Below are 111,780 nucleotides of genomic sequence, written 5' to 3'. Positions count from 1 at the left end.
ACGAGCTCGAAGTTCGGGCGTCGAGCCAGGTGCGCCACGTTGCCGGGTGTGCCGGTGAGGAAGTTGTCCAGGCAGACCACCTGCCACCCGCGTTCGAGCAGCTCCTCGCACAGGTGGCTGCCGAGGAACCCGGCGCCACCGGTGACCACGGCGCGTCCGCCGGTGATGAGCCTCGTCATACCCGTTGCCCCTCCCTGGCCGCGTCGGCGGCCTCCTCGAGCCGATCCATCATCGCCAGCACGTCCGGTCCCACGGGACGGCGCTCGCGCAGGGCCGTCGGCAGGTCGCGGACGGCGTCCAGGGCCCCGCGGCGGGTGGCCGCCCCGGTCGCCAAAGCCTGGGCGGCCCGGGATCCCGCCCTGCGCCACGGCAGCCGCATCACGCCGGTCAGCACGTGCGAGCGGGCGATCCCCCGTGCCCGCTGCGCCGGCCCGTGGCGCACCGGCGAGGGATGGTGGTGGACGACGGCCTCGTCGACGTAGCACAGGTGCCATCCCGCGGTGACGAGGTCGAGGGCCACCCGTTCCTCCTCGCCGGGGAAGCGCACGACCCGGTCGAACCCCCCGACGGCGAGGAACGCCTCGGTGCGGACCATCGTGGCGCACGCCACGAACCCGAGCAGCGAGGGCCCGGGACCACCCCCCGCTGGCGGCCGCAGCGGCGAGCGGGCCATCTCCACGGACACCGGGTCGAGTCGCTGGTCGGCTCCGACGAGGATCCGTGCGGTGACCGCGCCGACCCGGGGGTGAGCGCTCAGGGCGTCAGCGGCCAGGGCCAGCGCGCCGGGCGCCCACCACGAGTCGTCGTCGGCGAAGGCGACGAACGGCGTCCGCGCCCTGCGGGCCCCGACGGTCCGGGCGTACGCGCCGGCGTTGCGGTCGAGCTTGACGACGTCGACGTCGGGGTGCGCAGCCCGCACCGCCTCGGCGGAGCCGTCCGTGGAGGCGTTGTCGACGTAGACCACCGGCGCCCGGTGGCGGCTCAGCGAGGCGAGCAGCTCGCGGCGGCGGTTGCGGCTCATCACCACCACGGTGACCCGGGCGTCCTCGACCGGGCGGGTCACGCCGGTCCTCCGCGTGGGGCAAGGTCGCGCTGCTGCACCCGCTCCTCCCGGTGTCGCTCGAGCCGCTCTCGTGGCGGTGGCCAGGGCGGCCCGCGCCGTGGCCAACGCTGGCACCGACTCGCGACAGGCGCATCTCGTGAGCCGCTCCCCGGATTGCCGACCCGTCGGCCGCACCGCACAGTTGCCCCGTGCCAACCGAGACCGACGACGTCCAGCGCGTCGCCCGCGACACCTTCGGCTGGGCGGAGCTGCGCCCCGGCCAGGCGGAGGCGATGGCAGCGGTGGTGGCCGGCCGTGACGTCCTGGCGGTGATGCCCACCGGCTACGGCAAGTCCGCCGTCTACCAGGTGCCGGCCGTGCTCCGGGACGGGCCCACCGTCGTCGTCTCCCCTCTCATCGCCCTCCAGGCCGACCAGGTCGCGGGACTCGCGGACGCCGGCGGGCCGGACGCCGTGGCCGTCAACTCCGCGCAGGACGGGCCCGAGAACGCCGAGGCCTGGGAGGCCGTGCGCGAGCACGGCGCGGAGTTCCTGTTCCTGGCGCCCGAGCAGCTGGCGAAGGACTCGGTCGTCGACCGGCTCCGGGCGTCCCGCCCCTCGCTGCTCGTCGTCGACGAGGCGCACTGCGTGTCCTCCTGGGGCCACGACTTCCGCCCGGACTACCTCGCCCTCGGCTCCGCCGTCGACCGGCTGGGTCGACCCCCGGTCGTGGCACTGACCGCGACGGCGTCCGGCCCGGTCCAGCGGGAGATCACCGAGCGGCTGGGCCTGCGCGACCCGCTCGTCGTCACCCGTGGGTTCGACCGGCCCAACCTCATGCTCGAGGTGCACCGGCACACGAGCGCCGACGACAAGCGGCGCGCCGTCCTGGCCCAGGTCAGTGAGCTGGCCGGCCCGGGACTGCTCTACGTCGCGACCCGCAAGCAGACCGAGGCCTACGCCGCCGAGCTGGTCGACCGTGGCCTGCGAGCGGCCGCCTACCACGCCGGACGGCGGGCCGAGCACCGCGACGGCGTCCACCGTGCCTTCCTCGACGGAGCCCTCGACGTCGTCGTCGCCACCTCCGCGTTCGGGATGGGCATCGACAAGCCGGACGTGCGCTACGTCGTGCACGCCGACGCCCCGGAGTCCCTCGACAGCTACTACCAGGAGATCGGACGCGCCGGGCGGGACGGCCGGCCCGCCGTGGCCTCCCTGCACTACCGGCCCGAGGACCTCGGGCTGCGACGGTTCTTCGCCACGACGTCGGTGGACGAGGAGTCGCTGCGCGCCGTCCTGACGGCGCTGCGGGCCGCGCAGCGGCCGGTGCCAGTGGCGGCCCTGCGCCGGGAGCTCGCGATGCCGGCCCGCCGCCTCACCACCCAGGTCAACCTCCTCACGGAGGTGGGCGCCGCGGCGCGCAGCCGGCGGGGTGTGCGGGCGGTCGGTGACGACCCGCCGGCCCGCGTCGTCGAGGCGGCGGTCCGCTCGACCGAGTCACGGGAACGGATCGCCCGCTCCCGGATCGAGATGATGCGCGGCTACGCCGAGACGACCGCGTGCCGGCGGGACTTCCTGCTGGGGTACTTCGGGCAGGAGCACAGCGGCGGGTGCGGCAGGTGCGACGTCTGCCGGTCCGGGGCCGTCGCCCGCGACGACGACGACGCCGGCACGGCCAAGGCCTGGCCGCTGCAGGCTCCGGTCGTGCACGCCCAGTGGGGGCCGGGGACGGTGATGCGTCACGACGGCGACCGGATCACCGTGTTCTTCGAGACCGAGGGCTACAAGACCCTGTCCGGTGACCTCGTCGACGACCAGGAGCTGCTGCGCCGGGCGTGAGGCCGGTCTCGAACCAACCGGCCCCGGGGCGCGGGGCCCGGCCGCCTCAGCGGCCGGTGCTCGCGGTGTACCGCAGGTAGGGCTTGACGACCTCGAGGTCGCCGAAGCGCTGCTCGGCCTCCTCGGTCGGGATGTCGTTGCTGACGATCACCCGGTCACCGGGCTGCCAGTCGGCGGGGGTGGCGAACGGGCCCAGGTCGTTCATCTGCAGAGCGTCCAGGGTCCGCAGGATCTCGTCGAAGTTGCGGCCCGTGCTCTTCGGGTAGGTCATCATCAGCCGGATCCGGTTGGCGGGGTCGATGATGAAGACGGACCGTACGGAGCTCGCGTCCCCCTCGCCCGGGTGGATCATGTCGTAGAGCTCGGCGACCTTCTTGTCCGGGTCGGCGATGATCGGGTAGTCGACCGAGGTGTGCACGACGTCCTCGATGTCGGGCTTCCACCTGTGGTGGTCCTCGACGGAGTCGACCGAAAGTGCGATCACCTTGGTGTTCCGCTTGGCCCACTCCTCGCTCATCAGGCCGACGCGGCCGAGTTCGGTGGTGCACACCGGGGTGAAGTCGGCCGGGTGGCTGAACAGGATCGCCCAGCTGTCGCCCTTCCACTCGTGGAAGGAGATCTCGCCCTCACTGGTGGGGGCGGTGAAGTCGGGGGCGGTGTCGCCCAGGTGCAGGCAGGTCATGAGTGTGTCCCTTCGTCCGGCGGGTACGTCTCATCACTCTCCTTCGTACAGTACATGCCCCTGGGGGTATGGCGAGGCCGCCACTTCCACTGCCATTCACCACCCCAGCTCGTGGCAGCTCCGGTCCGCGGTCGTCTCGACCTGCACGGTCGCGTGCTCGACGCCGTGCCGCGTCCGCAGCACCCGCCGGGCGTCGCCAAGGACGCGCGGGCCGACCGCCGGGTCGGCCGCCACGAGGTGGGCCGTCGCGACGTTCATCCCGGAGGTGAGCGTCCACACGTGCAGGTCGTGGACGTCGTCCACGCCGTCGATCGCGGCCAGGTCCGCGGCGACCGCGTCCACCACGACCCCGGCCGGGGCCTGCTGGCCGAGGACGGCGAGCACCTCCCGGCCCAGGAGCACCGCCCGGACCACGACGAATGCGCCGACCGCGAGGGCGACGACGGTGTCCCACACCCCCGACCCGGTCGCCGCGACGAGCCACCCCGCCGCGAGCACCGCGAGGGACCCCACCGTGTCGGCCAGCACCTCGAGGTAGGCACCCTTGACGTTGATGCTCTCCGCGGCGCCGGAGCGCAGCAGGACGAGGGCTCCGAGGTTCACCGCGAGGCCGAGCGCGCCGACGACGAGCATCGGACCGGCGCTGGGTGCCACCGTCGAGCCGATCCGGCCGACCGCCTCGACGACGACGTACACCGACACCCCGAGCATGAGCAGCACCGCCAGCCCGGAGGCGAGGACCTCGGCGCGGTAGGAACCGAACGTCCGGCGTCCCGTGTCGTCGGGACGGGTGGCGACGCGGGTGGCGACGAGGGCGGCGCCGAGAGCCACGACGTCGGCGGCCATGTGGCCGGCGTCCGACAGGAGCGCCAGCGACCCGGAGACCAGGCCGGCGACGAGCTCGACGACGAAGAACACGGCGATGAGGGTGAAGGACACCGCGAGCCGCCACCGGTGCCGCCCTCCGGCGTGGCCGGCCGGCGCGGGCCGCGTGTGCCCGTGACCAGCACCCATCAGCGCCGGGTCCCCCGGCCGGGACGGAGGCGCTCCGAGGTCCCCATGACACCCCCTGCACCAGGACGGCTTTCGCGAGGTCCTCGGCGAGCATGACACAGACGGCTCCGCTGGGGACGAGGCGGCCCCGGTCCTCAGCCGAGCAGGGCGACCCTGCCGGCAGCGATCCCGAGGACGACGGCGCCGGCGGCCGAGCAGTGCAGGACGGCGGCAGGTGCCATGGTCAGCGGGGCGGGGACGTCACGGGGACCGGGTGCCGCCTGCTCGGTCACCGCGCGGAACGCCGGCGCCAGCCAGCGCAGGTAGTAGAAGAGGCTGGCGACCGTGTTCACCGCGCCGACGACGACCAGCCACATCAGGCCGCCGTCACCGGTGGCGGTGAAGACGGCGAGCTTGCCCACGAAGACGACGGTGGGCGGGGTGCCGACCAGGCCGAGGAGGGCGACCGTCAGGCTCAGCACGACCCAGGGCCGGTGGCGCACCCCGGTGGCCCAGTCGGAGATCGTCCGCGCCCCGGGCAGGGCCGCGACCGCCGCGAACGCCCCGACGTTGGTGACCGCGTACCCGACGAGGTAGACGGCCAGCGCCGGCACCGCCACGTCCGTGCGACCGGCGACCGCGACGACCATGAAGAGGTAGCCGACCTGGCTGATCGCCGAGTAGGCGAGCAGCCGCAGCGGGTCGTCCTGCCGGAAGGCCGCCAGGTTCCCCAGGGTCATGCTCGCGGCGGCAAGCAGCGCCACGACGAGTGTGACGTCCACCGCCACCTGGGCGAACGGTTCCGCGAGCAGGCGGAAGGCGGCTGCCACCGCCCCCACCTTCGGAACCGTGGTGAGGAACGCCCCCACTGCGGGCGTCGTCCCGGCGGTGACGTCCGGGACCCAGAAGTGCACCGGCACCGCACCGGCCTTGAAGGCCACACCGGCGAGCAAGCCGAGCACGCCGACCGCCGTCAGTCCTCGTGGCGCCTCCGCCAGCCCCACCGCCAGCGCGGCGTACCCGGTGCGGCCGGTGGCGAGCACCAGTGCCGCCACGCCCACGAGCATGAGGACGCCGACCAGCGCCCCCATCAGGTAGTACTTCAGCGAGGCCTCCACCGCGCGCGCGTCCTTGACGAAGCCGGCCAGGGCGTACAGCGGCACACTGGCGAGCAGGTAGGCCGCCGCCAGCAGGAGCAGGTCGCTGGACGCCGCCAAGGCGCTCGCTCCGATCGCGCCGAGCAGACCCAGCACGTAGACCTCGGTCTCGCGGGGGTGCCCGGCGAAACGGGCCCGGGCCAGGACGACGAAGCCGGCGGTCGCTAGCGCGACGCTCAGGCGCACCACCCCGGTCACCGCGTCCACGGTCCACGTTCCGGAGAACACCACCCGGTCCCCGCCGGCGAGCCCGGCTGCGGCGGCGGCCGCCGCGCCGCCCAGCGCCGTCAGCGTCAGCACGGCCACCCGGCCCTGCCGGCGCTGGGGGGTCCACAACCCGAGCAGCAGCCCGCCGACCGCCCCGGCCAGCAGCAGGATCTCCGGCAGCAGCGCGAGCAGCTCCGTGGCGCGGCTTCCCGTCACCGCGAGACCAGCTCGACGAGAGTCACCGCGGCCGGCTCGACGACGTCCAGCAGCGGGCCGGGGACGAGGCCGATCAGCACCGACAGCGCCAGCAGGCCGGCGACCGGGGCGAGCTCGTGGGCTCGCACGTCGTCGGTCTCCGGGACGTCCCCGGTGGCGGGGACGGCGGGGGCCCCGGCGAGCAGCCGCCGGATCGCCCGCAGGAAGAGCCCGGCGGTGACGAGGATGCCGGTGACCGCGACGACGGTGGCCACTGGCGCGGCCTGCAGGGCGCCGGTGAAGATCTGGAACTCGGCGATGAAGCCGGACAGTCCCGGCAGGCCGAGCGACCCGAACGCCGCGACGGCGAACAGCGCGGAGAATCGGGGCGCGGTGCCGGCGAGCCCGCCCCACCGGTCGAAGGCGTAGCTGCCGCCCCGTCTCCACAGGTACCCGGTGAGCAGGAACAGGGCCCCGGTGATCAGGCCGTGGCTGACCATCTGCACCACCGCGCCCGAGGTCGCCACCTGCCGGGCGGCCGGGTCCGTCCCGGCTACGAGACCGGCCGCCCCGAGGCCGAGAAGGACGTAGCCCATGTGGTTCACCGACGTGTAGGCGATCATCCGTTTCGCGTCGGTCTGCGCGAGCGCGACCAGGGCCCCCCACACGACGCTGACGACGCCGAGGACGACGATGACCATGGCCCAGCGCTGCCAGGCGCCGGGCAGCATCGGCATGGCGATCCGGGCGAAGCCGTAGGTGCCGAGCTTCAGCAGCACGCCGGCGAGGATCGCCGACCCGGCGGCCGGGGCGTCGGTGTGCGCGTCCGGCAGCCAGGTGTGGAACGGGAACGTCGGGGTCTTCACCGCGAGCCCGACGACGATGGCCAGCAGGACGAGGGAGCCGGCCACCGGGGAGTCCTGCAGCGGCGGGGACTCGGTGAGCCGCACCATGTCGAACGTGCGGTCCGGTGAGCCGAGGAACAGCCCGATGAAGCCGACGAGCAGCGCCAGTGACCCGAGGAAGGTGTAGAGGAAGAACTTCAGCGCGCTGCGCTGCCGGTCACCGTGGCCCCAGCCGGCGATGACGAAGTACATGCCGACGATGGACAGGTCGAAGAAGACGAAGAACAGGATGAGGTCGAGGGCGGCGAAGGTGCCCAGCACCGTGGTCTGCAGGAACAGGAACAGCGCCGCGTAGGAGCGCGGCCGGTTCGGCTCCCGCCAGGACCAGACCGCGGCCGCCAGGAACAGGACGTTCGTCAGCGCCAGCAGCGGCAGCGACAGCCCGTCGACGCCGACGTGGTAGCCGGCGTCGACCGTGGGGATCCACGTGGTCCTCAGCTCGAACGCGATCCCGTCGGCCGGGTCGTACCGCCACCACATCCAGCCGACGAGGACGAGCTCGACGACGCTGGTGGCGACCCAGGCGCCCAGGGGGAGCCGGCGGGCCGTACCGGGCAGCACGAGGAGCCCGAGCGCCACCACGACGGGCAGCAGGACGACGACGGTCAGCAGCACGGGCTCTCACCCTCCGATCAGCAGCAGCACGAGGAGCAGGCCCAATCCGCCGGCGGCCATGGCGTAGTACTGGTGCAGCAGCCCGGTCTGCGGGCGCCGGGCCAGCCCCCCGACGCGGTAGAGGGCCCGGGCGGTGGCGGTCACCGCTCCGTCGACGCCGCTGCGGTCGAACCGGGTGACCCGGCCGGCGAGCCCGGTGGTGCCGGTGGCCGCGGACATCACCAGCCGGTCCACGCCCCCTTCGTCGACCGCGGCCAGCCCGTGGGCCAGCGCCGTCACCGGGCGGCCGGTCAGCAGGGCGCCGAGCCCGGCCCAGCGGTGCAGCGGCGTCCGCTCCACGGCGGTGGTCAGCGCCGGCCACAGCAGGACGGCGGCCAGCACGCCGGTGGCCAGGACCGCGGACACGACCAGGTCGGCCGGTGCCGCCACCGGCTCCGCCGGCACGCCGAGCAGGGTGCGTACCCACCGGCCCACCGAGGGCAGGGCCAGCACCCCGAGCCCGGCGGCCGGCAGCGCCAGCGTCACCGCGACCGCGGTGGTGGCGACCGGGACCCGGGCGACTGCCGGGGCCTCGCCGTCCGGAGCGTCGTCCGGCCGGGCCAGGACGACGCCGAGCAGCTTGCCGGCGTACCCGGCCGACAGGGCCGCCGCGGCGAGCGCGACGACGTGCAGCGCCTCCCCGTGCACGGAGGCGAGCACCTGCTCCTTGGTGGCCCACAGCGCGAGGGGCGGCACCCCGCTCAGGGCCAGGGCCGCCACCACGGCCGCTGCCCCGACACCGCGCTGGCGCCGGGCGGCGCCCCGTAGCTCCGCCAGCTTCTTGGTGCCCAGTGAGGTCAACCAGGCACCGGCGGCGACGAAGAGCGCGGCCTTGACCGCCGCGTGGGCGACGAGGTGCGACGTGCCCGCGGCCAGTCCGGAGACGCCCGCGGCCAGGACGACGAACCCGATCTGGGCAGCGGTGCTGGCGGCCAGCAGCTGCTTGACGTCGCGCTGCGCGAGGGCCACCGCGCCCAGCACCAGCGCCGTCAGCGCCCCGGCCCAGGCCGCGGCCGGCGCGGCCCAGCCGGTGGCCTGGAGCAGCGGGTGGAGCCGGATCAGCAGGTACCCACCTGCTGCCACCATCGTGGCCGAGTGCAGCAGCGCGCTGACCGGGCTCGGGCCCTCCATCGCCGCCGACAGCCAGGCGGAGAACGGCAGCTGCGCGGACTTGCCGAGGGCGGCGAGCAGGACGCCGGCGGCGGCGACGTGCAGCCACGGCCCGTCGGCGCCGGGCAGGTCGGCGAGGCGCAGGCTGCCGGTACCGGCCAGAGCGGCCCCCGCCGCCACGTACAGGCCGAGGTCCGCGGCCCGGGTGGTGAGGAACGCCGTCGTGCCGGCCTCCACCTTGCCCGGGAGCTCCCAGTGGAAGGCGATCAGGGCGTAGGAGGCCATCCCCATCACCTCCCACGCCAGCAGCAGCGTGGTCAGGGTGCTGGCGGTGACGGTCACGTGCATGGCCGCGGCAAACAGCAGCAGGAAGCCGAAGAACCGGGCCCGGGCGGCGTCCCGGGGCAGGTCGGCGGCGGCGAACACGGTGAGCACGGCCGTCACCGTGGCAACCGTCACCACCATCACCGCCGAGAGCGCGTCGACGGCCAGCGCGAGCTCACCGCCGTCGACCAGGCCGACGAAGCGGGCCTCGGCCTGCGGCCGGGTGTCCGCAGCGGCGACGGCAGCCAGCAGGGTCAGCGCGGCAGCGGCGACGGCGGTTGGTGCGGCCACCCGGTCGGCGCGCCGGCCGGCCAGCAGCAGCGCCCCGCCGGTCAGGGCCGGGACCGCCACCAGCGCGGCGAGGAGGGCGCTCACCCGTGCAGCTCCGTCGCCATGTCCACCATGTCCACCTGGCGGGTGCGGTAGATGGCGATGGTGGCGGCGAAGCCCATCACCATCTCCACGGCCATGACGACCAGGGCGACGACGACGAGCATCTGCGCGTCCGGCGTCCCGGGGCTCAGGAAGTACCAGGCGGCCCCGGCGCCGAGCAGCACGCCGTTGACGACGAGCTCGAGCCCCATCATCACCATGACGATCGACTGCTGGGACAGCGCGCCGAACAGCCCGACGCCGACCAGCGCGGCGGCGACGGTGAGGACGATCTGCAGGGTCATCGCGGCAGCCCTCCGGGCACGGGGTCGTCGGGCCGGCGACGGTCCAGCTCAGGCCCGAACCGGTCGTAGCGGCCCCGGGACGTCGCCAGCACCGTCCCGGCGAGGATGGTGGCCAGCAGGCCCACGCCGACGACGATCATGACGAGCATGTGCGAGCCCATCACGGCCTCGCCGAGCTGGCGGGTGCTGTCGTCCGGTCGGGGACCGGCGGGCTCGGGCCAGTCCACCGTCCAGATCCCGGCGGTCAGGACCAGGAACGTCGTCACCCCCACGGCCGCGGACCCCCTGGCGTTGTGCACCATGGTCATCGGCATCAGCCCGGCCGGGTTCATCATGAACATGATCATGAAGACGGCCATCACGGCCATCTCCATCGTCATCATCAGTGCGGTGACCAGGGCCAGGTAGGGCAGGTCCAGGGCGAGCAGCATGAGCGCTACCGCGAGGAACGAGGCGAGCAGCGCGAACGTCGCCCGGGCCATCGAGTCGACGACGAAGACCAGGACGCCGGCCGCCACGGCCAGTGCGCCCAGGACCCCGAGGACGACGGTCAGCGTGCTCACCGGTACACCCCCGCCAGTGCCAGGACCGAGACCACCAGCGCCTGCAGGAGGGTCAGTGGCACGAGCACGACCCACGACACCTCGACGAACCGGTCCGGGCGGATCGCGGGTAGGCGGCGTCCGACGGCGACGAGCACGGCGAGCACGGCGAGGGTCTTGACGGCGTGCCAGCCGATGTCCGGTAGCCAGGGGCCCTGCCCCGCGCCGAGGAACAGCGCGGCGGCCATCGCCGCCGAGACCCCGAGGAACACGTACCGGCCCAGCTGCACGAGCAGCCGGTCCGCCCCGGACAGCTCGGACAGCAGCCCGCCCCCGGCGTCCGCGGACGCCGGCGGGTCGAACGGTCCCCAGAACGCGAAGGCCGCGCTGCCCGCGACGAACACGGCGAAGGCCACCGGCATGGTGACGACGAACCACAGGTCCTGCTGCGCGGACACCACGTCGGTGACCCGCAGCGAGCCGGCGCCCACCCCGACCGTGATGAGCGCGAACATCAGCGGCAGCTCGTAGGCCAGGCCCTGGGCCAGAAAGCGGTACCCCCCGACCAGGGAGTACACGGCGTTGGGCCCCCACCCCACCAGCCACAGCGCCGCCCACAGCAGCGCCTCGGCGGCGTTGAACCACACCAGCTCGGCCGAGGAGGGCGCGAGGACCCGGCCGCCGAGCGGGACGACGGCCGCGGCCAGGACCGCGAGCACCGGGACGGCCACCACCCCGGCCCGCAGCAGCAGGACGTCGGGGCGCAGGGTGCGCCGCGGCTGGGTGCTCAGGTGCCGCAGACCCTCGCGCACGGGGTCGGACCACGCTGCGGCGCCGCCCAGCGCGACCGAGTCCGCGACGGCCACGACCAGCCCCAGCCCGAGTGCGGCGGCGAGCACCACCAGCGCCTCAACCATGGCTGTGCCCCTCGTGCCCCCCGTGCCCCTCGTGCCGGTGGTGCCCCTCGTGCCTGCCGGCCGGCACGCCCGACGCGGCTGCCGGCGACGGATCGAGCGTCGAGACGGCCAACCGGAGGGCAGCCAGCTCCGCGCCGTCCGTCATCGCGGCCACGGCCTGCGGTGAGGCCGGTGGCGGTGGGTCGCCGTCCTCGGTCAGTGAGCCGGCCCAGCGCCGGACCCGCTCGGCGGCGTCCCGGCCCTGCTCGTCGCAGCCGATCCCGCGCAGCGACCAGGTGAGCACCCGGGACCGGGTGACCCGGCGGGCGAGCCGGTGGGCGCGGGCGCCGGCGCCCGCCGCTCCCGCCAGGAGGTCCGCCCGGGTGCGGCGGGCCTCGAGTGCGGCCAGGGGCCACCCGGCGACGACGAGCAGCCGCGACAGCACGTCGGCCGCCACGACCTGGGGGGACGCCGCCGGGGGCAAGGCGGCGTCCGGATCGACCCACGTCACGTGCGGCTCAGTGAGCACGTCGCCCTGCAGCCGGCCGTGCACCACCAGGCCGGTCGGCCAGGCGGGCAGCCACGGGCCGACGGTCACGGCCAGCGAGTCGAGCTCCAGGCCGTCCCGGTCCGCCGCGGTCTGGGCCATCGGCAGCCCGGCGACCTCGCCGCCGTGGTGCATGTGCTCGCCGTGGTCCATGTCCCCGTGGTCCCCGTGGTCCATGCCGCCGTGATCCATGCCGTTCATGCCGTCGGCACCGTGCTCGTCCGGTCGGGGTGCCGCCTGCCACGGGTCGCCCGGCGCCGGGTCCGCGCCGGAGGCGGCGAGCCGGGTCGCGGCGCCGGTGAGGGAGTCCGCCAGCGCACCCGGCGTCCGGACCTGGACCCGCAGCCGGGGCGCCGGCAGCTGGCTCCACAGCAGCTCGACCGCCGCCGCGAGCCCTGGCCCGGGGTCCCCCAGCACGAGCAGGACGTCGGCGTCCGCCGGGGATAGCGCCGCAGGCCAGCGCCGGTGGTCCAGCTCCGTCTCCGCGGCCCAGCGCAGTGCCCGCGCCTCGGGGGAGTCCACCACCAGCACCCGCGGACGGGCCAGCGCCCACGACGTGACGGCCGTTCTCAGGCCCACCGCAGCGCCCCCTCCCGCCAGACGTAGACGACCCCGACGAGCAGCACGGCGAGGAAGCCGAACATCTCCACGACGGCCGTCGTGCCCATGTCCGCGACGACGACGGCCCACGGGTACATGAACACCATCTCCATGTCGAAGGCCAGGAACAGCAGGGTGACCGCGTACCAGCGGACGTGGAACCGGGAGACGGCGTGCTGCTGCGGCACCGAGCCGCCCTCGAACGGCAGCACCCGCGCCGGGGCGCGGGTGACCGCGAGCGCCGCGGCCGCGCCGTACACCCCGACCACGAGCGCCCCCGCGGCGGCCAGCAGCGACAGCGCGCTCATGGCCCCGTAGGCAACCACAGCCGACGGGCCGGCGCCAGTCGCCGGCCCGGAGAGCGCCCGCCGTCCCGGTCGGGTCTCACGACGGCTCCGCCTCGGCGAGCAGCGTGCCCATCATGCCCAGGTCCTCGTGGTCCAGGATGTGGCAGTGGTAGACGGTGAGCCCGGGGAAGTCGGCGAAGCGCACCCGGAGCGTCACCGTCCTGCCGGCCGGGACGTTGACGACGTCCAGCCACTGCGGCGGACCCTGGACCGGCTCGCCGTCGCGGGCGACGACCTGCACCGGCCACACGTGCAGGTGGAAGGGGTGGTCCATCGGGCTGACGTTGGCGATGGTCCACTCCTCCACCGTTCCCACGGTGACCGGCGTGTCCACCCGCTGGGCGTCGAACTCCCGCCCGTCGATGGTGAAGGCCATCCCGCGGCCCATGCCCGTCCCCATGCCCATCCCCATGGCGAAGGTGAGGGTGCGGCGTCCGTCGACCGCGGCCTCGCGCAGGTCGGGCAGGTCCACGAGCCGGTCCGGCAGCGCGGGAGGGTCGCTGGCGGTGGCGCCTCCGGTGAGCTCCAGCAGCACCGTGGCGTCCTGCTCACCCCGGCCCGGGCCCATACCGGGGCCCATGCCCATGCCCATGTCGCCGCGGTCGACGGGCAGGGTGGTCAACCTGGCCTGCGCCGTGCCGAGCCGGGCGAGCAGCTGCACCCGGTTTCCCGGGGCGAGCAGGACGTCGTCCACCTCGACGGGTTCCGCCAGGTGACCGGCGTCCGCACCGATCTGGACCAGCTCCCCGCCGTCCAGCCGCAGGCGCAGGAAGCGGGAGGTGCAGGCGTTGACCACCCGCCAGTGCTCCCAGCTCCCCGGCTCGACCCGCGCGCTCGGCCGGAGCTGGCCGTTGACGAGCACGAGCTCGCCCTCGCGGCCTGCCATGACGTCCATCGGGCCGGCCGCCGCGACCCGGTCCCCGTCGAGGCTGACGTCGCTGACGACCAGTACCCGCTCGCGGGCGGCGGGTAGCTCCGGGTCCTCGTCGGACTCGATGACGATGGTGCCGGCCAGGCCCCCGAAGAGCTGGTCGGCCACGAGCCCGTGCAGGTGCGGGTGGTACCAGAACGTCCCGGTCGGGTGGTCCGGCGGGACGTCGTACTCGTAGCGGAACGTCTCGCCGTCCTCGATCCGCACCAGCGGGTTGTCCCCGTTGCCCCGCGGGGACACGTGCAGCCCGTGCACGTGCAGGTTGGTGGCGGCGCCCAGGGCGTTCTCGACGTCCACCCTCACCCGGTCGCCGGGCCGTAGCCGGAGGGTCGGTCCCGGCACGGACCCGTTGTAGGACAGGGCGTGGACGGTCCGCCCGGCCAGCGTCACCGGCCCGGCGACCGCGCGGAGCCGGGCCTCCAGGACGCCACCGGCGCTGCGCAGCTCGTCCGGCTCGGTCAGCGCGCTGCCGCCGGCGTCGCCCCGGGGCGTCGTCCCGGCCCTGTCGTCGGCGCCGTCCCCGGCGCCCCACCGGCCGATGACGCCGGCTGACCCCAGGGAGATCGCGGCGACCCCGGTCCCGGCGAGGACGAGCACCTGGCGCCGGCTGGGACCGCTGCGCTCGTCAGGCACCCGGGTCAGTCCCCGTCCAGCTCGTGCCGGCGCGCCCGGTACTCGGCCTCGTCGATCTCCCCCCGGGCGAAGCGCTCGTCGAGGATGCGGCGCGCCGCGGACTCCCGGGGGGCGGTGCCGGCGTCGGAGGACCGCCCTCCCGAGGACCCGCCGACAGTTCGTGCCAGCACGACCACGAGGACGATGAGGCCCACGAGGACCAGCAACCACCACAGCCACATCCAGCCCATGCCTGCTCCCCAGCCCATGCCGTACCCGTGTCCCATCCAGCCCGTGCCGAGCTCCTGACCCATCGAGCCACCGCCTCTCCACGCCGAAGCCGTTCCCGTCAACGGCGACCACCGTGCCAGCCGGACCTGGGAGGACGCCCGGGGGGGCGTCAAGGTTCGATGAAGAAGAGTGCGGGCGGGGTGCGGACGACGTCCGGCGGTCGCTCGGTGCCACGAGCGCCCGGCACCATGGTGGGCATGGTGCACAGTGAAGGGCGACGGGCGCTCGTCGTCGACGACGAGCAGCCGCTGGCTGCCGTCATCGCGAGCTACCTCGAGCGGGAGGGGTTCGAGGTGGCGCAGGCCTACGACGGTCCCAGCGCCCTCGACGTGGCCCGCGAGCTGGACCCCGACGTCGTCGTCCTGGACCTGGGGCTGCCCGGGCTCGACGGAGTCGAGGTGTGCCGGGTGCTGCGCACGTTCTCGGACTGCTACGTCGTCATGCTCACCGCACGCAGCGACGAGACCGACACTCTCGTCGGCCTGTCGGTCGGCGCGGACGACTACGTCACCAAGCCGTTCAGCCCGCGGGAGCTCGTCGCCCGGATCCGGGCGATGCTGCGCAGGCCGCGCGCCCCGAGCGGGCGCCCGGACGGCGGGGAGGCTCCGGTCCTCGCCTTCGGCGACCTCGTCATCGATCCGGTGGCGCGCGAGGTGAGTGTCGAGGGCCGGCCCGTGCCGCTGACCCGTACCGAGTACGACGTGCTGGCGGCGCTGGCGGCGCGTCCCCGACTGGCGTTCACCCGTCGCCACCTCATCGACACCGTGTGGGGCCAGGACTGGATCGGCGACGAGCACCTCGTCGACGTCCACGTCGGGCACCTGCGTCGCAAGCTCGGGGACGACGCGGCTGCGCCCCGGTTCATCCGCACCGTGCGAGGAGTGGGCTACCGGATGGGGGACGGCGCCCCGCGGACGGCCGGCGGTGCGAGATGACGGCGACGGGCCGTGCCGGTGGCCGGACCGGGCTGGGGACGCGGCTGCTCGCCGCGCAGGTGCTCGTCGTCCTGACCGGGGCTGCGACCGCCTGGCTGGTGGCCGGGGTCGTCGGGCCGCCGATCTTCCACGAGCACCTGGCCCGGGCCGCGGGGACCGAGCCGGGTCAGGAGCTCGCGCACGCCGAGGCTGCCTTCCAGTCCGCGACCGTCATCGCCCTGGCGGTGGCTCTGCTCGCGGCGACGGCGGCGGCGCTCGCGGTCAGCCTGTTGGTGACCCGCCGGGTCCGGCGCTCGCTGCGCACGCTGTCCGAGGCGGCGTCCACGGTCGCCGCCGGTCGTTACACGGCCCGGGTGCACGCAGCGGGTCTGGGCGCCGAGTTCGACGCGCTGGCGCTGTCGTTCAACCGGATGGCGGACCGGCTGCAGAGCGTCGAGGCGACCAGACGGCGGCTGCTCGCCGACCTCGCCCACGAGATGCGGACGCCGGTCGCGACCCTGGACGCCTACCTGGAGGCCTTCGAGGACGGCGTCCGGGACCTGGACGCCGACACCGCGGCGATGCTGCGGACGCAGACCCGGCGTCTCGGGAGGCTCGCGCAGGACGTCAGCGCGGTCTCTCGGGTCGAGGAGCACCAGGTGCCGCTCGCCGTCCGGCGCGTCCCGGCGGAGGCCCTGGTGCACTCCGCGATGGCTGCCGCGGCGACCCGGTTCGCCGACCGGGGTGTCGCCCTCACGGCGCAGGTCAGCGCGGGGGTGCCGAACCTGGAGGTCGACCCCGACCGACTCGGCCAGGTCCTCGGCAACCTGCTCGACAACGCCCTGCGGCACACCCCCGGCGGCGGCCGCGTCACCGTGTCGGCCCACCGCCGTGACGGCGGCGCCGAGATCGAGGTCACCGACACCGGCGAGGGGATCGCGCCGGAGCACCTGGACCACGTGCTCGAGCGCTTCTACCGGGTCGACTCGGCCCGGGACCGTGAGCACGGCGGGTCCGGCGTCGGGCTGGCGATCTGCAAGGCGCTGGTCGAGGAGCACGGCGGGCGGATCACGGTGCTGAGTGCGGGGCCCGGCGCCGGTACCACGGTGAGGGTGTGGCTGCCGGTCCCCGGCCACCGGCCGGCGCCCACGGCGTCCGGGTGAGGCCCGTCAGCCGGTCGGGCAGTCCCGCAGGGCGGCCCGCTCGAAGTCGGGCACCGGACGCTGCCGAGCCTGCTCCGGTGTGGTCGCCAGGCCGTTCTCCTCGATGTCCTGGATGAGCCAGTCCATCTCGACGATCTCGCGCCGCTGTGCCTCGCTGATCTCGACGGCGAGCTCGCAGACCCGGACGTCCTGCATACCGGCGCGCTCGGCACGGGTGATCGCCAGCGAGTGGTGCGGGATCATCGCCTGCATGAAGTCGACGTCCCCGACGGACGCCTGGCTGCGGTCGAGGTAGATCCCCCCGCCGAGCAGCAGCAGGCTCACGACGACGACCGCCGCGTTGGCCTTCGCGCTGCGGTACATGCTGAGCATCCACGCCAGCATCACCAGACCCATGGACCCGCCCATGGTCAGCGCCATGAAGACCCGGCTCTCGCTGAACCGGACGTGGCTCCACTCCCAGGAGCCCACGAACATCAGCCAGTACATGACCACCATGGCGGTGAGGATCATCGCCGCGAAGCGGAGGTACATGCCCCGTTGGTGGCCTCCGTGCTGCTGGTGGTCCCCCTGCTGCTGGTGGGCCTCGTGCTCGTTCGGTTGCGTCGTCATCTCCCGTGGCCTCCCGTGGGTGTCCGTACTGCCTCACGCCGTCCGGTCCGCGGCGCGGCCCCAGCCTGGTGGCAGCCCACGGAGGCGGCGACCCGAGGACGGCGCCTTCATCAAATCTTGAGGCTCCGCGGGCGTCCGCTTTCACGTCCGTCGGCGACCATGGACGCGGGCGCGACCGGTCGGTCCGGTCTCGCCGTCCGCGCCGGGACCTCCCTGGTTTCCGCGCGGCTGTCCCCACGACCTGCTGGAGCCGCTCGATGCCCCACCTCGCCCTGCCTGCCGCCGCCGTCAGCGTCGTCCTCCTGCTCGCCGGCTGCTCCGGCGACACCTCGTCCGGGACGTCGACCGACGGGCCGTCGTCGGCCACGACGTCCGAGTCTGCGGCCACGCCGTCCGAGTCTGCGACGTTCAACGCCGCCGACGTCGCCTTCGCCCAGGGAATGATCCCGCACCACGGCCAGGCGCTCGCGATGGCGCGGATGGCGCCGGGCCGCACGGAGTCGCCCGAGGTTGCGGACCTCGCCCGTCGGATCGAGGCGGCCCAGGAGCCGGAGATCGCCGAGATGACGTCCTGGTTGCAGGCCTGGGGCCAGGAGGTCCCGGACGCCGCCGCAGGAGGAGCGACCGAGGGGCACGCCGCGCACGGCATGGACGCCGAGGAGCACGAGGCGGGAGGGATGCTGACCGCCGAGGAGATGGCGGATCTCGAGCAGGCGACCGGGGAGGACTGGGACCGGTTGTTCCTCATCGGGATGATCGCCCACCACGAGGGCGCCGTGGCGATGGCCGAGCAGCAGCTGGCGGAGGGCAGCTACCCGCCGGCCCTGGAGCTTGCCGAGGCCATCATCGAAGGCCAGCAGGCCGAGATCGAGGAGATGCGCGCCCTGCTCGGCTAGCCCCCAGCGCCGCCCCCACCCCATCCCCCTCCCCGTGATCATGCAATCCCGCCACCCTGCACAGTCACCCCTCGGTGATCATGCAATCCCGCCACCCTGCACAGTCACCCCCGTGATCATGCAATCCCGCCACCCTGCACAGTCACCCCCGTGATCATGCAATCCCGCCACCCGTCCTCGAGGGGGAAGCCGGCGCAACTGTGACCGACAAGCACCTGCGACAGGGGGTGGTCGGCCCGGTCGTGCAGTCGGTTCGGGCGGCAAGGTGGCGGGGGAGGCATGAGCCCTGGTGGCAGCCCATGTCGGCTCAGACGCCTCGACCACAGAATGCTGCCCTCAGCACTGCCTGCCCGGCGTGTCGCGCCACCAACCCAGCATCCTGCGAGCGGGCAGTGAGGGCGGCCGGGGTGGCGGGATTGCATGATCACGGATGGGTCGTGGGGGTGGCGGGATTGCATGATCACCAGAGGGAGGGGGCAGTGGGTGAACTCCTGGTGACCGTCCACAGGGAGGCTGTCGCGGCGGCCCCGGCTGGGCTACGCTTCGTGGGCAGTTGCAGTGCTCGCACGTCTTGTTTTCCTGCTTCAGGAGCGGACGACGAAACACCGTGACGCGCGGACCCGGAGGTCGGGTCTGTCGGAACACTCCGAAGGGAAACACGCACGTGACCACAGGCACCGTGAAGTGGTTCAACGCCGACAAGGGCTACGGGTTCATCACCCCCGACGACGGCGGCGCCGACGTCTTCGCCCACTTCTCCGCCATCGAGATGAGCGGGTACCGCTCCCTCGAGGAGGGTCAGCACGTCGAGTTCGAGGTCACCCAGGGCCAGAAGGGCCCCCAGGCCGCGAACATCCGTCCGCTCTGACGAGCGACGACTCCACGGACGCCCCGGCTCGCCGAGCCGGGGCGTCCGTGCCTGCCGGGGACTCGTCCGGCAGGATGCGGCAGGTGAGCGAGCCGTGGTGGAAGAGCGCCGTCGTCTACCAGGTCTACCCGCGGAGCTTCGCGGACTCCGACGGCGACGGCATCGGTGACCTCGGCGGCGTCCTCGCTCGGCTCGACTACCTGCACGCCCTCGGCGTCGACGTCCTGTGGCTGTCCCCGATCTACCCCTCGCCCCAGCACGACAACGGCTACGACATCAGCGACTACACCGCCGTCGACCCGGTGTTCGGCAGCCTCGAGCAGCTCGACGAGCTGATCGCGGCCCTGCACGAGCGTGGCATGCGCCTCGTCATGGACCTCGTCGTCAACCACACGAGCGACGAGCACCCGTGGTTCGTGGAGTCCCGCAGCGGGCCGGACTCTCCGAAGCGGGACTGGTACTGGTGGCGGCCACCCCGTCCGGGCATGCGCCCGGGGGACCCCGGCGCCGAGCCGACGAACTGGCGCTCGTTCTTCTCCGGTCCCGCCTGGCAGCTCGACGAGGCGTCCGGCGAGTACTACCTGCACCTGTTCTCCCACCGGCAGCCGGACCTCAACTGGGAGAACCCCGAGGTCCGTCAGGCCGTGTACACGATGATGCGCTGGTGGCTCGACCGCGGGGTCGACGGCTTCCGGATGGACGTCATCAACCTCATCTCCAAGGACCCGGCCCTGCCGGACGGTCACGTCACCGGCAGCGGGATGCTCGGCGACGGCTCCCCGTACTACGTCTGCGGGCCGCGGATCCACGAGTTCCTCGCCGAGATGCACGCCGAGGTGATGGCCGAGCGGGAACAGGTGCTGCTGACTGTCGGGGAGATGCCAGGCGTGACGGTGGAGGAGGCCGTCCTGTTCACCGATCCGGCCCGCCGCGAGGTCGACATGGTGTTCCAGTTCGAGCACGTCCAGATCGACCAGGGCGACACGAAGTGGGACGTGCACCCGTTGCGGCTGCGCGAGCTCAAGGCCTCGCTGAACCGCTGGCAGCTCGGGCTGGCCGAGCGCGGCTGGAACAGCCTCTACTGGAACAACCACGACCAGCCGCGGGTCGTCTCCCGGTTCGGGGACGACGGCCGCTTCCGGGTCGAGTCCGCCAAGCTGCTCGGCACGGTCCTGCACCTGCACCGGGGGACGCCGTACGTCTACCAGGGTGAGGAGCTCGGGATGACGAACACGTCCTTCACGAGCATCGAGGACTTCCGCGACGTCGAGTCGCTCAACCACTACGCCCACGAGGTCGCTGCCGGCACCGCGCCGGACGCCGTGCTCGCCGGGCTGCGGGCGATGAGCCGGGACAACGCCCGCACCCCGATGCAGTGGGACGGCACCGAGCACGCCGGGTTCACCACGGGCACGCCGTGGATCCCGGTCAACGCCAACCACACCGAGGTCAACGCCGCGGCAGCGCTCGCCGACCCGCACTCGGTCTTCCACCACTACCGGCGGCTCATCGAGCTGCGGCACACCGAGCCCGCTGTGGCGTTCGGGGACTTCCGGATGCTGCTGGCGGACGACGACCGGATCTACGCGTTCACCCGCCGGTACGAGGGGACCGAGCTGCTCGTGGTGGCCAACTTCTCGGCCGAGGACGCCGAGGCGCCCGTTCCCGACGCCGCGGCCTGGGCGACGTCCGAGCTCGTCCTCGGCAACTACCCGGACGTCGGCGGCGGCCCGCCCAGCGACCCGGACGCCGCCGGGTTGACCCTGCGCCCCTGGGAGGCGCGGGTCTACCGGCGCCCGGCCTGACCGGCGTCCGTTCTCACAGCAGGCGCCGGTCACCGGGCCTGCGCACTCGCAGCCAGCGGAACCCGTAGCCGTCGAGCAGCACCTCGGCGGTGCCGTCCTCGGCGATCTCGCACCCGCCGTCCTGCAGCAGGTCGGCGAGCGTGCAGCCGGGCCCGACGTCGCCGAGCCGCAGCGGCACGGTGACCGGGTCGGGGCCGAGGTTGTGCAGGGCGACGACCGAGGCGTCGTCCCAGGTGCAGCGGTGGGCGAGGACCTGGGCGTGCGGCTGCTCGAGGATCTCGTAGGCGCCCCAGCCCAGCTCGGGGCACTGGCGGTATCGCTGAGCCAAGCGGGTGATGAAGCTCCACAGCGAGTCCGGGTCGCGCTTCTGGTCGGCGACGTTGACGTGCTGGGGGCCGAAGCCGCCGGTGACGACGGGGCTCACCAGCCGGCGGGCGGGCGCTGTGGAGAACCCCGCGTTCTCCTCCGCCGTCCACTGCATCGGCGTCCGGACGGCGTGCCGCCCGGGGGCGTCGAGATCCTCCCCCATCCCGATCTCCTCGCCGTAGTAGAGGACGGGCGTGCCGGGCAGGGAGAACAGCAGGCTGTACACCATCCGGACGCGGCGCGGGTCGCCGTCGAGCATCGGCGGCAGCCGGCGCTTGAGCCCACGGCCGTAGATCTGCATCCGCTCTTCGGGCCCGAAGGCGGCGAAGACCTCCTGACGCTCCTCCTCGGACAGCTGGTCGAGGGTGAGCTCGTCGTGGTTGCGGACGAAGTTGGCCCACTGGGTGTCCGGGGACACGACCGGGCGGCGGCGCAGGGCGTCGGTGAGCGGGCCGGCGTCCTGGCGGGCAAGGGACAGGTACATCGCCTGCATGCCGACGAAGTCAAACTGCATCGTCAGCTCGTCGCCGTCCTCGCCGCCGAAGTAGTCGACCTGCTTGTCGTAGGGCAGGTTGACCTCGCCGAGCAGGACGGCGTCCCCGGTCCGTCGTTGGAGGAAGCGCCGCAGCGACCGGAGGTAGCCGTGCGGGTCGGCGAAGTCGTCGGCGTTGCGCTCGAGGAGCGTCTCGAGCAGGAACGGCACCGCGTCGACGCGGAACCCGGACAGTCCCGTCTGCAGCCAGAACCCCATCACCTTGGCGATCTCGTCGCGGACGACCGGGTTGGCGACGTTGAGGTCCGGCTGGTGCGTGTAGAACCGGTGCAGGTACCACTCTCCGGTCCTCTCGTCGTACTCCCAGATGCTGTCCTCCTGACCGGGGAACACCACCTGGCCGGAGGTGTCCGGCGGCTCGTCGGCGCGCCACACGTAGAAGTCGCGGAACGGGTTGTCGGTGCTCTTGCGGGCCTCGGTGAACCACGGGTGCTGGTCGGAGGTGTGGTTGACGACGAGGTCGGCGATGACACGGATCCCGCGGTCGCGGGCGGTGCGGACGAGCTCCACCAGGTCGCCGAGGCTGCCGAGCCTACGGTCGACGCCGTAGTGGTCGGAGACGTCGTATCCGTCGTCCCGGTCCGGGGTCGGGTAGAACGGCATGAGCCACAGGCAGGTCACTCCCATCTCGGCGAGGTAGTCGATCCGCTCGGCGAGACCCTGCAGGTCGCCGACGCCGTCGCCGTCGGCGTCGAAGAACGTCTCCACGTCGAGGCAGTAGACGACCGCGTTCTTCCACCACAGGTCGCTGGTGTCGGTGATCCGCATCGGTGCTCCCGGGGTCACAGGCCGCTCAGCTGCGGCAGCACGTGCTGGCCGAAGGCGTCGAGGTAGGGCTGCTGGTCCTGCCCGACGTGGTGCAGGTACACCTCGTCGAAGCCGAGGCCGACGAGGTCGGCGACCCACCCGGTCAGCCGGCCGAGATCGCTGCTGACGAGCACGGAGCCGCGCACCTGCTGCTCGCTCACCCCGTCGCCGAGTGCGTCGAAGTGTCCGGCTGTCTCCAGGTCCCAGGGCACCGGCGGGGCCCACACGTTCGTGCGCCACTGGTCGTACGCGATGGCGTACGCCTCCTGCTCGGTGGGCGCCCACGACAGGTGGACCTGCAGAACCGTCTTGCCGCGCCCGCCGGCGTCCCGGTAGGCCGCGAGCATGTCGGCGAGGTGGTCGGCCGGCTGGTTGATCGTCGCCAGTCCGTCGGCCCAGGACGCGCCCCAGCGGGCCGTCTCGACGCTCACCGCCGGGACGACGAGCGGCGGCGGGATCGCCGGGCGCGACCAGACCCGCGCCCGGTCGACGGTGACCAGCCCGTCGTGGCTGACCTCCTCGCCCGCGTGCAGCCGGCGGATGACGTCGACGCACTCCAGCAGCCGCTGGTTGCGCTGCTCCTTGCGCGGCCAGTGCTGCCCGGTGACGTGCTCGTTCATGTGCTCGCCGCTGCCCAGCGCGACCCAGAACCGGTCGGGGAACATCTCCGCCAGCGTCGCGGAGGCCTGGGCGATGACCGCCGGGTGGTAACGCTGCCCGGGGGCGCTGACGACGCCGAACGGCAGGCTCGTCGTCGCCATCGCGGCGCCCAGCCATGACCAGGCGAACCCGGAGTGCCCCTGCCGTTGGCTCCACGGCTCGATGTGGTCGGAGCACATCGCGGCCTGGAAGCCGGCCTGCTCGGCGTGCCGGACGTCGCGCAGCAGGCGGCTCGGCGCGATCTGCTCGTGCGAGGCATGGAAGCCGATGACGGTCACGACGCCCTGTCTACCGGTCGCGCCCTCGGTGCGCAGGGCGAGCGGACTCTCCCCGCACGACGTGGGCAGGGGACGCCGTCCCGTCCCTGGTCCTGGTGGGGTGGCGGGATTGCATGATCACGGTGAGGGGGGAGGGTGGCGGGATTGCATGATCACGGGGAGAGGGGGGCGGACAGGGAGGTGAGGCCTGGGGGGAGGGGCTCGCGGTGCAGGACGACGAGCCGTTGCGTGGGCCGGGTCAGCGCCACGTACAGGTCGTTGACTCCTCGTGGAGAGGCGGCGACGACGGCGGCCGGCTCGAGCAGGACGACGACGTCGAACTCCAGGCCCTTCACCTGGCGGACCGAGGTGAGCGTGACCGGCGCGTCCCGGTCGTCGTCCGGGGTGCGCACCGCGGCCGCCCCCAACCGTTCCCGCAGCGCCGTCCCGACGGGTGCCAGCTCGGCGTCCGGGACGACGACGGCGACCAGTCCGGCGTCCAGCCGGTCCACCTCGGCGGCCACGACGTCCGCGACGTCCGCGGGCCCGGCGACCCGACGTGCCGGCGGCGGGTGCTCGCCGTCCCGGACCGACGACGGCACGTCGACGTCGAGTCCCGCCGCCGTGAGCACCTCGCCGGCGAGCTCCATGACCGGGCGCGGGGTGCGGTAGTTCACGGTGAGGTGCTCGACGGTCCAGCGGCCCGCGGCGAACGGGTCGAGGACCTGTGCCCAGGACGACGCGCCGGCCGCCGACCCGGTCTGCGCGACGTCCCCCACCACGGTCATCGACCTGCTGGGGCAGCGCCGCACGAGCAGTCGCCACGCCAGCGGGGAGAGCTCCTGCGCCTCGTCGACGACCACGTGCCCGTACGCCCACGTGCGGTCCGCCTCCGCACGCTCGGCGAGGGTGAGCGACGCCCCGTAGGCGGTGAACCGGTCAGTGAGCGTCTCGGCGCCGACGACGCCCTCGCTGCCGGACAGCTCGATCACCTCGCGGGCGTACTCGAGCTCACGGCGGCGGCGGGCCGCGGTGCGCTCGGCCTCGGCGCGGGCCGCCTCGTCGTCGGAGCCGATGAGTTCGGCCACCTCGTCGAGCAGCGGCACGTCGGCCGGGGTCCACGGCGCGCCGCGCTGCCGGCGCAGCAGCGCCTGCTCGGCCGGGTCCAGAATCCCGTCGGCCGCGGCGGCCAGACGCTCCGGGACGGCGTAGAGGGTTTCGAGCAGCCCGGTCGCCGTCAGCGGCATCCAGCAGAGGTTCACCTCACGGCGCACGTCCGGCGCGGCGCGCAGGTCAGTCTCCAGACCCGGGCGGGTGTCCTCGTCGAGCGGCAGCCGCTGGGCCTGGGCGAGCTGGCGCAGCAGGTCGCCGAGGACCCGCTTGACGAAGGTCACCCGGGCCTCGTTGTGCGGCCGTCCGGTGTCACGGGCCGCGCTGCGCGCGCTCGCCACGACGCCCGGGCGCAGCTGCACGGTGGTCCCGCCGACGTCGAGCGGAACCGGCCGGTCGGGCACCCGCTGCCGCTGGCGGACGGCGTTGGCCAGGACGTCGACCATCCGCAGGTCCCCCTTGAGGGCGGCGACGTCGTCCGGCTCGGTGCCGGTGGCCCGCACCCCCGGGAACAGCTCGCCGACCGTCGACATCACCACCCCGGTCTCACCGAGCGCCGGGAGCACCTGCTCGATGTACCGCAGGAACGCCCGGTTCGGCCCGACGACGAGGACGCCGGACCGCGCGATCCGTTCCCGGTGGGCGTAGAGCAGGTAGGCCGCCCGGTGCAGGGCGACGGCCGTCTTGCCCGTGCCGGGCCCGCCCTGGACGACGAGCACCCCGGGCAGGGGGGCGCGGATGACGCGGTCCTGCTCGGCCTGGATCGTGGCCACGATGTCGCGCATCCGGCCGGTGCGGGCAGCGGTCAGCGCGCTCATCAGAGCCCCCTCGCCGGTGACGACCATGTCGTCGTCCACGGCGTCGGGGTCCAGCACGTCGTCCTCGACTGAGGTCACCGTGCGGCCCCGGAGCATGAGGTGCCGGCGTCGCACGACGTCACCCGGCTGGACGGCGGTGGCCCGGTAGAACGGCTCGGCGGCCGGCGCCCGCCAGTCCGTGAGCAGCTGCTCCTGCCGGTCGTCGGACAGCCCGATCCGGCCGATGTAGCGGGTCTCGCCGGAGGTGAGGTCCAGCCGGCCGAACGTCAGCCGGTCCTCCACGGCCTGCAGCTGGGCCAGCCGGTCCTCGTAGAGGGTGGCGAACGCGTCCCGCTCGCTGCGCATCGCGTGCGTGCCGGAGGCGCCGGCCCGGCGGACCTCCGTGAGCCGTTGCGCGGTCACCTCGCGCAACCGGTCCAGGCGCGCGTACAGCCCGGAGACGTACTCCTGCTCCCGGGCGATCTCGTTCTCGACGACCCCCACGCGGCACGGCCTCCCTCGCGGCGCAAACGGCACACCAGCCTGCCACGCCACGTCGTGCGGGCATGACGTGGGGTGGCGTGGTCCCTGGCCCACGTCGTGCGGGCATGACGTGGGGTGGCGTGGTCCCTGGCCCACGTCGTGCGGGCATGACGTGGGCATGACTCACCGCAATAGCGGGCACGAAACGGCCATGACCCTGCAGATCGATGACCACTCGACGTTCCAACGCCGCGAGTGGGCGGCGCAGCGGGTGGGCTGGACGCTCCTCGCCGTCATCCCCGTGGCCGGTTTGCTCGGCCTGACCGGTGCCGGTCCGCTCAGCTGGACGACGGCCGTCTCCGGTGGGCAGACCTTCGCCGTGGACTACCAACGGGTGACCCACCACGAGGCGGACGACGCCCTTACGGTGACGTTCCGACCGGCGGCGGTCGAGGACCGGCGCCTCCGGCTCGAGCTGACGGGCGAGTGGTGGCGGTCCGTGGACGTGCAGGGCATCACGCCCGCACCGACCAGCGAGTCGCTCACGCCGAACGGCATCGTCCTGGAGTGGGACGTGCAGGAGCCCGGCAGCACCGCCGTCCACGTGACCTTCCGTGCCCAGTCCTACGGGAACCTCGACGGCACTCTCGCCGTCGGTGCGGACCGGCTCACCCTGTCCCAGCTCGTCCTGCCCTGAGGAGGCCCGATGGACGCCGTCCTGCGCGGTCTGGTCGTCTACGTCGTCCTGTTCCTGCTCTTCCGGCTCACCGGCAAGCGGGCGATGTCCCAGGTGACGACGTTCGACTTCGTCATCCTGCTCGTCATCGGGGAGGCGACCCAGCAGGCGCTGCTGGGCGAGGACTTCTCTGTCACCCACGCCGCCGTCGTCATCGCCACGCTGCTGGCGGTCGAGCGGTTCTCGGACTACCTGTCCTTCCGGTTCCCCCGATTCCGCCGGGTCACCGAGAGCGTCCCGGTCGTCCTCGTCGAGGACGGCCGCCCGCTGACCGACGTCCTGCACCGGGAGCACATGACGGTGGACGACGTCCTGCAGGCGGCCCGGGAGAAGGCCGGGGTCGGGAGGATCGAGCAGGTGCGGTGGGCCGTGCTCGAGACCTCCGGTGGGATCAGTGTCGTCCCGCAGCCGGACGCCGCGACCCAGGGGTGACGGTCAGCCGTCGCCGGTTCCGAGGGCGGGAGCGACGACGGGGCCGACGATGCGGCCGACCTGCTCGAGCCGCCAGAGCTCGCTGCGGTGGAACGGCGGGCCCGACTCCCGGACGACGGCGAGTCCCAGGCGGGTGCCCGCCAGCGGGGCGAGGGCCGCGCCCGCGGTGCCGGGCCAGCTCAGCGCGGCGACCCGCAGTGGTGCGGTCAACGGCACGCGGTCCTCTCCTGGGCAGGCAGTGCTGCGCTCACGAACCCCGGTCGCGGCACCCCGTTCGTCGTAGACGAGGCACGCCGCCCAGTCGGCGCCGGCCGCACCAGGAGCGCCGTCGACGAGCGTCTGCAGCGCCCGGTCCGGCTGGGCGAGCACCTGCGCCACGAGCTCCAGCTCGGCGTGCCCGGTCGTGGGCGGGGCCGGGTGCTGCAACCCCACCAGCGTGACCCCCGGGACGCCCGCCAGCACGGTGCTGAGCCGGTCCAGGTGGTCGACGTCCTGGACGTCGATGTGGACGTCGTCCAGGGCCCGGCCGGCCTCGGCCTCGAGCACCTCCACCTGGACGATGTCGGCACCTACGGTGCCGAGGGCAGTGGCCACCCGACCGAGCGAACCGGGGCGGTCGGGGACGCTGATCCTGATCCGGGCGAGCATGGGGTCACTGTGCCCGGTTTCGGTTACGGGTATGTCAACGGCGGGTGCCAGGGTGGCGGGACTGCATGAACGCCTCATGGCCTCTGGCGGGGCCACCCCGGAGAATGGAAATGGGCCCTGGCGGCCGTGGCGGCCGTGGCGGCCCGGGAGCCCGCGTCGGGTCGTGGGCCTCCACTACAAAATGCTGGATTCAGCAGAGCTTTGCCGGCGTGTCGCGCCACCAACCCAGCATTCTGTGAGCCGGGCGGTGGGGGCGGGGGTGGCGGGACTGCATGATCACGGCGAGGGGCGAGGGGCGCGGGGCGAGGGGACGGGGCCGTGGGGGTGGCGGGACTGCATGATCACGGCGAGGGGCGCGGGGCGCGGCGGTGACGGCGTGGGGTCCCGCCGGAGCGGACCTGCAGGACGAGGACGGCGAGGTCGTCGGCGAGCCGGCCCCGGGTCCAGCGGCGCACGTCCTCGACTACCCCGGCCAGTCCCGCACCGAGCGGCACCGGCGCCGCCAGCCGTGCGCCGAGCACGTCCGGCGCAGGCAGGAACCTCCCCGCCAGGGACCGGTCGCGTGCCAGCCGGCGCCACGGGCCGGCCTCGAACCACCGCCGCGGACGACGCGCCTCGAGCAGGCCGTCGGTGACGAGCACGAGCCGCTCGCCGGCGCCGAGCCGGGACGTGGACTCCACCGGCGCGGAGCCGAGCATCCCCAGCGGCGGGGACGGGTCCACCTCCAGGGTGCGCGCCGGACCGCCGCCGGGGGCGACGACGTACGGCGGCGGGTGACCGCAGCTGCAGGTCGTCACGACGCCGTCCCACGTCATCTGGACGAGCACCGCGGTGACGAAGTCCTCCGGTCCGGCGTCCCGGCGCACCGCCCGGTCCAGCGGCAGCGCCACGTCCCGCAGGGCGCCGACCGTCCAGGCCACCTCCCGGAACGAGCCGAGCACCTGGCCGGCGAGCCGGACGGCGTCCAGCCCCTTGCCGCGGACGTCACCGACGATCGCCCGGACGCCGAACGGCGTGTCGAGGACCTCGACGAGGTCCCCGCCGATGGTCGCCTCCGACGTCGCGGACAGGTACACGCTGGCGCACTCCACCGGCCCGACGACCGAGGGCACCGGGCGCAGGATCGCCCGTTGTGCGGCGTCGGCGACACCCGCGACCCGGCGCAGCTGGGCCGCCCGCTGCACCCGGGTGCGGGCGACGAGGACGGCCAGCACCGCGGCCGCGGCGATGAGCGCCAGCCGCACGAGCTGCGGCTGGCTGAACGCTGCGACGTCGCCGGTGTCCTGGTCGACCTGCACGAACCCCGTCCCGAACGCCGCGGCCAGGACCACGGCACCCACCGCCGCGGTGGCCAGCGGCCCGGCCAGTGCGGCGGCCAGCAGCGGCATGGCGGTGAGGACGCCGACGTACTGGGTCGCCGGGCCCTCCAGGATCTCGACGGCGACGAGGACCGCCGTCAGGGCCAGCGGCGCCCAGACGCCGGACGGCGTGGAGTCGGGGTCCGTGGTGCGCTGCACGCGATCAGCGTGCCAGGGCCGCTGAGACGACGGCCCTGGCTTCCTCGAGGACCTGCTCGAGGTGCTCGGCGCCGCGGAACGACTCGGCGTAGATCTTGTAGACGTCCTCGGTGCCGGAGGGGCGGGCGGCGAACCAGGCGTCCCGGGTGGTGACCTTCAGCCCGCCGATCGCAGCCCCGTTGCCGGGGGCCTCGGTGAGCCGGGCGGTGATCGGCTGCCCGGCCAGCTCGGTGGCGGTGACCGCGTCGGGGGTGAGCGCCCCGAGCCGCGCCTTCTGCTCGCGCGTCGCCGGCGCGTCGACGCGGGCGTAGGCCGGGTCGCCGTACTGCTCGGTGAGGTCCCGGTACACCTCGGACGGCGACCGGCCGGTGCGGGCCCTGACCTCCGCGGCCAGCAGGGCGAGCAGGAGCCCGTCCTTGTCCGTCGTCCACACGGTCCCGTCGGTGCGCAGGAACGAGGCGCCGGCGGACTCCTCCCCGCCGAACCCGATGCTGCCGTCGAGCAGCCCGGGGACGAACCACTTGAACCCGACCGGGACCTCGACGAGCCGGCGCCCGAGGCCGGCGACGACCCGGTCGATGAGCGAGGACGAGACGAGGGTCTTGCCGACGGCGACATCCGCCCCCCAGCCGGGCCGGTTGGCGAACAGGTAGGAGATCGCGACGGCGAGGAAGTGGTTGGGGTTCATCAGCCCCGCGTCCGGGGTGACGATCCCGTGCCGGTCGGCGTCGGCGTCGTTGCCGGTGGCGACGTCGAACCGGTCCCGCTGGGCGACGAGCGGGGCCATCGCGGACGGCGAGGAGCAGTCCATCCGGATCCGCCCGTCGTGGTCGAGTGTCATGAAGGACCACTGCGGGTCGACCCGGTCGTCGACGACCGTGAGGTCGAGGCGGTGCCGCTGGGCGATGACGGCCCAGTAGTCCACGGCTGCCCCGCCGAGGGGGTGGACGCCGATCCGCACCCCGGCCTGCCGGACGACGTCCAGGTCGAGCACCGAGGGCAGGTCGTCCACGTAGTGGCCGAGGAAGTCGTAGCCGCCCGCGGCCGCCCGCGCCCGCTCCCAGGGCACGCGCCGGACCGAGCCGGTGCCGGCGCGCAGGATCTCGTTGGCCCGCCGGGCGATCCAGCCGGTCGCGTCGCTGCCGGCCGGTCCGCCGTGCGGCGGGTTGTACTTGAACCCGCCGTCCCGCGGCGGGTTGTGGCTCGGGGTGACGACGATGCCGTCCGCGGTTCCCGCCCTGCGGCCGGCGTTGAGCCGCAGCACCGCGTGCGACAGCGCCGGCGTCGGCGTCCAGCCCTCCCGCTCGTCCACGAGCACCTCGACGTCGTTGCCGGCGAGCACCTCGAGCGCGGTGCGCCACGCCGGCAGGGACAGTGCGTGGGTGTCCCGGGCCAGCAGCAGCGGACCGTCGGTGCCCTGCTGGCGGCGGTACTCGCAGATCGCCTGGGTGATGGCCAGGATGTGTGGCTCGTTGAACGCGCCGTCCAGGCTCGACCCGCGGTGCCCGGAGGTGCCGAACACCACCTGCTGGGCGGGGTCGTCGGGGTCGGGGCGCACGTCGGTGTACGCCGCGAGCAGGGCGTCCACGTCGACGAGGTCGCTGGGCTGGGCGGGCTGACCGGCGCGCTCGTGCATGCGGCCCATCCAACCGGACCACGGGCGTCGTGTCGCGGACATACCGTAGTCTCGACGCCGTCAGCAGACCCCCGGTCCCGCACTGGGCCGGTGCCGGCGCCCGGTCCTGGGCGCCCCGGTCGGACGGCGAGCTGTGCCGGCACTCCCAGCCGCGAGCCGACAGGAACCCCACCGTGACCGGATCCGACGTCGCCACCGGCGAGCGCGCCCCCGACCGCACCTGGCTCGTCGCGCTCGCCGCCTCGCTGTGGGGTTTCTCCTCCCTGCTACGGGAGCCGCTGAGCAAGGTCCTACCGCCGGTCTCCGTCGTCCTGCTCGAGCACGTCGTGCTCGTCCTGCTCGTCTCCCCGTGGGTGGTCCCGGCCGTACGTGCGGTGCTGCGCGCCAGCCGGCGCACCCAGGTGGGTGTCCTCGTCATCGGCGCCGGTTCCAGCGCCCTGGCCACCACGCTGTTCACCGCCGCCTTCCGCCTCGGTGACCCGGTGACCCCGCAGGTGCTGCAGAAGCTGCAGCCGGTCATCGCGGTGCTGCTGGCCACAGTGCTGCTCGGTGAGCGTCTCGGGCCCCGCTTCCCGCTGTTCGCCGTGCCGGCCCTGGCCGGGGCCTGGCTGCTGTCCTTCCCAGACCCGTTCGCCGTCGAGGTGCGCAGCCTGCTCGCCGCCGGTCTCGCGGTCGGCGCCGCCGCCCTGTGGGCGGCCGGCACGGTGCTGGGCCGGATGGTGAGCGCGGAGCTATCCTTCCTGCACGTCACGACGTTGCGGTTCACCGTCGGTCTGGCCGCGCTCGCCGTCGTCGCCGCGGTCGACGGCGCCCCGCTGTCCGTGCCCCTCGAGCTCGTCCCCCGGCTGGTGCTGCTGGCGCTCGTCCCGGGGCTGCTCGCCCTCGTCCTCTACTACATCGGGCTGCGCACGACCGCCGCCGCCCGGGCCACCTTCGCCGAGCTCGCCTTCCCGCTGACCGCCGCCGCGGTCGGGGTGGGCCTGCTCGGCGGCCGACTGGACCCGAGCCAGTGGCTCGGGTTCGCCGTCGTCCTCGTCTCGGTCGTGGCGCTGGCCCTGCACGAGCGGAGCAGCAGCCGCCCGGCCGTCCGGGCCCCGGCCGGCTGGCAGGCTGGCCCCCGTGAGCGACACCCTGCGCCTGCTGACCGGTGAGGACGCCGGCCCGCTGCTCGCCGCGGCGGTCGAGACCGCCGGCGGCCGGCTCGTGCGCTGGCGGGCCACCCAGGTCGACCACCGGCCGGGGCGCGGCACGACGGTCGCGTACTCGGCGCTCGTCCGCTGGGCCGACCGCGACCAGCAGGAGACCCTCGCCGCGAGTGCCGGCATCCCCACCGACCGGGACCGGCCCGGGGTGCTCGTGCTGTCCGACGGAGCGACCGAGGTCGCCGTCTGGCGGTTCCCGCAGGACCCGGGGCTGCCCGCCCTGGAGGCCGCCTGCGACCCCGCCCCCGTGCTGGAGCTGCTCCGCCGCCTCGGTCTGGCCCGGACGACGACGACCGCCGCGCAGCTGACCCTGCGGACCCGGGCCTACCGGCCACGCCGGCGCGCCGTCATCGAGGCGTCGGTGCCGCAGGGCCGACTGTTCCTCAAGGTGGGCCGGCCGGACCGGGTCGCCGACCTGCACCGCAGGCACCGGGTCCTCCTCGACGCGGGGGTCCCGGTGCCCGAGCCGCTCGGCTGGACCGACGACGGGCTGCTCGTGCTGCGGGCGCTGCCGGGCCGAGGCCTGCGGTCGGCGCTGCGGCGCGAGGGCGCGGCAGCGGTCCGCGCGCAGGACCTCCTCGCCACGCTCGACGCACTGCCCGCCGAGCTGCTCGACCTGCCCGCCCGGGCGTCCTGGAGCGACGGCGCCGCCCACTACGCCCGGGTGGTCGCCGACGCGCTACCGGACCAGGCGGACCGGGTGCACGCCCTCGCCGGTGCCGTCCGGGACGGTCTGGCCGGCAGTGACGAGCCGCTCGTCCCGGTGCACGGCGACTTCTACGAGGCCCAGCTGTTCGCCGCCGGCGGAAGGCTCACCGGCGTGCTCGACGTCGACTCCGCCGGCCCAGGACGCCGCGCCGACGACCTCGGTTGCCTGCTCGCGCACGTCGAGGTACTGGCCCAGATCCACACCGCGGACGCCGACCGGCTGCGTGGCGCCGTCCGCGCCTGGCTGCCGGTCCTGGACGGCGACGTCAGCACCGACCCGCGCAGCCTGCGGCTGCGCACCGCCGGCGTCCTCATCTCGCTGGCGACCGGGCCGCACCGGGTGCAGCAGGGCGGCTGGCAGCAGGCCACCCGCCAGCGGCTCGACCTCGTCGAGCGCTGGCTGGAGGCTGCCCGCACCGGCGCCGGAGTCTGAGAGGCCTCTCATCGGCGGCTCCGGCTCCCCTTAGGGACGGCGGGCAGCCTCAGGGGTGCACGGTGCCGGACCCGGCACCACGGGGTCCTGCCGGACCCGGCACTCCAGAGCCCGCGAGGGCGTACCGAACCAGGAGGAGCACCTGATGAACTCTCCGAAGAAGTGGGTCGTGGTAGGCGCGGCGGCGGCGCTCGGTGTCAGCGGCGGGGTCGCCTCGGCCGCCCTGGCCGGAGGGCTCAACGACGCGCCGGCCGGTGAGCGGATCGCCCTGTCCACGCTCGCCGACCCGACTACAGACCAGTCCGAGAACCTGGACGTCGCGGACACCGCGGTGGACGACTCCCCGGAGTCCGCCGACTCCCCGGCCGAGTCGGCCGAGGAGTCCCCGGAGTCGCCCGCCGACAGCCCGGACGACCCGGGCTTCACCGGCACGGACGACGCCGGTTCCGACGACGGCGACCACAGCGGAGCCTCGGCGAGCTCGCCCGCCGACGACGACGGCGACGACCGTCGTCCGGTGCGGGACACCGCCCCCGCCGCCGACAGCGCCGACTCCCCGGCGCCGGCTCCTGCCCCGGCACCCCGGGCACCGGCAGCGTCGGCGGACAGCCCGGCTCCTGCGCCAGCCCCGGCTCCGGTGCAGCCGTCCGTGGAGAGCCCGGAGTCCCCGGCCAGCGCCGACTCCCCGGAGGAGGCGTCGGCCGACTCGCCGGACGAGCCGTCCGCGGACAGCGCGGACGACTGACCACCACCGCCGAGCAGGTGCCGGTCCCCTCCTCGGGGCCGGCACCTGCCGCGTCCTGCGTTAGCCCGGCTCCAGCCGGTAGCCCATCCCCCGGACGGTGACGAGGTACCCGCCGCCGAGCTTGCGGCGCAGGTAACCGACGTAGACGTCGACGACGTTGGACCCGGGGTCGAAGTCGTAGCCCCACACCCGGCTCAGCAGCTGCTCACGGGTCAGCACCCGGCCGGGGTTGCGCAGAAACGTCTCGGCGAGCGCGAACTCGCGGGCCGACAGGTCCACCTCGCGCCCGTTGACCGCCAGCCGGCGGCTGTGCAGGTCCAGGCTGAGGTGGCCCGCGTGCAGCACGGTGGGCGCAGCGGTCCGGTCCTCCCGCAGCCGCAACCTGATCCGGGCCAGGAGCTCCTCGAACCGGAACGGCTTGGCCATGTAGTCGTCCGCGCCGCCCTCCAGGCCGGCGACGGTGTCCGTCACCGAGTCACGGGCGGTGAGGATGATGACCGGCAGCTCGCTGCCGGAGGCCCGCAGCCGCCGGAGCACCTCGAAGCCGTCGAGGCCGGGCAGGCCGATGTCGAGCACGAGCAGGTCGAAGTCGCCGGTGGTGGCGTAGTCGAGTGCGGTCGGTCCGTCGGTGACGACGGTCGGGCTCAGGCCCGCCCCGCGCAGGCCCTTGGCGACGAACGAGGCGATCCTCGGCTCGTCCTCCGCGACGAGGATCCCGGTCATCGGCCGGTCGCCGGTGCCGTCGTCCGGTTGCCGGCGTCGGCCTCCGGCAGTGGCATGGTGTCCGCGAGGGGTGCGGGCCCCGGGTGGTTCAGCACGATGCTGAACGTAGCTCCCTGGCCGGCCTCGGAGTCGAGCTCGACCCGCCCGCCGTGCGCCTCGGCGATCGCCGTGACGATGGTGAGCCCGAGCCCCGACCCGTCCTGCCCGCGGGACGATGTCCCGCGCTCGAACCGGGTGAAGATCCGCTCGCGGTCGGCGTCCGGGACGCCGGGCCCGGTGTCGCGCACCCACAGCCGGACGACGCCCTCGCCCTGCGCCGACCCCAGCCCGACCTCGTCGTCCTCGCCGGTGTGAGCCGCGGCGTTGGCGGCCAGCTGAAGGAGCGCCTGGGTCAGCCGTTGCGGGTCCGCCGTCAGGACGGCGGTGCTGCGGGCGTCGCGCACCCAGCGCCGGCGCCCCAGGCCCCGGGCCTTGACGAGCACGTCGTCGAGGAGGTCGTCCACGTCGACGACCTGCCGGCGCAGGAAGTCCGGACGCCGTGCCTTGGCCAGGGTGAGCAGGTCCCCGACCAACCGGTTCATCCGGTCCAGCTCGTCCAGCAGCAGCGCCTGGGTCTCGGCGACCTCGGCCGGGTCGGCGGCGTCGAGGAGCTCGAGGTGCCCGCGCAGCACGGTGATCGGGGTGCGCAGCTCGTGCCCCACGTCGTCGAGCAGGTCGCGCTGGGTGGCCAGCGCGTGCTGGAGCCGGTCGAGCATGCCGTTGACCGTCCGGGCCAGCTCGGACAGGTCGTCGTGCCCGGTCACCGGGATCCGCTCGTCGAGGTCGGTGTCGGTGATCCGCTGCGCGGTCTCGCCGAGCGCCCGGACCGGGGCGAGCAGCCGGCCCGTGACGACCCAGCCGAGCAGCGCGACGAGGGCCAGCGAGGCGAGCGCGACGACGCCGAAGGTGCGCGAGGCCTCGGCCACCTGCGCCTGCTCGAGGTCGCGGCCGATGCCGACGACGTAGACGCCGTGGCCGCCGGGGGACGCGCCGTCGAGCAGTACCGGCACGGCCGCGTACCGGACGTCCCCGACGGCGGTGGCCACGGTCGCGATCCGGGCGTCGTCGTCCGGGCCCACCGCGGCGGCCGCCTCCACCACGGGGGGCAGGTCCTGGAGCCGGACGGGCCGCTGCCCCGGTGAGAAGTACGCGACCTCGCCGCCGACCAGGGTGAGGAAGGCCTCGTTCTCGTCCGGCACGTTGCGCTGCAGGGCCGCATAGAAGAGCGACTGCAGGCTGTCGAACGGCTGGCCGGTCGCAGGGTCGAGGCCGGAGCGGGCGAAGGTGCGCAGCTCCTCCACCTCCTGCTGCAAGGAGCGGTCGATCCGGGCGTCGACGAGGTTGCGCTGCACGACGTAGGAGGCCGCGCCGGCCAGCGCCATCCCGAGTGTGGCGACGAGCAGCAGCCACCCGAGCATCCGGGTGCGCACCGTCCGGCGGCGCAGCCACGACGGTCCGCGCGACTCGCGGGGATCAGTCGTCGTCCGAGCCGTCGTCATCGTCGTCATCGTCATCGTCGTCGGAGTCGTCGTCGGCCGGGGAGTCGGCGGAGTCGTCATCGCCATCGGAGTCGTCATCGCCATCGGAGTCGTCCTCGGCCGGGGGGAGGGGGACCGGTGCGGGAGCCGGCGCGGGTGCCCGCGTCGGCCGGGGAGCCGGCGGAGGTGCCGGCTCTGGTGCGTTGCCCGGGTCCGGCTCGCCGGTCGGCGGCACGGTGGGTCTGGCCGTCGGTGCGGAGGTGTCCGGCGCGGGCGTCAGCCGGGTTGAGGGGACGACGACCACCGGTCCACCGAGGTCCGGTGGCTCGGACGGGCCGAGGGCGAGCGCGCCGCCGACGAGGCCGACCAGCAGCCCACCGGACAGGCCCCAGGCGGCCAGCGTGCGCACGGAGGTCACCTTCATGATCCTCCCGCCTTCAGGCGGGCGGTGGATGAGGAGTGGATGAGAACCGTCTCATCGCAGCAGCGGCGCCACCAGCAGTCCGAGTGCGGCGGCGGCGAGGACGGTGGTGAGCAGCGCCGCGCCGAGCACCGGCCCGACCGCCGGGTCGAGCGTCACCCCGGCCCGCAGGGTGCGGTCCCGGCGGTAGTGCCGGCGGCGTTGCAGGGCGACGAGGACGGCGGCGACCGTCGTGCCGCCGAGCCCGACGGCGGCCGCCAGCAGGCCGCTCTCACCGGCGAGCCGGGCGGTCAGCAGGCTCACGACGGTGAGCGTCAGGGCCGTTCTGATCCAGGCCAGCGTCGTCCGCTCCGGCTGCAGCCCGGCGTCCCACGGACCGTCGCCGGGTTCGACCGGTTGCCGCCGGTCCCGGCGTGACATCGGTCTCGTCACCCCGTGGTGAGCAGGACGCCGAGCAGCACGAGAGCGGTCAGCCCGATGCCGGCGGCAAGGACGGGGGCTACCGCGGGCACCGGCAGGGACCGCTCGAGGCGCAGCGCCCGCTCGGTGGCCAGCCAGCGGGTGAACGCGGTGACCGACAGTGCCCCACCGAGCAGGACGAGCACTCCGGCGACGATCCGTCGCGGCAGTGCGGGCAGCTGCTCGACGAGGAACACCTCGAGCCCGACACCGGCGGCCAGCAGCGCGAGCGCCGTCCGGATCCAGGCCAGGAAGGTCCGCTCGTTGGCCATCGTGAACCGCGGGTCGGGGTCCCGGCCCTGGGCGAGCAGCGAGCGGCTCCACCTCGGCGTCACGCGGGCACCATACCGAGCGTGCCAGGCTTGGCTCCGTGCCCGAGCTGCCCGAGGTCGAGGCGCTCGCCGCGTTCCTCCGCGAGCGGGCCGTCGGCCGCGTCGTCGCCGCCGTCGAGGTGGGGTCGGTCGCGGTGCTCAAGACCTTCGACCCTCCGGTGACGTCGCTGCAAGGGCTCGAGGTCCTCGACGCTATTCGGCACGGCAAGTTCCTCGACCTGGACGTCGACGGGCTGCACCTCGTCCTGCACCTGGCCCGGGCCGGGTGGCTGCGCTGGTACGACGAGGTGCCCGCCCGCCCACTGCGACCGGGCGGGCGCTCGCCGCAGGCCCTGCGGGTGCGCCTGGACGACGGCTCCGGTTTCGACCTCACCGAGGCCGGGACCCGCAAGGGCCTGGCCGTGTACGTCGTCCGGGACCCGGCCGAGGTCCGCGGGATCGCCACCCTTGGCCCGGACCCGCTGGACCCGGGGTTCGACCGCGCCGCGCTCGCCGACCTGCTGCGGGGCTCGCGCCACCAGGTCAAGGGCCTGCTGCGGGACCAGTCCGTGCTCGCCGGGGTCGGTAACGCCTACAGCGACGAGGTGCTGCACGCCGCCCGGATCTCGCCGTTCGCGCTCGCCGGCTCCCTGGACGACGAGCAGGTCGACCGGCTGTTCGCCGCGCTGCGCGACGTGCTCACCACGGCCGTCGCGGCGGCCGCCGGCCGGCCCGCCGCTGAGCTCAAGGACGCCAAGCGGGCCGGGATGCGGGTGCACGGGCGGACCGGGCAGGCGTGCCCGGTGTGCGGGGACGTCGTGCGGGAGGTGTCGTTCGCGGACCGGTCGCTGCAGTACTGCCCGACCTGCCAGACCGGCGGCAAGCCGCTCGCGGACCGCCGGACGTCGCGGTTCCTCAAGTAGTGCTGATACGACCTGATAGTCGATTATTGGGTTCTTCTAATTAGGCGCTATTCTTCGCTACATGCATGCCGCGACCAATCCCTTCAACCCCGGCTCCGGCCTGCGGCCTCCCGCTTTGGTGGGGCGGGAGCAGGAGCTTGCGGCTCTCGAGGTCATGGTCGAGCGCGCCCGCAACGGCCTCGACAGTCGAGGGATCGTGCTTAGCGGGTTGCGGGGGGTGGGAAAGACCGTGCTCCTCAACGAGATGCGCTTCCGTGCGGAAGCCGCCGGATGGTTCGCGGTTAATCTGGAAGCGCGTCCTGACAACGCGGGGGCCTCGAGCGTGCGTCGGATCCTCGCCCGGGAGATCACTACTCAGGCCAGGCAGCTCATGCGGCGGCGAAGGGTCAGTGATCGCGTCAAGGCGGCGCTTCAGTCGGTGGCGGCGTTCAATGTGAAGGTCGGCAGCTCAGGCATCGACCTCGGCGTAGAGATCGTGCCGGGCCGCGCCGATTCGGGAGACATCGAGATCGATCTGCCAGAGCTCGTGCAGGATCTCTGCGCTGCCTTGAAGGAGGAGGGCAGTGCCTTCGGCCTCTTCATCGACGAAGTGCACGACCTCGATCCATTGCTCCTGAGGGCGCTACTCATGACGCAGCACCAAGCCGGCCAGCGGGGCTGGCCCTTCTACCTGATCGGGGCAGGCCTTCCCCACCTCCCCGGCGTCCTGGCAGACGTACGGTCCTACGCCGAGCGGCTGTTCGACTACCGCACGATCTCCCGCCTCCGCGCCTCCGACGCCCGAGCCGCGCTCGTCGAGCCGATCGAGCGACAGGGAGCCACCATCGCCCCCGATGCCCTGGATCTGCTTCTCGAGCACTCGGAGGGGTATCCCTACTTCCTGCAGGAGTACGGCCGCGCCGCCTGGGAGGTCTCGCCCGGACCGGTCATCACCGTGGACGATGCGCGCACTGCCGCCATCATCGGGCTCGAGCGCCTCGACGCCGGCTTCTTCCGTTCGCGGTGGGACCGAGCCACTCCCTCCGAGCGGAGGATGCTCGTGGCCATGGCCGAAGATGGGGCCGGACCTTCGTCGTCCAGCGACGTGGCGCGGCGCATGGGCCTCAAGCCCACCAGCCTGGGGCCCTACCGGGCCAACCTCATCGCCAAGGGCCTTGTGTACGCCCCCGAGCATGGCCAGGTGGCCTACACCGTTCCCGGGATGGCCGGGTACGTACACCGCCACCGCGAAGACCTCGACTGATTCCCGAAGCGCGCCCGTTCACGCGCCCTCGGCGCCGCCCTTGCTGCCGAGCAGTGGCGCGAGCGCGTCCCACCGGGCGATCTCGCAGCCGTCGGTGCGCGAGAACTCCGCGTCGACGGCGGTCCCGTCCACGGTGCCGGTGACGGTGGCCCGCTGCGGACCGCCGTAGATCTCGGTGCACATCATGTCGTCGGGCACCGGGTCGAACGCCGCCGCGCCGCCGGTGTCCGCGAGGGCCCGGCACGCGGCCTCGGGGTCCGGGTGGTCGCCGCCGGGCGGGTCGCAGGTGAGCGTGAAGGTGCGGACGGCGTCCCCCGCCCCGGACTCGTCCAGCCTGATGGTGAGCTCGGTGCCGCCGGCGGTGCTGCCGGGCGGCTCTGCCGGTTCGACAGTCACGGTGTCGTCCCCTCCAGCGCAGGCGGTCAGCAGCAGCGTCACGGCCAGTGTCGCGGTGACCAGGGCGGCGCGCATCGGGGCTCCAGGGTCTCGCCGGGTGCGGTCGTGGCTGGGACGGCGAGAATGGGTGGGTCGGTTCCCATTCGTGCTTCGAGGGGAGTGTCGTCGATGTCCGAGATCCCCACCGCCCGGGTCGACGAGGTGGGTCCGGGCACGGTGCTGCTCGACGTCCGTGAGCGGGACGAGTGGGACGCCGGCCACGCACCCGGCGCCATCCACCTGCCCGCAACCGAGCTGATGGCCCGCTACGGCGAGGTGCCCGCCGACACCGAGGTCCACGTCATCTGCCGGACCGGTGGGCGGTCCGCACGCGTCGCCGAGTGGCTCAACGACGTCGGCTTCGACGCGGTCAACGTCGCCGGCGGGATGGCCGCGTGGGTCGAGGCCGGGCGCCCGATCGTCGCCGAGGGAGACCGCGAGCCTCGGGTGATCTGACACGCGAGTGCACGGCTGTTGCTCCGTTCGGATGACCTGGCCCGACGCACTGCCATGTGACCGCTACGGAGCGGTAGGAATCGGGCAGTCGTCGCCCGTGGGGCGGCATCGGCGCCTCGGGGGTGCTGGCGATGCGGTGGTCGGCGTCGGTGTGGCGGTGGACCGGGGTGGTGGCCGGGGCGGCGGTGTTGGGACCTCGGTGGTGACCGGGCCGGTGAACACCGCGGTGGCCGCAGCTCCCTCTGCGCAGGCTTCGTCGCGGGTGGAACCGGCGCCGCTGCCGGCCGGTGCGGCGTCGGGCACCGATGGCGCGGCGGTGGTCGATGACGCGGCGAGGTGGGGTGCGTTCGAGAACGTGCCGTTCGATGCTCCGCTGGCCCCGGAGGTGCCGAAGCTGGAGCGGCTGCCGAAGTCGTATGAGCCGGGGAAGTCGAAGCTGGTGGGGCGGGACGCTACCACCGACACGTACGCGAACCCGGACGGGTCCCGGACGGTCCGGGTGGCCGCCGAGCCGATCAACGTGGAGGTGGCGCCCGGGCGGTTCGAGCCGGCCGACCCGGCGCTGGTGGAGGCCACCGAGGGGATCTGCCGGCCGCCGCGCGCAGGGGGACGGCCCTCAGGGCGGGGACGAAGGCCAGGCGCCATCCGTTGGCGCCGGTACTGGGCGCAGACGGCACCGGGGGCCTGCTGGCGGTATCCACCGGTGGGGTGAGCCTGCGGGTGCAGGCCGACCAGCCGGACAGGCCGGCGCCGGCGGACCGGCTCGGTGGGCCGCCCGGAGTGCGGTTCCCCGCGGCTGCCGAGGGCTCGGACGTGGAGTACGAGGTGACCGGGTCGGCGGTCAAGGAGACGATCGTCGTCGCCGACCGGGTCGCCGCCGGGGACGGCGCGTGGTCGTTCTGGATCGATGCGGACGCCGGCGCACTGGCGCTGGACGACGAGGGCGGGATCGCGGTCACCGCGACGGACGGCACGCCTGTGATGTCGATGCCGATCCCGTACATCACCGACTCCTCCGGCGTGGAGGGGATGCGGGAGCCGGCGGACACCAACGGCAGCTACGCCTGGAACGGGTCGGCGCGCGGTGGAAGGGGACCGTGCAGGTGCCGACGGCGTGGCTGGACGATCCGGCGCGGGTGTGGCCGGTGCTGGTCGACCCGACCTTCCAGTACGAGCGGGCCGGCTACGACGACGCGTACAACTACAAGTCGGACGGCACCGTGGTCCGCGGTGGCCCGATGCGGGTGGGCAGCATCGGGGACGGCACGTCGTGGCGGTCGGTGACCCACTTCGTGTACGCGAACGCCGTCGGCTGGGACGTCCAGGTGGTGGACGTGGAGGCCACCTTCCAGCGGTCCAGCGGGGACACCACCACGCGGTCGCTGTACTTGAACCATGCCACACAGTTCGGCTACAACGGGATCGGCACCGAGCTGCCACCGCCGGGTTCGCCAGCGACGCGTACATGCGCGACGGTCGGCTGACGACGTCCGTGCGGGACGCGGTCAACCGGGGTGACAGCAGCATCTGGTTCATGCTTCGCGGCACCCAGTCGGCGTCGGCGTGGACCTACAAGACGGTCAACGGCGAGCTGTGGCTGACGCTGAACCGGAACGCGTCGGTGGCGACGCTGCAGGCGCCGGCGAACGGCGCGATCGAGCAGAAGGTGGAGCCGCCGCTGTCGGCGTCGGCGACGGACCCCGACGGGGACCAGGTGCACTACTACTTCCGGGTCTCGGAGAACCCCAACCCGGACGTTCAGCCCGTGTGGAACACTCCGGGTGGCAGAACACGAGCTCCTCGGTGTTGAACGACGCCCTGGATGAGGACCGCTGGATGGGTCGGCGTGAACATGGCGTTCCCTCCTGTCCGCGAGTGGATCGACTGTCGGACAGGGGCTGGCAGAATCGGGTGCGACACACCGCAGTGGCCGCAAACCAGGGGAAACACGGACATGGCGAGAACCACCGCGGACCGGTTGGCGGCCTACCAGCGCCGCTATCGGCAGCTGGCCGAACGCGTCGCCGACGTCGGGTTCATCGCCTCCGGCAGCATCAGCTACCGGCACAACCGATGCGGCAAACCGAACTGCCACTGCCACGCCGACCCGCCGGTACTGCTCGGGCCGTACTACCAGTGGACCGCCAAGATCGATGGCAAGACCGTGACCCGCCGCCTCAGCCCGGCCGAAGCCGAGCTCTACCAAGAATGGATCGGCAACGACCGGCAGCTACGCGCCCTGATCAAGCAGATGCGCGAAGTGGCAGCCAAAGCCACCAAACTGATCTTGCAGGAGACATCTCGCAAGTGATGGTCAAGGTTTAATCGCAAGCTCAGACATCGCTACCCCTTATAGCTGATGCCTCTACGCTGCGGGGGGAACCTCAGCACCGCCTCGTACGAGGCACGGGCCTTCGGGTGACGTCCGGCCAGTTGCTGTGAACAGCGGCCCGCCGGTGCCCGGACGCCATGTTCCTGCCGGTGCGCCGTGAGCTCTATGAAGAGGCCTCCGAACGTGTCATGGCGGTGTTGCGGTCGCTGGTGCCCCAGGTGGAGGTGCTGGGGTGGGACGAGGCGTTCCTCGGCGTGGACGCCGAGGACCCGGAGGCCGTAGCGCGCCAGGTGCAGCAGGCGGTGCGGCAGGCGACCGCCCCGGACTGCACCGTCGGCATCGGCCGGAACCGCTTGCAAGCCAAGCTCGCCACCGGCTTCGGCAAGCCCGGGATCTTCCGGATCACCGGCGCCACATGGTTCGAGGTGCTCGGGGACAAACCCGTGGACGCGCTGTGGGGAATCGGCAGCAAGACCGCCAAGAAGCTTGGGCAAGAGGGCATCTCGACGGTCTCTCAGCTCGCGGCCGCCGACCCGGAGCAGCTTGCTCGCCGGTTCGGCCCGATGACCGGGCCATGGCTCGTGCGCCTCGCGCAGGGCAGGGACTCCGCGACCGTCGGCACGCCCTGGGTGGCCCGCTCGCGCAGCCGGGAAATCACGTTCCAGCAGGACCTGGCCGACTGGGACCAGGTCCGCCGGGAGGTCGCCGAGCTGGCCCGGCGCGTGGCGGACGACGTGGCCGCCGAGGACCTGCCGGCGGCGCGGGTCGTCGTCAAGGTGCGGTACGCGCCGTTTACCACGCAGACGCACGGGCAGGCGCTGCCGGCTCCGACGTCCGACGCCGAGGCCCTGGAGAGCGCCGCGCTCGTGGCCCTCGAGTCGTTCCCGCCAGGGAGACCGGTGCGGCTGCTCGGCGTCCGCGCCGAGTTCGCGACCTGAGCGGCGACCCGTGACCGCTACAGCAGCTCGTCGAGCAGGCCGTACTCGCGCGCCTGCTCCACAGAGAGCACCCGCCCGTGCCGCAGGTCCGCCTCCACCTCCGGAGCCGGTCGGCCTGCCCGCCGAACGAGCCGGTCCTGCAGCTGGCGAACCAGCAGCTCGTGCTGGTCGACGGCAACCCGCAGCTGCTCGGCGTCACCTTCGGCGCTCATTCGCGGCACGGACAGGATGACCACGGCATGCCGATGCGCCGCGCGGCTCCTGGGCCGCGCACAGCACGGCGACCGCCGGCCCACCGAGGTGCCCCGAACGCTTCAACATGCACAGGGGCGTGGAGCAGGTCCACGGCATCGGCGAGCGCCAGCACGGGCCCAGTTCCGATGTCGGACAGGACAGGTGCAGCTCGAGTGGGTCGCTCTCCCGGCGACCGAGCTGGAGCAGCTGGGAGGTGATGCGGTGGGCCAGGGCGTCGTCGAGGTGCCCGCTGGCCACGACGAAGCGCTGCTCCAGCAGCCGGTCGGCGAGGTCCCGGTCACGGGCCGTCAGGTCCGGCTCCTCCCACGTCGGCAGGGACGGCCCCGTAGGACGTCGAGGGGGCGGCGGCTCGTCCGGTGTGCCGGGCGGAGATGGGCGCGGCACTTCTGGAGGTAGCGGCCAGACCGCGGTGCTGCGTCTCATCGTCATGAGGACCTTCCGTCGGGTCAGGTCAAATGGGCGTGACGTGTTCGTCGTGGTGCACAGGTTCGCACTGGATGGTGGCGTGGAGGACGTGGTAGTCCTCCGCGAGCATCGACGACACCCGGTCCAGGACATCGTGGTAGTCCACGTCGTCGGCGACCACGACATGTCCTGTTGCGTTCTCCAGGCCCGACGTCAAGGTCCAAATGTGCAGATCGTGGACGTCGACCACGCCGGGGAGCGCGAGGATGCGTCCCCGGACCTCCTCGACGTCCAAGCCGGGAGGAGCGACCTCCATGAGGACGCGCAGCGCTTGGCTGGTCAGCTTCCATGTGCGGGGCAGGATGAACAGGCCGATCCCAGCGCCGATCAGCGGGTCTGCGTACGGCCATCCGGTGGTGTAGATGATGACGCCGGCCACGATCACGCCGACCGATCCGAGCAGGTCGCCCAGCACCTCCAGATGGGCGCCGCGGATGTTGAGGCTGACCTTCGATCCCGCGCTGAGCAGCCGGAAGCTGATGAGGTTCACGACCAGCCCGACCACGGCGACGGCCATCAGGGGGACGCCGGGCACCTCAGGGGGTTCGAACAGGCGGCGGTAGGCCTCGTACAGGACATAGCCGGCCACGCCGAACAGCAGCACCCCGTTGGCCAGCGCTGCGAGCACCTCCAGCCGGTAGGCGCCGTAGGTGCGCTGGGAGGGCGAAGGGCGCTGGGCGAGTGTGATCGCCGCCAGGGCCATTCCGAGTCCCAGGACGTCGGTGCCCATGTGTGCCGCATCCGAGAGGAGGGCAAGGGAGTCGAAGAGAAACCCGCCGATGAACTCCACCACCATGTAGCTGGCGGTCAGCCCGAACGCGATGAACAGCGGTTTGCGGTGCCGTCCAGCGGCCGTTACCGCGGAGGTGTGTGCGTGTCCTTCCCCCACGTCAAGACCTCCCGCAGCCTTGCTGGTACGCATCGTCGCGGATCGTCACGCTGACCTCAGCCAAACAGATCACCAAGGAAACCCCGGCGACGCTGACCCTGCCCGTGTCCACCGTGCCCACTGCCGTACCCACCGTGATGTCCCCGGTCGTCGCCATACGCAGGAGGTTGCTGTGGGCCCGGCCGACCGTAGAACGCGCTCTCTGCGTCGACGAGGCGCTCAAGCTCCCCGCGGTCCAGGAAGATGCCGCGGCAAGCGGTGCACTGGTCGATGGTGATCCCGTTGCGCTCGTAGGCACGCATGTCCGCGCCGCACTTGGGGCAGGTCAAGGTCTGCTGTGTCTCGGTCATCGCGGTGCCTTTCCGTGGGAGGACGGTGGTACTCAAGACTCGTCGGGTGCTACGACTCTGGCCGCGGGGGCATGCCCCAGGTGCGTCAGGGCGACGTCCAGAAGCATTCGCACATGCCCGTCGGCCAGCCGGTAGAACACCAGCCGACCACTGCGGCGGGCCGCCACCACCCGGTGCGCCCGCAGCAGGCGCAGCGCGTGGCTGACTCCGGACTCACTCTGGCCGGTGACCGCCGCCAGGTCGTGCACGCAGACCTCGCCGCCCTCGAGCAAGGTGATCAGCAGGCGGACCCGGCCGGGATCGCTGAGCAGCGCGAAGACCGCCGCCAGGTCCTCGACCAATGGCGCCGGCGGCAGCGACCGTTCCAGAGCAGCCACCCGACCTGCGCCGGACGGCGACGAGCAGGGATGCGCCGAAGCACTGGCCCCGGGAGCTGATCTAGCGCTCATCTGATCAGGCTATCAATGGTTGGTGCGCCGCGCGCGGATGACGAACCGCCTGGTGGGCAGGATCCGCATCCGGTGCCGACCGACCCCGCAGGTCCTGAACGCGGACGTCGTAGCCGCTTACGATAGTAAGCGCCTGGGTTGGGTGCCAGCGCATCGTGGCGCTAGCATCGCCGCATGACGATTGAAGACATGACCTCTGGCCCGCAAGCGACGGCGCAGGACCTGGGGTCGGCGGTGGCGCTGTTCCACAGCCTTTCAGACCCCACCCGGTTGTCGATCGTGCGGCGACTCGCCGCTCACGGGGAAGCCCGGGTCGTGGACCTGATGTCCGAGCTCGGACTGGCGCAGTCCACGGTGTCGGCGCACGTGGCGTGCCTGCGGGACTGCGGGCTGGTGGTCGGCCGGCCGCAGGGCCGGCAGATCTTCTACTCGCTGACCCGACCGGAGCTGATGGACCTGCTCGCCGCGGCCGAGACGCTGCTGGCCGCCACCGGCAACGCGGTAGCGCTGTGCCCCGTGTACGGAACCGACGCCCCCGCCGGCACCCCAGTAAAGGAGGGCACTCGATGAGCGACGCCTGCGGCTGCAGTCACGAGGACCCGACGACCCCGGCCGGGCAGGAGGGCGAGGAGCACGAGCCGGAGCGGTTCTGGCAGGTCCGCGAGCTGCAGGCGGCCGCGCTGGCCGCGCTGCTGCTGCTCGCGGCGTTTATCGCCAACCGTGCCGACGGCCCGTCCTGGCTGCCGCTGACCTTCGACGCCGCGGCCCTGCTGGTGGGGGCGACTACGTTCGTCCCCTCCACGCTGCGGCGCCTCGGGCGGGGCAAGATCGGCGTCGGCACGCTGATGACGATCGCCGCGGTGGGTGCGGTGCTGCTCGGCGAGGTCGGCGAGGCTGCCGCGTTGGCGATGCTGTTCTCGATCAGCGAGGGCCTGGAGGAGTACTCACTGGCCCGGACCCGACGCGGGCTGCGCGCGCTGCTGTCCCTGGTGCCCGAGCAGGCCACGGTGCGTCGCGGCGGCGTCGAGCAGGTCGTCGCGCCGGCCGAGCTGCGCGTCGGCGACACGATGGTGGTCAAGCCGGGTGAGCGGATCGCCACCGATGGCCTGATCATCTCCGGTAGGACCGCGCTGGACGTCTCGGCGATCACCGGGGAGTCGGTGCCGGTCGAGGCCGGTCCCGGTGATGAGGTGTTCGCCGGCTCGATCAACGGCATCGGCGTCCTCGAGGTCGAGGTGACCACCACCGCCGAGGACAACTCACTGGCCCGGATCGTGCGGATCGTGGAGGCCGAGCAGTCCCGCAAGGGCCAGGCCCAGCGCCTGGCCGACCGGATCGCCCGGCCGCTGGTCCCGGGGGTGATGGTGGCCGCGGCGCTGATCGCCGCCCTCGGCAGCGTCTTCGGTGACCCGGCCACGTGGATCGAGCGGGCCCTGGTCGTCCTGGTCGCGGCCTCGCCGTGCGCGCTGGCGATCTCCGTGCCGGTCACCGTGGTCGCCGCGATCGGCGCCGCCAGCAAGCAGGGCGCCCTGGTCAAGGGCGGCGCCGCCCTGGAAGCCCTCGGCAAGATCCGCGCCGTGGCGCTGGACAAGACCGGAACCCTGACCCGCAACCGACCCACCGTGGTCGACGTCGCCGCCACCGCCTCCGCCTCACGCGAACACGTGCTGGCGGTGGCCGCCGCGCTGGAGGCCCGCAGCGAGCACCCGCTCGCCCGCGCCATCCTGGCCGCCGTCGACGACCCCGCCCCGGCCACCGACGTGCAGGCGGTCCCCGGCGCTGGCCTGACCGGCCACATCGACGGCCGGCCGGTCCGCCTCGGCCGCCCCGGCTGGCTTGAGCCCGGCCCGCTCGCCGCGGATGTGGAGCGGATGCAGCACGCCGGGGCGACCGCCGTCCTCATCGAAGAGAACGGGGCGGTGATCGGCGCGGTCTCCGTCCGCGACGAGTTGCGCCCGGAGGCTCCCGAGGTGGTCGCCCGGATGCGCCGGGACGGGTACCACGTCGCGATGCTCACCGGCGACAACACCGCCACCGCGACCGCGCTGGCCGCTCAGGCCGGCATCGACGCCGTGCACGCCGAGCTGCGCCCGGAGGACAAGGCCGCCCTGGTCGCCCGGCTGCGCGAACAGCACGCCACCGCGATGGTCGGTGACGGCGTCAACGACGCACCCGCCCTGGCCACCGCCGACCTGGGCATCGCGATGGGCGCGATGGGCACCGACGTCGCGATCGAGACCGCCGACGTCGCCCTGATGGGAGAGGACCTGCGGCACCTGCCGCAAGCGTTCACCCATGCCCGCCGTGCCCGGCGGATCATGCTGCAGAACGTCGCCCTGTCGCTGGCCATCGTGACCGTGCTGATGCCGCTGGCGCTGTTCGGCGTCCTCGGCCTGGCCGCGGTCGTCCTGGTCCACGAGGTCGCCGAGGTCGTCGTGATCGCCAACGGCGTCCGCGCCGGCCGTACCACGTCGCTGCCCCCCGCTCAGGCCGTCGAGCCCGCCGCGCCGAAGACCCAGACCGTCGGCGCCTCCCGGTGACACCGATCCCGGTCGGGCCGTCCGCCGGTGCTGCCGACCCTGTCCCCGACGGTCGGCGTCAGGAATCCCGCCGGCGCACCGGGCTGTTCGTCGCCGCCGCAATGGTCGCCGGCATCGACCTGGCCGCCAAGGCCTGGGCACAGCGGGCGCTACCGGCCGGAGGCATCGAGGCCGGGCCGGTGGACCTGCGGCTGGCCTACAACCCCGGGGTGGCGTTCTCGCTCGCCGCCGAGGCGCCCAGCGCCGCGGTGCTCGTGGTCACGGGACTGATCACCGCTGTGATGGCCGTCCTGGCCTGGCGCACCGCCGCCACCGGGTCCAGGTGGCGAGCCGCGGCACTGGCCGCCATCCTCGGCGGCGCCGTGGCCAACGTCGCAGACCGGGCCGCCGATGGTGTGGTTACCGACTATCTGCACACCGGCTGGTGGCCCACCTTCAACCTGGCCGACACCGCGATCGTCACCGGAGCCGCCCTCCTCGTGCTGGCCGGGCTACGCGCAGCCGACGACCCCGGCGGGGCGGCCCCCGGGAACGGCATTCGCCAAGAAGGGCAGCGAGCTGGTCATGAATGAACGTGGAATGACTCGCCTGGCTGGGGGGCTGGCCCTGCCAGTGGTCGCCAGCCTGCCCGGCCTCGTGCTGCGCCTGGCCGGCTGGCAGGTGCCGCCCGTCGTGGCCGCGCTGGCGTTCGCTGCCGCCGTGGTCGGTGCCGCGTTCCTGCTCACCTGGGGCACCGAGCTCGCCGAGATGGACATCGGGCAGGGCCTGGCGCTGGCACTGCTGGCGCTGATCGCGGTGCTGCCCGAGTACGCGGTGGACGTCGTCTTCGCCTGGAAGGCCGGGCAGGACCCAGCCACCTACGCGCCGCTGGCGCTGGCGAACATGACCGGCGCCAACCGGCTGCTGATCGGCGTGGGCTGGTCGGTCGTCGCCCTGGCCGCGATCGCGGCGATGCGGCGGGCCTCCTCGCGCAGCGGCCGCGGCACTCGCGAAGCCAGCGACGGCCGGCGTCCCGCAGCGGTCGAGCTACAGCGAGTGCAGGTCGTCGAACTCGCCTTCCTCGCCGTGGCCAGCGCGTACGCGCTGTCCTTCCCGTTCCGCTCGTCGCTGACGATCGTGGACACCGTGGTGCTGTTCTCGATCTTCGGCGCCTACCTGTGGCGAGTCCGGGCGGTCGAGGACGAGCTCGACGGCGACGATGCGGAGGACGAGGAATCGGAGCTGTTCGGTCCGGCGGCGCGGGTGGCGAGACTGTCCGCTCGCACCCGCCGGGTGATCACCGCCATCATGCTGATGGTCGCCGCCGGGATCATCCTTGTTGTTGCCGAGCCGTTCGCGGAGAGCCTGGTGGCCACCGGCGAGCAGCTCAACGTCAGCGAGTTCCTGCTCGTTCAGTGGGTCGCGCCGCTGGCCTCGGAAACACCGGAGTTCATCGCGGTGCTGCTGCTCGCCTGGAAGCTGCAGTCCGCCGCCGCGCTCGGCGCGCTGATCTCCTCAAAGATCAACCAGTGGACCCTTCTGGTCGGGGTCCTGCCGCTGGTGTTCGCGGTCTCCGCCGGGTCGTGGGGCGGACTGCCGGTGGACGCGGTGCAGCGCGAGGAGCTGCTGCTGACCGCGGCACAGTCGGTGTTCGCAGTCGCCCTGATCGTCGGCGGTCGGCTGACCCGCGCCGGGGCGTGGTCGCTGCTCGTCTTGTTCACCGTCCAGTTCATCGCGGCCTGGACCACCCCTCCTGGCCTAGCCGGGGTCACCCGGATCGTGGTCGCCGCCGTCTACCTGGCCCTCGCCTCGATCTTGCTGGTGCGGCGCCGCCACGCGCTGGCCGAGGTGCTGGCCACCGGACTGCGCGCCCCGAAGCAGCAGATCCGCGCAGCCGCGCCCGGCGGAGACACCGGCGAGCCCTACCACGGCGGCGAGGCAGGACCGCGGTGAAGCTGAACACCCCCATGACCACTCCCAGTGCTCCCGGCCCCGACCTCCGGCATCACGCTCCCGGGACGCACAGCCCGCCGCAGGTTCGCGAGCACGTCGCGGTAGTGCCCGGCCTGGCCGTGCGGCGGTACTTCACCGGCCCCGCCGCGGCCCTGGCCGCCGCCGGAGTGGCCGTGCAGGTCCTGCCGCCGATCGCAGCCCCGGAAGTTCCACCGGGGAGCCTAGCCGCAGTCGCGACCGCGCTGGCCCCCGACCTGCGCCACCAGCGTGCGCCGGTGACGCTGGTCGGGCACTCCTTCGGCTGCCAGGTCGCGCTGCACTTGGCGGCGCAGCTGCCGGACGTGGTGACCCGGCTGGTGCTCATCGGTCCCACCGTCGATCCCGCCCAGCGGCGGCTGCCGGTACTGCTCGCCGCGTGGCTGCGGGACATGCCACGCGAGTCCCGCCGACTCGGGCTCGAGCAGCTGCCCGACTGGTGGCGCGCCGGCGCTCGCCGCATCGCCGCCGGAATCCAGGCGGCGCTGGAAGACCGGCCCGAGGACGTCGCAGCCCATCTGCAGGTCGCCGCCACCGTCGTCCGCGGCCAGGCGGACCCGATCTGCCGGCACGCCTGGGCCGCCGAGCTAGCCGCTCTCCTGTCCGCACGGCTGCTTGTCGTGCCGCAGGCCGGGCGCGCGTGGCCGTACAGCCGCCCGGAGACCTTCGTGGAGGTCTTGCACCTCGCGGGCGTCAGGGGCCAGTCATGACCACCAGCCGCTCCGGTGCCCTGCCCCCTGAACGGTGTGTGGCCGCCTTCGACTCCGCCTCGGCATTCCTGAGCGCCCTGGCGCGCGCCCTGCAGGGCCGGGACTTCCCCCACCTCGGCCAGTCGCCGCTCAAGGCCCCGCTGGTGCGGGCCAGCGCGCTGCTCCCACTCCGCTTGCGCCGACGCGCCTACGCGATCGCCAGCGGGCGGGAGGGCGTGCCGCCGCACCGGCTGGGAGACGTCGATCTGGCGGCCGTCGCTGCCTGGGTCGCCGGCCACTACCCGTCCCGGAGCTACCCGGCTGTGCTGCTCGGCTCCTCGAACGGGGCGCTGGCTCATCTCGCGGCCGCCTGCGGACTGCCGTGGCTGCCGCAGACCTTGCTGCTGCCAGTACGCCGTCCCGGCGCCGACCCACGCGACGCCCGTGCCGCGATGGAGTTCGGCCTGCGGCACGCTCCGGCCCTGCTCGCCGGCAACCCCGGCGTCGAGCTGCACCACATGCACGACGCCAACCAGGACGCGCTGAGCGCATCCGAGATGTCCTACTTCCGGGTCAAGTGGCGGGCGCTGCCCCGGGCGTACGAGCGCTTCCTCACCGACTGTCTGGAACCCGGCGCCCCGGTGATCGTGGTGCGCGACGCCTCCACATGGCCGGTCACCCGGATCTCCGACCGGCATGTCTTTCAGTACGGCGCGCAGGGCGGCATGAGCGCGGAGGAGTACGCCGCGGAACCGGGTGCGCCAGCAGCGGACGACGAGGCCGCGGAGGCGGAGTGGGGCTTCGCCGACGCGCTGCTCCCCGACGTGCATGCCTGGGCGAGGTCGCGGGGCCACCCCGTCATCGACGTCCGCTACGAGCATCCCCAGGACCCGGCACCGGCCGTGGCCGACACGATCCGCACCTGGGTGCGGGCACGGGGAGAGCCGGGACAGCGGCTGCTGGTCAGCTCCTTCATCGTCCACGACCCCTGGCGGACCATCACCACCGCGTCCGTGCCGTTCTGGACCTTCTTCCCGGTGCGCCGGGCCGCGGACTGCCTTACCGCCTACCTCGACCGCGCCTCCTACGAGGAGATCGACGTTCTCCTGTTCAGCAACGGGGTCCCCTCCCGCGGGCAGGTCGACGCCGCGCACTGGGAGCAGCTGGCCCGCCGGGCCCAGCGCCGGGGACGGCTGCTCGGCGTAAACCCGACCGCCTTTCCCGCCGACTTCCCGGCGTTCGCCCGCTACGGACCAGCGCTTCGGTCACTGCCGGAGGCCACCCGACCGTGGTCCCCGCTGGCGCTCGCCGATGCCCTCACCGGCCTGGCCGGCCACCCGGAGCTGACCGTCACCGACACCCCTGCCGCCTCGTGAAGGGTCTGCGCCTGGCCGTGGCTGGCTACCCCTCTCCCGATGCCGTCTACCATGCAGCACAGGAGGATCGCCGCCCCGCCCTTTGGGTCACGGTCCCGACGGAGCAACCGATGCTGGAGCCGAAGAGGGGTGAGGTCGGCGTACCCGCTGCTTTTTCAGCCCGACAGCACCGGAGCGGTATGAGTACCGCCCCGGGACGGCCCGATGCCCCGTCGCAGGACGCTTCACCCACGGTGGCCCAGGGCCGTGACGGTGGGAGGGTGCGTCAAGTCCCCAAGCCGGACCCAGTGGCGTTCCTGGAATCCATCGACGTCGACATCGCCGGCACCCCGGTGCTGCGCGAACTGGATCTGCGGCTGGAGGCCGGCGAGGTGATCGGGCTGCTCGGCCCGAACGGCTCCGGCAAGACCACCTTGCTCAGGGTCCTCGCAGGGCTGCTCGCCCCGGTCGGCGGCCAGGGGCAGGTCCTAGGGGCGGACCTGCGGGCCGGCGGGGCCGCCGGTCGGGCCGCCCGCGCCGGGATCCGAACCTCCGTCGTCCTAGTCGGACACCAGCCCGCGCTGTACCCCCAGCTCGGACTCGGGGAGAACCTTCGCCTCGTCGCGCGGCTCACCGGTCGAGCCGAGGCCGACGCGGCCAGCGCGCTGGAGACGGTCGGGCTGGCGGCGGCGGCGCACCGGCGGGCCGACCACTGCTCCCATGGCATGCTGCGCCGCGCGGACCTCGCCCGCGCCTTCCTCACCGAGCCCCGGTTGCTGCTGCTGGACGAGGCCCACGCCGGCCTCGACCGCGACAGCCTCCACCTGGTCCAGGTGCTCACCGAGCGGGTGCGGGCCCGATCAGGTGCCTGCGTGCTGGTGTCGCACGAACGGGACCGGATGCGACCGCTGGCCGACCGGATCGTCGAGCTCGTGGACGGCGCAGCGGTCCCGCGACCGGTGGCCGCGCGGTGAACGGCACGGTGAGCGTGGGCGAGCAGCTGCGGGCGCTGGTGCGGCTGCAGCTGGCGCTCGAGCGACGCACCGGTGAGGCGCTGCTTGTAGTCGCGCCGTTCGGCACGGTGGCACTGCTGCTGCTGCCGATGGCCGTGGGCACCGACATCCCCCTCCTGCGGCAGGTGGGGCCGGGCTTCTACTGGCTTGTCGTCCTCCTTTTCGGCGTCATGCTGACGGTCCGGCACAGCGCAGAGGATGGGCCCGGGCCACAGGCGCTGCTCGCACAGTGCGGGGTCGACCCGGCCACGCGGGCCCTCGCCCGCGTCGTCGCGGACGCGGTTCTCCTGCTGGCCTTCCAGGTGGTCCTGGCTCCGGTCGCGGTGGCGCTGTACGACCCGCAGGTCCCCGGCTGGCCGTGGCTGCTCCTCGTCCTCCCGCTCGTGGCCGTCGGGCTGGCTGCGCTGGGTGCCCTCGCCGGGGCGGTGTCCGCCGGCGCCCTCGGTCGCGCGACGCTGGGTCCCCTGCTCGTCGTCCCGCTGACCGTGCCGCTGCTGCTGGGGGCCACCCAGGTCATCGAGGCCGCCTGGTACGCTCGGACGCCGTGGCCGTGGCTCCTCTTGACGGGGTTGGCGGACCTACTCGCGCTGCTGGCCACCGTGCTGACCGCACCAGTGCTCGAGGAGGCTGAATGACGCGGGCCGACCGGTCCCTGGCGGTGGCCGCTGGCGGTCTCGTCCTCGTCGGCTTGGCGGCGGCCCTCACGGCACCGCCAGACCGGCTCCAGGGAGACCTGCAGCGGCTGATGTACGTCCACGTGCCCGCCGCCTGGCTGGCGTACCTGGCGTTCGGCCTGACCCTCCTCGGCAGCGTCGCCTGGCTGTGGCGACGCGGTGAGCGGTGGGACCGCCTCGCCGCCTCGAGCGCGGAGGTCGGCGTCTTCTTCACCGGGCTCGCCATCCTCCTCGGTGCGATCTGGGGCAAACCGGTCTGGGGAGTCTGGTGGACCTGGGACCCGCGGCTGGTGACGACTGCGGTGCTCTTCTTCGTCTACCTGGCGTACCTGGCGCTGCGTCGGGCCATCGCGGACGCCGGCCAGCGCGCCCGCCGTAGCGCCGTGTTCGGGGTGGTGGCCTTCGTCCAGGTGCCGGTCGTGCACTTCTCGGTGCTGTGGTGGCGCGGCCTGCACCAGCCACCGACCGTCCTCCGCCCCGGCGACCCCACGATCGACCATGTCATGCTCGCCGCCCTGCTCGTGAACCTCCTCGCGTTCACCGCCGTCTTCGTGGCCGCCCTGCGGTTGCGCATGCGGCTGGCCGCGGACGAGGCCGAGCTGGCGGCCGCCACCATGGCACCGGGACGGCCGGTAGCCGGGGCCGCCGTCGCCGCTCCCGCCGCGGCCGTGCACGGTCCGGAGGCGCGTCATGGCTGACTGGGGCTGGGTGGCTCTTGGATTCGGGACCGCGTACGGCTCGATCGCCGGATACCTGCTCGTTCTTCGGGCCCGTGGCGCCCGGGCGCGCCGCCAGATCGAGGAGCTGCGGTGATCACCCGCGCGTTCGCCGTGCCGGGCATCGGACTGGCCGCCGTGCTGGCCGGGGTGCTGACGTTCGGCAACCTCAACGACAGCCTCGTCTACTACCTCACGCCGCAGGAGGCAGTTGCCGGGCGGGCGGACGCCCCGGCCGGAGAACGGTTCCGCCTCGGCGGCCTCGTGGAGACCGGCAGCGTCGTGGGCACGCCTGACGGGGTCCGGTTCGCCGTGGTCGACGCCTCCGGCGGCAGCCGGGTGGAGGTCCTGCACACCGGCTCCCCCAACCAGCTCTTCCGCGAAGGCATCGGGGTGGTCGTCGAAGGGCAGTGGCGTGGAGACGTGTTCACCTCCGACACCATGATCGTCAAGCATGACGAGGAGTACCGCGCTCCCGCGACCGAGACGGACGGGGAGGCGCCGTGATCTGGGCCGCCGGCGGCTGGGCGGGCGCCATGCTCGGCCTGGCCAGCTCCGTCGTGCTGGCGTGGTGGGCGCTGCGCGCGCAGCGCCGACCCGAGACGGTACGGATCGGGCAGCTGCGCCTGGCCGCCGCCGGCGTCCTCGTGGGCGCCGTGGTCGCCCAGGTGGCCCTCGTCGCGGCATTGGTCACCGACAGCTTCGAGGTGTCCTACGTGGCCGAGACCGGCTCACGGGCCACGCCGCTGCTGTTCAAGATGACGGCGGCGTGGTCGGCGCTCGACGGCAGCGCCGTCCTGTGGGTGCTGGTGCTGGCGGGCTTCACCGCCGCGGTGGCCCGAGGGGTGCCCAGCACGGCCGACCGGCTGGGGACCGGAGCCCTCGGCGTGATGGCGCTCGTGGCCGTCTTCTTCTTCGGGCTGGTCACGACGGTGACCAACCCGTTCCAGGTGATGGCCGACCCCCCGCCGGACGGACCCGGGCCGAACCCGCTGCTGCAGAACCACATCATGGTGGCGTTCCACCCACCGCTGCTGTACCTGGGGTACGTCGGCTTCACCGTCCCGTTCGCCTTCGCGATCTCGGCGCTGCTGCTGCGGCAGGGCGGCGTGGAGTGGCTGCGGCGCACCCGGCGGGCCAACCTCGTCGCCTGGACCGGGCTGACCGGCGGCCTGGTCCTTGGTGCGTGGTGGTCCTACGAGGTCCTGGGCTGGGGCGGCTACTGGGCGTGGGACCCGGTGGAGAACGCGGCGCTGATCCCGTGGCTGGTCGCGACCGCGTTCATCCACTCCGCCGTCGTGCAGCTCAAGCGGGGCATGCTCCAGCTCTGGAACCTCATCCTGGTGGTCTCGACGTTCGCCCTCACGCTGCTCGGCACGTTCCTGACCCGGTCCTCGGTGATCGCCTCGGTCCACGCCTTCACCCAGTCGGCGGTCGGGCCGGTGCTGCTGGCCTTCTTCCTGCTCGTGACGGTGGCCTCCTTCGCCCTGGTCGCCTGGCGGGGCTCGGCGCTGGTGGGCGGCGGTCGCCCGGAGTCCCTGCTCAGCCGGGAGGGCGCCTTCCTCGTCAACAACGTGCTGCTGTCGCTGTACGCGTTCGTGGTGCTCCTCGGCACGCTCTACCCGGTGCTCGTCGAGGCGGTGACCGGTCAGCAGGTCTCCGTCGGCCGCCCCTTCTTCGACCGGATGGCGGTGCCGCTGTCCTTCGCCCTGCTGCTCGCCATGGGCGTGGGGCCCTTCCTGCCCTACCGCCGGGCGAGCGGCCGCGCGTTCTGGCGGCGGCTGGCATGGCCGGTGCTGCTGGGCAGCCTGTCCGCGGCCGGCCTTGTGCTGGCCGGCGTCACCGCCCCGACGGTGGTGGTCGTGGTCCTGCTGGCGGTAACCATCGCCGCGGCCAGCGCTCGCGAGCTGATCGTCACCGCGCCGCAGCGCTCACTGCAGGGGATATGGCGCCTGGCCCGGGGCCGACGGGGCTATTGGGGAGGCCAGCTGTCCCACATCGGCGTTGCCCTCGTTGCGGTTTCCATCGCGGCCTCCGGCGCGCTGGGCCAGCGGGACTCCGCCGACCTCGAGCTCGGCGACAGTGTCCGCTTCGCCGGCTACACAGTCACGTACGTGGACGACGTCGAGCGTGAGCTGCCGGACCGCACCCTGCGTGCCGCCCGCCTGGAGGTCAGCCGCGATGGCGAGGCACCGCGGACGATGGAGCCCGCCCTGACGACGTTCCGGAACCAGCCACAGGCTGTCGGGACGCCGGCGGTCTGGACCAGACCCACCGGCGACGTGTACGTCGCGCTCACGCGGCTGGAGCCCGGGTCGATCACGGTCAACCTGTCCACGCACCCGCTGATGTGGTTGCTGTGGGCGGCCGGTGCCCTCGTCATGGTGGGCGGGGCGTGGGCACTGAGCGGACGGCGCCTGACGTCGCGGGCTGGTGACCGGCTCCCCGGGCCCACTCCGCCGTCCGAGAAGGTGCCCGCCGGTGCGTGAGACGGCCCGGCGGACCGCCCTACCCGCCCTCCTGCTGGTGGCCCTCGGGATCGTGGCCTGGGGCCTGCTGGCCGGCCCGAACCCCGCAGAGGACAGAGCTTACGCGCTCGAGCAGCGCCTGCGCTGCCCGACTTGCCAGAGCGTCTCGATCGCCGACTCGCCATCTCAGACGGCTGCCGCGATGCGGCAGGAGGTCGAGCAACAGGTGGCCGCCGGCCGCAGCGACGAGGAGGTGTTCGACTACTTCCGCGCCCGTTACGGCGACTGGGTGGTGCTCGACCCACCGGCGCGCGGGGTGACGCTGCTCGTGTGGCTGCTGCCGGTCGGGGCGGCCGGGGTCGCCCTTGCCGTTCTCGCGACGCTGCCGCGGCGGCAGGTTCCGCCGCTGCCGGAGGAGGAGCGCGAGCGCGTCCGCCGCGAGGTCGCCGGGATGCGTCCGGTCACCCCCGACGACGAGGAGCCGTGATGATGGCCGCCCGCCAGTCGTCTCCCAGCCGTGCCCAGTTGGAACGGCAGCGGGACCAGGCCCTGCGTGACCTGCTCGAGCTGGAGCAGCAGGTTCGTACCGGCGACGTGCCACCGCGCCCGGCCGCCGAGCTGAGACGCCGCTACGAACGAGCGGCGGCGGAGGCCCTGGCGCTGCTGGACGGCAGCGAACCGGCCGAGGAGGCAGGTTCCAGCCGACAGCGCCGCGTCGTGACGTGGCGCGCCGTGGTCTACGGTGCGGGCGCGCTCGCCGCGGTCGTGGCACTTGGGGTCGTCCTCCCGCCTACCCTGCAAGACCGGCCCGTGGGCGGCTTCGTCACCGGCAACGAGGTCTCGCAAGGCTCACCCGCGCCAGCCCCCTCCGCCCCCCCGACCGGGCGTGACCTGTCGAAGGTCACCGACGCGGAGATGGAGCGCGTGGTCGAGGCGAACCCCGACGTGGTGGGAATGCGCCTGGCGCTGGCCGAGCGCTACCGCGACCAGGGCGAGTTCGACAAGGCCGTCCCGCACTACCGCGAGGTGCTCGAGCGCCAGCCGGACAACGCAGAAGCCCTTGCGTCGCTGGGCTGGATCCTGCTGCAGCTGGACGACGCCGCGGAGGCAGCGCGCTTCGCCGACGAGGCACTCCAGCGCGATCCTGCCTTGCCCCTGGCCTGGTGGGTGCGGGCCAACGTCCGGCTCTACGGCCAGGACGACCCGAGCGGCGCCGTGGAGGCGCTGCGCCGGATGCAGGAGCTGCCGCTGGAGCCGGAGGTGCAGGGGCAGGTGGCGACGCTGCTGCAGGAGGCACGGGCCAGCGCGGCAGCCGGAGGCGGCGGTTGAGGGCGCGCCGGGCCGCCGGGATCCCGGCCGCACCCTCGTCCGGGGAGCAGCGCACACCGGAGCCGGACCAGGACGGCCACGTCCCGCCGCAGGGGGCCGTCTCTGCCCTGAGCACCGCAGGCACCCAGACCCGCCCGCGAGCACGGGCCCTGTGGTGGTTCGGCGCCCTGGTGCTCGTCGCGGTGGTGGGCCTGGGCGCCGTGCTGGGTGCCCGGCTCGGGACCGACCCCACGCTCGTGGACTCCCCCCTCATCGGAAAGCCGGCCCCCGACGTCCAGTGGCCCTACCTGGAGAAGGAGGGGGCCGTGCGCCTGGCGGACCTACGAGGCCAGGTGGTGGTCGTCAACTTCTGGGCCTCCTGGTGCGTCCCGTGCCGCCAGGAGCACCCGGAGCTCGTTGCCGCTGCCAACGCCTACGCGGACGCCGGCGTCACCTTCGTCGGGGTCAACTATCAGGACCAGAAGGCCACCGCGGTGGCCTTCCTGGACGAGCTGGGCCGGGGCGAGCGCTACCAGTACGTCGTGGACTCCGGCTCGAGGGGCGGGCTCGAATTCGGCGTCTACGGGGTTCCCGAGACGTTCGTGATCGACCGCGACGGGACGATTGTCGCCAAGATCACCGGCGCCTCGACCTTCCCCCTGCTTGCGAGCACTCTGGACCAGGTGCTGGCCGGCAAGTCCCCGGGCGAGATGGTCAACGGTCCGGTGCAGCGCGCGCCCGGCGGTTGACCGACGTGGAGCAGCGCACCTCGGGATGCGCTCAGATCGGCGGCCAGCCGAAGCGGGCGTAGTAGGCCAGGAACCGGCTCATCAGTTCGTTCCAGCTGCCCGTGGCCAGTGCCAGGCCCGTCGCCACCAGCAGTACCCCGCCGGCCACCTCGATCCGCCGGGAGTTGCGTGCCAGCCACTCCGGTCGCCGCTTGCCACGCGCGAGACCGGCAGCGAGGAGAAGGAAGGGGATACCGAGGCCCACGCTGTAGGCGGCCAGGAGCAGTCCACCCCGCCACAGCGTCGCAGTGCTCGCGGCCGTCGCGAGGATCGCGGTCAGGACCGGACCCACGCACGGCGTCCACCCAAAGGCGAACGCGGCTCCCAGCGGGAGCGCGCTGGCCGGACCGCGGCTGAACCTGGACGCATCCACCGCCAGCCGCCGCTGAAGCAGCGGCACCCGAACGACGCCCACCATGGTGAGGCCCACGAGGACAACGAAGGCCCCGCCGACGACGTTGATCACCGATCTGTTCTGCACCAGCAGCAGGCCTAGAGCCGAGGCGGTGACCCCCAACGCCACGAAGACGATGGTGAAGCCGAGCACGAACAGGACGGCGCCGGTCATCACCCGGCGGTTGCTGCGTACCAGGGTGGCGACGTCCCCTCCCGGCGCCGGCATCGGCTCGCGCAGCCCGGACACGTAGGAGACGTAGCCAGGCAGGAGCGGCAGACAGCACGGCGACGTGAACGACACGACACCGGCGACGAGCGCCAGTGACGTCAGGGCGTAGAGCTCCATCGTCACCTGCCTGGTAGAGGGCCACCGTGGGCATCCAGCATGTCGCGGAGGAGACCGATCTCTGCGCTCTGGGAGTCCACGATGGTCTGAGCGAGGCGCCGGACGTCGTCGTCGGCCGCTTGCGCTGCAGCGACCTCTGCCATGGCCACCCCAGCCTGGTGATGCGGGATCATCAGCTGGAGGAAGAGCCTGTCCGCCTCTTCGCCGGCTGCGGCGCGCAATCGGTCCAGTCCTTCGTTGCTGGCCATGCCCGGCATCGTCGACTGCCCTGTCGGCATCGATCCGTCCATGCTGGTCATCGCCGGGGAATCCTCCATCCACGCCATTGCAGGCCGGGACGACGCCCGCGGAAGGTTCCACCGGTCGAGCCAGGCGTACATCTGGCCGATCTGCTGCTGTTGGGTCAACAGGATGTCCAGGGCCAGAGTCGCGACCTCAGGGTCCTGAGTGCGCTCGCGGACCAGCACGGACATCTGCACGGCTTGAGCGTGGTGAGTTGACATGTCGCGGGCGAAGCCGGCCTCGACGGAGTCGTCTGCCGGGGGACTCGTCGGCGCGGCGGCGAGCCGCGACCCGGCGAGCATTCCGGCTGCCGTCGACACGCCGACGATCAGAACCACGGCGGCCCAGCGCCAGGTCCGCCGCATGGACTCGGGGCCGGCAGGTCGCATCACATGCCACCGCTTCCGCCGGTGCATGCCGCACCCGGTTCCGGAGTCTGCTCGCCTTGCAGATACCGGGTCAGGAAGCGTTCCAGGCGCGGGTCCGAGGCGTCGTCCGCTAGCAGCTGCACTCCCCAGGCGCTGGCGGCGACGGGAGTCGCCAGCCCGGGGTAGGGACTGAGCAGGGCGTAGTCTTCGCCGGCGACGAGGTCGTTGAGTCGCTGCACCTGCTCGGCGGAAAGGTCGGGACGGTAGGTGATCCAGACGGCACCGTGCTCCAGGGAGTGGACCGACTGCTCACTGCTCACGGGCTGGCTGTACACACCACAGTTCGTCCACACCGGAGCGTGTTGGCCCCCGACCGGGGGGTCCTGCTCGTACGCCACTGGTTCGGTGACGTGCTCGCGGGGCAGGTCCGGGAACTCGGCGACGCCCTCGATGGGCGCGTTCGCTTCTGCCTCCAGGCGAGCCTGACGGTCACGCTCGCGGACGATGACGAAGACGACGGTCGCCACCAGGCCGACGCACACCAGCACGGCGGCACCGACGACGAGGATGCTGCGCTGTCTCTCCCGCCGCTCTTGTGCTTGCCGCATCGCGGCAACCCGCGCCTGCCGCGCCTGTGCTTCCTTGCTGCGATTGCCCATGGTCCCTTCTTCCTTGCTGTCCGACCGAGTCAGGTGATGGGTAGGGGTTCAGGTCCCCGGCGTGCGCTTCTCCGTAGCACCCTGAGCCATGTCATGTCGATGTTCCGGGTACAGGCCGTGTTCCGGGCCACGAGGCCGGCAGCCTTGCTCTCGTGCCGTCCGCATCTGTCACCGGCGCTCCTGTGGAGCAGAGCGCCAAGAGAGGGGTCGTCCGAAGCAGTTCATGACGCCTGGTCCCCCGCGGCTCGCTCTTGCAGCCAGGCGTTGTAGGCGGCCAGCTCGGCGTCCCCGTCGCGGGCGGCTCGGCGGTCGTAGCGGCGCGCCTCCCGAGCGTCCTCGCGGTGCCAAGCCACAGCCATCGCCACCGCTAGGATGGCGACTGGATAGTCGCCCAGAGCCCAGAACAGCGCACCCCCGGTGTACTGATCCTCGGCGAGGGTGGGCCCCCACGGCCGGTCCAGGGCGGAGAACCACTCCTCGGCCAGCACCTCCGTCGAGCCCATCATCGAAATCCCGACGAACGCGTGGAACGCCATCGTGGCGATGAGAATCACCAGGCGTAAGGGATACGCTGGTCGCGTGGGCCCAGGATCGGGGCCACAGATCACCCATGCGAACAGGTAGCCGACCACGATGAAGTGCGCAGTCATCAGGACGTGCCCACTGTGGGTGCGCATGGACAGGTCGAGTGCCGGGGTGTAGTAGAACGCCAGCAGACTGCCGATAAAGAGCACCGGCGCGACGACCGGGTGACCGACCGCGCGGAGCAGTCTGGAGTGGACGGCGAGGAGAATCCACTCTCGAGGCCCGCGGCTTCCGTCCGTGCGGCGCCTCAGGGTCCGCAGCGCCAGAGTGACGGGCGCGCCCAGGACGAGCATGATGGGCACGAGGGTGCCGATCGTCATGTGCTGCACCATGTGCATGCTGAACAGGACTCGCCCGTAGACGGCCGGGCCAGCGCTGGTCGCCCAGACCAGCACCGCGCATCCGACTATCCAGGCGGTGGCCCGGCCGGTGGGCCAAGCGTCCCCGCGGCGGCGGAGTCGCAGGACTGCGGACAGGTACCAGGCGGCGGCCGCGACGGCGAGGGGCGTGAACAGCGGGTCGATCCGCCACTGCGAGAACCACTGCTCGAACCCCAGCGGCGGAGGCATCGGATAGCCCAGGAGCGACTCGGTCAGGGTGAGCGCTTCCTGCGGGAGACCCGGTCGGACCGGTGACGTGCGCCCCAGCGCGACGGCTAGGCCGACGGCCACAGCCATGACTACTACCTCGACCACTGCCAGTCGGGCGAACCAGCGGCCCCTACCCGCAGGATCGCCGAGGGCTGCGACCACTCTGCGGCGATGCAGCCAGCCGAGGCCACCGAGGAGGACCAGGGCGGCCGTCTTTGCCGCAAGAAGCGACCCGTAGCTCGTGCGCAGTCCCGACAGGCTGTCGACCCTGACGGCGGCGCCGATCACCCCGGAGATGCCCACCAGGGCGAAGCACCACGTCGCGAGCGTGGAGAACCGCCCTACCGCCACCGCGAAGTGCGCCGCCGAGAGGTGACGACGGAGCAGTGCCAGGCCGGTCAGGCCACCGACCCAGGTGCTGGCGGCGACCAGGTGTACGGCTTGGGTGTCGACAGCCGTCTCGTGGTTGCCGGCGCTGCCGGCGTGGCCTGACAACGCCAGCGGCAGCAACGAAGCGATCGCTGTCAAGGTCAGCAGCCCGGCCGAGGTCGTCCGCGTCGCCAGCCACGCCCCCGTCGCTGTGACGCCAACGAGGGCGACACTGACGGCGAGCCACCGACCCAGCTCGAAGTCCACGACGAAGCGCCACAGCGCCGACCCCGTGCCGGGGGCGCTCAACGGGAGTCCCGCGGCCTCGGAGTAGGTGAAGGCGATGACCGCCGCAGCCGCCCAAGCCCAGACCGTAGCTCCGATGGCCGCGAACCGCGCCGCAGTTCGGCGGGCACCGGCCAGCAGGTCGGGGTCGGATCCGGCGGCGGAGGGCAGCACAGTGGCGGACAGCACGAGAAGGCCGACCGTGACGGCCGCGGCAACGTCGCGCACCGCCCGGGCCGCCGGCAGACCCCAGGTCGTCACGGAACCCGCGTCCGGTAGTCCGGGAAGAGGCGCCGGTGTCCCCGTGGTGGCCGCCAGCGCAGCGATCGCCACAGCCGGCGTCCCCAGGATCAGGGCGAGCAGTCCGACCGGCGCCGCCCTTCCCACCACGTTCACTCCCCCCGTCTTCCGCGACGCCACAGCCACAGTCCGGCGACCAGAACCGCTGCGCCGGCAACCGCGGCGGTGGCCAGACCTGGCTTGTCGCTTTCCGGTGTCGTGGCATGCGGATCATCACGATCGGACGAGTGAGGCGGGGTCCGTGTCGGGACCGCGACCGCGGACCCGGCTTCGCCGGGCGTGACGGGCGGCGGCGAGTCAGGCCGCCCGACTGTGAACGGTACGTCGCCCGTGATGGGGTGTCCGTCGCCTGATACGACGCGGAAGGCGACGCGCCACTGCCCTGGCCGGCCATCGGGTAGTGCGGCGATCACGGTCGGGCCTTCCACGGAAGTAGCCAACTGGGAGGGCGGGCCTCCCGCCACAGACAGGGTCACCATGACGAATTCAGGGGCGATGTCGTCCGTGTACGTCAGGCTGATGGTCGAAGGCGGCTTGTCGAGCGATGCGCCAGCCTCCGGGTCCGAGCTGGTGAGCTCGGCATGCGCTAACGCGACACGGGGCCATGCAAGTGCCATCGCCAGACCGGCTCCGGCCACCCACAGCAACCGTCGCCGACCGGTGTGGGCGAAACTCCCGCACCGACGGCTCCCATGCGTTGGCGACGGCTTCACGGGTGCAGCGTGCTCTCGTGGTCCCGGTGCCGGGACGGCTCGACTTGAAAGGTGCAGTGCTCCACGTCGAAATGGTCAGACAGGCAGTCTGCCAGGCCGTCGAGCACCGGGGCGTGGTCCCCCTCGGCCAGTTCGTCCACGACCACGACGTGCGCCGAGAGGACCGGCATGCCGGAGGTGATGGTCCAGGCGTGCATGTCGTGGACGTCGATCACTCCTGGCATCTCCAGGATGTGCGCCCGCACCTCCTCCAGATCGACGTCCTTGGGTGTGGCCTCCAGGAGGATCGCTCCGGCCTCCCTGAGCAGGGCCCAGGCGCGGGGAAGGATCATCAAGGCAACCACGACGGAGGCGACGGGGTCCGCCGCCGTGAGCCCGGTCACCGCGATCACCACTGCGGCGATGATCACGGCCACGGACCCCAGCAGGTCGCCCAGCACCTCCAGGTAGGCACCCCTGAGGTTGAGCGACTGACGCTGGCCCCGGCGCAACAGCAGCAGCGACACCGTGTTCACGAGCAGACCCACGACGGCGACGCCGAGCATGAGCCCGGACGCGATCTCCGGCGGTTCGGTGAAACGTCGGTACGCCTCGATGAGGATGTAGATCGCGAGACCGAACAGCACTAGCGCGTTCACCGCAGCAGCCAAGATCTCAACTCGCTGCAGGCCGAAGGTCCGCCGGGTCGTCGGTGGGCGCTGCGCCAGGGTCACCGCGATCAGGGCCATGGCCATGCCTGCAGCATCCGTGGCCATGTGCCCGGCGTCGGCCAGCAGCGCCAACGATCCAGACAGCAGTCCGCCCACGACCTCCACCAGCATGACCGTCGACGTCAACGCCAGAGCGATGACGAGCCGGCCGCGGTGCGCGGCCGAAGCGGTGGCATGCGTGGGGGCGTGCGAGTGGCCTAGGCCCATCGGTCGTCCTTCCACGAAGTTTGCTTCGTCTGGGGTTTCGAGCCCCGCGCCAGGTCGGCCGGAGCCACTGCTGCGATGAGCGGCCGCGGCACGCCCCCTTCTGACTTACGGCCGCGTGACGCGTCGCGGCTGCCAGGCCAGGGCGTCACTGCTTGCCTCCGAGGTGACCCGGGCCGCCGGCGTTGACGAGCGTGGAGTCGGGCTGCGCCACGTTCTGCGCGCCGACCTCGGGGTGGCACAGGTCGAACGCCGGGGACTACGAGCGGATCCGGGGGATCGAGGTGAAGTTGTGTCGCGGCAGCGGGCAGCTCGTGGCCCACTCCAGCGAGCGGCCATGACCCCACGGGTGTCGACGGTGACCTGCGGCGCGTACCGCCAGGTCTTGTACACGTTCCAGAAGAACGGCAGCATCGAGGCGCCGAGCAGGAACGACCCGAGCGTGGACACCTGGTTCATGCCACGCTCACGTCGACCGCTTCCAGATCGTCTGCTCGACAGACGGTCGCGCTCTGCTGGAGCCATGCTGGACGCCTCTCTCCCACGATTCACTCGATCATTCGCTGACCGTGCCGCTAACCGGATCGCCCACCCTACGACAGGTTGTAGTACGCCAGTCTATGAGGCCGCCCCGCTGACTAGCATGTCCGCATGGCGCTTGGCCCTCTGGAACGAGAGATCATGTCTTGCCTGTGGGCCGCGCAGGGCCCCCTCACCGTCCGCGAGGTGCACGCGGAGCTCTCTGAGCATCGCCAGGTCGCCTACACGACGGTGATGACGGTCCTGCAGCCTGACTCGTGCCACTTCTCCGGGATCTGGTGGGTGCGGGGGGATCGCTGCTGGTCAGAGGGTTGAGTAGGGGGGCTGCGACACACTAATCGGTGGGTAGTGTCGCCGGGTGGTGTTCGTTCGGAAGGTGCGGACGGGGTCGGGGGCGACGGCGGTGCAGATCGCTGAGCGGGCGGGCGGGCGTGACCGGGTGCTGGAGCACGTGGGGTCGGCGCGCACGGCGCAGGAGCTGACGGCGCTGCTGGAGGTCGCCCGCCGCAAGATCCGCCCGGGTCAGGGCGAACTGGACCTCAGCGGTGGGTCGGTGCCCGCTGGTCAGGCGGTCATCACCAGCCGGTCCAGTGCCCTGCTGTGGCACGTCCTGGTCAGCACGTACGCGCGGTTGGGGTTCGACGCGCTCGGGGACGAGGCGTTCAAGCAGCTGGTGCTGGCCCGGCTGGTCGAGCCGACCAGCAAGGCCGACTCTGTGCGTGTCCTGGACGAGCTGGGGGTCGCTCACGCCTCGCTGCGCACGATGTTCCGGTCGCTGGCCCGCTGCCAGGAGCGTGGGTACCGGGACCAGATCGCCAGGGCGTGCTTCGAGCACGCCAGTGTCCACGGTGATCTGTCGCTGGTGCTGTACGACGTCACCACCTTGTACTTCGAGGCTGAGAAGGAGGACGACCTGCGGCGGGTCGGGTACTCCAAGGAACGCCGCGTGGACCCGCAGATCGTCGTTGGGCTGCTCGTGGACCGGGCCGGGTTCCCGCTCGAGGTCGGCTGCTTTCAGGGCAACAAGGCCGAGACGACCACGATCCTGCCGATCATCCAGCAGTTCCAGGCCCGCCACCAGGTCGCGGACATGGTCGTCGTCGCCGACGCGGGGATGCTGTCGGCGGCGAACCTGCGGGAACTGGACGAGGCGAACCTGCGGTTCATCGTCGGCTCGCGGGTCACCAAGGCGCCGGTCGACCTGGCCTCCCACTTCCGCTGGCACGGGGACGCGTTCACCGATGGGCAGGTCATCGACACGATCACCCCACGCTTGTCCACCGGCACCGCCCGCAGCAGCAACGACACCACCAAGCGCGCCGAACCCGTGTGGGACCCGGCCGCGCACGAGCGGTCGTGGCGGGCAGTGTGGTCGTACTCCAGCAAGCGAGCCGCCCGCGACGGCAGGACCCTCACCGCGCAGGAGAACAGGGCCAGGGCAGTGGTCTCCGGGGAGAAGGCCGCCCGCACACCCCGGTTCGTCACGACGGCGAACGGCGCAGTCAGTCTCGACCAGGCGGCCCTGGACCGCGCCCGCCGGCTCGTCGGGTTGAAGGGCTACATCACCAACGTGCCCGCCACGCTCATGGCGGCCAGTGAGGTCATCGACTCCTACCACTCGTTGTGGCAGGTCGAGGCCTCGTTCCGCATGAGCAAGAGCGACCTACGGGCCCGTCCGGTGTTCCACCACGACCGCGACGCGATCGAGGCCCACCTCACTGTCGTCATGGCCGCCCTCGCCGTCGCCCGTCACCTGCAGAACACGACCGGGATGAGCCTCAAGAAGATCATCCAGGCGTTACGCCCGCTGCAGCAGATCACCGTCAACATCGCCGGACACGAACATCCCGCCAGCGACCCCCTCACCGACACCGCCCGCACGATCATCGACGCTGTAGGTGTCAAGTGGCCGACACACTAAATCGGCACGAGTCAGGAGCAGGAACGACCCGAGCGTGGACACCTGGTTCATGCCACGCTCACGTCGACCGCTTCCAGATCGTCTGCTCGACAGACGGTCGCGCTCTGCTGGAGCCATGCTGGACGCCTCTCTCCCACGATTCACTCGATCATTCGCTGACCGTGCCGCTAACCGGATCGCCCACCCTACGACAGGTTGTAGTACGCCAGTCTATGAGGCCGCCCCGCTGACTAGCATGTCCGCATGGCGCTTGGCCCTCTGGAACGAGAGATCATGTCTTGCCTGTGGGCCGCGCAGGGCCCCCTCACCGTCCGCGAGGTGCACGCGGAGCTCTCTGAGCATCGCCAGGTCGCCTACACGACGGTGATGACGGTCCTGCAGCGCCTGGCCCGTAAGGGGTTGGCTGCTCAGGCCCGGGGCGAGAAGGCGCACCGGTACAGTCCTACCGCCACGCGCGAGCAACTGGCGGCCGAAATGATGTTGCAGGCCCTGGGTGAGTTGAACGGCGAAACGGCTCGAGAAGGAGCACTGCTGCACTTCGCGTCCAGGATGAACGACGCAGACAGCTCCGTGATGCGGGCCGCTCTCTCCAGAACTCGAAGTCACGTTCGCAAGCCGCGGCGCCGTCGACGTGAGAACGAATGACGGCCGCGGTGGCTCTGCTGTTCTCCTGGCTCCTGGTCGGCCCGGTGCCAGCGGTGTTGGCGCGGGCGACCTGGCCGCAGACGGTTCCCAGAGCCGCCCTTGCTCTGTGGCATACCGTCGCTCTGGCCATCCTTGCCGGCCTGATGGTGATCGGCGTAGCGGCGATCGACGCGCTCCTCGTCCATCCTGCGGCACTGCCCTGGCCCTGGCTAGCGGGGGCCGGAGCACTGCTCTGCCTGATTGCGTTCGCGGCAGCGATCCACTTCTTCGCGACGGTGGTCGCCCTGACGGTGCGATCGCGGCGAGTTCGGCGTCGGCAACGCCATCTGGCCGCACTGCTCCATGAGCAGCCAGCCGGGCCGCCACTCAACCACGCCCGACCGGGGGTCGCACCCGTCCTGGTCGTCGGCGGCCAAGGTCGGTTCGTATACTGCATTCCAGGGCGCTCGCCGCGGATAGTGATGAGCACGGGAGCGCTGCGGACACTTACCAGCGAGCAACGCGTGGCTGTCGTCTCCCACGAATGGGCGCACCTACGAGGCCGCCACCACCTGATGGTTGGCTTCTTCGCCGCATTGCACCGAGCATTCCCGCTTCCTTCCACGCGAGCCGCCTTACGCGCTGTTCAGTTGCTCGTTGAGATGTTGGCCGACGATGCCGCCCGCCGAGTAGCCGGGAACCGGCCGCTAATGGACGCCCTCTACTCGCTCAGCCCGCTCCACCGCAGTCCGATGGACTTACCTGGCGAGCGTCATGAAGGGGATCCCGACGCGGCCACAACGCGCCGTCTCCGTCGGCTCATGCGCCTTGGGACCACCGTCGCGGAGGCCGGCGACACCAGGAATACTCGCCCCGCCTCTTGGCCGACGATACTTGTGGCAGCACACGCCTACATCCTGTCCATTGCCGTATTGGCAGTGCCCATCGCTCTCGGGACGGCGTCGTGGATTCAGCGCCACGCATAGTCCGGACTTCCGAAGATCGTGAGCACACGAGCGCCTGGATCTGCTTGTTGACCAGCGCAAACGCTGTGAGGGCGCGGGCGGTCGTGTTACTACAGGGCCCTCCTCATCATCCCGACGGGTCTTGGTCCAGGCGTCGGAGCCGTCGATCAGCTCGATCAGGTCCGCATCAGCCCGGTCCCGGACCAGCTCGTCGCGGTCGGCCTGTTCGGGGTCGTGGCAGATCACGAACCGCTCGGCGCGCACCCGTCGGCGGCCGGCCCGAGGGCTCCGCCGGGCTCGACGGTGACTTCCTTGCCCCGCAGGTTCCCGGCCACGGCGCGGTAGCGGCCGGGCCGGGCCAGCGCCGCGGCGGCCTCGGAGTTGGTGGCGCGCAGCTTCTTGGCGTGGATGTAGTGCCCGCCGCCGCGGGTCAGGTAGCCGCGGTTGGCGGCCGAGGCAAACCGCCGGTCGGCCACCCAGACCAGCCGGTGCAGGTTCCAGTCTGATGATCGCGATGTCCGCGGTGTTGCCGGGGAAGGTCCAGCAGCGGATCGGCACCCCCTTGTGGGTCGCCGCCATCCCGATCACCACTTGCGGCAGCTCATCCCGATGGTCCTTGGAGTGGCCGAACGCGAACGTCAGCGCCGCCAACGCGATCAGGACGCCGCAGTTCTGGCTCCTGTGGACCGTGCTGTTCTGCAACGTCACCGCGGGGATCGGCATCCTGGCCCAGGCGTCCCCGATGGTCCAGGACTTCTTCGGCTCGGTGGGGCCCGCGGAGGCCGCCGGCTACGTGGGCCTGCTCAGCCTGGCCAACATGCTCGGTCGCATCGTCTGGTCCTCGACCTCCGACGTCATCGGCCGCAAGCCGACCTACATGGTCTACCTCGGCGCGGGCGCCCTGCTGTACCTCCTCGTCGCGGTCGTCGGCACTGCGTCGGTCGGCGTGTTCGTGCTGCTCACCGCGGTCATCCTCAGTTTCTACGGCGGGGGGTTCGCGACGGTGCCGGCCTACCTCAAGGACCTGTTCGGCGGGTACGAGGTCGGCGCCATCCACGGGCGGTTGCTGACGGCGTGGTCCGCCGCCGGAGTCGCCGGACCACTGCTGGTCGGCGCGACCCTGGACTTCCAGACCGGCCGCGGCGCCGAGGGTGCCGATCTCTACCGGCTCTCCTTGCTGATCACGGTGGGCGTGCTCGTCGTCGGCTTCCTGGCGAACCTCTCGTTCGACCGGTCAGCAGCCGCTTCCACGAGCCGGACCGGACACCCGTCACCGTGGCGAGGGAGACCAGCGATGCGCGCCGATGACGACAAGCCCGTCCTAATCGAGGAGCGTGCCTCCGCGTCGGAGCGGACGGCGGCGACCGTGCTGTGGGTCGTGGTGGCCGGCGCGCTCGCGTACGGCGTCAGCGAGACGATCTCCAAGGTGGCCGCTCTGTTCGGCTGACGCTGCCCTCGTCGAGCGCTGTCTCGGATCCACGCTAGACACCCCGAGACACCGGAAGCGCCGTCCGGCTCTCGCCGCTTCTGCGTGTCTCTCGGGCTGACGCTAGACCCGGCGATACGGTCCGATCGTGGACCCGGTACGCAACCCGTACGCGCCCGGCGCGGGCCAGCGCCCGCCGGAGCTGGCCGGCCGCGACCGCGAGCTCGAGGCGTTCGAGGTCGTGCTCGAGCGGGTGGCGCGGGGCCGGCCGGAGCGCTCCCTGGTGCTCACCGGGCTGCGGGGAGTCGGCAAGACCGTGCTGCTCAACGCGCTGCGCTCGGCGGCGGTCCGCCGCGGGTGGGGCACCGGCAAGCTCGAGGCCCGGCCGGACACGCCGCTGCGCCGTCCGCTGGCCGCTGCGCTGCACCTGGCCGTCCGCGAGCTGTCCGGCCGCAACCGCGAGGAGGCCGACGAGGTGCTCGGCGTCGTCAAGGCGTTCGCGCTGCGCGCGAGCGACGCCGGCAGCAAGCTGCGCGAGCGCTGGCAGCCGGGCATCGACGTCCCCGCCGCCACCGGGCGCGCCGACTCCGGGGACATCGAGATCGACCTCGTCGAGCTGCTCACCGACGTCGCCGGCCTGGCCGCCGCGGCCGGCAAGGGGGTCGCCGTCTGCGTCGACGAGATGCAGGACCTCATGCCGGACGACGTCTCCGCCCTGTGCGCCGCGGCGCACGAGCTGAGCCAGCAGGGCCTTCCGCTCATCGTCGTCGGCGCCGGCCTGCCGCACCTGCCGGCGGTGCTGTCGGCGTCCAAGTCATACAGCGAGCGGCTGTTCCGGTACCTGCGCATCGACCGGCTCGAGCGCGAGCAGGCCGACCGGGCGCTGCGTGCCCCGGCCACCGAGGAGGGCGCCGACTTCACCGACGACGCGCTCGGCGCGCTGTACGCCGCGACCGACGGCTACCCGTACTTCGTCCAGGCCTACGGCAAGGCGGTGTGGGACGTCGCGCCTGCCTCACCGATCACCGCCGAGGACGTCGCCGTCGCCGCGCCGCAGGCCGAGGCCGAGCTCGCCGTCGGCTTCTTCGGCTCCCGCTACGAGCGGGCCACCCCGGCAGAGCGGGAGTACATGCGGGCGATGGCCGACCTGGGCCGGGACAGCGGCGACGGCGTCGTGCCGACCTCCGCGGTCGCCCGCGAGCTCGGCCGCACGCCGCAGTCGCTGTCCCCGGCGCGGGACTCGCTGCTGAAGAAGGGGCTGGTCTACAGCGGCGAGCGCGGCCAGATCGCCTTCACCGTGCCCCACTTCGGCCGTTACCTGCGCAGCCACGGCGACTGACGGCTCGGGGGCCCCGGGACGTCACTCACACACCCCGGGCGTCACCACGCAGCGCGGCGGCCTCGAGGGCCAGCAGCCGCTCCTTGGCGGCCAGCCCCCCGGCGTACCCGGTCAGCGACCCGGACGCCGCGACGACTCGGTGGCAGGGCAGGACGATGCACAGCGGGTTGGCACCGAGTGCCGCACCGACCGCCCGGGACGCCGAGGGCCGGCCCACGTCCGCGGCCAGCCGGCCGTACGTCGTCCGGGAGCCGTAGGGCACGGACGCCGCCAGGCGGGACAGCACCTCCCGCTGGAACCCGCTGGCCACGGCCAGGTCCACCCCGACCTCGAAGCGCCGCCGCCGGCCCGCCAGGTACTCCTCGAGCTGGCGGCGCAGGACGTCGGTCGGACCGGGCCGGCGCAGCACCCGCGGGGACACCCGGGCGGCCAGCCGGGCGAGCACGAGGTCCTCGTCACCGCCGCGGGGCACGAACGCGCAGGCCACCACCGGGCCGTCGACCCGCACCGCGAGCAGCATCCGGCCGACGGCGGTGTCCTCGACCGTGTAGGCGACGTCCTCGCCGTCCAGGTCCGGCGGCGTCACGGGCGGGTCGAAGCCCGCCAGCCGGGCCTCCAGGTCCGTCGGGGGTGTTGTCGGCGGCTGCGGCCGCCGGTGGCTGGGGGTCACGGTGCTCCTTCCGTGCGGCGCAGGGCGGCCAGCGCGTCCGAGACGAGCCGGCGGGTGGCGGTGGGGGTGGTGCCGAGCACCCGGGCGATGGCGGCGTGGTCGAGGTCGGCGACGTACCGCAGCGCGAGCGCGGTGCGCTGCCGCTCGGGCAGCGTTCGGACCCGGGCCCACAGCACGCCGTCGAGGATTCGCTCGCCGGCCACCTCGTCGGCGCCGGCCGTGGTCGGCGCGTCGAGCAGCGTGGCGACCGGCACGGGGCGCCGGGACCGGGCCCGGTAGGAGTCCGTGGCGCACCGGGCGGTGATGGTCATCAGCCAACCGCGCAGGTTCCGACCGCTGCTCAGCGACGGGTACGCGGCCAGCGCCTGCGTCCACGCCTGCTGGGCCACGTCGTCGCCGTCGACCGGGCCGGCGAGAGCGTGCGCCAGCCGCGCCACGTCGCGCCAGTGGGCGTCGACGAGCTGCTGGAACGGCGGCAGGATCGTCACGAGGAGTTCAACGCTAGGACCCCGACACGTGTGAGGGTCCGTTGCCACCATGGTCGGTGTGAGCGACACCGGACACCGCGTGAGCGACACCGGACACCGCCAGGGTCCGCAGGTCGTGGCGCACCGGGGTGCCAGCCACGACCACCCCGAGCACACCCTCGGCGCCTACCTGCGCGCCATCGAAGCCGGCGCGGACGCCCTGGAGTGCGACGTCCGGCTCACCGCCGACGGTCACCTCGTCTGCGTCCACGACCGCCGGGTCGACCGCACCTCCTCCGGTCGGGGCAAGGTGTCCACCCTGGAGCTGGCCCAGCTCGAGGGCCTGGACTGGTCGTCGTGGAAGGCGGGCCGGGACCTGTCAACGGTCGCCGAGCTCCCCGACCGGGACGCCGGCCGCCTGCTGACCCTGCGCCGGCTGCTGTCCGTCGTCGCGGACAGCGGCCGCCCGGTTGAGGTCGCGGTGGAGACCAAGCACCCGACCCGGTACGCCGGCCAGGTCGAGCAGGAGCTCTACGACGTCCTGGACTACTTCGGCTGGGCCCGTCCCCGGCCCGGGCGTCCCTCCCCGGTGCGGGTGATGAGCTTCTCCACCCTGGCCCTGCAGCGGGTGCGGGCGCTGTCGCCGACGCTGCCGCTCGTCCAGCTGCTCGACCACGTGCCGGTGCGGATGCGGGACGGCCGGCTGCCCCGCGGGGTCGGTACCGCCGGGATCAGTGTCGAGCTGCTGCGCCGCGACCCGGGGCTCGTCGACGCCCTGGGCCGCCGCGGCCACCCCGTGCACGTGTGGACGGTGGACGAGCCGGACGACGTCCGCCGGTGCCTGGCGGCCGGCGTCGAGGCCATCATCACGAACCGGCCGGACGCCGTGCTCGCCCAGCTGGTCGCCGCCGGCGTCCGGCGTGGGGAACCGGTGAGCCCGGGCTCAGGTTTGCCCTGAGCGGACCCGGGGTACACCCGCCCACGAACTTAGTGGCCGGTCAGTTGACCGTGTCCGAGCTGAACGTGTCCGAGAAGACCGTGTGCGAGAAGACGGTGTCTGAGACCGAGAGGACTCGCCTGTGGCGACCGCGACGCTCGACGAGCCCCTCGTGGACGTGCCCGTGCCCGGGGACGCCCGCGGGCTACGCCTCCCACACCGGCCGCAGGCGGTCCCGGCGGCCCGCCGCGAGTTCGTCGAGGACGTCACCGACCGGTTGAGCCTGGCCCGCCGCCACCGGCCCGGTGCCGGCGAGCGCGCCGAGACCGTCGAGGACGTCGTGGCCGGGGCCGCCGTCGTAGTCTCCGAGCTCCTCGGCAACGCCGTCCGGCACGCCCGGGCACTGCCCGAGGGCGGCATCCTGCTGCGCTGGCGGGTGCGTGGCGACGTCGTCGTCGTCGAGATCACCGACGGCGGGGCCCCGACCCGGGTGCGGCCCGCTCGTCCCACAGCGTTCTCCAGCCACGGCCGGGGGCTGCGCATCGTCGGCAGCCTGGCCCGGGACTGGGGCGTGCGTGAGAGTCCCGACGGCCGCCGCACCGTGTGGGCGTCCCTCGGCGGCACCGCTGCCCACTCCGCGTCAAGCGCCTGACCCGGCCCCGCCCGGCCGCTCGGTACGCTCCCCGCCCATGGCCTCGTCGTCGCGCCGCCGCGCCGCTCCCGCCGCCCCCGCTGAGCAGGACGTCCCCGTCGTCGGACCCCGTGAGCCCTGCCCGTGCGGCTCCGGCAAGCGGTACAAGCAGTGCCACGGCCGCCGCGCCCAGAGCCAGGCCGTCACGCTGGTCCGCCGCCCGTTCGAGGGCCTGACCGGCGAGTGCGACTGGGTCGCGCTGCGCGAGATCGTGCCGGCAGCGACCGCGACGGCCCGGCTCACCGTCGAGCACGGCGGCTCCGAGGTGACCGTCGCCAGCGTGCTGCCGATGGCGTGGGCGGCCATGCACCGTCAGGACGGGCGGCTGTTCCTCGGGCTGCAGGTTCAGGGCAGCAGTGGCGATGCCAGCCGGGACGCCGCCGCCGCACTGCTGCAGGCCGCGCAGTCCGAGCCGGGCACCCCGGTCGAGGCGGTCGGCCTACCCGGCCCCGGCCCCCGCCTGCAGGACCTGCTCGACCCCGACGTCCCCTTCGACGTCCAGGTCCACTCCGGCTTCGACTTCTGGCTCGAGGGCGGTCAGGAACGCACCCCGGACGTCGAGGCGTCCCTCGAGCGCGCCAACGCCGCCGTCGTGCCGACCGAGCGGCTCAGCGGGGTGCAAGCCGCCTACTGGGCCCGGATCGGGGACCGGGAGCACCTGCGCTGGGTCCTGCCCCACGACGAGGAGGCGTTGCTTGACGCGCTCGCCCGCCTGCACGCCCGCGGCGAGTCCGCTCTGGGCGAAGGGTCCCGGTACGTCGGCGCCTTCCGGGCCCACGGTCTGCTCGTGCCGGTCTGGGACCTGCCGGCCGGCACGTCGGTGGACGGCGCGGAGGAGCCGGCTGCGGCCTTCGCCGGGCGGCTGGAGGCAGCGCTCGCCGAGGACGCCCCGCTCACCGCGGAGGAGCGCCGGGCCCGCGCCGGCGTCGTGTCCCGCCAGCTGACGCTGCGCTGAACGTCGCTGCCGCCTACGGTGGCGGCACAGGCACACCGGAGGAAGGAACACCAATGATGGGGACGTCGATCCGCGGGCTGCTGAGCGTCGCCACCAGCGCGGCGGAGATCGCCGGGGCCGGCCTGCGGCAGGTCGCCAAGACCCTCACCGAGGGCTCCGGCGAGGAGGCGCTCGGCGGCGTGCAGCGGATGCGGGACATGGTCCGCTCGGAGGTCCAGCGCTCGATCGGGCAGCTGGGGGGCGTCAGCCCCGCCGAGGTCGCGGACCTGCGCCACCGGGTCGCCGTCCTGGAGGGCCGGCTGGCGGTCGCCGAGGAGCGCGCCGAGCAGCCCGAGCCGGAGCGGCCGGACCAGCCCGCGAGGAGGGCCGCCAAGAAGGCGACCCCGGGCCGGACGGCGAAGAAGGCCGCCGCGCGCCCGGCTCCACGGCGTCCGGCCCCACGGCGTCAGGCTCCGGCGAGCAGCGTGCCGGCCGAGGGGTCCCGGCCCGTCGCCTCGGTCGGCCCGGACACCTCGACGACCGTCGCGGACGTCGCCGAGGTCAGTCCGCTCGACGAGGGCTGACCGGGTCCCGCCACACGGGGCAGCTCATGCACCGCGGGCCGCCGCGGCCAGAACCGAGCTCGGCGGCGGACAGCCGGATCACCTCGATGCCGGCGTGCTCCAGCCGCGCGTTCGTCTCGGTGTTGCGCTCGTAGGCGACGACGACGCCCGGGGCGACGGCGAGGGTGTTGTTCCCGTCGTCCCACTGCTCACGCTCGGCGGTGACCGGATCGAGGCCGGTGTCGATGACCCGCAACCGCTCGATCCGCATCGCCGCCGCCGCCGCGTCGAGGAACGGGCGGGGTCCTTCGACGTGCACGTCGCCGTCCCGGGGGGTCAGCGTGTACGCCTCGAGGGTGTGGGCGATGTTCGGGTACATGACGACGGCGTCCGCGTCGACCATCGTGCACACCGTGTCGAGGTGCATCGTCGCGCGGTCCTGGGCGATCGGCACCGCCAGCACGCTGCGGGCGACTCCGGCCTCGAACACCTGCCGGGCGAGCCGCTCGACCCCGGCGGGCGTCGTCCGCTCGCCGGTGCCGACCGCGAGGACGCCGTCGGACAGGACGAGGACATCGCCGCCCTCGAGGTGCTCCAGGTTCGGGTTGTAGACCATCGGGGTGCCGGCGAACCGGGGGTGGTGGGTGTAGACCACCTCGGTCAGGGACGTCTCGCGCTGCCGGGCCGGCATCGCCAGCGAGGCGACCGCCACCCGGTCGCCGACCCACGCCGAGGAGTCCCGGGTGAACAGCAGGTTCGGCAGCGGGTCGACGACGAAGTCGTCAGGCGCCGCGAGCGTGGTGACGAGCCCCGGCTCGCTCACCGGCCGGCGGGCGTTGAGCTCGTCCACCCGCAGGCCGGCGACGAGGACGCCGGCCAGCTGGGCCGGCTCCAGCTCCTCGAGGTAGGCGCGGACCCGGCGGGCTAACGACACTCCCAGGCGCGGCTCCGCGAGCACCGCGGCGATCGCCTCCGCCCGGGCGGCGGGTACCTCGAGTGCCTCGCGGACGAGGTCGCCGAGGTAGAGCACCTCGACACCCCGGTCCCGCAGGACGCCGGCGAAGGCGTCGTGCTCCTCCTGCGCCCGGGTCACCCACGGGATGCCGTCGAAGAGCAGCCGGTCGTTGTTGCGGGGCGTGAGCCGCTGCAGCTCGGCGCCGGGCCGGTGCAGGACGACGGACCGCAGCCGCCCGACCTCGCTCGTGACACCACGCCCGGTCACCGCCGGGGACTGCTCGCTCGACATGGGCGCGAGGGTATCGACCGGCCCTGAAGGCGTCGGACGTCCGCTGCGTGCCAGCACTGTGCGAGCAGGCGGGGGCGGGGGTGGCGGGATTGCATGATCACCGAGAAGGAGCGGGTGGCAAGGCGTGCGGGGTGGCGGGACTGCATGATCACGAAGGGGGTGGTGGTGGGCGGGGCGGAGCCGAGCTCAGCTGGTCCAGCGCCTCGGTGGGACCCAGCTCAGGCTCAGCGCCTCAGTAGGCTCCAGCGGTGAGCACCCCGCCGACACGCGCGGCCGTCGTCGTGCCCGCCAAGAACGAGGCGGACCGGGTCGCGGCGACCGTCCGCAGCGCGCTGACCATCCCCGGCGTCGACCTCGTCGTCGTCGTGGACGACGGCAGCACCGACGACACCCAGCGGGCCGCCCGCGAGGCCGGCGCGCACGTCGTCCGGCACCTGCGAAACCGCGGCAAGGGGGCGGCAATGACGACCGGCGCGCTCGCCGTCGCCCGTCGCGACGCCCTCGACGGCACGGCCGCCCGGGCCCTGCTGTTCGTCGACGCTGACCTGGGGGAGACCGCCGCGAGTACCGCACCGCTCACCGTCCCGGTGCTGGCCGACCAGGCCGACATGACGATTGCCGTGCTGCCGCCGCAACGCACCGCCGGCGGCGGGCACGGCCTCGTCGTCAACCTGTCCCGCAACGGGATTCGGCGGGCCACCGGGTGGACCGCCACCCAGCCGTTGTCGGGGATGCGGTGCCTGACCCGCGAGGCGTTCAACGCGGCCTTGCCGCTGGCCGCGGGGTGGGGCGTCGAGACCGGGCTGACCATCGACCTGCTGCGTCAGGGGTTCCGGGTCCACGAGGTGCCGTGCGACCTGCACCACCGGGTGACCGGGACGGACTGGCGAGCGCAGCTGCACCGCGCCCGGCAGTACCGCGACGTCGCCCGCGCCCTGCTCGCGCGCGGCGTGCGACCCTGGGGCGGTTGAGGCCGGGTCGTCGGCCTCAGACCCTGATTTTTCAGCCGGGTTCGCCCTGCCCGGTTTGTCTTGATCGGATTCGACGATTCCGGGCCCGTTGGGGTCAGCGGTTGAGGCGTCGGCTCGGTCGCTGACTCCGTTGGGTTGCTGTCTGCTGCTGATGAGGGCGTCCGGGGGTGATCAGGGCGCGTGTCATCGCATTGGGTGCTCGGTGATCTTGTGGTTCGGTGGTGGTCAGCCGAAGGCGGGCAGGGCCCGTATCCGTTTGAGCGCGTCGGTGAACGCTTCGACGTGGGGGTAGGCGGCGGCGAACCGCAGGTGCAGGCGCCGCCCGGAGCGCACGAGGCGGGCGGCGACGTTCAGGAACGCCAGCCGCAGTCGTTTGCCGCGGGCGCGGCGGTACGCCCGGGGCAGGGCCAAGGTCCGCAGCCACAGGGCGACGTTGTGGGCCAGCGCGGCGGCCTGCCAGTACAGCCAGTTCCCGAAGAACGACTGGACGGGTGCGTGGATCATCCCGAAGTCGTTCTTGAGCGCCCGGATGGTGTCCTCGGGGATCCCGCCGCGCAGCCGGTGGTGGGCCTCCACCTCGGCTGCGGTCATCCGCTCGCCCGGCACGTTGGTGATGATGGCGTGCAGCCGCCAGCCGTCCAGGTCGTCGATCGCCAGCTGCTCGCCGTCGGCCTTGGGTTGGCGGCGCACGATCAACCGCACGGTGCGCCCGAGCAACGTCGTGCTGGTCTCGGCGACCTGGCTGCCCTTGCCGGTCTCGTTGCCGAGTGCCGGCGCCCAGACCGTGGCGTCGTCGCTGGCCAGCGCGTGCACCGCGGCGGCGACGTTCGGGTAGTCGCGGGCGGTGACCGAGTAGTCCGCGTCGTGGCGTTCGGCGGCCGCGATCACCTGGTCCTGGTAGCGGCGGAGTCCACCCGGATCCACAGTCGATAGGAGCCCCGGCAGCCCGTTGGGATGGCGCCGACGCACTCGTCGATGAAGCTGCCCATCGCGCGGCCGTCGTTGGCGGCGCCGCCGCGGGCCCGCAGCGCCAGCACGTCCCCGGTCTCCCGCACACCCCGACCAGCGGGGACAGCGCCGTCTGCCCGGTCCGGGAGAACGCGCTGCCTTCCTTGCCCGGCCCGTAGACCGCCACCCTCGTGGCGTCCGGGTCGATCGTCAGTCCGGTTCCCGTCGGGGGCGGCGCCGCAGGCCACGCCCGGCGCAGCATCGCCCGGTTGACCGCCGCGGCCTTGACGACCCGGCCCAGGTCCGCCCCGGCCAGGAACCGCCACGAGGTGGCGACGCTCGGCAGCGCGTTCGCGCCGCGCAGCGCGGCGGTCGCGGGTCGGCCAGCAGGTACCGGTCGGACAGGAAGTCCCCGCCGGCCAGCAGCATCTCACCAGCGCCCGGTAACATTCACCCCCGGTGTAGCCGCCGGGCCGATCGGGCGCAGCTCGCGCGCGGTCGGCCTCGGCACGAGATTCAGCCGGTCCAGCACCGGACCCCACAACGCCACCCCCGCCACCGGCGTCAGATCCGCCTCCGAGGCGCTCACCACGGGCACCGGCACCGGCCGCGCCGGACGCGCCAGCACGACATCCTCGACCTCGAACAACAGCCCGGTATCGTTCACCTCGAAGGTGCCCTTCCTGCTCGGTGATCGCGGCTTCGACAACCACGATCTTCCCTTGCAGCAAGGGCACTTTCGCGTCACGACACGGGCGTCAAGTCATCGCCGGCTGCAAAATCAGGGTCAGAGCTCAGTGCAGATCTCTGTGCAGACCTCAGCGCCGCTGGGTCTGCTGCGCTTGCTCGGCTCCCTGTGCCGGCTGCGCCGCTGAGCCGTCACCGGGCGGTGGACCCGACCGGCTGTCGTCCTCGATCTCCAGCACCCGGACGCTGGCCGCGATGAGCAGCGGGATCGCCAGGGTCGCGCCGACGGCGGGCACCACCGTGCCGGAGTCGTTGATGGCGAAGCCGATGGCGAGCATGACGATGAGCGCGGTGAGGCCGGGACGCAGCGCCGGGCAGTACTCGTAGGTGCGCTGGAGCGCCGGGGCACCCCAGGCGACCGGCCGCATCAGGATGAGGCCGATGAACAGCGCGCCGACCGGCACCAGCACCGACAGCCAGCTGCCGAAGAGGATCTCGACGTTCTGGGCGAGCTTGCGCTCGACCACTGTCCAGGCCCCGCCGTCCAGGACGGTCTGGACGAACCGGCCCAGGTGGGTGCGGTCGTCGGCGGGCCGCAGCCAGTCCACGACGGACAGCGAGGCCACGGCGGCGAGCGTGCCGAGCCCGATCAGCAGCAGCGAGCGCCAGGAGATCCGCACCCCGCCGACCACGAGGGCCAGCAGGGCGAACGCGGGGATCATCGACGGCGGGCCGCCGAAGTCGCTGCCCAGCCCGGGGGCGCCGTCCACGACGACCGCGACGACCCCGATGCCCGCGATCGCGGCCACCGCGGCGCTCCGCCGGCCGCGGCGCAGCAGGTGGTCGGCCAGCGCGGTCGCGGCGAGCAGGGCGCCGGTCGCGAACAGCGCGTACTGCACGTTGCCGAGCCCGTAGAACCGCCCGGCGACAACCGGTTGCAGGCCCATCAGGCTCGAGGTGATGAGCCGGGTGCCGGCGACGACGTCCGCGGCCAGCACGAGCGCGGTGATCCCGGAGACGACGCCGAGCGGGCCGAGCGGACGACGTCCCCACGGACCGCGCTGCGCGACGACCGCGACGAGGACCGCGAACACCGCGACCGCGGCGACGACGGCGACGAAGTCGTTGCCCGCCCGCCACCACGGCACGAGGTTCGCGAGGAACGTCGACACCGGGACGGCGGCGAACAGCACCGACACCCGGCGCAGCCCGGCGAGCACCCGACGGCGCCCCTCCGGGCCCCGCCAGCGGTTGCGCAGCGCCAGCGCGGCGGCCCCGTACAGGGCGAGCTGCGCGGCGACCAGGAGGTTGAAGAACCACGGGACGAGCGGCTGGACGGCCCGGGAGGCGGCGTCGACGTCGAGCAGCCGCTCGAGCCGCTCGGCGGCGGCCGGGGACGAGCCGGCCAGCGGCACGACCGGTGCCCCGACGAGGGAGGCCGGGGCGTCGAGGTCGAGCAGCGCGAGCAGCGTCGGGGTGAGGTCGGTGACCTGGACGATCCCGTCCTGGCGGGTGGAGCTGCTGGCGAGCAGCGCCTCGGCGTAGGCGGTGCCGCCGGGCGCCGGGCCGGTGGCGGCTGCGAGCTGCAGCCGCGCGGTCAGCCCCGCGTCCGCAAGGGCGGCCACGAGGACCGTGGCGCCGTCGGGGACGGCGTCCAGGACGGCGCCGACCCGGGCGTCCAGGGCGGCGGCCTGAGCCAGCCGGTCGGGGCCGAAGGCCTTGGGGTCCGACGGAGGCAGGTCGTCCGGGTCCCGCAGCGCCCCGGCGTCGACGACGACGAGGTCGCGGTCGGCAACCGCCTGGACGTCCGCGGCGAGCGCCGCCGGGTCCGTGGCCCCGCGCCGGTAGGCGCCGACGACGGCGCCGTCGGCATCGGCGAGCGCGACGGCGGCCCCCGGCCCGACGGCCGCGGCCCGCACGTCGGCGGCGCGCAGGTGCTCCCCGAGCAGTCCCGGCTCGGCGTCGAAGCTTCTGGCGGCCGCTTCTGCCGCGTACACGTCCCACCGCGGGACGACGCCGTCGACGGGATCCTGCGGGACCCGGCACAGCGGCTCACCGGGCTCACGCGCGGCGTCCCCGGCGCGGCGTCCGGCCGAGACGGCGAGCCAGCCGTCGACGGGGCAGGCGCGGCTGCGGACGCTGCGGGCGGCCAGCACGCCGGCGGCACCGTCCTCGAGCAGGGACCACAGCGCCGGGGTGCGCTCGGGATCGACGTCGTCCCAGCGCAGTCCCGGGACGCCTACCAGGACGACGGGTCCGGGGACGGCGTCCGGGCCCAGGGCGGCACGCGCCGGCGGGGCGGCCGGGACGGTGAGCGCGCCGAGCAGGGTGCACAGCGCCAGCAGGGCGACGAGCAGTCGAGGACGTCGCGTGGCCGGCACGAGACCAGGCTACGTGCCGAGCACTCCGGCGGCGCTCACCACGGCGAGCACGGCGCACACGGCGGCGCCGATCCGGCGCACGGTCGCCAGCCTCAGCCGGGCCAGCAGTGCCCGGCCCAGCAGTGCACCGGCCCCCGAGACGAGCAGCAGCGCCAGCCAGGCCCCGGCGAACACCGAGACGGGGTCCCCGGTCTGCGCCGCCAGACCCGCGGTGAACAGCTGGGACAGGTCTCCCCACTCGGCGAGGAACAGCACGACGAAGCTCGTCCCCACCGCCTTCAGTGCGTGCCCCCGGCCGGTCTGCGCCCCGGCGCCGACCTTGGCGGTGACCTCGGCCTCGGTCTGTGCCTCCTCGGCGTCGGCGCCGGCGGCGGAGCGCCACAGCAGGACCGCGCCGACCGCGAACAGCAGCGCGACGAGGACGAGCACGGGCGTGCGCGGCAGCTGGGCGATGAGACCGCCGACGGTCACAGCGATCGCGGTCTGCACGGCGAACGCCAGCGCGACCCCGACCCACACCTGCAGCGGCCGGAACCTGGTGGCGAGCACCAGGGTCGCCACGAACGTCTTGTCCGGCAGCTCGACCGGCAGGATGACGGCGAGCGCGGTGAGTGCGACGGTGAGGTCCATGACGGGGCGAGGCTAGCCGCCCCGCACCCAGCCCTAGGCTGACGCCATGCCCGGCGTCCCCCCTGCCCGCTACGCCTTCCTCGGACCTGAGGGCACGTTCACCGAGGCGGCGCTGCGCCAGGTCCCGGCCGCCGAGCACGGCGACCACGTCCCCTGCGCGACGGTGGGGGCGGCGCTCGACCTCGTGCGCGCGGGCGACGTCGCCGCCGCCATGGTCCCCATCGAGAACTCCGTCGAGGGCGGGGTGAGTGCCACCCTCGACGCGCTGTCCGCCGGGGACCCGCTCGTCGTCGTCCGGGAGGTCCTCGTCCCGATCACCTTCGTCCTGGCGGCACGGCCCGGGACCGGGCTGGACGGCGTCCGGGTGGTCTCCAGCCACGCCCACGCCCAGGCCCAGTGCCGGGGCTGGCTGTCCGAGAACCTGCCGCACGCGACGTACCTGCCGGCGCTGTCCACCGCCGCGGCCGCCGCAGGGCTCACCGCGCCCCCCGGGCACGACGGCGCCCTCGGTTACGACGCCGCCCTGTGCGCGCCGATCGCCGCGCACCGCTACGGCCTGGAGGTGCTCGCCGAGCACGTCGAGGACAACCCCGGGGCGGTGACCCGGTTCGTGCTCGTCGGCCGCCCGGCCCCGCCGCCGCCGCGCACCGGGGCGGACAAGACGACCCTGCTCGTGCACCTGGCCGACGACCACGCCGGGGCGCTGCTGGAGCTGCTGGAGCAGTTCGCCACCCGTGGGGTCAACCTCACCCGGATCGAGTCCCGGCCGCGCGGGGACGCCCTGGGCCAGTACGCGTTCTCCATCGACTGCGAGGGGCACGTCGACGACGAGCGGGTCGCCGAGGCCCTCATCGGGCTGCACCGGACCAGCCCCTTCGTGCGCTACCTGGGCTCCTACCCCCGAGCGGACGGCCGGCCGACCGAGGTGACGACGTCGACGACCGACGGCGCGTTCACCGCCGCCCGGGCCTGGGTCAGCCGGCTCCGGGAGGGCCGGAGCTGACCTGCCGCGCCCCGGCGCCGTCCAGGACGCCGTCGCCGTCGGAGTCCGGTTGGCGGGGGTCGCGCTGTCCGGCGCGCCGGGCCTCGGCCTGTGCGGTCACGGCGACCCCGCCGAGCAGGGCGATCCCGGTGAGGTAGGCCCAGATGAGCAGCGCCATCACCGCAGTCAGCGGGCCGTAGGTGCCGTCGAAGGAGTCGGCTGCGACGTACACGGCGAGCAGGCCCGAGGCCGCCAGCCAGCCCAGCACGGTGACGCTTGCCCCGAGCACGAGCCAGGAGACCCCGGGCTGGCGGCGGCGGGGGGCGAACCGGAAGAGCACGGTGACGGCCAGCAGCAGGAGCAGCAGCCCTACCGGCCAGCGGCCGACCGTGAACACCAGGTGCACGGTGTCGGGCCAGCCGTACACCTGCTCGACGGCGTCCTGGAACGGGCGTCCGGCGACGATGAGCAGCAGCCCGGTCGTCATGGGGGTGCCCGCAACGACGGTCAGGACGCCTGCCCGCACGTACTTCACCAGCGACGGCCGATCCCGCTCGGTGCCGTAGATCCGGTTCGCGCCTCGTTCGAGCTGGGCGAAGGCCGTCGTCATGGCCGCGAAGGAGACCAGCAGACCGAGGACCAGGGCGAGCTCGCCGGCCTCCTCGCGAGGCGCCTCGTCGCCTGCGCCGGCCTGCTCCTGAGCCCCTTGGACGATCTGCTCCACCACCTCGTCACTGCCCGCCGGGCTCAGTGCCACCGCGGTGCGCGCCACTACCTCCGAGACGTGCTCGGCGCCGATGGCAGCCGCGAGCCCGGTCATCGCGATCACCATCGGGACGGTGGCCAGGGCAAGCTGGAAGCCGAACCCACGAGCGTGGCTGAACCCGTCGCCGAAACGGAACCGGGTGAACGACTCCCGCAGCAGCGGCCACCCCGCGTGGTCATGGAGGACCTCTCCGGCGTCGTGGAGGTCCAGCTCCTCGCCGGGCAGGCCCACGGTCTCCGGGACCGGGCGGACGCTGCTCACCGGGCTCCTCGGGGTGATCGGGACATCCTGGCCGCCAGTGCGGTGAGCACCACGCCGAGCAGGACGCCGGCGGCCACGTCGGACAGGTAGTGCACGCCGAGCACGAGCCGGTCCAGCGCGGTGACTACGACGACCAGGACGCCGGCGCCGGTGACGGCGGCGACGGCCGCGCGGGACCGGTGGTGCAGCCAGGGCGCGGCCAGGACGACGAGCAGCAGGCCGGTGCCGAGTGCCGCGTTCAGCGCGTGCAGGCTGGGGAAGGCGTATCCCGACTCGGCGGCCACCGGCTCGCCCCAGGCCGGTCGGGGACGCGCCACGGCGAGCTTGACGGCGAACCCGAGCAGCCCCCCACCGGCCATCACCACCGCGGCCACGACGGCCGCCCGGCGACGCCCGGCACGCCAGGCGAGGACGCACCCGACGGCGACCAGCACGCGGAACGTCCACGGGTGCAGGGCGACCGCGCCGATCTCGCCGGCGGCAACGAGTGCCTCGTTCGACACGACCTGCTCGCGGAACCACAGTGCGACCGAGCGGTCCGGCTCCAGGGAGGTGAGCCCGCCGGCGACGGGGCTGGTCTGGTCGACCACGACGTCTCAGTCGCCGTCCGGCCGGCGGGGGACTCCCTGGTCACGGCTCCCGGCCGGGACCCGCACCAGCAGCGCCTGCGGCTCGACCCGCATCCGCAGCTCGACCGCCTCCCCGACGGGGTCGCCGTCCAGCTGCGCCGGCTGCGGGGTGTCGCTGGTGATGACGATGTCCCGGGCGCGCCAGTGCTCGACCCGGCCGTGCCCCCGGCGGCGCCGGCTGATCACCCGGGCGGCGACGGCGGCCCAGCCGACGACGCCGCGCGGGGAGATGGTCACCATGTCCAGCCAGCCGTCGTCGACCTCGGCGTCCGGCATGAGCACGAGCCCACCGAGCAGCTCCCCGCAGTTCCCGACGACGACGGTGCGCACCCGGCGGGTCACCGGCGCCTCGCCGTCGACGCGCAGGTGCACCCGCGCCTGCTGGCCGCGCAGCTGGCGCAGCCCCGAGATCGCGTAGGCCAGGGGGCCGACCCTCGCCTTGAGGGCCTCGGGGGCGTTGGCCATGACCGCCGCGTCGAAGCCCATCCCGGCCATGACGAGGAACGCCTGCTCCTCGGGGCGGCTGTGCTCCACGCCTCCCGGCCCCACGACGGTGATCCACCCCACGTCGACCGGCCGGTTGCGGCCGGTCAGCGCGATCCGCACCGAGCCGGGCACGTCGGTGGCGCTGACGTCGAGGTTGTGGGCCAGCAGGTTGCCGGTGCCGGCGGGCAGCAGTCCCATCGGGACGCCGGTGCCGGCCAGGGTCTCCCCGACCGTGCGGACGGTGCCGTCGCCGCCGCAGGCGATGACGACGGCGGCTCCCCGCTCGAGCGCCTCCCGGGTCTGGCCCACGCCGGGGTCCTCGACCGTCGTCTCCAGCCACAGCGGCGGCGCCCACCCGGCGGCGGTGCACGCCACCTCCACCTGGGCGCGCACGCCGTCCGTGCCGCCGTCGAACTTCGTCGGGTTGACGACCACCGCGGCGAGCGGGCGCTCCCCCGGGTCCTCGGCGAACGGCTCGGTCGCGGGCGCGGCGGCGGCCCGGTCGGCCCAGCGCCGGCCGCGGGTCGTCAGCACCGCGAACAGCCCGGCGAGCAGGACCACCGCGAGCAGGACGCCGACGACGAGGGTGGTGTCCGCGCTCACCGGCGCAAGCCGGGCCGGTGCGGTGGCCGGCTCGCCGGCACGGTCGGGGTCATGGGCGAACGGTAGTGCCGCCTCCGGTGCCGGGCAGCGCGGGACCGTACCCTCGTGGCGTGATCGACCTGCGACTCCTGCGCACCGACCCCGAGACGGTCCGCGCCAGCCAGCGCGCCCGCGGCGAGGACGAGTCCCTCGTCGACGCGTTGCTCGACGCCGACGCGCGTCGGCGCGCGGCGCTGGCCCGGTTCGAGTCGCTGCGGGCCGAGCAGAAGGCCTTCGGTCGCACCGTCGCCCAGGCCACCGGCGAGGACAAGCAGCGGCTCCTGGCGCAGGTGCGCGACCTGGCCGACCAGGTGAAGGCCGCCCAGGCGGACGCGGACGACGCCGCCGCCGAGGTGGAGCGCCTGCAGCTCGCGCTGTCCAACGTCGTCCTGCCGGGAGTCCCGGCCGGCGGGGAGGACGACTACGTCGTCCTGGAGACCCACGGCGAGCCGCGGGACTTCGCCGCCGAGGGCTTCGCCCCGCGCGACCACCTCGAGCTGGGCGAGCTGCTCGGTGCCATCGACACCGAGCGCGGCGCGAAGGTCTCCGGGTCCCGCTTCTACTTCCTCACCGGGGTGGGGGCGCGGCTGGAGCTCGCCCTGCTCCAGCTGGCGATGGACACCGCCGTCGACGCCGGCTTCACCCCGATGATCACCCCGACGCTGGTGCGGCCGGAGATCATGCGGGGCACCGGGTTCCTCGGGGCGCACGCCGACGAGGTGTACCGGCTGGAGGCCGACGACCTCTACCTCGTCGGCACCTCGGAGGTGCCGCTGGCCGGCTACCACGCCGACGAGATCCTCGACCTGTCGGACGGGCCGCTGCGCTACGCGGGCTGGTCCGCCTGCTACCGCAGGGAGGCCGGCTCGCACGGCCGGGACACCCGGGGGATCATCCGCGTGCACCAGTTCCACAAGGTCGAGATGTTCGTGTACTGCCGGCCGGAGGACGCCGAGGCGGAGCACGAGCAGATGCTCGGCTGGGAGAAGCGGATGCTGGGTGCGGTCGAGGTCCCCTACCGGGTCATCGACGTCGCGGCCGGCGACCTGGGCTCCTCCGCGGCCCGCAAGCTCGACTGCGAGGCGTGGGTGCCGAGCCAGCAGCGCTACCGGGAGCTCACCTCGACGTCCAACTGCACGACGTTCCAGACCCGGCGGCTCGGGATCCGGCAGCGCGCGGGCGAGGGGCAGACCGCACCGGTGGCGACGCTCAACGGCACCCTGGCCACGACCCGCTGGCTCGTCGCCATCCTGGAGAACCACCAGCGCGCCGACGGGTCGGTGCGGGTGCCCGAGGCGCTGCGGCCCTACCTGGGCGGCCTCGAGGTGCTGACCCCGTGACGGGGCCGGGCCGGCTGCTCGTCGCCCTCGACGTCGACGGCACCCTCGTCGACCTCGACGAACGCCTCTCCGACCGGGTCCGTGACGCCGTGCGGGCGGTCGTCGACGCCGGGCACGAGGTCGTCGTGGCGACCGGGCGCTCGCTGGTGGCCACCCTGCCGGTCCTGGACCGGCTGGGGCTGACCACCGGGTACGCCGTGGTCAGCAACGGCTCCGTGACGGTCCGGCTCGACCCTGACGCCGAGCGGGGCTACGAGGTCGTCGACGTCGTGACGTTCGACCCGACGCCGGCGCTGGAGCTGCTGCGCAGCGAGCTGCCGACCGCCGCCTTCGCCGTCGAGGAGCTCGGCACCGGCTTCCGGCTGTCCGGGCCGTTCCCGGCCGACGAGCTCGTCGGCGACATCAGCGTCGTCCCGTTCGAGGAGCTGCTCCACGAGCCGGCGACCCGCGTCGTCGTGCGCAGCACGGACCACAGCCCCGACGACTTCCTCGAGCTCGTCGACCGGATCGGTCTCAAGGGCGTCAACTACGCCGTCGGCTGGACGGCGTGGCTGGACCTCGCGCCCGAGGGCGTGTCGAAGGCCAGTGCCCTGGAGCAGATCCGTGGCTGGGTCGGCGTGCCGGCGCACCGCACCGTCGCGGTCGGGGACGGCCGCAACGACGTCGAGATGCTGCGCTGGGCGGCCCGGTCGGTGGCGATGGGACAGGCCCCCGACGAGGTCAAGGAGGCGGCGGGGGAGGTCACCGGCACGGTCGCCGAGGACGGCGTGGCCGAGGTGCTGGAGAGCCTGCTCGAACGCGAGACGATGGCAGGGTGAGCCGCGGTCGGGCCGTGACGCGGCCCCGGATGGTCGCCACCGACCTGGACGGCACCGTCGTCCGGCGGGACCAGACGATGTCGGCGCGCACGGTCGCCGCCGTCCGGGCCTGCCTGGACGCCGGGATCGACGTCGTGTTCGTCACCGGGCGCCCGCCGCGGTGGATGGGCCCCGTCGTCGAGGCCACCGGCCACGCCGGCACCGCCGTCCTGGCCAACGGGGCGGTCGTCTACGACCTGGCGACCGAACGGGCGCTGGACGCCAAGGAGATCCGGGCGGACGTCGTCCTGGAGGCGGCGCAGCGGCTCACCGCGGCGATGCCGGGCGTCGCCTTCGCTGTCGAGACGCTGGCGGGGTTCCGGAGCACGCCGGCCTACCGGCCACGCTGGGACGCGCTGGCCCACCGCGTCGTCGGGGACCTGCCGGACCTGCTCGCCGACGACCCGCGGGTGGTCAAGCTGCTCGCTCGGTGGGAGGGCAGCACGAGCGACGCGATGCTGGCGGTCGGTCGCGAGGTGCTCGCCGGTCTGGTCGAGGCGACCCACTCCAACGCGGCCGACGCGCTGCTCGAGGTGTCCGCACCCGGGGTGAGCAAGGCGGCGACCCTGGCCGAGCTCGCTGCTCGTCGCGGTGTCTGCCCCGCCGACGTCGTGGCCTTCGGAGACATGCCCAACGACCTGGCGATGCTCCAGTGGGCCGGCACCGGCTACGCGATGGCCGACGGACACCCCGACGTCCTGGCCGCAGCGGACGCCGTCGCCCCACCGTGCGAGGAGGACGGCGTGGCCCAGGTCCTCGAGCACCTCCTCACCCAGTGACCCCCTCGGTGATCATGCAGTCCCGCCACCCCGCACGACCCACTCGTGATCATGCAGTCCCGCCACCCTTCGGCCGCGCCGTCCGGCTCACAGAATGCTGGGTTGCTGGCGGGACACGCCGGCCAAACTGGGCCGAGCGCAGCATTCTGTGGTCGACGCGCCTGGCCCGACGAGGGCTGCCACGGCCACCAAGGCCTGTTTTCATCTGTCGAGGTGGCCGTGAGCGGCCATGAGGCGTTCATGCAATCCCGCCACCCCTCGCGGTCCGGAGGGGCGGTGACAGGCGGCGCGGTCATGGAGCGCACTCAATGCTGCGCTCGGCACGGCCAGGCCGGCGTGTCGCGCCAGCAACCCAGCATTCTGCGAGCGGGCGGTGGGGGGCTGGTGGCGGGACTGCATGATCACGAGTGGGTCGTGCGGGGTGGCGGGACTGCATGATCACGATGCGGTTGTCGAGTGATCACCGAGGGGACGTCGAGTGCGGGAGGGACGTAGGGTCCGAGGGGTGAGCGCCAGTCCAGGTGACGCGCTGGGGCCCGATCCCGACCTCGATCCCGACCTCGATCCCGACCCCGACCCCGATCCCGGCGTCGACGTCGACGTCGCGCTGGTCGGCGCGGGCGGGGCCGGGCTCAGCCTCCTCCACCAGCTCGCCCTGCGCGGCCCCGAGCGGCTCCGGGTGGCCCTCATCGACCCGGTGGACCGGCTCGCCACCCGCCCTGACGACCGCACCTGGTGCTTCTGGGACGACGGGCGCAGCGACGTCGACCCCGCCCTGCACCGGTCGTGGGACCGGGTGGTTGTCGTCGGCCCCGACCACCGCCGGCGGGTGCTGCACCTCTCCCCGATGCGGTACGCGATGCTGCACAGCAGCGACTTCTACGCCCTCGTCGCGCAGGCGGCGTCCCGGTTCGACGTCGTCCACGTCCCTCACCCGGCGGACAAGGTGCTGGACGGCGCCAGCGCCGCGGTGGTGACGGCCGGCGGACGACGGCTCCGGGCCCGCTGGGTGTTCGACTCCAGGCCGTCCCCGCCTGCCCGGCCGGGCGCCACGTCGCTGCTGCAGCACTTCCGTGGTGTCGTCGTCCGCGCCGACCGCGATGTCGTCGACCCAGACCTGCCGGTGCTGATGGACTTCACCACACCGCAACCGAACACCGGCGTCTCCTTCGGCTACAGCCTGCCCAGCGACGCCCGTACCGCCCTGGTCGAGTACACGGAGTTTTCCCCGGCCGTTCTGTCCGACGCCGGGTACGCCCGGGCGCTGGAGGCCTACGTGCCGCACGTCCTCGGTGGCGACGTCCCGCACCGGGTCCTGCACACGGAGCAGGGCGCGATCCCGATGACGGACGGCGGGTACGTGCGCCGCGTCGGACGTCGAGTCATGCGCATCGGGACGGCGGGCGGGGCCACCCGGCCGTCCACCGGGTACACGTTCGCGGCCATGCAGCGCCAGGCCGCCGCCGTCGCGGTCGCTCTGCTCGACGGGCGCGACCCCGTGCCGCCCCGCCCCTACCCGCGTCGGCACGCGTGGACCGACGCCCTCGTGCTGCGCGGCCTGGCCGACGGCAGCCTCGACGGCGCCGCGTTCCTCACCCGGCTGTTCGACCGGAACCCACCCCAGCGGGTGCTGCGCTTTCTCGACGGGGTGACGTCGCCACCGGTCGAGCTGGCGCTCATGTCGACGGCGCCGCCGGCCACGATGACCGCGCTCGCCCTGCGGGACGCGGCGGGGCGCCTGACCCGGCGGCTGCGCCGCTGACGACCGGCCGCTGAGGACCCGGCCGCTGAGGACCCAGCCGCTGAGGACCCGGCCGCTGGCGGCAGCGCCGGACCGGCAGCGCCGGACCAGCAGCGCCCCGGACAGTGCCTTTGCCGCCTGACAGACTGCTCGGCACCATGACCCACCGAAACCGTTCGCAGCCGCCGGGTCTGACCGCTTGCATCCTGTGCGCCGGTGACACGCTCGGCGACGCCGACGACCGTCCGGGCGGTCAGCTGGCCCGGCTGTGGGACCTGGAGCGTCGCGGCTGCGCCCGGCTCAGCACCGTCGAGTGCCTCGACGTGTGCGAGGAGGACGTGCTCGTCGTGCGACCCAGCCCGCTCGGACGGCGCAGCGGTGGCCGGCCGGTGTGGTTCTCGCGGTTGGCCGGCGACCCGGTCACCGAGGCCTTGGCGGAGTGGCTCGGTGCAGGCGGCCCAGGCTGTGCCGACGTCCCGGCCGGCCTGCGGGACCTCGTCGTCCCGGCGCCGGGCCAGGACGTCGCGGGCTGAGCCGGACGCCGTCCCGGGGGCAGCGGTCGGACGGTCACCGGCCGTGTGCCACCATCACGGCATGCGCCTGGACCACGTCTCCTACGCCGCTGAGCAGGACGGGATGCACGCGACCGCGGAGCGGTTGCGGACGCGTCTCGGGGTCGACTTCGTCGACGGCGGCGTGCACCCGCGGTTCGGGACCCGCAACCTCATCTTCCCGATGGCGAACACCCAGTACCTGGAGGTCGTCGAGGTCCTGGACCACCCGGCGTCCGACAAGGCGCCGTTCGGCCAGGCCGTCCGGGCCCGCTCCGAAGCCGGCGGCGGCTGGATGGGCTGGGTCGTGGCCGTCGAGGACATCACCCCGGTCGAGCGCAACCTCGGCCGTGAGGCGGTCCCCGGCAACCGGTACCGCCCGGACGGCGTGGAGCTGCTGTGGCGCCAGATCGGCATCCGCGGCTTGATCGCGGACCCGCAGCTGCCATACGTCATCCAGTGGCTCACCCCCGACCTGCACCCGGGGGTCGGCGCCGACGGGTCCGCCCGGATCACGACGCTGGAGATCGCCGGCGACCCCGAGCGGGTACGGACCTGGCTGGGCCTCGACCCCGGGCACCGGCCGCAGGACATCGAGTTCTCGTTCGTCGCCCCGGCCGGTACTCCGGGGCTGCTCTCGGTGACGTTCGAGACCCCGATGGGGCGCGTCACCGTCTGAGCGCAGCTCTCAGCCCTTCAGCACTCAGCCCTTCAGCCCGGCAGGTCCAGGACGTCGCCGAGCAGGTGGTACCCGGCGAAGGCGACGACGTCGAGCAGGGTGTGGGCGACGACCAGCGGCATGACCCGCCGGGTCCGCAGGTACACCAGCATGAACACGACGCCCATGACGGCGTTGCCGGCCATCGCACCGAACCCCTGGTAGGCGTGGTACGTGCCGCGCAGCAGCGCCCCGGCCAGGATGATCGCCGGGACGCCCCAGCCCAGCCGCTGCAGCCGCTCGACGACGTACGCCACGCCCACCACCTCCTCGAGCAGGGCGTTCTGCGCCGCGGCGAGCACGAGCACCGGCACGGACCACCAGTACGTGCCCAGGGCACTCGGGACGACGATCGCGGTGATGCCAAGCGCCTGCCCGGCCAGGTAGAGCGCCAGTCCCGGGATGCCGATGACGGCGGCCAGCGCGGCGCCGACGGCCAGGTCCCGTCCCGGCGACGCGGCGTCCAGACCGATCCGGCGGACGGCGGAGCGACCCGGTTCGGACAGCAGCCACAGCGCCAGCGCGACCGGCACGAGGGCGAACCCGATGCCGAGCAGCTGGTAGGTCAGGTCGAGGAGCTCGCGGGTGCTGCGTGAGGGGTTGAGGGTCGCCGTCTGCTGACCCAGCGGCCCTCGGGTGAGCTTGGCCACGAGGCTGACGACGGCGTACACCGCCGACTGCCCGATCGACAGGCCGAGGACGATGAGCACCTCCGTCCGCAGCCGCCCTCGCCCCCGCCCCTGGTCGTGATCATGCAGTCCCGCCACCTCAGAGGGTGGCGGGATTGCATGATCACGGGGGGTGGTCACGGGGCGGGGGTGGTCACGGGGCGGCGGGGGTGGTCACCGGCCGGGGGTGAAGCGGCGCAGGCGCAGGGAGTTCGTCACGACGAACACCGACGAGAACGCCATCGCGGCGCCGGCGATCAGCGGGTTGAGCAGTCCGGCGGCCGCCAGCGGGACGGCCGCGACGTTGTAGGCGAACGCCCAGAACAGGTTCCCCTTGATCGTCGCCAGCGTCCGGCGGGAGAGCCGGACGGCGTCCGCCGCGGCCCGTAGGTCCCCGCGCACCAGGGTGATGTCGCTGGCCTCGATCGCGACGTCCGTGCCGGCGCCCATGGCCAGGCCGAGGTCGGCCTGGGCGAGGGCGGCGGCGTCGTTGACCCCGTCGCCGACCATGGCGACGACCCGACCGGCCTCCTGCAGCCGGCGGACGACGGACACCTTGTCCTCCGGGTGCACCTCGGCGATGACGTGCTCGTCGTCGGGGTCGATGCCGACCGCGGCGGCGACGGCCCGGGCCGCCCGGGCGTTGTCGCCGGTCAGCAGCACCGGGTCCAGGCCGAGGGCGCGCAGCTCACGGATCGCCTCGGCGGAGGTCTCCTTGACGGTGTCGGCCACGCCGAGCACGCCCCGGGCCCGGCCGTCCCAGGCGACCAGGACCGCGGTGCTGCCACGCTCCTCGAGCGACGCCAGCACGTCGTCGAGGCCGGCCGGCACCTCGAAGCCCTCGGCGACCAGCCAGCTGCGGCGTCCGACGAGGACCTCCCGGCCCTCGACCGTGCCGCGCACGCCGGAGCCGGCGAGGTTGGTGAAGTCGGTGACCTCGGGCAGTTGGCCGCCGCCGGCGGCGGCGCCGTCCGCGATCGCCCGGGCGACCGGGTGCTCGCTGGCGGACTCGACGGCTCCGGCGAGCCGGAGCACCGTGTCGCGGTCCTCGCCGTCGGCGGGCAGGACGTCGACGAGCGCCATCCGGCCCTCGGTGACGGTGCCGGTCTTGTCCAGGACGACGGTGTCGACGGTGCGGGTGCTCTCGAGGATCTCCGGGCCCTTGATGAGGACACCGAGCTGGGCGCCGCGGCCGGTGCCGACGAGCAGGGCCGTCGGGGTGGCCAGGCCGAGGGCGCACGGGCAGGCGATGATGAGGACGGCGACGGCCGCGGTGAATGCGGCCTGGACGTCGCCGGACAGCCACAGCCAGCCGACCAGCGTGAGCAGGGCGATGGCGAAGACGACCGGGACGAACACCGCGGAGACCCGGTCGGCGAGCCGCTGCACCGGGGCCTTGCCGGACTGCGCCTGGGTGACGAGCCGGCCGATCTGGGCCAGCCGTGTCTGGGCGCCGACCCGGGTGGCCCGGACGACGAGGCGTCCGCTGGTGCTCACGGTCGCGCCGGTGACGGTGTCACCGGCGCCGACCTCGACCGGTACCGGCTCACCGGTGAGCAGGGACTCGTCGACGGCGCTGCGGCCGGACACCACCTCGCCGTCCGTGGCGATCTTCTCCCCGGGCCGGACGACGAACTCGTCGCCGACCTTCAGCTGGGACACCGGCACCCGCTCCTCGACGCCGTCGCGCAGCACCGCGACGTCCTTGGCGCCGAGGTCGAGCAGCGCCTTGAGGGCCTCGCCGGAGCGGCGCTTGGCCTTGTGCTCGGCGTACCGGCCGGCAAGCAGGAACGTCGTGACGGCCGCGGCGACCTCGAAGTACAGCTCGGGGTGCTGCATCCCGCCCTCGCCGGCGCCGGACGCCGGCAGCAGGGTCATCTCCATCCGCATCCCCGGGTCTCCGGAGCCGCCGAGGAGCATCGCCCACAGCGACCACAGGAAGGCGGCGGAGATGCCGACCGAGACCAGGGTGTCCATCGTCGAGGCGCCGTGGCGGGCGTTGACGACGGCGGCCCGGTGGAACGGCCAGGCGCCCCACGTGACGACGGGGGTGGCCAGGGCCAGCACGACCCAGTTCCACCAGTCGAACTGCAGCGCCGGGACCATCGACAGCAGGGCGACCGGGACGGTGAGAACGGCCGAGCCGATGAGCCGGCGGCGCAGCTCGTCGCCGCTGTAGTCCTGGCCGAGGGTGTCGTCGATGTCCTCGGGCGTCGGGATCCGGGCGGTGTACCCGGTGGCCTCGACGGTGGCCACGAGCAGGTCGTTCGACACGTCGGCCGGCACGATGACGTGGGCCGTCTCGGTGGCGTAGTTGACCGTCGCAGTCACCCCGTCGAGACGGTTGAGCTTCTTCTCCACCCGGTTGGCGCAGGAGGAGCACGTCATCCCACCGACGGCGATCTCGATCTCACGGGTGCCTGCGTTCTCACGGGTGCCTGTGTTCTCACGGCTGGCCGCGTTCTCACGAGTGGGTGTGCTCACGTTCTCTCCTCAGGTGGTGCCGGTGCTGCTGCCGGTGGCGTGCTCCGGGGCCGCCCCGCGGGGCGGCCCCACTGGCCTCAGGCGAGCTCGTAGCCGGCCTCGTCGACGGCTGCGCGGACGGCGTCCTCGTCGAGCGGGGCCTCGCTGGTCACGGTGACCTTCGACGTCCCGCCGGCGTCCAGGTCGACGTCGACGGCGGTGACCCCGTCCAGCCCCTTGAGCTCCGTGGTGACGGCGTGGACGCAGTGGTCGCAGGTCATGCCCTTGACGTCGTAGGTGGTGGTGGTCATCTCGAGCCTCCGGTGGGTGTCTGTGGTGCGGTGCGGTGGGGGGTCAGGAGCGGACGAGGCGGGCGATGGCGTCGGCCACCTCACGGACCTTCTCCTCGGCCTCGGCGTCCCCGGCGCGGGCGGCGTCCACGACGCAGTGCGCGATGTGGTCCTCGAGCAGACCCAGGCTCACCGCCTGGAGCGCCTTGGTCACCGCCGAGACCTGGGTGAGGACGTCGATGCAGTAGGTGTCCTCCTCGACCATCCGGTGCAGGCCGCGGACCTGGCCCTCGATGCGGCGCAGCCGCTTGAGGTAGTCGTCCTTGGTGCCCCGGTAGCCGGGTCGGGCCGTCGCCATCGTGACCTCCTGGTCGTCGTGCTGGCACCAGCAACATACCCCCCATGGGTATTCCCGTCCACCTGCCTCCCCCCGGGCAGCCCACCGGCCCCTGCGCCCAGAAGGCGTCAGGGGCCGGTCGGGTGGGAGCTCAGGCGTCCTGGCAGCTACCCGGACCTCCCTCGCCCTGCGGACCGACGCCCCGCGCGCCCTGCGGACCGACGCCCTGCGGGCCGTCACCGTTGGCGCCGGTGCGCATCTGCATCGGCTCGCCGGACTCCAGGTGCTCCGCGATCCGCTCCGGCAGGACCGCTTCGAGCTGGGCCGCCCGGTCGGTGCTGATGGCACCGGAGTCCTCCAGCTGGGTCACCCGCTCCAGGGCCGCGTCGACGACGGCGTCCACGACGGTCTGCAGCTCGACGCCCTGCTGGTCGGCCAGCTCGGCGAGCGAGGTGCCGGCACGAAGGGCAGAGCGCACGTCCTCGGCGTCCATCCCCAGCACGTCCGCGACGGCCTGCGCCTCGGTCCCGCTGGGGCCCATCCGCAGACCCTGCGCGGCCTGGGCAGCGCCAGGTCCGTACCCGCGTCCCTGCGCCTGCTGCTCCTGCACCTGGTTCTGCACCGTGGTGCCGTCGGCCGGCGGCGTCCCGGGCGTCGGTGCCGCGGCGACCGCGACCCCACCGATCCCCAGCGTGCCGATCACTGCCGCGGCGGCGATGGCGCTCGTCATCTTGCGCATTGCGACCTCCCTGATCCAGGCGGTGGACCCGTTGCCCACCAACACCTGACACGGTGCACCGACGACCTGGGAGGACCCTGGGACACACCTCCCGGTACCCGGGGAGCCGCCGCCCGCCCCCAGACCCCGCCCCCAGCCCCATCCCCACCCTCCCGTGATCATGCAATCCCGCCACCCTGCACGTCCCATCCGTGATCATGCAATCCCGCCACCCTGCACGTCCCATCCGTGATCATGCAATCCCGCCACCCCGGGGCGGGTCAGTCCCGGGGCAGGTACCGGGCGACGAGCTCGGCCGCCAGGCCGGTGTAGCCGGCGGGGGTCAGCGCCAGCAGCCGCTCCCGCTCGGCGTCGGGCAGCCCGAGGCCGGCGACGAACTGGCGCATCGTCTCGCCGTCGACCCGTCGTCCCCGGGTGAGCTCCTTGACCCGCTCGTACGGCTCGTCCATCCCGGGGGTGCCGGCGATCCCGGCGGCGCGCATGACCGACTGCACGGCCTCCCCGAGCACCTCCCAGTTCGCGTCCAGGTCGCGGGCCGTGGCGGCCGGGTCGGCGTCCAGGCCGGCGAGTCCGCGACGGACGTTGTCGAGGGCCACCAGCGAGTGCCCGAAGGCCGAGCCGATGTTGCGCTGCATCGAGGAGTCGCTGAGGTCCCGCTGCAGCCGGGAGGTGACCAGGGTCGAGGCCAGGACGTCGAGCAGGGCCGTGGACACCTCGAGGTTCGCCTCGGCGTTCTCGAACCGGATGGGGTTGACCTTGTGCGGCATCGTCGAGGAGCCGATGGAGCCCTGGCTCTGCTGATCGAGTACCTGGACGAAGTAGCCCAGGGAGATGTAGGTCCACACGTCGGTGCAGAGGTTGTGCAGCACCCGGTTGAACCGGGCCACGTCCGCGTAGAGCTCCGCCTGCCAGTCGTGCGACTCGATCTGGGTGGTCAGCGGGTTCCACGTGAGCCCCAGGCCCTCGACGAAACGGCGCGACACCTGGGCCCAGTCCACCGCCGGGACGGCGACGACGTGCGCCGACCAGGTGCCGGTCGCGCCGTTGACCTTCCCGAGGTACTCGGCGCGCTCGACCCGACCCAGCTGGCGACGGAGCCGGTGCGCCAGCACGGCGAGCTCCTTGCCGAGGGTCGTCGGCGTGGCCGGCTGCCCGTGGGTGCGGGCCAGCACCGGCAGGTCGGCGAGCTCGTGCGCCATCGCCGTGACGGAGTGGACGACGGCGCGGGCGGCGGGCAGCCAGACCTGCTGGACGGCGCCGCGCACCATGAGCGCGTACGCCAGGTTGTTGATGTCCTCGCTGGTGCAGCCGAAGTGCACGAGCTCGGTGAGGTCCTCCAGCGTCGTCCCGGCCATCCGGCGCTTGAGGAGGTACTCGACCGCCTTGACGTCGTGCACGGTGACCCGTTCGATCTCGGCGACCTCGGCGACGTCAGCGGGACCGAAGCCGGCGGCGAGGCCGCGCAGCCGGGCCGTCTCGGCCTCGGTGAGCCGCCGGGCACCGGGGACGACCTGGTGCTCGGTGAGGTGGATGAGCCACTCCACCTCCACCCGCAGCCGTTCGCGGTTGAGCGCCGCCTCCGACAGGTGCTCGACGAGCGGGGCCACGACCGGGCGGTAGCGGCCGTCCAGCGGCCCGAGCGGGACGCCGGCGTCCGCCAGCGGTGTCGGCGGTGTCGGCGGTGTCGGCGAGGGCGGCGAGGGCGGCGAGGGCTCGGTCTGCACGGTCCGCATCGTCCCAGACCCGGGACTGCGCACGGTGCCGGACCGGGACGCAGGACGCGCGGTGGGCCGGGCGCGGCACGCCCGGGACCTTGGACCCCCGGCGTCCGGCGTCGTCATCGCATAGGTTGCGCAGAGTGAGAGTCGCTGTCCCCGCCGAGACGCTGCCCGGCGAGCGCCGGGTAGCCGTCACCCCTGAAACCGTGGCCCAGCTCGTCGGCGCCGGGCTGGAGGTCGTCGTCCAGCGTGGCGCAGGCCGGCACGCGTTCGTCCCGGACGACGCGTACACCGGCGCCGGTGCCGTCGTCGTCGAGGCCGTGGACGCCGCGGCCGTCGACGTCCTGCTGCACGTGCGGCCGCTGCCCCCGGCGGTCCCGCCGCGGCTGCGCGAGGGGGCCATCACGATCGGCCTGTGCTCTCCGTCCACCGAGCTGCCCACCGTGGCGGCTCTGCGGGACGCGCGCACGACGTCGTTCGCGCTCGAGCTCGTGCCGCGGATCTCCCGCGCCCAGTCGATGGACGCGCTGACCTCGCAGGCCCTCGTCGCGGGTTACCGCTGCGTCCTGGAGGCGGCCACCCGGCTGCCCCGGTTCCTGCCGCTGTTCATGACCGCTGCCGGGACGGTGCCGCCCGCCCGGGTGCTCGTGCTGGGCGCCGGTGTCGCCGGGCTGCAGGCCATCGCCACCGCCCGGCGGCTCGGCGCCGTCGTGTCGGGCTACGACGTGCGGTCCTCCTCCGCGGACGAGGTGCGCTCGATGGGGGCGACGTTCGTCGACCTAGGCCTGGACGCCCTGGAGGGCGGCGGCGGGTACGCCCGGGAGATGACCGAGGAGCGGGCCCGCGCCCAGCGCGAGGCGCTGGCACCGCACGTCGCCGACGCGGACGTCGTGATCACTACCGCCGCGGTCCCGGGACGCTCGGCCCCGCTGCTCGTCACGACGCCGATGGTGGCCGCCATGAAGCCCGGCAGCGTCGTCGTCGACCTGGCGGCGGAGTCCGGCGGCAACGTCGAGGCGTCCGTGCCCGGGCAGGACGTCGCGGTGCCGGCCACGGCCGGCGGGGGCGACGTCGTCGTCGTCGGGATGCGGGACGCCGCCAGCACGATGCCGGTGGACGCCTCCCGCCTGTACGCGAAGAACGTCGCGAACCTGTTGCTGCTCATGACGACCGACGGCGAGGTGGTGCCCGACTTCGACGACGAGGTCGTCGCCGGGGCCTGCCTCACCCACGCCGGCGAGGTCCGGCACGAGCCCACCCGCATCCTGCTCGAGGGAGGCCAGTGATGGACGGCGTCGCGCTGCTCACCATCTTCGTGCTGTCGGTGTTCGTCGGGTTCGAGGTGGTGTCGAAGGTGTCCAGCACCCTGCACACCCCGCTGATGTCCGGCGCGAACGCCATCCACGGCATCGTCCTCGTCGGCGCCATCCTCGTCGCCGGGCACGCGGACGACACCCTCACCCTCGTCGTCGCGCTCGTCGCAGTGCTGATGGCGACGGTCAACCTCGTCGGAGGCTTCGTGGTGACCGACCGGATGCTCGAGATGTTCCGGGGTCGCCCCCGAGACGGCGCTGCCCGCGGCGGGGAGGTGCAGCGGTGAACCTGCTGCCCGAGACCTGGACGGCGCTGCTCTACCTCGCCGCTGCCGTCGCGTTCATCCTCGCCCTCAAGGGCCTGTCCTCGCCGCGGACCGCGCGCCGCGGCAACCTCATCGGCGCGGCCGGCGCGGCGCTCGCGCTGGTCACCGTGTTCCTGTCCTCGGACCTGGACAACATCCTGCCCATCCTCGCCGCGATCGCGGTCGGCACGGCGCTCGCCGTGCCCGCCGCCCGCCGGGTGCCGATGACGTCGATGCCGCAGCTCGTCGCCCTGTTCAACGGGGTCGGCGGCGGGGCCGCTGCCCTGGTCGCCCTGCTCGAGCTGCCGGCGATGACGGCGTGGGGCGGCCAGCTCGCGGTGGCGTTCACCGTCCCGGTCGGTGCGGTCGCGTTCTCCGGCTCGGTCGTGACGTTCCTCAAGTTGCAGGAGGTGATGACGACCCGGCCCGTCGTCCTGCCCGGCGCCCCGGTGCTCATGGTCGCCTCCGCCCTCGGGGTCGTCGTCCTGGCCGGTGTGCTCGCCGCGACCGGGTCCACCCCCGCAGCACTGGTCCTGCTCGCCCTCGGCCTCGTCGTGGGACTCCTGCTCGTCCTGCCGGTGGGCGGCGCGGACGTGCCAATCGTCATCTCCCTGCTCAACGCGATGACCGGCCTGGCCGTCGCGGCGTCCGGGCTCGTCCTGGACAACACCGTGCTGCTCGTCGGCGGCACGCTCGTCGGCGCCAGCGGCACCATCCTCACCCGGGCGATGGCCGCGGCGATGGGCCGCTCGGTGTCCGGCATCCTCTTCGGCGCCCTGCGCGGCGGCTCCACGGCCGGGTCGACCGCGGTGTCCGACCGGCCGGTCCGCTCGTCCTCGCCGGAGGACGTCGCGATCCTGCTCGCCTACGCCCACCGGGTCGTCGTCGTCCCCGGGTACGGGCTCGCGGTGGCCCAGGCCCAGCACACGATGGCCGAGCTGGCGCAGACCCTGGAGGCCAAGGGGATCGAGGTGCTCTACGGCATCCACCCGGTCGCCGGCCGGATGCCCGGGCACATGAACGTGCTGCTCGCCGAGGCGAACGTGCCGTACGAGGCGCTCAAGGAGATGGACGAGATCAACCCGGTGTTCAAGACGACCGACGTCGTCCTCGTCGTCGGCGCCAACGACGTCGTCAACCCGGCGGCCAAGACGACCCCGGGGGCGCCGATCTACGGGATGCCGATCCTCGAGGTCGCCGACGCCCAGCAGGTGGTGTTCCTCAAGCGGTCCATGCGGCCCGGGTTCGCCGGCATCGAGAACGAGCTGCTCTACGACCCCAAGACCACGCTGCTGTTCGGTGACGCCAAGGAGTCGCTGACCAAGGTGCTGTCCGCCGTCAAGGGGCTGTGAGCCCCGCCGCGGCTCTGCAGGTCACGGGACGCTGAGCGCGGCCCGCTCCGCTGCCGCCCCGTAGGAGGGGCCGAACAGCACGGCGTGCACGAGCAGCGGGTGGAGCTGGTGCAGCCCGACCCGCTCCCGCCAGCCGTCGGTCAGCGGGGCGGCCTCGTCGTAGGCGGCGAGCACCCGGTCCAGGTGCGGCAGGCCGAACAGCTGGAGCATCGCCAGGTCCGTCTCCGGGTGCCCGCCGTGGGCGGCCGGGTCGACCAGGACGGCGCCGTCCGCGGTCCAGATGACGTTGCCGGACCACAGGTCACCGTGCAGGCGGGCCGGCGGGCGGCCGTCGTCCAGCTCGCCGGAGCGCAGCCGGTCGCAGACCGCGAGGACGGCGTCCAGGGCACGGTCGGTGAGCGAGCCGAGGGTGTGGGCTCGGCGGGCGAACGGCTCGACCCGCAGGTCCGCGTAGAAGGCGCCCCACGACGCGGACGGCCGGTGTGCCAGGGGCAGCGGGCCGATGAAGCCGTCGCCGGCCCAGTCGGCCGGTGGGCTGCCGAACGCGGGGGCGCCGGCCGCGTGCGTGCGCGCCAGGCCCCGGCCCAACGCCTCGGCAGCGGTCGCCGTCGGCGGCGCCGGGTCCAGGTAAGGCAGCTCGATGTGGTCGGGGCCGACCGAGACCGGCCTGGGGACCGGGACGCCGCCCGCCTCGGCGAGCCAGCGCAGGCCGGCCGCCTCGACGGCGAAGAACCCGGGCGGGGCGTCCGCCCGGCGCTTGGTGAACGTGCGCCCGCTCAGCTTGGCGTCCCCGGCCGGTCGCCCGCCCCCGTTGCCCGCCGGACGTGGTCCAGGATCCCCGTCACCGCGGACTCGATCTGGTCGAGCACCTCGTCGAAGTGCTCGTCGTCGCCGTAGTACGGGTCTGCCACCTCGTCGTCGTCGGCGTCGGGGTCGAAGGAGCGCAGCAGCCGGATACGGGCCCGCTGCTCGGGAGTGCGGGCCATCGCCCGCAGCGCAGCCAGGTGCCCGCGGTCCAGGGGGACGACGAGGTCGTGCTCGTCGAGGTCGGACTCGGTGACCTGCCTGGCCCGGTGACCCGACGCGTCGTACCCGCGGGCGGCGAGGGCGGCCACGGCCCGCCGGTCGGCGGGCTGGCCGACGTGCCAGTCCCCCGTCCCGCTGGACCGGACGTCGAGGACGTCGCTGAGGCCCTCGCGCTCGGCGCGGCGGCGCAGCACCGTCTCGGCCATCGGTGAGCGGCAGATGTTGCCGGTGCAGACGAACGTCACGCGGTAGCGGTCGGGCACCGGCCCATGCTCGCCTACCGCACCTGTCCTGCACATCCCGGGTCCCGCCGGCTCGGGTCCACACCCGCGGCCGCGGCGCCCGGTCCCCGTGGGCCCACGTGCCTAGCGTCGCCGCGGACGACGAGGAGGGCGGACCAGTGGGAGGGCCGGCAGTGGTGGACGGGGTGGCAGTGGGGGACGGGGTGATCCTGGACGGGGTGGGGGCCGAGGCAGGGCAGTGGCTCGCGCGCAGGGCGCTGGCCGGGCTGGACGGCGCCGCCGCCCGGTCGGTCCACGAGGCGGCGCAGGAGGTCCGGTCGTGCCTGGCCGCGGTCCGGGGCCTTCGGGACATCCCCTGGCGCTCGGTGGCGGCCGAGGCGTTCCGCGTCGAGGTCGACGGGCTCACCGCCGCGCTGAGCCGGGCCGCCGGCGACGTCCAGGACGCCTCCAGCGCGCTGAGGGCGCACGCCGACGCGGTCGAGGACCGGGCGCGGGAGCTCCTCGCGGTCGCCGGCCGGCCGGGGCGGAGGCCGTGAGCGCCGTGCCGCGGGTGCGGATGTCCGCTGCGGCCTTCGCCGCGGTCGTCACGGCCGTCGATGACCACGCGGCGCAGGCCCGCGGCGGCTGCGGTGCGGCCGGCCCCGGGGGTCCCGGGCACCTGCCGGCGGACGTCGTCCGGGAGCTGGTTCGCAGCCGCCTTCTCGTCCGCTCCGGTGACGCTGGTCTCGCGGTCGACCCGGTGCTGGCCGGTCTGCTCGCCGTCCACCGCACCGCCCCGGTCGCGGCCACCGCCGCCGTGGCCCGTGGCGGCGCGACGGTGCGCGTCGACGCCGGCCTGTGCCCCCCGGTCGCGGTGTGCGTGGCCTCGGCGACCCGGGACGGCGACCTGCTCGACGCCGTCGAGGTGTCCGCGCCCGGTGTGGACGGCGTCGTCCCGGAGATCACCGGGCTCCTCGCCGACGCCCCCGGTGGGCCGGATCCCGTCTGGCTCGACGTCCGGTCCCGACGTCGCCGCTGGGCCGGCCTCTGCCCGGGGGAGCCGCCGGGCCTGCCGGGCCGCCGGCTGGCCGCCGCGCTGCTGGCGGCCCTCGAGGACGGTGAGCGCCGGTGACCCGTGACAGGGGCGGGATCGTCGTCAGCGGCGGCGCGGGCGGGACCGCCGCGGACCTCGACGCCATGCTGCGGGCCGCAACGGTGCTCGGGGACTGCGCCGGCCGGCTGGCCACTGCCGGGGGGCGCCTCACCGTCGTCGCCGGCCAGGTCCTCGACCCGGCGGCGATCGCGCTCGACCCGGGCGGCTGGGCGCGGGCCGAGCAGCGGGTCGTCGCGGCCGCCGCGGACCTGGCCCGCCTCGCCGTGCGCGCCGGCGCGCTGGGCGTCGCCGTCCGGACCGCTGCCACCGGCTACCAGCGGGCCGACCGCCTCGTCGCCGAGGCCCTCACCGCGGCCCGGGACAGGGTCGCCGGCTCGCTCGGCGAGCAGCTGCCGCGGCTGGCGCTGCGCTTCCCGCTCGGGGCCGTGGTCGTCGCCGGGGCCGCGGTCGCGGTGCCGGTCGCCGTCAGCACCGCGGACGTCATGGTCCCGGCCACCGTGGACCTGGTGGGGGACGTCGTCCGGGACGAGGTCGGCCCCGGCGGGCTGCCGGCGCGGCTGGCGGTCCTCGGGGCGCTCGGAGTCCGGGAGCTGCAGGACGACGGCGCGGCGGCCGGCGCCGACGCGCTCGGCTGGCTCGCCCGGCACCCCGAGGCGGCCGAGCACCTCGTCGCCGCGGCCCCGTCGTTCGCGACCGGGGTCCTCCTGCTGCGCCGCTCCGGCACCAATCCGCGGGTGACGCTGCCCCGGCCCGAGGCGCAGGGGGCGCTGCCGCCGCGGGACGTCCCCGACCTGGCGGCGCTCGCCGCGGCCATCGGGTACGGCACCGGGCTGCTCGGCCGCGGGCCGGTCACCGTGCGACCCGCCCGGACGCCGCCGCCACAGCCGGTGCGACCCCCGGCTGGGCTCGCCGACCTGGTCCGCGGCGCGGCGGCCCTGGCGCCCTCCCGGGACGGCTCCCTGCCCGGCGAGCCCGGCCGGATCCGGGTGCAGCGCGTCGAGCACGCCGGCACCCGGCGCGCCATCGTGTACGTGCCGGCCACCCAGACCTGGGACCTCGGACACGGCACGAACCCGATGGACGCCACGAGCAACCTCGACGCCGTCGCCGGCATCCCCTCGGCGGCTGCCGAGGGTGTCGTCGGGGCGCTGCGGTCCGCCGGCGTGGACCGCGGCGAGCCGCTGCTGCTCGTCGGGTACAGCCAGGGCGGGCTCACCTCGATGTCGCTGGCCACCGACCCCGACTTCCGTGCCGAGTTCACCCCGGCCGCCGTGCTCACCGTCGGCTCCCCGGTGGGCGCCTTCCCCGCCCCCGCGGACGTCGCGGTGCTGAGCATCGAGCACGCCGAGGACCTCATCACCGTCCTGGACGGCGCCCCGAACTCGGACGTGCCGACGTGGACGACCGTCCGCCGGGAGGTCCTCTACCCCGCTGGCGGCGACGACGTCGTCCGGGCGGCCGCCGCGACGAACCCGATGGCCGCGCACGGCGCCGACCCGTACGTGCTGACGGCCGAGATGGCCGAGCGGACCGACCACCCCTCGGTGCGGGCCTGGACCGAGCAGGTCGAGCCGTTCCTCGACCGGGCCGGCGCGGCGACGTCGGCGAGCGACTGGGTCGCGGAGCGTCAGCCGTGACCCGGGTCGGCGCCCGGCGTCCCCGCCAGCACTCGGCGCAGCGCCGTCCGGCAGGTGGCCGGGTCGAACGGCAGCCCTGCCGCGGCCCGGTCCAGGACGTCGTCCGGCACGGTCACCGCTCCGGCCAGCTTGGCGGCCAGCTCGGCGGCGCGCTCGGCCAGCCGCTGCAGGTCCGCGCGCTGGTCGTCCGCGACCTCCGCGGCCACCACGTCGCCGTGCCCCGGCACGACCGTGCGGGGCGGCCGGCCGGCCGCCCCCGCGAGCGCCCGCGCCAGCGTGCCCGGCCACTCCAGCGGGTACGCGTCGTCCATCGCCGGGTCGGCGCCGACCTCGACGAGGTCACCGGCGACGAGCACGCCGGCGTCGGGCACCTCGACGAGCAGGTCGTGGTCGGTGTGGCCCCGGCCGTGGTGCACGAGCAGCACGTGCCGGCCGCCGAGCTCGAGCCGGGTCTGCGCCGCCACCCGCTCGGTCGGGGGGACCAGTGGGGTGCTCGCGGCCTGCGCCGCCGCCACCGGGTCGCCGTCGTCGCGCAGGTACGCCACCGCGTCGGCCCGGCTGGCATCGTCGAACCGGCCGGCCTCGTGACCGAGCACCCGGACGCCGGGGCCGGCGAACGCGGCGTTGCCGTACCAGTGGTCGAAGTGGTCGTGGGTGCAGGCCACCGTCCACGGCGCCGCGGTGAGCCGGCGGACGGCGTCCGCGAGCCGGCGGCCCTGGGCCAGGGTGGCGCGGGTGTCGACGACGAGGCAGGCGTCGTCCCCGAGGACGACGGTGGCGTTGAGGTCGAGACCGGCGTGCCGGCGTACGAGCACCCCGGCCGCCACCTCGACCCAGCCGGCGGCGTCGTCCCCGGTGCCGGGCACGTGACTGACCGGTCCTGCTCAGATCAGACCAGCGGGCGCCCGAGGGATCGGGAGCGTCCGGTGAACAAGGCCACGAGCGCCCCGTCGGACTCTCGCGTCACCCGGACCCGGGTGACCCCGTTGCGGCCGAACCGGACCTCCTCGACGGCCTCGGCGAGCAGCACGTCTCCCTCGTAGGCGGGCGTCACCCAGGTGATGTCGGCGCTGGCCCCGACGGTGACCACCCCGCTGGAGTTGCACGCGAACGCGAACGCGCTGTCGCACAGGGCGAACAGCACGCCGCCGTGGCAGCTGCGGTGCCCCTGCACCATGTCGGCCCGCACCGTCATCCGCAGGACGGCGCGGCCCGGGCCGACGTCGAGCAGCTCCATCCCCAGCGCCCGGCTGGCGTCGTCCGCGGCCCACATCGTCTCGGCGCTGCGGCGGGCGGTCTGCTCGGCGTCGTCCGGGTGCGCCGGGTCGGGGCCGGTCGAGCCGGCCCGGTCCTCAGAGGTCACGTAGGTTCACCCCAGCCCTCACCGACCGCGTCAGCGCCAGCCCGGCCCGGTACCGGCCGGTCGGGAACGCCTCGTGCAGTCGCTCGATGATGGTCGCCACGGTCAGCTGACCGAGACGGTCACCCCACTCCAGCGGCCCGGAGGGGTAGCCGGTCCCGAGCAGCATCGCCACGTCGACGTCTTCCGCGCTGGCCTCCCCGCGGGCGACGAGCTCCACCGCCTCGTTGACGAGCATGGCGACGGTACGCGCGACGACACCGCCGGGGGAGTCCCCGACGACGCTGACCGCGGCACCGGCCGCCTGGCACAGCCCGATCGCGGCGTCCAGGGACTCCTGCGGGGTGTCGGGGGAGGGGCTGAGCGCCACCCGGGTGCACGTCGCCGGGTCGTGGGCCCAGTCGAGCAGCACGACCGCGCCGCCCTCACCCCACGTGGTCGTCGCGGACTCGCCCTGCTGCTCCAGGAGCATCGCGCCGCCGGGCAGCCGGATGCCGGGGTCGACGGAGATCTCGTCGTCGGACTCGTCGACGACCTCGATGGCGACGCCGGCGGCGACCGCGCGGGCCAGGAACGGCTCCATCACCGAGAAGCCACGGTCCTCACCGTGCACCACCCGCTCCAGGACGGCGGGAGCGCTGCGCTGTGGCGCGGTGGCGGGCTCGGCGTCCACCGCCCTGTCGTCGGCGTACCGGAACACGCCGTGACCGGTCTTGCGGCCGAGCCGGCCGGCGTCGACGAGCCGCTGCTGGAACACGGTCGGGGCGTAACGGGGGTCGCCGAACGTCTGCTCCCACACCGACCGGGAGACGGCGAGGTTGACGTCCTGGCCGACCAGGTCGGTGAGCTCGAACGGCCCCATCGGGAAGCCCCCGGCCTCCCGGAGCACGGCGTCGATGGTGGCGGGGTCGGCGACCCCCTCCTCGACCATCCGCTGCGCCTCGCCGTAGTAGGGGCGGGCCACCCGGTTGACGATGAACCCCGGGGTGGACGTGCACACGACCGGGGTCTTGCCCCAGGCCCGGGCCATCTCGGCGGCGGCCTCGACGACGTCCGGCGCGCAGGCGTCACCGCGGACCACCTCGACCAGCCGCATCCGCTGCGCCGGGTTGAAGAAGTGCAGACCGACGACCCGCTCGGGGTGGGCCAGTCCGGCCGCGAGGGCGGTCACCGACAGCGAGGAGGTGTTCGTCGCCAGGACGGCGGTCGGGTCGACGAGGCGCTCGAGTGCGGCGAAAAGGTCCCGCTTGACCTCCAGCCGCTCCACCACCGCCTCGACGACGACCCGGCAGCCCGCCAGGTCCTCCACCGAGGATCCGGGGGTGAGCCGGGCGGCGACGGCGTCGGCCTCCTGCCGGGACAGCCGGCCCCTCTCGACGTCGCGGGCCAGGCGGCGTCCGACGTCCGCGACGGCCCGCTCCGCCGCCCCCGCTGCGGCGTCCACGACGGTCACCGGGTGGCCCGCCCGGGCCGCGACCTCCGCGATGCCGGCCCCCATCGTGCCCGCACCCAGAACGCCGACCGCCGCGCCCGCCGGAATCGTGTACTCGGTCACGGTCGCCGATCCTGGCACAGGCCGGCTCACTCCCCCTGATCCCCCGAACCCCGCTGCGTGATCATGCAGTCCCGCCACCCCCAACCCCCTCGTGATCATGCAGTCCCGCCACCAGCCCCGTCGCCCAGTCCTGCCACCCAGTCCTGCCACCCAGCGTCTGCACATCCCGCAGAGTGCTGGGTCGGCGGCGCGACACGCCGACGAACGAGGGACGGATCCAGCATTCTGTGGTGGTGTCCGTCCCGTCCGAACGGTCGGCCGGTTTTGGTTACAGTGGTTCCGTGTCGACGATGACGAGCTCGGTGGAGTCCCTGATCGACAAGCACCGCGAGGTGCTCGACCGCGCCCTGACCGCGATCGGAACCCGGGAGTACTGGTCCCGCTACCCGGAGTCCCCGTCGCCGCGGGTCTACGGGCAGGAGGCCGGTCCGGCCGGTGAGCGCGCCTACCGCGCCCACCTCGGTCAGCGGTTCGCAGCCCTCGCGGACCAGCCCCTGCTCGACGGGCGGGACGACGCGTGGGCCGGTTACGAGGTCTCCCCGTACGGGCCCGAGCTGGGCATCACCTACCCGCACTACGGCGAGGCGCAGCTCGACGAGCTGCTCGCTGCGGCATCGGCCGGGATCCCAGCCTGGCGCGACGCCGGCCCCCTGGCCCGCGCAGCGGTCTGCGTGGAGGTCCTCGACCGGATCAACGCGCGCTCCTTCGAGATGGCCCACGCCGTCATGCACACCAGCGGCCAGCCGTTCGTGATGGCGTTCCAGGCCGCTGGGCCGCACGCGCAGGACCGCGCCCTCGAGGCCGTCGCCTATGCACTGTTCGAGCAGCGGCGGGTGCCCGAGGAGGTCGTCTGGGAGAAGCCGGGCAAGGACCAGCCGCTGCGGATGCTCAAGCGCTTCCACGTCGTCCCGCGCGGCGTCGGGCTCGTCATCGGCTGCAACACGTTCCCGACGTGGAACTCCTACCCCGGCCTGTTCGCGTCCCTGGCCACCGGCAACGCGGTCGTCGTCAAGCCGCACCCGCGGGCGGTGCTGGCGCTGGCGATCAGCGTCGCCGTCGCCCGGGAGGTGCTCGCCGAGGCCGGCTTCGACCCGAACCTCGTCGTCCTCGCCGCCGAGACCGACGGGGAGGGCCTGGCCAAGCCGCTCGCCCTGCACCCGAGCGTGCGCGTCGTCGACTACACCGGCGGCCCGCGCTTCGGGGCCTGGCTGGAGGAGAACGCCCGGCAGGCCGTCGTCTACACCGAGAAGGCCGGTCTCAACACGGTCGTCGTGGACTCCACCGACGACCTGGCCGGGATGACCGCGAACCTGGCGTTCTCCTTCACCCTGTACTCCGGGCAGATGTGCACCGCCCCGCAGAACGTCTACGTCCCCCGCGACGGGATCGACACCGACACCGGGCACCTGTCCTTCGACGAGGTCGCGGAGGCGATCGCGGACGCCGTCCGCAGGCTCACCGGCGACGACGCCCGCGCCGTCCAGCTGCTGGGCGCGGCCGCCAACCGGGACGTGGTCGCCCGCGCCGACGGTGCCGGCTCGCTGGGCCGGGCCGTGCTGGAGTCGCGGGCGGTCACCCACCCCGACTTCCCGGAGGCGACGGTGCGCACCCCGGCTCTGGTCGCCGTGGACGCCTCCGACGAGGCCTACCTGTCGGAGTGCTTCGGGCCGGTCGCGTTCCTCATCGCCACCGACTCGACGCAGGAGTCGCTCAAGCGGTTCGTCGAGACCGCGCGCGAGCACGGCGCGATGACCGCATCGGTGTACTCGACTCAGGAGTCCGTGCTGCAGGCCGCGGAGCAGGCCGCCCTGGACGCCGGTGCCTCGCTGTCGATGAACCTCACCGGTGCGGTGTACGTCAACCAGTCGGCGGCGTTCAGCGACTTCCACGGCACCGGGGCGAACCCGGCTGCTAATGCGACCCTCACCGACGGCCACTACGTCAGCGGCCGGTTCCGCGTCGTCCAGTCCCGCCGCCACATCTGATCACCGGGCCCTCCGAGGAGCGGCGCCCTCCGAGGATCGGCTCGGGTCAGTCGCGGTCGGGGAGGATGAGGTTGAGTACCATGCTGACGAAGGTGACGACGACCGCCCCCAGCACCGCGCTCCAGAAGAAGTCCTCGACGTGGAAGGTCAGCGGCGTCGCCTGGGAGATCCACGACGTGAGCTCGAGCATGAGCGCGTTGACGATGAACGAGAACAGCCCGAGGGTCAGGACGTAGAGCGGCAGCGCCAGCAGTGCGACCACCGGCTTCACGACCGCGTTGACCAGCCCGAAGATCAGCCCGATGACGAGGAACGTCAGGACCTGGTTGCCCAGGTCGGTGCCGCGGCCGGTTGCGCTGATGCCGGGGACGACGAGGGTCGCCACCCAGATCGCCAGCGCGTTGACGACGACCTTGATCAGAAAGTTTCTCATGGGCTCCTAGCCTGGCATGTCCTCGAGCTCCATCCCCTTCGTCTCACGAACTGCTCTGGTGACGAACACGAACGAGACCGCGGCCATCACCGCGTACAAGCCGTAGGCGAACGTCAGCCCGATGTCGGCAAGGGCGGGGAACGTCGTGCTGACGGTGAAGTTCGCCAGCCACTGCGCGGCGG

The 111,780-nt window shown here is 73.5% G+C and carries 116 protein-coding genes and 4 pseudogenes (2 of these 120 cut by a window edge); 59 read left to right on the top strand and 61 right to left on the bottom strand.

The window, feature by feature from the left end; all coding sequences use genetic code 11:
• Together HJG43_14325 and HJG43_14320 are read right to left on the bottom strand one after the other, a co-directional pair.
• Window positions 1-179 carry the 5' end (the start) of an SDR family oxidoreductase gene (locus tag HJG43_14325; protein UER55518.1) on the bottom strand. Its footprint begins 784 nt before the window's first position, so only the first 179 of its 963 coding nucleotides appear in the window; the start codon lies at window positions 177-179; its stop codon lies off the left edge, out of view.
• Window positions 176-1,063 (bottom strand): glycosyltransferase, encoded by an 888-nt coding sequence (locus tag HJG43_14320; protein ID UER55517.1) that lies wholly within the window; start codon window positions 1,061-1,063, stop codon window positions 176-178. The genes HJG43_14325 and HJG43_14320 overlap by 4 nt, the downstream gene beginning before the upstream one ends.
• Before the next feature lie 221 nt (window positions 1,064-1,284).
• Between HJG43_14320 and HJG43_14315 the strand changes: the two are divergent.
• Window positions 1,285-2,880 (top strand): annotated as a pseudogene (locus tag HJG43_14315) (RecQ family ATP-dependent DNA helicase).
• A 46-nt stretch (window positions 2,881-2,926) separates the two neighbouring features.
• On the opposite strand, the gene HJG43_14310 reads toward HJG43_14315, so the two are convergent.
• The 12 genes from HJG43_14310 to HJG43_14255 all read right to left on the bottom strand — a co-directional run bounded on the left by HJG43_14310 (window position 2,927) and on the right by HJG43_14255 (window position 14,546).
• A complete protein-coding gene (locus HJG43_14310; protein UER55516.1) occupies window positions 2,927-3,562 on the bottom strand; it encodes a peroxiredoxin in 636 nt (211 codons plus the stop codon).
• A 96-nt stretch (window positions 3,563-3,658) separates the two neighbouring features.
• Window positions 3,659-4,576 (bottom strand): cation transporter, encoded by a 918-nt coding sequence (locus tag HJG43_14305; GenBank protein ID UER55515.1) that lies wholly within the window; start codon window positions 4,574-4,576, stop codon window positions 3,659-3,661.
• 134 nt (window positions 4,577-4,710) lie between these two features.
• Complete coding sequence (locus HJG43_14300; protein ID UER55514.1) at window positions 4,711-6,135, bottom strand: NADH-quinone oxidoreductase subunit N; 1,425 nt, start codon at window positions 6,133-6,135, stop codon at window positions 4,711-4,713.
• Window positions 6,132-7,634, bottom strand: coding sequence for an NADH-quinone oxidoreductase subunit M (locus HJG43_14295; protein ID UER55513.1), 1,503 nt, complete (start codon window positions 7,632-7,634; stop codon window positions 6,132-6,134). Before HJG43_14295 ends, HJG43_14300 begins: the two co-directional genes overlap by 4 nt.
• Window positions 7,635-7,640: 6 nt before the next feature.
• Window positions 7,641-9,482 (bottom strand): NADH-quinone oxidoreductase subunit L, encoded by a 1,842-nt coding sequence (locus HJG43_14290; protein ID UER55512.1) that lies wholly within the window; start codon window positions 9,480-9,482, stop codon window positions 7,641-7,643.
• Entirely contained in the window at window positions 9,479-9,784 is a 306-nt protein-coding gene (locus HJG43_14285; protein UER55511.1) for an NADH-quinone oxidoreductase subunit K, read from the bottom strand. The genes HJG43_14290 and HJG43_14285 overlap by 4 nt, the downstream gene beginning before the upstream one ends.
• On the bottom strand, window positions 9,781-10,347 hold the full coding sequence (locus tag HJG43_14280) for an NADH-quinone oxidoreductase subunit J (GenBank protein ID UER55510.1): 567 nt from the start codon (window positions 10,345-10,347) through the stop codon (window positions 9,781-9,783). Before HJG43_14280 ends, HJG43_14285 begins: the two co-directional genes overlap by 4 nt.
• On the bottom strand, window positions 10,344-11,243 hold the full coding sequence (locus tag HJG43_14275; GenBank protein ID UER55509.1) for an NADH-quinone oxidoreductase subunit H: 900 nt from the start codon (window positions 11,241-11,243) through the stop codon (window positions 10,344-10,346). Before HJG43_14275 ends, HJG43_14280 begins: the two co-directional genes overlap by 4 nt.
• A complete protein-coding gene (locus tag HJG43_14270; GenBank protein UER55508.1) occupies window positions 11,236-12,348 on the bottom strand; it encodes a hypothetical protein in 1,113 nt (370 codons plus the stop codon). The genes HJG43_14275 and HJG43_14270 overlap by 8 nt, the downstream gene beginning before the upstream one ends.
• Entirely contained in the window at window positions 12,339-12,677 is a 339-nt protein-coding gene (locus HJG43_14265; protein ID UER55507.1) for an NADH-quinone oxidoreductase subunit A, read from the bottom strand. Before HJG43_14265 ends, HJG43_14270 begins: the two co-directional genes overlap by 10 nt.
• Before the next feature lie 76 nt (window positions 12,678-12,753).
• Complete coding sequence (locus HJG43_14260) at window positions 12,754-14,280, bottom strand: multicopper oxidase family protein (protein UER55506.1); 1,527 nt, start codon at window positions 14,278-14,280, stop codon at window positions 12,754-12,756.
• A gap of 5 nt (window positions 14,281-14,285) precedes the next feature.
• Window positions 14,286-14,546 (bottom strand): SHOCT domain-containing protein, encoded by a 261-nt coding sequence (locus tag HJG43_14255; protein ID UER56003.1) that lies wholly within the window; start codon window positions 14,544-14,546, stop codon window positions 14,286-14,288.
• Window positions 14,547-14,747: 201 nt separating this feature from the next.
• Between HJG43_14255 and HJG43_14250 the strand changes: the two genes are divergently transcribed.
• Window positions 14,748-15,485 carry a response regulator transcription factor gene (locus HJG43_14250; GenBank protein ID UER55505.1) on the top strand — a complete coding sequence of 246 codons (738 nt, stop codon included), beginning with the start codon at window positions 14,748-14,750 and terminating at the stop codon, window positions 15,483-15,485.
• Window positions 15,482-16,627: a HAMP domain-containing histidine kinase gene (locus HJG43_14245; protein ID UER55504.1), complete on the top strand. Its 1,146-nt coding sequence runs from the start codon at window positions 15,482-15,484 to the stop codon at window positions 16,625-16,627. The genes HJG43_14250 and HJG43_14245 overlap by 4 nt, the downstream gene beginning before the upstream one ends.
• A gap of 6 nt (window positions 16,628-16,633) precedes the next feature.
• Here HJG43_14245 and HJG43_14240 read toward each other — a convergent pair whose 3' ends face one another.
• On the bottom strand, window positions 16,634-17,161 hold the full coding sequence (locus HJG43_14240) for a DUF305 domain-containing protein (protein UER56002.1): 528 nt from the start codon (window positions 17,159-17,161) through the stop codon (window positions 16,634-16,636).
• Window positions 17,162-17,496: 335 nt separating this feature from the next.
• Between HJG43_14240 and HJG43_14235 the strand changes: the two genes are divergently transcribed.
• The 3 genes from HJG43_14235 (at window position 17,497) to HJG43_14225 (ending at window position 20,808) form a co-directional block, all read left to right on the top strand.
• Window positions 17,497-18,135, top strand: a complete 639-nt coding sequence (locus tag HJG43_14235; protein ID UER55503.1) for a DUF305 domain-containing protein — start codon at window positions 17,497-17,499, stop codon at window positions 18,133-18,135.
• Between the two features lie 664 nt (window positions 18,136-18,799).
• A complete protein-coding gene (locus HJG43_14230) occupies window positions 18,800-19,003 on the top strand; it encodes a cold-shock protein (GenBank protein UER55502.1) in 204 nt (67 codons plus the stop codon).
• Between the two features lie 74 nt (window positions 19,004-19,077).
• Entirely contained in the window at window positions 19,078-20,808 is a 1,731-nt protein-coding gene (locus tag HJG43_14225; GenBank protein UER55501.1) for an alpha-glucosidase, read from the top strand.
• 13 nt (window positions 20,809-20,821) lie between these two features.
• Here HJG43_14225 and HJG43_14220 read toward each other — a convergent pair whose 3' ends face one another.
• The 3 genes from HJG43_14220 to HJG43_14210 form a co-directional block, all read right to left on the bottom strand.
• Window positions 20,822-22,495 carry a trehalose synthase gene (locus HJG43_14220; GenBank protein ID UER55500.1) on the bottom strand — a complete coding sequence of 558 codons (1,674 nt, stop codon included), beginning with the start codon at window positions 22,493-22,495 and terminating at the stop codon, window positions 20,822-20,824.
• Window positions 22,496-22,509: 14 nt separating this feature from the next.
• Window positions 22,510-23,472 carry a TIGR03885 family FMN-dependent LLM class oxidoreductase gene (locus HJG43_14215; GenBank protein ID UER55499.1) on the bottom strand — a complete coding sequence of 321 codons (963 nt, stop codon included), beginning with the start codon at window positions 23,470-23,472 and terminating at the stop codon, window positions 22,510-22,512.
• Window positions 23,473-23,624: 152 nt separating this feature from the next.
• Window positions 23,625-26,021 (bottom strand): AAA family ATPase, encoded by a 2,397-nt coding sequence (locus HJG43_14210; GenBank protein ID UER55498.1) that lies wholly within the window; start codon window positions 26,019-26,021, stop codon window positions 23,625-23,627.
• A gap of 31 nt (window positions 26,022-26,052) precedes the next feature.
• Between HJG43_14210 and HJG43_14205 the strand changes: the two genes are divergently transcribed.
• Entirely contained in the window at window positions 26,053-26,538 is a 486-nt protein-coding gene (locus HJG43_14205; GenBank protein ID UER55497.1) for a hypothetical protein, read from the top strand.
• Between the two features lie 9 nt (window positions 26,539-26,547).
• The gene (locus HJG43_14200) at window positions 26,548-27,009 is read left to right on the top strand and encodes a DUF421 domain-containing protein (GenBank protein UER55496.1); all 462 of its coding nucleotides are present in this window, start codon (window positions 26,548-26,550) and stop codon (window positions 27,007-27,009) included.
• 3 nt (window positions 27,010-27,012) lie between these two features.
• On the opposite strand, the gene HJG43_14195 is transcribed toward HJG43_14200, so the two are convergent.
• The 3 genes from HJG43_14195 to HJG43_14185 all read right to left on the bottom strand — a co-directional run bounded on the left by HJG43_14195 (window position 27,013) and on the right by HJG43_14185 (window position 30,810).
• On the bottom strand, window positions 27,013-27,657 hold the full coding sequence (locus HJG43_14195; protein UER55495.1) for an ACT domain-containing protein: 645 nt from the start codon (window positions 27,655-27,657) through the stop codon (window positions 27,013-27,015).
• Between the two features lie 341 nt (window positions 27,658-27,998).
• Window positions 27,999-29,174, bottom strand: a complete 1,176-nt coding sequence (locus HJG43_14190; protein UER55494.1) for a serine/threonine-protein phosphatase — start codon at window positions 29,172-29,174, stop codon at window positions 27,999-28,001.
• Between the two features lie 4 nt (window positions 29,175-29,178).
• Window positions 29,179-30,810 (bottom strand): alpha-D-glucose phosphate-specific phosphoglucomutase, encoded by a 1,632-nt coding sequence (locus HJG43_14185; protein UER56001.1) that lies wholly within the window; start codon window positions 30,808-30,810, stop codon window positions 29,179-29,181.
• Between the two features lie 173 nt (window positions 30,811-30,983).
• On the opposite strand from HJG43_14185, the gene HJG43_14180 reads away from it, so the two are divergent.
• The 3 genes from HJG43_14180 to HJG43_14170 all read left to right on the top strand — a co-directional run bounded on the left by HJG43_14180 (window position 30,984) and on the right by HJG43_14170 (window position 33,898).
• Window positions 30,984-31,961 (top strand): DMT family transporter, encoded by a 978-nt coding sequence (locus HJG43_14180; GenBank protein UER55493.1) that lies wholly within the window; start codon window positions 30,984-30,986, stop codon window positions 31,959-31,961.
• The gene (locus HJG43_14175) at window positions 31,930-33,153 is read left to right on the top strand and encodes an aminoglycoside phosphotransferase family protein (GenBank protein UER55492.1); all 1,224 of its coding nucleotides are present in this window, start codon (window positions 31,930-31,932) and stop codon (window positions 33,151-33,153) included. The genes HJG43_14180 and HJG43_14175 overlap by 32 nt, the downstream gene beginning before the upstream one ends.
• Window positions 33,154-33,298: 145 nt before the next feature.
• A complete protein-coding gene (locus HJG43_14170) occupies window positions 33,299-33,898 on the top strand; it encodes a hypothetical protein (GenBank protein UER53207.1) in 600 nt (199 codons plus the stop codon).
• A 60-nt stretch (window positions 33,899-33,958) separates the two neighbouring features.
• Here the strand turns inward: HJG43_14170 and HJG43_14165 are convergent, their stop codons facing one another.
• The 5 genes from HJG43_14165 to HJG43_14145 form a co-directional block, all read right to left on the bottom strand.
• Window positions 33,959-34,621, bottom strand: a complete 663-nt coding sequence (locus tag HJG43_14165) for a response regulator transcription factor (protein ID UER55491.1) — start codon at window positions 34,619-34,621, stop codon at window positions 33,959-33,961.
• On the bottom strand, window positions 34,618-36,078 hold the full coding sequence (locus HJG43_14160; GenBank protein UER56000.1) for a HAMP domain-containing histidine kinase: 1,461 nt from the start codon (window positions 36,076-36,078) through the stop codon (window positions 34,618-34,620). The genes HJG43_14165 and HJG43_14160 overlap by 4 nt, the downstream gene beginning before the upstream one ends.
• A gap of 55 nt (window positions 36,079-36,133) precedes the next feature.
• The gene (locus tag HJG43_14155; GenBank protein UER55490.1) at window positions 36,134-36,547 is read right to left on the bottom strand and encodes a hypothetical protein; all 414 of its coding nucleotides are present in this window, start codon (window positions 36,545-36,547) and stop codon (window positions 36,134-36,136) included.
• Window positions 36,548-36,613: 66 nt separating this feature from the next.
• Entirely contained in the window at window positions 36,614-36,979 is a 366-nt protein-coding gene (locus HJG43_14150; protein UER55489.1) for a DUF202 domain-containing protein, read from the bottom strand.
• Between the two features lie 8 nt (window positions 36,980-36,987).
• Window positions 36,988-37,290 (bottom strand): DUF202 domain-containing protein, encoded by a 303-nt coding sequence (locus HJG43_14145; GenBank protein ID UER55999.1) that lies wholly within the window; start codon window positions 37,288-37,290, stop codon window positions 36,988-36,990.
• 98 nt (window positions 37,291-37,388) lie between these two features.
• On the opposite strand from HJG43_14145, the gene HJG43_14140 reads away from it, so the two are divergent.
• Together HJG43_14140 and HJG43_14135 are read left to right on the top strand one after the other, a co-directional pair.
• Complete coding sequence (locus tag HJG43_14140; GenBank protein ID UER55488.1) at window positions 37,389-38,252, top strand: Fpg/Nei family DNA glycosylase; 864 nt, start codon at window positions 37,389-37,391, stop codon at window positions 38,250-38,252.
• A gap of 61 nt (window positions 38,253-38,313) precedes the next feature.
• Window positions 38,314-39,495: an ATP-binding protein gene (locus tag HJG43_14135; GenBank protein UER55487.1), complete on the top strand. Its 1,182-nt coding sequence runs from the start codon at window positions 38,314-38,316 to the stop codon at window positions 39,493-39,495.
• 18 nt (window positions 39,496-39,513) lie between these two features.
• Here HJG43_14135 and HJG43_14130 read toward each other — a convergent pair whose 3' ends face one another.
• Window positions 39,514-39,966, bottom strand: coding sequence for a hypothetical protein (locus tag HJG43_14130; GenBank protein UER55486.1), 453 nt, complete (start codon window positions 39,964-39,966; stop codon window positions 39,514-39,516).
• A 93-nt stretch (window positions 39,967-40,059) separates the two neighbouring features.
• Between HJG43_14130 and HJG43_14125 the strand changes: the two genes are divergently transcribed.
• The 6 genes from HJG43_14125 to HJG43_14100 all read left to right on the top strand — a co-directional run bounded on the left by HJG43_14125 (window position 40,060) and on the right by HJG43_14100 (window position 43,656).
• Window positions 40,060-40,386, top strand: coding sequence for a rhodanese-like domain-containing protein (locus tag HJG43_14125; protein UER55485.1), 327 nt, complete (start codon window positions 40,060-40,062; stop codon window positions 40,384-40,386).
• A 262-nt stretch (window positions 40,387-40,648) separates the two neighbouring features.
• Window positions 40,649-41,098: a hypothetical protein gene (locus HJG43_14120; protein ID UER55484.1), complete on the top strand. Its 450-nt coding sequence runs from the start codon at window positions 40,649-40,651 to the stop codon at window positions 41,096-41,098.
• A gap of 391 nt (window positions 41,099-41,489) precedes the next feature.
• Window positions 41,490-41,870, top strand: coding sequence for a hypothetical protein (locus tag HJG43_14115; GenBank protein ID UER55483.1), 381 nt, complete (start codon window positions 41,490-41,492; stop codon window positions 41,868-41,870).
• Window positions 41,852-42,196 carry a hypothetical protein gene (locus HJG43_14110; GenBank protein UER55482.1) on the top strand — a complete coding sequence of 115 codons (345 nt, stop codon included), beginning with the start codon at window positions 41,852-41,854 and terminating at the stop codon, window positions 42,194-42,196. Before HJG43_14115 ends, HJG43_14110 begins: the two co-directional genes overlap by 19 nt.
• A gap of 144 nt (window positions 42,197-42,340) precedes the next feature.
• A complete protein-coding gene (locus tag HJG43_14105; protein ID UER55481.1) occupies window positions 42,341-42,697 on the top strand; it encodes a hypothetical protein in 357 nt (118 codons plus the stop codon).
• A gap of 158 nt (window positions 42,698-42,855) precedes the next feature.
• Entirely contained in the window at window positions 42,856-43,656 is an 801-nt protein-coding gene (locus HJG43_14100) for a DNA polymerase IV (GenBank protein ID UER55480.1), read from the top strand.
• Between the two features lie 17 nt (window positions 43,657-43,673).
• On the opposite strand, the gene HJG43_14095 is transcribed toward HJG43_14100, so the two are convergent.
• The 4 genes from HJG43_14095 to HJG43_14080 form a co-directional block, all read right to left on the bottom strand.
• Window positions 43,674-43,952, bottom strand: coding sequence for a hypothetical protein (locus tag HJG43_14095; protein ID UER55479.1), 279 nt, complete (start codon window positions 43,950-43,952; stop codon window positions 43,674-43,676).
• A gap of 410 nt (window positions 43,953-44,362) precedes the next feature.
• Window positions 44,363-45,265: a cation transporter gene (locus tag HJG43_14090; GenBank protein ID UER55998.1), complete on the bottom strand. Its 903-nt coding sequence runs from the start codon at window positions 45,263-45,265 to the stop codon at window positions 44,363-44,365.
• A gap of 56 nt (window positions 45,266-45,321) precedes the next feature.
• A complete protein-coding gene (locus HJG43_14085) occupies window positions 45,322-45,615 on the bottom strand; it encodes a zf-TFIIB domain-containing protein (GenBank protein UER55478.1) in 294 nt (97 codons plus the stop codon).
• Window positions 45,616-45,647: 32 nt separating this feature from the next.
• A complete protein-coding gene (locus tag HJG43_14080; protein UER55477.1) occupies window positions 45,648-46,064 on the bottom strand; it encodes a helix-turn-helix transcriptional regulator in 417 nt (138 codons plus the stop codon).
• A gap of 174 nt (window positions 46,065-46,238) precedes the next feature.
• On the opposite strand from HJG43_14080, the gene HJG43_14075 reads away from it, so the two are divergent.
• From HJG43_14075 to HJG43_14010, 14 genes are all read left to right on the top strand, one after another.
• The gene (locus HJG43_14075; protein ID UER55476.1) at window positions 46,239-46,634 is read left to right on the top strand and encodes a winged helix-turn-helix transcriptional regulator; all 396 of its coding nucleotides are present in this window, start codon (window positions 46,239-46,241) and stop codon (window positions 46,632-46,634) included.
• The gene (gene cadA / locus HJG43_14070) at window positions 46,631-48,604 is read left to right on the top strand and encodes a cadmium-translocating P-type ATPase (GenBank protein ID UER55475.1); all 1,974 of its coding nucleotides are present in this window, start codon (window positions 46,631-46,633) and stop codon (window positions 48,602-48,604) included. The genes HJG43_14075 and cadA overlap by 4 nt, the downstream gene beginning before the upstream one ends.
• Before the next feature lie 101 nt (window positions 48,605-48,705).
• Window positions 48,706-49,176 (top strand): signal peptidase II, encoded by a 471-nt coding sequence (gene lspA / locus HJG43_14065; GenBank protein UER55997.1) that lies wholly within the window; start codon window positions 48,706-48,708, stop codon window positions 49,174-49,176.
• A 7-nt stretch (window positions 49,177-49,183) separates the two neighbouring features.
• Window positions 49,184-50,536 (top strand): sodium:proton exchanger, encoded by a 1,353-nt coding sequence (locus HJG43_14060; GenBank protein ID UER55474.1) that lies wholly within the window; start codon window positions 49,184-49,186, stop codon window positions 50,534-50,536.
• 14 nt (window positions 50,537-50,550) lie between these two features.
• Window positions 50,551-51,282 (top strand): alpha/beta fold hydrolase, encoded by a 732-nt coding sequence (locus tag HJG43_14055; protein ID UER55473.1) that lies wholly within the window; start codon window positions 50,551-50,553, stop codon window positions 51,280-51,282.
• Window positions 51,279-52,637, top strand: coding sequence for a hypothetical protein (locus HJG43_14050; protein ID UER55472.1), 1,359 nt, complete (start codon window positions 51,279-51,281; stop codon window positions 52,635-52,637). The genes HJG43_14055 and HJG43_14050 overlap by 4 nt, the downstream gene beginning before the upstream one ends.
• A 179-nt stretch (window positions 52,638-52,816) precedes the next feature.
• Window positions 52,817-53,590, top strand: coding sequence for an ABC transporter ATP-binding protein (locus HJG43_14045; protein UER55471.1), 774 nt, complete (start codon window positions 52,817-52,819; stop codon window positions 53,588-53,590).
• Window positions 53,587-54,264, top strand: coding sequence for an ABC transporter permease (locus tag HJG43_14040; protein ID UER55470.1), 678 nt, complete (start codon window positions 53,587-53,589; stop codon window positions 54,262-54,264). Before HJG43_14045 ends, HJG43_14040 begins: the two co-directional genes overlap by 4 nt.
• Window positions 54,261-55,001 carry a cytochrome c biogenesis protein CcsA gene (gene ccsA / locus HJG43_14035; GenBank protein UER55469.1) on the top strand — a complete coding sequence of 247 codons (741 nt, stop codon included), beginning with the start codon at window positions 54,261-54,263 and terminating at the stop codon, window positions 54,999-55,001. The genes HJG43_14040 and ccsA overlap by 4 nt, the downstream gene beginning before the upstream one ends.
• Before the next feature lie 111 nt (window positions 55,002-55,112).
• On the top strand, window positions 55,113-55,526 hold the full coding sequence (locus tag HJG43_14030; protein UER55468.1) for a cytochrome c maturation protein CcmE: 414 nt from the start codon (window positions 55,113-55,115) through the stop codon (window positions 55,524-55,526).
• Between the two features lie 29 nt (window positions 55,527-55,555).
• Complete coding sequence (locus tag HJG43_14025; GenBank protein ID UER55996.1) at window positions 55,556-57,508, top strand: heme lyase CcmF/NrfE family subunit; 1,953 nt, start codon at window positions 55,556-55,558, stop codon at window positions 57,506-57,508.
• A gap of 31 nt (window positions 57,509-57,539) precedes the next feature.
• Window positions 57,540-57,974, top strand: coding sequence for a cytochrome c-type biogenesis protein CcmH (locus HJG43_14020; protein ID UER55995.1), 435 nt, complete (start codon window positions 57,540-57,542; stop codon window positions 57,972-57,974).
• Between the two features lie 2 nt (window positions 57,975-57,976).
• Window positions 57,977-58,816: a tetratricopeptide repeat protein gene (locus HJG43_14015; GenBank protein ID UER55467.1), complete on the top strand. Its 840-nt coding sequence runs from the start codon at window positions 57,977-57,979 to the stop codon at window positions 58,814-58,816.
• Window positions 58,817-58,986: 170 nt separating this feature from the next.
• Window positions 58,987-59,544 carry a redoxin family protein gene (locus tag HJG43_14010; GenBank protein UER55994.1) on the top strand — a complete coding sequence of 186 codons (558 nt, stop codon included), beginning with the start codon at window positions 58,987-58,989 and terminating at the stop codon, window positions 59,542-59,544.
• A 31-nt stretch (window positions 59,545-59,575) separates the two neighbouring features.
• On the opposite strand, the gene HJG43_14005 is transcribed toward HJG43_14010, so the two are convergent.
• The 7 genes and pseudogenes from HJG43_14005 to HJG43_13975 all read right to left on the bottom strand — a co-directional run bounded on the left by HJG43_14005 (window position 59,576) and on the right by HJG43_13975 (window position 65,849).
• The gene (locus tag HJG43_14005) at window positions 59,576-60,325 is read right to left on the bottom strand and encodes a cytochrome C biogenesis protein (protein UER55466.1); all 750 of its coding nucleotides are present in this window, start codon (window positions 60,323-60,325) and stop codon (window positions 59,576-59,578) included.
• A gap of 2 nt (window positions 60,326-60,327) precedes the next feature.
• Entirely contained in the window at window positions 60,328-60,972 is a 645-nt protein-coding gene (locus tag HJG43_14000; GenBank protein UER55993.1) for a DUF305 domain-containing protein, read from the bottom strand.
• A 23-nt stretch (window positions 60,973-60,995) separates the two neighbouring features.
• Complete coding sequence (locus tag HJG43_13995) at window positions 60,996-61,634, bottom strand: DUF3105 domain-containing protein (GenBank protein UER55465.1); 639 nt, start codon at window positions 61,632-61,634, stop codon at window positions 60,996-60,998.
• 221 nt (window positions 61,635-61,855) lie between these two features.
• The gene (locus HJG43_13990; protein UER55464.1) at window positions 61,856-63,853 is read right to left on the bottom strand and encodes a bifunctional copper resistance protein CopD/cytochrome c oxidase assembly protein; all 1,998 of its coding nucleotides are present in this window, start codon (window positions 63,851-63,853) and stop codon (window positions 61,856-61,858) included.
• 2 nt (window positions 63,854-63,855) lie between these two features.
• The gene (locus tag HJG43_13985; protein UER55463.1) at window positions 63,856-64,401 is read right to left on the bottom strand and encodes a hypothetical protein; all 546 of its coding nucleotides are present in this window, start codon (window positions 64,399-64,401) and stop codon (window positions 63,856-63,858) included.
• A gap of 71 nt (window positions 64,402-64,472) precedes the next feature.
• On the bottom strand, window positions 64,473-65,393 hold the full coding sequence (locus HJG43_13980; GenBank protein ID UER55462.1) for a cation transporter: 921 nt from the start codon (window positions 65,391-65,393) through the stop codon (window positions 64,473-64,475).
• A gap of 256 nt (window positions 65,394-65,649) precedes the next feature.
• A pseudogene (locus HJG43_13975) lies at window positions 65,650-65,849 on the bottom strand (cytochrome ubiquinol oxidase subunit I).
• A 192-nt stretch (window positions 65,850-66,041) separates the two neighbouring features.
• Between HJG43_13975 and HJG43_13970 the strand changes: the two are divergent.
• From HJG43_13970 to HJG43_13955, 4 genes are all read left to right on the top strand, one after another.
• Window positions 66,042-66,245: a hypothetical protein gene (locus HJG43_13970; GenBank protein UER55461.1), complete on the top strand. Its 204-nt coding sequence runs from the start codon at window positions 66,042-66,044 to the stop codon at window positions 66,243-66,245.
• A 43-nt stretch (window positions 66,246-66,288) separates the two neighbouring features.
• The gene (locus HJG43_13965) at window positions 66,289-67,851 is read left to right on the top strand and encodes an IS1634 family transposase (GenBank protein ID UER55460.1); all 1,563 of its coding nucleotides are present in this window, start codon (window positions 66,289-66,291) and stop codon (window positions 67,849-67,851) included.
• Between the two features lie 243 nt (window positions 67,852-68,094).
• Complete coding sequence (locus tag HJG43_13960; GenBank protein ID UER55459.1) at window positions 68,095-68,496, top strand: transcriptional regulator; 402 nt, start codon at window positions 68,095-68,097, stop codon at window positions 68,494-68,496.
• A gap of 8 nt (window positions 68,497-68,504) precedes the next feature.
• A complete protein-coding gene (locus HJG43_13955; protein ID UER55458.1) occupies window positions 68,505-69,461 on the top strand; it encodes a M56 family metallopeptidase in 957 nt (318 codons plus the stop codon).
• 221 nt (window positions 69,462-69,682) lie between these two features.
• On the opposite strand, the gene HJG43_13950 is transcribed toward HJG43_13955, so the two are convergent.
• The gene (locus HJG43_13950; GenBank protein ID UER55457.1) at window positions 69,683-69,916 is read right to left on the bottom strand and encodes a hypothetical protein; all 234 of its coding nucleotides are present in this window, start codon (window positions 69,914-69,916) and stop codon (window positions 69,683-69,685) included.
• Between the two features lie 38 nt (window positions 69,917-69,954).
• Between HJG43_13950 and HJG43_13945 the strand changes: the two are divergent.
• The 3 genes and pseudogenes from HJG43_13945 to HJG43_13935 all read left to right on the top strand — a co-directional run bounded on the left by HJG43_13945 (window position 69,955) and on the right by HJG43_13935 (window position 72,205).
• Window positions 69,955-70,748: pseudogene (locus HJG43_13945) on the top strand (MFS transporter).
• Window positions 70,735-70,887 carry a hypothetical protein gene (locus HJG43_13940; GenBank protein UER55456.1) on the top strand — a complete coding sequence of 51 codons (153 nt, stop codon included), beginning with the start codon at window positions 70,735-70,737 and terminating at the stop codon, window positions 70,885-70,887. The pseudogene HJG43_13945 and the gene HJG43_13940 overlap by 14 nt, the downstream one beginning before the upstream one ends.
• A gap of 127 nt (window positions 70,888-71,014) precedes the next feature.
• Window positions 71,015-72,205: an ATP-binding protein gene (locus HJG43_13935; GenBank protein ID UER55455.1), complete on the top strand. Its 1,191-nt coding sequence runs from the start codon at window positions 71,015-71,017 to the stop codon at window positions 72,203-72,205.
• Window positions 72,206-72,230: 25 nt separating this feature from the next.
• Here the strand turns inward: HJG43_13935 and HJG43_13930 are convergent, their stop codons facing one another.
• Both HJG43_13930 and HJG43_13925 read right to left on the bottom strand, forming a co-directional pair.
• Complete coding sequence (locus tag HJG43_13930) at window positions 72,231-72,875, bottom strand: methylated-DNA--[protein]-cysteine S-methyltransferase (GenBank protein UER55454.1); 645 nt, start codon at window positions 72,873-72,875, stop codon at window positions 72,231-72,233.
• Window positions 72,872-73,414 carry a sigma-70 family RNA polymerase sigma factor gene (locus HJG43_13925; protein ID UER55992.1) on the bottom strand — a complete coding sequence of 181 codons (543 nt, stop codon included), beginning with the start codon at window positions 73,412-73,414 and terminating at the stop codon, window positions 72,872-72,874. Before HJG43_13925 ends, HJG43_13930 begins: the two co-directional genes overlap by 4 nt.
• Between HJG43_13925 and HJG43_13920 the strand changes: the two genes are divergently transcribed.
• From HJG43_13920 to HJG43_13905, 4 genes are all read left to right on the top strand, one after another.
• Entirely contained in the window at window positions 73,413-74,300 is an 888-nt protein-coding gene (locus tag HJG43_13920) for a glycerophosphodiester phosphodiesterase (protein UER55453.1), read from the top strand. The two genes, HJG43_13925 and HJG43_13920, sit on opposite strands and share 2 nt — an antisense overlap.
• A gap of 121 nt (window positions 74,301-74,421) precedes the next feature.
• Window positions 74,422-74,931, top strand: coding sequence for an ATP-binding protein (locus HJG43_13915; GenBank protein UER55452.1), 510 nt, complete (start codon window positions 74,422-74,424; stop codon window positions 74,929-74,931).
• 37 nt (window positions 74,932-74,968) lie between these two features.
• Complete coding sequence (locus tag HJG43_13910; GenBank protein ID UER55451.1) at window positions 74,969-75,925, top strand: SEC-C domain-containing protein; 957 nt, start codon at window positions 74,969-74,971, stop codon at window positions 75,923-75,925.
• Window positions 75,926-75,981: 56 nt separating this feature from the next.
• Window positions 75,982-76,488 carry a hypothetical protein gene (locus HJG43_13905; GenBank protein ID UER55450.1) on the top strand — a complete coding sequence of 169 codons (507 nt, stop codon included), beginning with the start codon at window positions 75,982-75,984 and terminating at the stop codon, window positions 76,486-76,488.
• Here the strand turns inward: HJG43_13905 and arcA are convergent.
• Entirely contained in the window at window positions 76,466-77,713 is a 1,248-nt protein-coding gene (gene arcA / locus HJG43_13900) for an arginine deiminase (GenBank protein UER55449.1), read from the bottom strand. The genes HJG43_13905 and arcA overlap by 23 nt on opposite strands.
• A 248-nt stretch (window positions 77,714-77,961) precedes the next feature.
• On the opposite strand from arcA, the gene HJG43_13895 reads away from it, so the two are divergent.
• Complete coding sequence (locus tag HJG43_13895) at window positions 77,962-78,684, top strand: glycosyltransferase (protein UER55448.1); 723 nt, start codon at window positions 77,962-77,964, stop codon at window positions 78,682-78,684.
• A 225-nt stretch (window positions 78,685-78,909) separates the two neighbouring features.
• Here the strand turns inward: HJG43_13895 and HJG43_13890 are convergent.
• From HJG43_13890 to HJG43_13880, 3 genes and pseudogenes are all read right to left on the bottom strand, one after another.
• A pseudogene (locus HJG43_13890) lies at window positions 78,910-80,224 on the bottom strand (IS1380 family transposase).
• 226 nt (window positions 80,225-80,450) lie between these two features.
• Window positions 80,451-82,700, bottom strand: coding sequence for a hypothetical protein (locus HJG43_13885; protein ID UER55447.1), 2,250 nt, complete (start codon window positions 82,698-82,700; stop codon window positions 80,451-80,453).
• A 9-nt stretch (window positions 82,701-82,709) separates the two neighbouring features.
• A complete protein-coding gene (locus HJG43_13880; protein UER55446.1) occupies window positions 82,710-83,330 on the bottom strand; it encodes a TMEM165/GDT1 family protein in 621 nt (206 codons plus the stop codon).
• A gap of 46 nt (window positions 83,331-83,376) precedes the next feature.
• On the opposite strand from HJG43_13880, the gene pheA reads away from it, so the two are divergent.
• On the top strand, window positions 83,377-84,333 hold the full coding sequence (gene pheA / locus HJG43_13875) for a prephenate dehydratase (protein ID UER55445.1): 957 nt from the start codon (window positions 83,377-83,379) through the stop codon (window positions 84,331-84,333).
• Here pheA and HJG43_13870 read toward each other — a convergent pair.
• The 3 genes from HJG43_13870 to HJG43_13860 are packed head-to-tail and all read right to left on the bottom strand — an operon-like array spanning window position 84,305 to window position 86,889.
• Complete coding sequence (locus HJG43_13870; protein UER55444.1) at window positions 84,305-85,339, bottom strand: YihY/virulence factor BrkB family protein; 1,035 nt, start codon at window positions 85,337-85,339, stop codon at window positions 84,305-84,307. The two genes, pheA and HJG43_13870, sit on opposite strands and share 29 nt — an antisense overlap.
• Window positions 85,336-85,929 carry a phosphatase PAP2 family protein gene (locus tag HJG43_13865; protein ID UER55443.1) on the bottom strand — a complete coding sequence of 198 codons (594 nt, stop codon included), beginning with the start codon at window positions 85,927-85,929 and terminating at the stop codon, window positions 85,336-85,338. The genes HJG43_13870 and HJG43_13865 overlap by 4 nt, the downstream gene beginning before the upstream one ends.
• A 6-nt stretch (window positions 85,930-85,935) precedes the next feature.
• Window positions 85,936-86,889 carry a diacylglycerol kinase family lipid kinase gene (locus tag HJG43_13860; GenBank protein UER55991.1) on the bottom strand — a complete coding sequence of 318 codons (954 nt, stop codon included), beginning with the start codon at window positions 86,887-86,889 and terminating at the stop codon, window positions 85,936-85,938.
• 278 nt (window positions 86,890-87,167) lie between these two features.
• On the opposite strand from HJG43_13860, the gene serS reads away from it, so the two are divergent.
• From serS to HJG43_13830, 6 genes are all read left to right on the top strand, one after another.
• A complete protein-coding gene (gene serS, locus HJG43_13855; protein ID UER55442.1) occupies window positions 87,168-88,436 on the top strand; it encodes a serine--tRNA ligase in 1,269 nt (422 codons plus the stop codon).
• A complete protein-coding gene (locus tag HJG43_13850) occupies window positions 88,433-89,254 on the top strand; it encodes an HAD family hydrolase (GenBank protein ID UER55441.1) in 822 nt (273 codons plus the stop codon). Before serS ends, HJG43_13850 begins: the two co-directional genes overlap by 4 nt.
• A gap of 29 nt (window positions 89,255-89,283) precedes the next feature.
• Entirely contained in the window at window positions 89,284-90,072 is a 789-nt protein-coding gene (locus tag HJG43_13845) for an HAD family phosphatase (GenBank protein ID UER55990.1), read from the top strand.
• A 529-nt stretch (window positions 90,073-90,601) separates the two neighbouring features.
• On the top strand, window positions 90,602-91,834 hold the full coding sequence (locus HJG43_13840) for a lycopene cyclase (GenBank protein UER55989.1): 1,233 nt from the start codon (window positions 90,602-90,604) through the stop codon (window positions 91,832-91,834).
• Between the two features lie 137 nt (window positions 91,835-91,971).
• Entirely contained in the window at window positions 91,972-92,346 is a 375-nt protein-coding gene (locus HJG43_13835) for a hypothetical protein (protein UER55440.1), read from the top strand.
• 61 nt (window positions 92,347-92,407) lie between these two features.
• A complete protein-coding gene (locus HJG43_13830) occupies window positions 92,408-93,043 on the top strand; it encodes a VOC family protein (GenBank protein ID UER55439.1) in 636 nt (211 codons plus the stop codon).
• A 32-nt stretch (window positions 93,044-93,075) separates the two neighbouring features.
• Here HJG43_13830 and HJG43_13825 read toward each other — a convergent pair whose 3' ends face one another.
• The 6 genes from HJG43_13825 to purB form a co-directional block, all read right to left on the bottom strand.
• Window positions 93,076-93,840: a CPBP family intramembrane metalloprotease gene (locus HJG43_13825; protein UER55988.1), complete on the bottom strand. Its 765-nt coding sequence runs from the start codon at window positions 93,838-93,840 to the stop codon at window positions 93,076-93,078.
• Window positions 93,841-93,924: 84 nt separating this feature from the next.
• Window positions 93,925-96,138: a copper-translocating P-type ATPase gene (locus tag HJG43_13820; protein ID UER55987.1), complete on the bottom strand. Its 2,214-nt coding sequence runs from the start codon at window positions 96,136-96,138 to the stop codon at window positions 93,925-93,927.
• A gap of 173 nt (window positions 96,139-96,311) precedes the next feature.
• Window positions 96,312-96,524: a heavy-metal-associated domain-containing protein gene (locus HJG43_13815; protein UER55438.1), complete on the bottom strand. Its 213-nt coding sequence runs from the start codon at window positions 96,522-96,524 to the stop codon at window positions 96,312-96,314.
• Between the two features lie 43 nt (window positions 96,525-96,567).
• Window positions 96,568-96,861, bottom strand: coding sequence for a metal-sensitive transcriptional regulator (locus HJG43_13810; GenBank protein ID UER55437.1), 294 nt, complete (start codon window positions 96,859-96,861; stop codon window positions 96,568-96,570).
• 130 nt (window positions 96,862-96,991) lie between these two features.
• On the bottom strand, window positions 96,992-97,579 hold the full coding sequence (locus HJG43_13805; protein UER55436.1) for a hypothetical protein: 588 nt from the start codon (window positions 97,577-97,579) through the stop codon (window positions 96,992-96,994).
• 260 nt (window positions 97,580-97,839) lie between these two features.
• Entirely contained in the window at window positions 97,840-99,312 is a 1,473-nt protein-coding gene (gene purB / locus HJG43_13800) for an adenylosuccinate lyase (GenBank protein UER55435.1), read from the bottom strand.
• Between the two features lie 125 nt (window positions 99,313-99,437).
• Here purB and HJG43_13795 point away from each other — a divergent pair, with 125 nt between their 5' ends.
• From HJG43_13795 to HJG43_13785, 3 genes are read left to right on the top strand one after another with little or no spacing between them, the layout of a single operon-like run.
• Complete coding sequence (locus HJG43_13795; GenBank protein UER55434.1) at window positions 99,438-100,583, top strand: NAD(P) transhydrogenase subunit alpha; 1,146 nt, start codon at window positions 99,438-99,440, stop codon at window positions 100,581-100,583.
• Window positions 100,583-100,897, top strand: coding sequence for an NAD(P) transhydrogenase subunit alpha (locus HJG43_13790; GenBank protein UER55433.1), 315 nt, complete (start codon window positions 100,583-100,585; stop codon window positions 100,895-100,897). Before HJG43_13795 ends, HJG43_13790 begins: the two co-directional genes overlap by 1 nt.
• Window positions 100,894-102,267, top strand: a complete 1,374-nt coding sequence (locus HJG43_13785) for an NAD(P)(+) transhydrogenase (Re/Si-specific) subunit beta (GenBank protein ID UER55432.1) — start codon at window positions 100,894-100,896, stop codon at window positions 102,265-102,267. The genes HJG43_13790 and HJG43_13785 overlap by 4 nt, the downstream gene beginning before the upstream one ends.
• 21 nt (window positions 102,268-102,288) lie before the next feature.
• Here the strand turns inward: HJG43_13785 and HJG43_13780 are convergent, their stop codons facing one another.
• Both HJG43_13780 and HJG43_13775 read right to left on the bottom strand, forming a co-directional pair.
• Window positions 102,289-103,047, bottom strand: coding sequence for a phosphotransferase (locus tag HJG43_13780; GenBank protein ID UER55986.1), 759 nt, complete (start codon window positions 103,045-103,047; stop codon window positions 102,289-102,291).
• Window positions 103,044-103,592, bottom strand: a complete 549-nt coding sequence (locus HJG43_13775) for a low molecular weight phosphotyrosine protein phosphatase (protein ID UER55431.1) — start codon at window positions 103,590-103,592, stop codon at window positions 103,044-103,046. Before HJG43_13775 ends, HJG43_13780 begins: the two co-directional genes overlap by 4 nt.
• Window positions 103,593-103,654: 62 nt before the next feature.
• Between HJG43_13775 and HJG43_13770 the strand changes: the two genes are divergently transcribed.
• From HJG43_13770 to HJG43_13760, 3 genes are read left to right on the top strand one after another with little or no spacing between them, the layout of a single operon-like run.
• Window positions 103,655-104,071, top strand: coding sequence for a hypothetical protein (locus HJG43_13770; GenBank protein UER55430.1), 417 nt, complete (start codon window positions 103,655-103,657; stop codon window positions 104,069-104,071).
• Window positions 104,068-104,646 (top strand): hypothetical protein, encoded by a 579-nt coding sequence (locus HJG43_13765; GenBank protein UER55429.1) that lies wholly within the window; start codon window positions 104,068-104,070, stop codon window positions 104,644-104,646. Before HJG43_13770 ends, HJG43_13765 begins: the two co-directional genes overlap by 4 nt.
• Window positions 104,643-106,265, top strand: coding sequence for a hypothetical protein (locus tag HJG43_13760; GenBank protein ID UER55428.1), 1,623 nt, complete (start codon window positions 104,643-104,645; stop codon window positions 106,263-106,265). Before HJG43_13765 ends, HJG43_13760 begins: the two co-directional genes overlap by 4 nt.
• Here HJG43_13760 and HJG43_13755 read toward each other — a convergent pair.
• From HJG43_13755 to HJG43_13745, 3 genes are all read right to left on the bottom strand, one after another.
• A complete protein-coding gene (locus HJG43_13755) occupies window positions 106,256-107,131 on the bottom strand; it encodes an MBL fold metallo-hydrolase (protein UER55427.1) in 876 nt (291 codons plus the stop codon). The genes HJG43_13760 and HJG43_13755 overlap by 10 nt on opposite strands.
• Window positions 107,132-107,154: 23 nt before the next feature.
• Window positions 107,155-107,538, bottom strand: a complete 384-nt coding sequence (gene paaI / locus HJG43_13750; protein ID UER55985.1) for a hydroxyphenylacetyl-CoA thioesterase PaaI — start codon at window positions 107,536-107,538, stop codon at window positions 107,155-107,157.
• Window positions 107,539-107,617: 79 nt separating this feature from the next.
• Window positions 107,618-109,279 (bottom strand): 3-hydroxyacyl-CoA dehydrogenase, encoded by a 1,662-nt coding sequence (locus HJG43_13745; protein UER55426.1) that lies wholly within the window; start codon window positions 109,277-109,279, stop codon window positions 107,618-107,620.
• A gap of 191 nt (window positions 109,280-109,470) precedes the next feature.
• Here HJG43_13745 and paaN point away from each other — a divergent pair, with 191 nt between their 5' ends.
• Window positions 109,471-111,165: a phenylacetic acid degradation protein PaaN gene (gene paaN, locus HJG43_13740; GenBank protein ID UER55984.1), complete on the top strand. Its 1,695-nt coding sequence runs from the start codon at window positions 109,471-109,473 to the stop codon at window positions 111,163-111,165.
• Between the two features lie 46 nt (window positions 111,166-111,211).
• Here paaN and HJG43_13735 read toward each other — a convergent pair whose 3' ends face one another.
• Both HJG43_13735 and HJG43_13730 read right to left on the bottom strand, forming a co-directional pair.
• Entirely contained in the window at window positions 111,212-111,598 is a 387-nt protein-coding gene (locus tag HJG43_13735) for a phage holin family protein (protein ID UER55425.1), read from the bottom strand.
• A gap of 6 nt (window positions 111,599-111,604) precedes the next feature.
• Window positions 111,605-111,780, bottom strand: the end of a protein-coding gene (locus HJG43_13730; GenBank protein ID UER55424.1) for a sugar porter family MFS transporter. The gene runs 1,237 nt beyond the window's last position; only the last 176 of its 1,413 coding nucleotides appear in the window; its start codon lies off the right edge, out of view — the gene reads right to left on this strand; the stop codon is at window positions 111,605-111,607.

This window comes from Kineosporiaceae bacterium SCSIO 59966 (genome assembly GCA_020881835.1).
GTDB lineage: Bacteria > Actinomycetota > Actinomycetes > Actinomycetales > SCSIO-59966 > SCSIO-59966.
This window is presented reverse-complemented; position numbering and strand designations above follow the sequence as displayed.

What these genes read in the sequence shown, in the direction of transcription:
- HJG43_13830 (UER55439.1), top strand. Translation starts at nt 92,408, where the DNA reads ATGCGCCTGGACCACGTCTCCTACGCCGCTGAGCAGGACGGGATGCAC.
- HJG43_14060 (UER55474.1), top strand. Translation starts at nt 49,184, where the DNA reads ATGACTCGCCTGGCTGGGGGGCTGGCCCTGCCAGTGGTCGCCAGCCTG.
- HJG43_13735 (UER55425.1), bottom strand. Translation starts at nt 111,598, where the DNA reads ATGAGAAACTTTCTGATCAAGGTCGTCGTCAACGCGCTGGCGATCTGG.
- HJG43_13960 (UER55459.1), top strand. Translation starts at nt 68,095, where the DNA reads ATGGCGCTTGGCCCTCTGGAACGAGAGATCATGTCTTGCCTGTGGGCC.
- HJG43_14170 (UER53207.1), top strand. Translation starts at nt 33,299, where the DNA reads ATGAACTCTCCGAAGAAGTGGGTCGTGGTAGGCGCGGCGGCGGCGCTC.
- HJG43_14075 (UER55476.1), top strand. Translation starts at nt 46,239, where the DNA reads ATGACGATTGAAGACATGACCTCTGGCCCGCAAGCGACGGCGCAGGAC.
- HJG43_13820 (UER55987.1), bottom strand. Translation starts at nt 96,138, where the DNA reads ATGACGTGCTCCTCCTGCGCCAACCGGGTGGAGAAGAAGCTCAACCGT.
- HJG43_14080 (UER55477.1), bottom strand. Translation starts at nt 46,064, where the DNA reads ATGAGCGCTAGATCAGCTCCCGGGGCCAGTGCTTCGGCGCATCCCTGC.
- HJG43_14210 (UER55498.1), bottom strand. Translation starts at nt 26,021, where the DNA reads ATGCCCACGTCATGCCCGCACGACGTGGGCCAGGGACCACGCCACCCC.
- HJG43_14100 (UER55480.1), top strand. Translation starts at nt 42,856, where the DNA reads ATGTTCCTGCCGGTGCGCCGTGAGCTCTATGAAGAGGCCTCCGAACGT.
- HJG43_13835 (UER55440.1), top strand. Translation starts at nt 91,972, where the DNA reads ATGACCCACCGAAACCGTTCGCAGCCGCCGGGTCTGACCGCTTGCATC.
- HJG43_13980 (UER55462.1), bottom strand. Translation starts at nt 65,393, where the DNA reads ATGGGCCTAGGCCACTCGCACGCCCCCACGCATGCCACCGCTTCGGCC.
- HJG43_14250 (UER55505.1), top strand. Translation starts at nt 14,748, where the DNA reads ATGGTGCACAGTGAAGGGCGACGGGCGCTCGTCGTCGACGACGAGCAG.
- HJG43_14240 (UER56002.1), bottom strand. Translation starts at nt 17,161, where the DNA reads ATGTACCTCCGCTTCGCGGCGATGATCCTCACCGCCATGGTGGTCATG.
- HJG43_14205 (UER55497.1), top strand. Translation starts at nt 26,053, where the DNA reads ATGACCCTGCAGATCGATGACCACTCGACGTTCCAACGCCGCGAGTGG.
- HJG43_13910 (UER55451.1), top strand. Translation starts at nt 74,969, where the DNA reads ATGGCCTCGTCGTCGCGCCGCCGCGCCGCTCCCGCCGCCCCCGCTGAG.
- HJG43_14015 (UER55467.1), top strand. Translation starts at nt 57,977, where the DNA reads ATGGCCGCCCGCCAGTCGTCTCCCAGCCGTGCCCAGTTGGAACGGCAG.
- HJG43_14130 (UER55486.1), bottom strand. Translation starts at nt 39,966, where the DNA reads ATGCGCGCCGCCCTGGTCACCGCGACACTGGCCGTGACGCTGCTGCTG.
- HJG43_14310 (UER55516.1), bottom strand. Translation starts at nt 3,562, where the DNA reads ATGACCTGCCTGCACCTGGGCGACACCGCCCCCGACTTCACCGCCCCC.
- HJG43_13970 (UER55461.1), top strand. Translation starts at nt 66,042, where the DNA reads ATGGCGCTTGGCCCTCTGGAACGAGAGATCATGTCTTGCCTGTGGGCC.
- HJG43_14225 (UER55501.1), top strand. Translation starts at nt 19,078, where the DNA reads ATGCGGCAGGTGAGCGAGCCGTGGTGGAAGAGCGCCGTCGTCTACCAG.
- HJG43_13925 (UER55992.1), bottom strand. Translation starts at nt 73,414, where the DNA reads ATGGTGGCAACGGACCCTCACACGTGTCGGGGTCCTAGCGTTGAACTC.
- HJG43_14220 (UER55500.1), bottom strand. Translation starts at nt 22,495, where the DNA reads ATGCGGATCACCGACACCAGCGACCTGTGGTGGAAGAACGCGGTCGTC.
- HJG43_14255 (UER56003.1), bottom strand. Translation starts at nt 14,546, where the DNA reads ATGGGACACGGGTACGGCATGGGCTGGGGAGCAGGCATGGGCTGGATG.
- HJG43_13810 (UER55437.1), bottom strand. Translation starts at nt 96,861, where the DNA reads ATGGCGACGGCCCGACCCGGCTACCGGGGCACCAAGGACGACTACCTC.
- HJG43_14135 (UER55487.1), top strand. Translation starts at nt 38,314, where the DNA reads ATGCATGCCGCGACCAATCCCTTCAACCCCGGCTCCGGCCTGCGGCCT.
- cadA (UER55475.1), top strand. Translation starts at nt 46,631, where the DNA reads ATGAGCGACGCCTGCGGCTGCAGTCACGAGGACCCGACGACCCCGGCC.
- HJG43_14085 (UER55478.1), bottom strand. Translation starts at nt 45,615, where the DNA reads ATGACCGAGACACAGCAGACCTTGACCTGCCCCAAGTGCGGCGCGGAC.
- HJG43_13815 (UER55438.1), bottom strand. Translation starts at nt 96,524, where the DNA reads ATGACCACCACCACCTACGACGTCAAGGGCATGACCTGCGACCACTGC.
- HJG43_14105 (UER55481.1), top strand. Translation starts at nt 42,341, where the DNA reads ATGGCGAGAACCACCGCGGACCGGTTGGCGGCCTACCAGCGCCGCTAT.
- HJG43_13940 (UER55456.1), top strand. Translation starts at nt 70,735, where the DNA reads ATGCGCGCCGATGACGACAAGCCCGTCCTAATCGAGGAGCGTGCCTCC.
- HJG43_14275 (UER55509.1), bottom strand. Translation starts at nt 11,243, where the DNA reads ATGGTTGAGGCGCTGGTGGTGCTCGCCGCCGCACTCGGGCTGGGGCTG.
- HJG43_14200 (UER55496.1), top strand. Translation starts at nt 26,548, where the DNA reads ATGGACGCCGTCCTGCGCGGTCTGGTCGTCTACGTCGTCCTGTTCCTG.
- HJG43_14165 (UER55491.1), bottom strand. Translation starts at nt 34,621, where the DNA reads ATGACCGGGATCCTCGTCGCGGAGGACGAGCCGAGGATCGCCTCGTTC.
- lspA (UER55997.1), top strand. Translation starts at nt 48,706, where the DNA reads ATGGTCGCCGGCATCGACCTGGCCGCCAAGGCCTGGGCACAGCGGGCG.
- HJG43_14265 (UER55507.1), bottom strand. Translation starts at nt 12,677, where the DNA reads ATGAGCGCGCTGTCGCTGCTGGCCGCCGCGGGGGCGCTCGTGGTCGGG.
- HJG43_13905 (UER55450.1), top strand. Translation starts at nt 75,982, where the DNA reads ATGGGGACGTCGATCCGCGGGCTGCTGAGCGTCGCCACCAGCGCGGCG.
- HJG43_14285 (UER55511.1), bottom strand. Translation starts at nt 9,784, where the DNA reads ATGACCCTGCAGATCGTCCTCACCGTCGCCGCCGCGCTGGTCGGCGTC.
- HJG43_13920 (UER55453.1), top strand. Translation starts at nt 73,413, where the DNA reads ATGGTCGGTGTGAGCGACACCGGACACCGCGTGAGCGACACCGGACAC.
- paaI (UER55985.1), bottom strand. Translation starts at nt 107,538, where the DNA reads ATGTGGGCCGCGGACGACGCCAGCCGGGCGCTGGGGATGGAGCTGCTC.
- HJG43_14045 (UER55471.1), top strand. Translation starts at nt 52,817, where the DNA reads ATGAGTACCGCCCCGGGACGGCCCGATGCCCCGTCGCAGGACGCTTCA.
- HJG43_14110 (UER55482.1), top strand. Translation starts at nt 41,852, where the DNA reads ATGCGCGACGGTCGGCTGACGACGTCCGTGCGGGACGCGGTCAACCGG.
- HJG43_14150 (UER55489.1), bottom strand. Translation starts at nt 36,979, where the DNA reads ATGTCACGCCGGGACCGGCGGCAACCGGTCGAACCCGGCGACGGTCCG.
- HJG43_14305 (UER55515.1), bottom strand. Translation starts at nt 4,576, where the DNA reads ATGGGTGCTGGTCACGGGCACACGCGGCCCGCGCCGGCCGGCCACGCC.
- HJG43_14245 (UER55504.1), top strand. Translation starts at nt 15,482, where the DNA reads ATGACGGCGACGGGCCGTGCCGGTGGCCGGACCGGGCTGGGGACGCGG.
- purB (UER55435.1), bottom strand. Translation starts at nt 99,312, where the DNA reads ATGCGGACCGTGCAGACCGAGCCCTCGCCGCCCTCGCCGCCCTCGCCG.
- HJG43_13880 (UER55446.1), bottom strand. Translation starts at nt 83,330, where the DNA reads ATGGACCTCACCGTCGCACTCACCGCGCTCGCCGTCATCCTGCCGGTC.
- HJG43_13745 (UER55426.1), bottom strand. Translation starts at nt 109,279, where the DNA reads ATGATCACGAGGGGGTTGGGGGTGGCGGGACTGCATGATCACGCAGCG.
- HJG43_13775 (UER55431.1), bottom strand. Translation starts at nt 103,592, where the DNA reads ATGTGCAGGACAGGTGCGGTAGGCGAGCATGGGCCGGTGCCCGACCGC.
- HJG43_13845 (UER55990.1), top strand. Translation starts at nt 89,284, where the DNA reads ATGGTCGCCACCGACCTGGACGGCACCGTCGTCCGGCGGGACCAGACG.
- HJG43_14050 (UER55472.1), top strand. Translation starts at nt 51,279, where the DNA reads ATGACCACCAGCCGCTCCGGTGCCCTGCCCCCTGAACGGTGTGTGGCC.
- HJG43_14055 (UER55473.1), top strand. Translation starts at nt 50,551, where the DNA reads ATGACCACTCCCAGTGCTCCCGGCCCCGACCTCCGGCATCACGCTCCC.
- paaN (UER55984.1), top strand. Translation starts at nt 109,471, where the DNA reads ATGACGAGCTCGGTGGAGTCCCTGATCGACAAGCACCGCGAGGTGCTC.
- HJG43_13995 (UER55465.1), bottom strand. Translation starts at nt 61,634, where the DNA reads ATGGGCAATCGCAGCAAGGAAGCACAGGCGCGGCAGGCGCGGGTTGCC.
- HJG43_14145 (UER55999.1), bottom strand. Translation starts at nt 37,290, where the DNA reads ATGGCCAACGAGCGGACCTTCCTGGCCTGGATCCGGACGGCGCTCGCG.
- HJG43_13790 (UER55433.1), top strand. Translation starts at nt 100,583, where the DNA reads ATGGACGGCGTCGCGCTGCTCACCATCTTCGTGCTGTCGGTGTTCGTC.
- HJG43_13805 (UER55436.1), bottom strand. Translation starts at nt 97,579, where the DNA reads ATGCGCAAGATGACGAGCGCCATCGCCGCCGCGGCAGTGATCGGCACG.
- HJG43_14160 (UER56000.1), bottom strand. Translation starts at nt 36,078, where the DNA reads ATGCTCGGGTGGCTGCTGCTCGTCGCCACACTCGGGATGGCGCTGGCC.
- arcA (UER55449.1), bottom strand. Translation starts at nt 77,713, where the DNA reads ATGTCGAGCGAGCAGTCCCCGGCGGTGACCGGGCGTGGTGTCACGAGC.
- HJG43_14125 (UER55485.1), top strand. Translation starts at nt 40,060, where the DNA reads ATGTCCGAGATCCCCACCGCCCGGGTCGACGAGGTGGGTCCGGGCACG.
- HJG43_14000 (UER55993.1), bottom strand. Translation starts at nt 60,972, where the DNA reads ATGCGGCGGACCTGGCGCTGGGCCGCCGTGGTTCTGATCGTCGGCGTG.
- HJG43_14185 (UER56001.1), bottom strand. Translation starts at nt 30,810, where the DNA reads ATGCACGAGCGCGCCGGTCAGCCCGCCCAGCCCAGCGACCTCGTCGAC.
- HJG43_14005 (UER55466.1), bottom strand. Translation starts at nt 60,325, where the DNA reads ATGGAGCTCTACGCCCTGACGTCACTGGCGCTCGTCGCCGGTGTCGTG.
- ccsA (UER55469.1), top strand. Translation starts at nt 54,261, where the DNA reads ATGACGCGGGCCGACCGGTCCCTGGCGGTGGCCGCTGGCGGTCTCGTC.
- HJG43_14235 (UER55503.1), top strand. Translation starts at nt 17,497, where the DNA reads ATGCCCCACCTCGCCCTGCCTGCCGCCGCCGTCAGCGTCGTCCTCCTG.
- HJG43_14195 (UER55495.1), bottom strand. Translation starts at nt 27,657, where the DNA reads ATGCTCGCCCGGATCAGGATCAGCGTCCCCGACCGCCCCGGTTCGCTC.
- pheA (UER55445.1), top strand. Translation starts at nt 83,377, where the DNA reads ATGCCCGGCGTCCCCCCTGCCCGCTACGCCTTCCTCGGACCTGAGGGC.
- HJG43_14025 (UER55996.1), top strand. Translation starts at nt 55,556, where the DNA reads ATGCTCGGCCTGGCCAGCTCCGTCGTGCTGGCGTGGTGGGCGCTGCGC.